This window comes from Frankia canadensis (assembly GCF_900197875.1).
Classification (GTDB): Bacteria; Actinomycetota; Actinomycetes; order Frankiales; family Frankiaceae; genus Frankia; species Frankia canadensis.
In genome coordinates, this window is the sequence record NZ_FZMO01000536.1 from 1 (window position 1) to 81206 (window position 81206).

Sequence of the window (81206 nt, forward strand, 5' to 3'; positions counted from 1 at the left end):
GCGCCCCGCTCACGCCCAGCCGAACGGCGCCACGCCCGCCCCGCCCTTCGGGGCCGCTCACGCCGGGCCGCACGGCACCTCGACGCCCGCGCTCCCCGGCGAACCACCCAGCTCGCCCTACAACCCCCTCGCCGCCTCGCCGCCCGCGGGGCCCGCGGCGAACGGCCGGCATCGCGCGGCCCCGGCCGGCAAGCCGATGCCGCCCACCCTCGTCACCGGGGGCGGACCTCGGCGGCACGGGGACCGGCGGCGATCACTGATCCTCGTCGGGGTGGCGGCGGTCGCCGTGCTGGCGGTGACGGTCGGCCTGCTCGTCGGCCTCGGTGTGCTGTCTGGCGGCGGGAAGGACGATCGACGCGCCGCCTACCCCGGCCCACCCGTCACCCTCACCGGGCTGGCGAACGCCGGCGCACTCGCCCTCGCGGCGGACGGCTCGCTCTACCTGACCGATCCGGGGACCGGGACCGGACAGGGTCAGGTCGTCCGGCTGACGGCCGACGGCCGCGCGGCCCGCATCGGCGGCAGCGGTCCGCGGCCGACTCCGACCGGCGACGTCCCGTCGCCGTCCCCGACCCCCGTGCTGGGCGACGGCGGCCAGCCGCTCGCGGCTGAGCTGCAGAAGCCGGCCGGGGTCGCCATCGGGCCGGACGGCGCGATCTACGTCGCCGAGACCGACGCGGGACGGGTCCGCCGGATCGGCCCCGACGGGATCATCACGACGGTGGCGGGCGCGGGCCCCCGTTCCTCCGACGGCTCCACCGCGGACAGCGGCGATGCCACCCGGGCCCACCTCGACGACCCGGTGGCCGTCGCCGTGGACGCGCACGGCGTCCTCTACATCGCCGAGGGGTATCGGATCCGGCGGGTCGAGGCGGGACAGATCAGCACGGTCGCCGGCCGGGCGAGCGAGTACGGCTCGGCCGGCGACGGCGGCCCGGCGGTCAACGCCACCCTGTACCGGCCCAGCGGCCTGCTGCCGGCGAAGGACGGCGGCCTGTACGTCGCCGACGAGGGCAACGACACCGTCCGCCGGATCGACCGCTCCGGACGCATCAGCCTGGTCGCGGGCACCCCTGGCACCTACGGCAGCCGCGGCGACGGCCGGGCGGCCGTCGACGCCCAGCTCGACGATCCACAGGGCCTGGCGCTCGACCCGGACGGCACGCTGTACATCGCCGACAGCGGCAACGACGTCGTCCGCCGGATCGACCGGAACGGCGTGATCACCACGGCGGCGGGGACGGGCTCGGGCTCCGGTTCCGACCGGGACGGCGCCCTCGCCACCCAGTCGGCGCTGAGCGAACCCGCGGGCGTGGTGCTCGACCCGTCGGGGGCGCTCTACATCGCCTGCGCCGGGGACGGCACCGTGCGCCGCGTCGGGACGGACGGGTTCCTGACGACCGTCCTGCGCCCGCCGCCCGGCTCCTGACGGCCAGGACGCCCGGCTGGAACCCGTACGGCGGGACCGGTCCTGGACCGTGCCGCCGACGCCAGGATTGGCATACCTTCGCCGGGGGATCCCGCGCCGCGCCCCGCGCCGGCGGCGGGTGGCGGACGGCTCGGTGGGAGGTCGTGTGCGCGGACCCGATCGGCGGTCGGTGCTGCGGGCCGCGGGCGCCGGCGGGCTGGCCCTGGCCGGACTGGGGCTCGGCGGCGAGACGCTGACCGGCTGTGACCACAAACCGCGCCCGGCGGCCGCGCCGACGAGCGCCTCCGGGCCGGACTGGGCGGCCCTCGACGCGCGGCTGACCGGCCCGCTGATCCGCCCTGGAGACCAGGACTACCCTGCGGCGAGCATGCTGTTCGACCCGGCCTTCGACACGATCCGGCCACAGGCCGTCGCCCGGGCCACCTCCGCCGCCGACGTCGCGGCCTGCGTCGACTTCGCCCGCCGGACGGGCCTGCCGCTGGCAGCCCGGGCCGGCGGCCACAGCTACGGCGGCTATTCGACGACGACCGGCCTCGTCGTCGACGTGACGTCGATGGCCACGATCACCCCGACGTCCGGCCAGCAGGCGCGGATCGGGGCGGGCGCGCTCCTCGTCGACGTCTACGACCAGCTCGCCCGGGCCGGGCGTGCGCTGCCCGGGGGGTCGTGCCCGACGGTGGGCATCGCCGGGCTCACTCTCGGCGGCGGCATCGGCGTGCTGGGCCGCCGCCACGGGCTGACCTGCGACCGGCTGGTCGCCGCCGACGTCGTCCTCGCCTCCGGTGAGATCGTGCACACCGACGCCGACCACGAGCCGGATCTGTTCTGGGCGCTGCGCGGCGCCGGCGGGGGCAACGTGGGCATCGTCACCTCGTTCACCTTCGCCACCCACCAGGCGACGCCGCTGGCGCTGTTCACCTACCACTGGCCGTGGTCGGCCGCCGCCGACGTGGTCGGCGCCTGGCAGCGATGGGTCGCCGGGCCCGGCGGGGCGGCGGACGCCACCTGGTCGACGTGCGTCGTCTCGTCCGCCCCCGCGAGCGGCGTCGGCGCGACGCCGGTGCTGCGGGTCAGCGGGGTGTTCTCGGGTGGCACCGACGACGCCGCGCTCGCCGGCCTGCGCGGGCAGCTCGCCGCCCTGGTGGACGCGTGCGGCCACCGGCCGTCCAGCACGTACCTCGTCACGCGGGACCATCTGGCGACGATGCTCATCGAGGCCGGCTGCGCGGGACGCGGCGTCAAGTCGTGCCACCTGACCGGCCGCTCGCCGGGGGGCACCGTCGCCCGGGTCGCGCAGCGGGCCGCCTCGGCGTTCCTGCTCTCGCCGATGCCCACCCGGGGGATCGAGGTCATGCTGGACGCGATCGAGCAGCGCCAGCGCACGGCCAGGGCCGGCTCCGGGGTGGTGATCCTGGACTCCTGGGGGGGCGCGATCAACCGCATCGCGCCGGGGGACACCGCGTTCGTGCACCGCGGGGCGATCGCCAGCGCGCAGTACGTCGCCGGCTACGCGGCGAGCGATCCGCCGGCGGTGAAGGAGGAGAACCGCCGCTGGCTGCGGTCCACCGTCGCGGCGACGGCTCCGTTCGTCTCGTCGACCGCCTACCAGAACTACATCGACCCGGAGCTCGCCGACTGGGAGGCGGCGTACTACGGAGCGAACCTGGACCGGCTGCGGCGGGTGAAGCGCGCCTACGACCCGGACAACCTCTTCCGCTTCGCCCAGAGCGTCGCCCCGGCCTGACGCGTCATCGCCGCGTGGCCGGCCTCGCCGGCCGGTGGGTATCCAACCCCGGGCCAGGAGTCGACGTCACCGGCCCGGGGTGGCTCGGTCCATTACACGCGGTCGATGGCCACCTCGCCCAGTGGCTAACCATGGTCAGCTTCCTGTCCATTCGCTGTCCCAGCATGGGTTTCGCCGTGTCCGTGGGCGTGTCCGCCGGGGTGTCGGGATGCCTCGCGCCGGCCGGCTCACCCGCCGCGGGTGGCCCTGCCGGACGCGGACGGCGCCGCGGCCCGCGTGCCGGCGGTTCACCTTGCAGCGGCTACTTAAGGTGAGTAAACAAATGCTGTCGGTGACACGCCGGCGTCGGTGTCCGTCCGGCCGTCCTGGCTGGCTTTGCTGTGAGGTCGTCCATGAAGAGTCTCATCTGGCCGTGGGGTATTGGGCTGTTCCTACTGTTCTACGTCGTGACGGCCCCGAGCAGCGCCGCGGACGTCATCCACAACACCGTGGGCGTCCTCGGCGGTGTGGCCAACGGTCTGTCGGACTTCGTGTCCCAGGCAACGGCCTGACCTCGGTTACCAAAAGTCACGCCCGCCGCCTGGCGTCACGGCAGCTTGTCGAGAGCCTTCGCCAGCGGGCGGGTCACCGCGACGATGCCCGTCCAATCCGAAATGTCCGACTCGACGACGCCCCACCGGGCGCCCTTCGCCGCGATCACCCGACCGTCACCGATGTACATCCCGACATGGCCCGGGGCGTCGGCGGTGCCGTCCGAGCCGGGTGTGAACAGCAGGTCGCCGGGCTGCGGATCGACGCCGGCGACCACCGGGCCGGCCGCGAGCTGGTCCGTGGTCACCCGCGGCAGCTCGATCCCGATGGTGCGGTAGGCGGCCTGGACCAGCGACGAGCAGTCCCAGGTGTCCGGCCCGACCGCACCCCACACGTACGGCTTGCCGACCTGCGACTGCACGAACGCGACCACGGGCGCGATCGTGCCGGTCGGGATCACCATCCCGGGGTCGAGCGAATCGCCGTACACCAGCGACTGCGCGAGGATCGTCCGGACGTAGTTGCGGGTCTCGGTGTAGGGCGGGATGCCGGCGAAGGCGAGCACGGCGCCGGCACCGGCGTTGTAGGCGGCGAGCATCTTCTCCTGCCCGTCCCCGGGCACGGAGGCCACCGACGCCGCCACCTCACAGTCGTAGCGCGCCGCGGCGGGGATGGCGTCCGCCGGGTTCCACACGTCCCCGCCCTGGCCGTGACCGGCCCAGGTGGCCGGCATGAACTGGGCGATGCCCATGGCCCCGACGGGGGAGCGCGCCTGCGGGTTGAACCCCGACTCCTGGTGTAGCTGGGCGGCCAGCAGCGCCGGTGTCACCTCCGCGCAGCCCGCGTCGTTCGCCGCGTCCGTGATCAGCTGCACGAACTCGGCGGGGATGCCCTCGGAGTTAGTGATCGACCTACTGCCCTGGCCGCGATGCACGAGGAACGGACCGGCGAGCGCGAGGATCAGCACCGAGACCATCATGATGATCCCGCCGATCATGACCGCGGAACCGGTGCCCAGCCAGACCAGCCATCCTGATCGTTTCCGCGGGAAGCCGCGCGCCACCTGTGCCTCACCGCCCCGGCGCGTCGCCGGCGACGCTGGCGAGGTCCGCGCCGGCGACCCGCCACGTTCCGTCGGTCTGGCGCAGCAACGTCAGCGCGGGGGTGGACACGGCGGTCACCGGCGGCTGGGTCCCGGTGACGGTCTCGCGACGGACATTGAGCTGGAGGACGACCCGGCCGGTGTCGGTCGTGTCGATGCCACCGACCGGCGTGACGGCGAGCACCGTCACCTGGGAACGGGTTCCGGCGGCACGCATGACCTCCCACGCCTGCCCGTCGGCACCGCCGGCCGAGCCGGACGCGCCGCCCGCGCCGAGGGTGGCGGCGAAGTCCTCGGTGAGGCAGTCCCTGGCCCGTTCGACGCCGGCGCCGGGGCCGGGGTCCCTCCGGGCGTCAAACGACTGCCAGCGGGTGAAGCAGTCGCTCGCGACCTGGGCCGGGTCCTTCCGGTCCACCTGGCTCGGCGCGGACGCCGCCGCGGTCGCCGTGGCCAGCGGGGGCCCTGGAGCCTGGCTCGCGCCCGGTGGTGGCCCGGTGGTGGCCGGGGCCGGTTGCGGCGCGGGAGTGTGCCCGATCGATCCGCAGGCCGTCAGCGTCACCAGCGCCACCAGCGTGGCGAGAACCCCCAGCAGGGCCGACGGCCGTGCCAGTAGCAGCGCCGGGCGGCGCCGGTGGGGGGAGGCGACCACCGGGTCGCGTCGAGTCGGAAACACCGCGGGCCGCCGTCGCTATCCCGCGCCGTGGACCCGCCTGGCGGCCCCTGCCGCCGAACCCGTGACGACCGCACCGCCGAGCCGGGTGGGCGTGGGCGTCCCGGGCATCCGCCTGGACGTCATTCGCGGCCGTCCAGCCAGTCCCGCACACGTCCGCGGCGGACCCGCCACTGGTGGCCGACCTTGCGGGCCGGGATCGCCCGTTCGGACAGGAGTTTGAGCACCGTGCTCTCGGACAGCCGCAACCAGGCGACCAGTTCCTCGACCGTGAGCACCTCGTCGTCGTCGGACGGCCGGGCCGCGGCGGTCGCCGGCGACGCGGGCCCGGCCACGGTGGGACCCGCGCCGCCGTTCACACCGCTCGTCGCGCCGGCCGCCTGGCCCGGTGGGGCGAACCCGGCCGGCCCGAGCACCGCGGGCCCGCCCACCGCGCCCACCGACCCCGAAACGGCCGGCCGGGCACCGGGCGGCGCCAGGTGCGGCGAGGCCAGCGGGGAGACCGGCGGCGTCGCGCCAGCCGGCACACCCGACGATGTGGTGGATGTCATATTCGATGATCTGGCCGCGCTGCCGCGCGGGCGGGCGGATCCGCTCCCGGACGCCGCACGCAGCGGGGCCGAACCGGCCGGCAGGGCACGACCCTGCGTGGATCCCTGTGGGCCCGCCGGGCGACCGGGGCGACCGGATGATCGGGGCGTCGCCATCGAGAAGCCGTCCTGCGCCACCGACGCTCCTTTCGTCTGCCGCACGATGCGCGCCGCTGATCCCGACTACCCCCCGCCGGCCCCGGCATGGTCACGCGTGGCCGATCACCCGCTCGTCGGGGTGATCCGGGCCGCGCCTCCAGGTCCGGTTCCGGAAGGTACACCGACCCACCTGTCCTGGATAGCCTCAAGCAGAGCTTGTCATACTCGAATGGCTCGTGTTACATCGATCCGACCGCAGCCGAAGGTAAGTAACAGTAAGTAACCTTAACTGGCACTAGCTAACCTGAGAGAGCCGGGAGGGCGACGGCGCGTGAGCGATGTGCCACAGGCACCGCACGATGAGGAAGGCGATGCGCGGCCTGTCTCCCTCATCGGGGCCCGCATCCCGACGGCGGCCTCCCGATCCCACCGGTCGCCCGAGCGGGAGGAGCAGTACGGGCTCGACGGTCCGTCGGGTCCCGAGGACGCCGAGTCACCTCCCTACGCTCGCTCCGGCCGGCGACGCCATCGGCGCCGCGGTGCGTCGGACACGCCCGCACCGCCCGACGAGGCGTGGCAGAGCGAGGCGTTCCTCCTTGATGATGCGACATCGGCGACCGAACCGGGTGCAGACCGTGCAAGCAGCGCGGAGGTCACGTCTGGGACAGGGGGTTCGCGCCGCTCTCAGGGGCCATCCGACCCGGGGAACCCCCGCGCCGGGGGCACGGACGCCGGCGATCGAACCCGCGGCGGCCGGTCCCGCCGCGCCGGCCGGCCGGCCGCGATCGCGCCGCGTACTCCGAGTGACGCGACCCGCCGCCCGACAGCGCCGGACGGCGACGCCCCGAGCACCTCACCGGCCACGCCGCCCGGACCCGCGTCCGTGGCTTCGCCGGGGCCTCCGGACGCCTCCGTACCTCCCGTCGCTCCCGGGACGCCGCGCAGCCGCCCGCCGCGCGCCTCCGCGCCGCGCCGCGGCACCGGTCCGAGCACCCCGGCCGGTCCTTCCGGTCCGGTCGCGGGTCCCCTGGAGTCCCCGGCGAGCGTCTCCGGGGCGGACGGCGTCCTCGCCGCCCGTGACCGCGGCACGCGCCCGGAGGATCCCCACGGTGCCCCAGCCTCGGCCGCCGAAGGCCCGGGCTCCTCCGCGGTTCTGGATGGCTCGCCGGATCCGGACGCCTCCGCGGGCCTGGACGCTCTGCCTGGCCTGAGCGCTTCCGCTGACCTGGACGCCCCCGCTGACCTGGACGCTTCCGCTGGCCTGGACGCTTCCGCCGCTCCGGGGGCCGTTCCCGCCCCAGGCGCCGTCACCGAGGCGTTGGCCGGCCCCGGCACGAGCAGCGGCGCCGACGCGATCGTCGTCGCCGATCCACTGGCCGCCACCGACCCGCTGGCGGATCCGCGCGGGCTACCGCCTACGGCGACCGACTCCCACGACATCGCCGACCGGATCACCGACTCCGAGTGGGCAGCGCATTCCGACCGGACCACGATCACCGACCCGATCGTCGTATCCGGGGTTGACGCCGCCGGACCGCTCACCGTGACCGAGCCGGTGGCCCCAGGCACCGCCTCCGAGCCGGACGGGCCCGCCAGGCCGGGTGTCGGTTCAGCCGCGCCGACGGCCGGCGGCGCGGTGACGTCGCTCCCGTCCACCGGATCCGTCGCGCTGTCCGGCCCGTTCGCCGGGGAGGCGCTGGCGACGGGAGTCGGCTCGCTACCGGCCATCGCGCCGCCGCCGGCGCCCGTGCGCCCCCCGTTGCCGGCGACGCCGCCTGACGAGCAGACCGCCCCGGCCGCGCCTCGGCCGCGCTCCACGCCCGTGCCGGCCACGCCAGCACCCGCCACGGCGCGACAGGAACACCCGGTCGACCGGCCCCGTCCGAGACATGGCGGGCATGGGCTCGAACCGTGGGAGGAGATCCCGCTCCGCCTGTCGGTGCGGGACCGGGCCCGTATCCCGCTGCCCGGCTCCTGGCGGATCGCCGTCACCTCGCTGTTCCCCTACTCGGGGACGACCACGCTCGCCGGCGTGATCGGCCTGACCCTCACGGGGATGCGGGCCCATCCGGTACTGGCCGTCGACCTGTGGCCCGGGGATCGTCCCGCGGTCGCGACCGCGCCGGCGCCACCGGCCACGCCCACGGACGAGGAGGAGCCCCGCGGCGACCCGCTGAGCAGCCGCGTCGGCTCGACCGGAACCACCACGGTGGAGGACGTCGTCCGGCATCACGGCGAGGACCGCTCGCCGGCGGAGCTGCGGCTGATGATCAGCGGCCAGCGGGCGGGGAGCGCCCGGGACCTCGACGTTCTGCCGCTGCGACGGGACGCGGGCCGGCTCGCCGCGGAGCCGTCGGCGGCGGGATCCACGCCGCCGGACACGGCAAAAACCCCGACCGTCTCCGTCGAGGAGCAGAGCGTCACCCCCGGCAATCTGCGGTCGGCGCTCGGCCTGCTCGCCCACTCCTATCCGCTCGTTCTCGTGGACGCGCCGGCAGAGGCGCCACTCACCGAAGGTGCGATCGAGGCGTCGGACCTTGTGGTTCTTGTCACCCTCGCTACCGCGGCAGACCTTGAGGCGACGCTGATGCGCCTGCGGGCCTTCCGCGAGGTGTCGGGTGGACGGCTCGCCGGTGCCGGCGCCCCACCGATCGTCGTCGCCATCGTCGCCCCACGTCGCGGCCGCCCCTCGCCCCGCACCCGTGCGGCGGCGGCGCGCCTCGACCGGCAGGTGGACGCGCTCGTCCGCATTCCCTACGACCCACGGCTGGACCCCAGCCGGCACACGCCGGTACGCATCCCCCGGCTACGCAGACGTACCAGGCGGGCATACCTGCGCCTCGCCGCGGCCACGATCGAGAACCTGTTCATCCTCGCGAAAGCCGAGGTCGAGACGGCTGCGGTCATCGGCCAGCAGCCGGCAGCATCGTCACGCTCCGCTGTCGCAGGTGTGACGACGGGCATCGGGGACGGCGCGACGGGCACCTCCACGGCCACTACCGCGGATCACAGAGCACCGGCCGGCGTATCATTCGGCGACCTACGGTCACCAACGGCACCCTCACGGATCGCCGGACCGGATCGTCCGGGCGGCCCCCGCCTGTGAGAAAGGAACCGCGATGATCCACGACGCCGCCTCCGCCAAGGCGACCGTCATGTTCCTTGCCGTCGAGGTGAAGCCGGACGACTCGAAAGCGCCCGGCATCAACGCTCTGAAAGACCTGGTCAACGGCCTGGCCGCCTACGCCGTGATCGCTGCCGTAGCCGCCGTGCTACTCGGTGGGATCGCCTGGGCGCTCGGTGAGCGGATGGGGCTCGAGCGGGCGTCGACGGTCGGAAAGAGCGGGGTCATCGCGGGCTTCGGCCTCGCATTCCTGGTCGGCGCCGCGGCCGCCTTCGTCAACTTCTTCCTCGCCACCGGCGCAACGGCCACCGCGCCGGCGCCCAACCCGAGCGGCCACCGCCCTCCAGCCGTCGAGCTCACCGTCGCCGTTGACCCTGGCGTGGTCCATGACCCGACGTCAACGCTCTTCTGACCGGTTCCCCGGGTACCCGCGGGCGGACATTGCGATGATGACCGTGCCGTCTTGTGAGGGGAGTGGGCGTTGCAGGGCCTGATGGACAACGTGGCCAGGCGCCTGATCATCATCATCGTGGCCACTGGAGCGGTAAGCGTGGTCACGGGCGTGATGATCGGTCGCTATGCCATCCCAGACAAGGGCGCAAGCCCCGACACCGCCTCCGTAGCCCCTGCGCCAACTTCCGAGGCCAAGCCCACTACAGCCACTCCTACTCTGATCCCGACTCCAGGCCCCACCTCCGCTCCATCCGAAGTCGTAGACGGCCAGAGCCAAGTGCCCGGACTTCCTATGCGTGTCAACGAGTTCAAGATTCCCGTTGGCTACCCTCACAACGAGCCTGGAGCAGTAAGCGCCTGCGCCAACTACGTTGCAGCATATAGCGACGCAAGTAATAGAGAGCCCGCCAGGATACGAGAAGTATTCAAGTCAATCACGACAGAGGACTCCGTTGCAGAACGCGTCAGCCAGCGCCTAGTCGAAGCAAATAACGGAACAGCTAAGAATTTCGGCGTATCTTCGGTGAATTCACCAAACTTCGTTCTCCAATATCGGGTTCTTGGTTATAAGGTAGTTGAAAGCAAGTCAGACGAGGCAAAAATTTACATCTGGCTTAACGCGAATGCGGGCGTGACTGATGGCACGCCCGAGACCAAGCCCAGGGACTTCTGGGGAACCGATCTCTGCACTGTTCAATGGCGCGGGTCGGATTGGAAGCTGTTCGATGCAAACGATGGCCCAGATGGCCCAGACCCGGCCGAGCAACGGTCCGAGGAGTTCCGCCGTTTTCTTCTGATCGGAGCGGGCGCATGACGACGGGAACCGCTGGCCAAGGCACCGTAATTCTCGCCTTCAACCCGAACCCCCTGAGCGCCATCAAGGGTGCGATTACGGGGAGTGTGGACGCCTACTTCAGTTCGATGGGGACGGCGTTCTGCGGGATGGCTGCGGACCTGTCCAGCTCGGTCTTCAGCTTCGCGCAGCAGAAGACCTCCATCGACCTGAACGCCGACTACGTCGTCGAGAACTACAACATCGCGTTCGGCATCGCTGTGCTGGTCGTGACCGGTCTCTTCCTGTGTGCCTGCATCATGGGCGCGGTTCGGGGTGATCCGCACATCTTCGTCCGGGCCGTCGCGTCGACCGGGACTGCGATCCTGGGGTCCTTCATCGCGTTGGCGCTGCTCCAGATGATCCTGACCGCCTCGGATGGCATCGCCGACGCGTTCGGCAACGGGAAGCCGCTGGGGGCCTCGCTGGTCGCGCAACTGCGCGCGCTCCCGGAACAGGGCAACTTCGCACTCGACCTCGTGCTGTCGCTCCTGGTGGCAATGTTCTCGTTCGCGCTCTTCGTCGTGCTCTACATCCGGAAGGTGGCCATCATCGTGATGGCCGTGTTCATCCCGCTCTACCTCGCCGGGCAGCCGACGATGTCCACGAGTGCCTGGATCAAGCGGGCAACCGAGATCCTCCTGGCGCTGATCTTCGCGAAGCCGGTCATCTATGCGATCTTCACACTCGGCGCCGGCATGGCGAGTGACTCCACCGGCTCCACGGTCGATCAGACACTGACCATCCTCAGTGGAACCGTGGTGATGATCGCGGCGGTGTTCGCGCCGTTTGTCCTCATGCATCTGATGGGATTCGCTGACGTCCATCTGATGCGCGCGGTCGGATCGGTGGGCCGACGCAGCGCTGCCTCGTTTGGTCAGGGTGCGGGCGCACTGCTCGGATCGACCTCGCGGGAGACCTTCCGGGGAATCGGCGCCCGGCTGCAGACCCGCAACCGTGGCATGCTCGGCGATTCCGGCGGCGCCATCGGCGTCGAGCCCGGCCTCGCCCGGCCGGCGGCGATCCGCACCGGACGGAGCATCGGCGCGCCCGTCGGCATGCCGTCTCGCCCGGGTGCCGCGACGGCGGCCGTGCGGGGACCGTCCACCGGACGGCCACGACCCGCCCGCGTCGGCGCCCCCGGAGGAGGGGGCACCTCGGGCGTCGCGGCGCGCCAGCCAGCCCGTTCGACCGCTCCGGCACGGGCCACCGTCGCGGTCGGCGCGGGCACCAGGTCCGCCGGCGGCACCCGTGTCGCCCCGGCTCGCACGGGTGGCGGCGCGGGAGGTGGCGCCGGCCGATCCGGGCAGGCCACCACAACCAGCGGTCGCCCGCCCGTCACACCCGCCGTGCGCCCGCCCCGGGTCGTCGCGCCCAAACCCCCGACCCGCACCGGCGGCAAGTAGCCGCCGGCCGGGCCGAAACGGAACACAGCCAGTCGATGAGCACAGCCGCGCGGCCCCAGCCACGCCGGACGGGTCGCCCGTTCTGCACCTGGCGGGGCCGCGCGCACAGACCAGCGGGGCGAGTGAGGTAGTCGATGGCCGCGGAACGCAGTTACCGGTTCGGACCGCTCGAACGCGGCGGCGTCATGCTCGGCATGCGCTGGCCGCAACTCGGCCTGATGATCGGCGTGATGCTCTGCGTGCTGGGCGCACTGCGGTCACCGTTGGTGATCGTCCCAATCTGGGTACTGCTCGCGGTGGCCCTGCTGTTCGTCGCCTTCGTCCGAGTGGAGGATCGTAACCTCGACCAGTGGGTGCCGATCATTTTCGGCTTCACGATGCAGAAGGTGACGGGCGAATCGGTGTTCCGTGGCGCGTTCTTCCGGCTTGGTGCCGGGGAGGACCAGCTCAGCCGCACGGTCCTTCCCGGGCCGCTGTCCTCTCTGGTGATGCTCTCCGTCCCGGTGGGGGGCAGCCGTTATGTGGCCGTGGTCAAGGACGCGAAGAAACAGACCTACACGGCCGTCCTGCAGGTGCGGGGAAGCCAGTTCGCGCTGCTCGAGTCCGGCGACCAGCAGGCCCGGGTCGACGCGTGGGGTGAGCTGCTCGCCGGTCTGACGTCGGGCGGCGGGCGGCTGTCGCGCATCCAGTGGCTCGAGCGCACCCTGCCCGACTCCGGCGACCAGCTGCAACGGCACTGGCGGGTCCGCGGCCACCACGACGACTCCTGGACAGCCAACGCCTACCAGCAGGTCATCGACGCGGCCGGGCCCGTCGCCCAGCGGCACGAGACCTACCTGTCGTTCCAGCTACGTACCAAGGACGCCCGCCGGGCGATCCAGCGCGCCGGCGGTGGCGATCAGGCCGCCTGCGCAGTCCTGCTCGGCGAGCTGCGCACGATGGAGGCGGCACTCGCCCGCGCGTCGATCAACACGGTCGGCTGGCTGCCGCCCCGCGCACTCGCGGCCGTCATCCGCACCACCTACGATCCGTACTCGATCGAGATGATCGACGCTCGGGGAGGCGCCAGCACCGACCTCGCCGGCGGTCTGAAGGGCCTCGCGTCCGGCATTGACCCGGCGATCGCCGGCCCGGTACGCACCGTGACCGCCTGGGATCACTACCGCACGGACTCCGGCTTCCACACCACGTACTGGATCAACGGCTGGCCGCGGGTGCCCTCCCCGGCCGCCTTCCTCGCACCCCTGCTGATGGAGACGACCTGCCGGCGGACCGTGTCGCTCGTCGTCGAGCCGCTGCCCGGGCGCAAGGCCGAGAAGGCCGTCAACCGCCGGCGGATGGCGCACCTCGGCGAGCAGCAGATGCGGGACAAGGTCGGCAAGGTCACAACGCAGCGCGATGTCGCCGAGGCCGACGAGGTCGAACGGCGCGAACAGGAACTCATCGCCGGCTTCGGCGCGTTCCGCTTTCACGGGTTCGTCACCGTCTCCGCGGACGACCTCGACGGCCTGGCCGACGCCTGCGGCGAGGCGGAGACGCTGGCCTCGCGCAGCCGGCTGGAGATGGTGCGCCTCGTCGGGGAACAGGACCAGGGCTTCAGCGTCGGGGCCCTTCCACTAGCGGTTGGGGTCGCATGAGCTCCGGACACACGGCCGACGGCACGCCCGGATACCGAACCGAGACGGCCTACGACGGCTCCGGCTACCCGGGCCCGGCCGCCCACGGCGCGGAGCGCAACGGCACGGACCACAGCGGCACCGGTCACAACGGGCTAAGCCGTAACGGCGTCAACCAGAGCGGTGCGGGGTTCGACGGTTCCGGGTACGACGGTTCCGGGTACGACGGCGCGGCCTACGAGAACACGGCCTACGAGAACGCGGCGTATGACGACGGCGACGGCTTCGACGATGGCTACGACGACGACGTCGACCCGCCGAGCTACGACGAGGCCGGCTACGACCCGGACGGTCCCCGGGCGGCGGCCTACGAGGCGGACTCGCATGACCCGGGACGCGACGCGGAAGGGTTCGTGGACCTCGGCGGCGGGCCGCGGCGCCGGCGTGGGGCGGCAGCCCCCATGCCCGATCCGTCGCCGCGCCGTGGCCGGCGGGTCGAGCGGACGGCCGCCAACTCGGAGAAGGCCGCGATGCGGCGCGCCCAGGCGGCGCTGCGCCGCGGGGCGCAGCCCCCGCGGGTCCTCGGCCCCTTCGCCGGACGGATCTTCCACAAGCTGCGGCTGCCCGCGCACATGGAGACGACAGCGCAGATCGCCGGCATCTACCCGTTCGTCGTCGACTCCGGCCTCGACGCGCCGGGCATGTACATCGGCCGGCACGTCTGGTCGGGCAACTCCTTCGACTTCGACGTCTTCGAGCTGTACCGCCAGCAGGTCATCGAGAACCCGAACTTCGCGGTCTTCGGCGCGGTCGGTTCCCGCAAGTCGGCGCTGCTCAAGACGCTGATCTCCCGGGGTGCGGCGTTCGGCTACCAGGCCGCCGTCCCCTGTGATCCGAAGGGCGAGTACACGCGGCTCGCGCGCCGGCTCGGCTGCGAGCCCACCTACATCGGGCCGGGCATGGCGACCAGGCTCAACCCGCTCGACGCGCCGCCGCGCCCCCGCGGCATCGCCGACGCGGACTGGGCCCGGGAGGTCAAGCGCGCCCGCTCGGCCCTGCTGTCCTCCCTGATCGAGACGGCGAAGGGGGTTCCGCTCACCCCCGCCGAGCACACCGCCGTGGACCTCGCCCTCGACGTCGTCACCCGGCAGATCACCGGCGCCTCCCCGGAGCGCTGGGCGACGCCGCTGCTTCCCCACGTGCTGGAGGCGATGACCGACCCCAGCGAGGAGGACTGCTCGAGCCTGCCGATGACCGCCACCGAGCTGCGCGACGCGTCCCGGGACGCGACCCTCACGCTGCGCCGGCTCACCCACGGCGCGCTCGGCGGCCTGTTCGACGGCCCGACGACGTCCCCGCTGGACTTCGACCGTCCCATCGCCGTGCTCAACCTGGAGCGGGTCCAGGGCAGCGACGAGATGATCGCGCTGATCATGACGTGCGCGCAGGCGTGGATGGAGGCGGCGCTGATGCGCCAGGACGGCGTGCAGCGCTACGTCGTCTACGACGAGTGCTGGCGGCTGATGCGCTTCGCGGGGCTGGTCCGCCGGCTGTCCGCGCAGCAGAAGCTCGCCCGCCAGTGGGGCTGCGCGAACGCGATCGTCGCCCACCGCATCTCCGACCTGCTCTCCGCCTCCCCCGACTCGGTGGAGATCGCCAAGGGTCTGCTCGCCGAGACGGCGATCCGCATCCTGTACAAGCAGGCGTCCGACCAGATCGCCGACACGCAGGAGGCGCTGGGGCTCACCGACGTCGCCGCCGACCTGCTGCCCCGCCTCGATCCCGGGTTCGCGCTGTGGCTGATCGGGTCGCGGGCGTTCTACGTCGAGCACGTCGTCGGCGATCTGGAGATCCCGGTGGTGCTCAACGGGTCGAAGATGCACGGCGAGGTCGACGACACCAACCTCACCCCGGACGACCTCGACCCGGCGGAGCTGGATCCGCCGGATCTCGGCCCCGGCGTGCCGCCGCCCGGCCTGCGGCTGGACGGCGGCGACCTCGACGACGAGCCGTTCGCCGGCGGGTACGGCTACCCGTCCGTCGAACCCAGCTCCACCGGCTGACGCGGCCGGTCCGACGCCGGCGGCCAGTTCAACCCGATCGGGTTCGGCCAGGTGAAGCCGCCGCCGAGGGCGACCCGCTCGGCCAGCCCGTACAGGATGGCGTACAGCTCGTCCCGTTCGTCGTGGGCGAGTTGACGGTAGGGGGCGGCGGCCAGCAGATCCGTGATGTTCTCGATCTCGGCGCGAACCTGCGCCCCGTGCGCCGTGAGGGTGCCGTCGGGCGTCAGCCAGCCGCGGGCGGCGAGGTCGGCGGCGGCCCCCGCCCACTCCTGCTCGCTCCACCCGCGGGACACCCGCAGCTGCTCGGCGGGGCTGCGTCCGGTCGCCGCGGAGAGGATCAGCGCCTCCACCGGGCCGACCTCGGACCGCACGAGGGCGGCGACATGCCCGTCGCCGCGGTGCTCCCGCAGCATCGTCAGTGCCTGCCACAGGGCCAGATGCGGCTCGCGGGGGATGGGCAGAGCGGCGTTCGCGGCGGCCAGTGGGCGGCCGGCGGTGACCGCGGCAGCGGCGACCCGGCCGGCGAGGTCGGCGGCGCGGCGCACCACAACGCCGGTCGCGTCCAGACCCCACAGTTCGCGCAGCACGGCGTCCACGGCCGCGAGCCTGGCGTCGAGCAGGCGCGCCGGTGAGGAGTAGCTCCACACGTCGGGCACCCAGCGGGCGATGCGCCGCGGGGCGAAAGAGTAGAAGGTCGAGGTGATCATCGCGGCGGACGCCGCGCCGAGCGGGGCGGCCCGCATTCCCACATAGCCCGCGCCGAAGCTGTAGCAGCCGGCCTCCGCCGCGAAGCGGCGCACCGCCGGGTGGAAGTAGAGAACCGCGTGGATCGGCTCTGCCACCTCCCAGACCCGGCGGGCATCGTTCGCGAAGGCCGCTCCGCGAGCACTCGCATCCAGCTGTCTACCGTCGCCCATGCAGATCCTCCCGACCGTGAGTCGGTTCCAGCCTCCCCCGGGCGAGGTCCGGTAGGCCAGGAAATGAGGACCTGATCGTCCGCCGAACGGGGGCCGCGTCCCGCCCGACGGTCCGTTGCCAGCAGGAACGCGCCGGAAACGCGATGGAAACGACCCTCGCCGACTTCCCACCCTGGTGCCGGGCGACCACCCCGACCCGGCATGCCCCGGTGTGGTCGGGCGTGTCGCGCCGCGTCCCGCCGGGCGGGCGGGGGCGTCGGGTCGGGCCCGGGCGCCCGGCGGCCGTGTCCCCTACCGCGCGGCCAGGGCCGGGATGGTCACCGCTGGTAGGTCACCCGCAGCACGGCCCGGGCGAGGGTGTGGAAAGCGAGGTTGAAGCCGACGACCGCCGGCGAGACCTCGTCGTTGATCTCAAGCTTGGGAACGTCCAGCGCGTGCACGACGAACACGTACCGGTGCACGACGTCGCCGGGCGGCGGCGCGGCGCCACCGTACTCCTTCGAGCCGTAGTCGTTGCGGACGTGGTAGGCGCCGGCGGGCAGGCCGGGGAACGCACCGCCGCCCGCGCCCGTCGGCAGCGCGGTGGCCGAAGCCGGCACATCGACGAGAACCCAGTGCCAGAAGCCGCTGCCCGTCGGCGCGTCCGGGTCGTAGCAGGTGACGGCGAAGCTTTCGGCCTGCTCCGGGTGGCCGGACCAGGCCAGCTGCGGGGAGGTGCCCGCGCCCCCCGCACTCGGATCGACGTGGGCGAGCGGCAGGGCGCTGCCGTCGGCCAGATCCGTGCTGGTGAGGCTGAACAGCGGGCGGACGGGCAGCACGTCCAACGGGTCGGGGGGAGTGCCGCGGTCGAGCAGGGACATCTGACATCCTTCCGTTACGCCATTCGATGACATTTCCGAGAGACGGATCCGTCACCTGCCGGCTCTACGCTTCACCGCGATGAAACCGCACTTCGGAAGCGAGGGCGAGAAACCGTCGTGAAACTTGTCACCGCGATCCTGCGGCCACACCGGGTCGATGACGTTCGCGCCGCCCTCGGCACCTTCGGTATCCATGGTATGACGATCAGCCAGGTCACCGGTTTCGGCACGGAGCTGTGGCGAACGGAGACGTACCGCGGACGGCGTTTCCACGACGAGTCCGTGAGCGCCGTACGGGTGGAGTGCGTGGTGCCCGATTCCGAGGTCGAGGACGTCCTGAGCGTGATTCGAAGCGCCGCCGCGTCGTCCGCGAGCGGTGCGGGGAAGATCTGGGTACTGCCGGTCGACGCGGTGGCGCGGGTGCGTACCGGGGAGCGCGGTCTGGACGCCCTTTGATCGCTCGGGGTGACATCCCCGACAGCCCCCCATCCGGGTGTGAATATAGTCACATGCCGACGATTAGGGCTCCTACCTGGCATTTCTATGTCATGCCCCTGGCTGGTGGGCGACACGGCCCTCGTTGACCCGATACGGTGACCACCAGGTCCCGGCGGGCGCCCGCCGACTCCCCCCGTATCGGTGCGGAGCTCGCCGGGACCGTTTGCCTGCGCGGCGCCTGTCGCGCGATCAGTCCCTGGCCGCCTGGCGGTGCTGACCGGCCGGGCGCTGCCCGGCGGGATAGCCTCCCGCCCCGCTCCGGCGCAGCTGCATCGTCGCCGCCGGATCGAAGTCCGCCTCGTCCGCCTCGCCGTGGGCCCTGGAGGTCGCGATCTGTCCGTCGCCGCCCGTCACCGCACTGCCGCCGGCGGTCCCGCCGCCGTTGCGCGCACCGCCCTGGCCGCCGGCCGCGGACCGGCGCCGCCGGCTGCGGAGGTACTCGACGAGGATCGGCAGCACCGACACGAGGACGACGAGGATGAGCATCGCCTCGATGTTCTTGTGAATGAAGTCGATCGACCCCAGGAAGTACCCGAGGAGGGTCACTCCGCAGCCCCAGAGCAGCCCGCCGACGATGTTGTAAAGAACGAACGTCCGGTAGTTCATCCGGCTCACTCCGGCGATGACCGGCGTGAAGGTCCGCACGATCGGAACGAACCGGGCGAGCACGATCGATCGCGGTCCGTTCTTCTCGAAGAAGGCATTCGCCTTCGTCACGTACTCCTGCCGGAACAGGCGTGAGTCGGGACGGTTGAACAGCGCCGGCCCCGCCTTGCGACCAATCATGTACCCGACCTGGTCGCCCGCGATCGCGGCCAACCCGATGAGGATCACGGCCACCGGCAGCGGCGTGGAGATCTCGTCCCGGGCGATCAGCATCCCCATGGTGAACAACAGCGAGTCACCAGGCAGGAAGAAGCCCACCAGCAGGCCGGACTCCGCGAACACGATCAGCAGGACGATGACCAGGCCGGCCTTGACCAGGCCGTCGGCGCTCAGGGCACTGGGTCCTAGAGCGAGTGTGCTCGACGCGAACGTGGTCACCATCGGGGCCTCCGCCGGTGTGAGGGCGACAGGGTCGGACACGCCAGGGAGACCGCCCTTGATCTCCGTGCCACCGCCCCGCACCCGCCTGGGGACACCGTAAGGGTATCGACTGCTCCGAGACCTTCGGCCGGCACCACCGGGCATCAGCCCCGGATCCACAGGCAGTCCGCAGTCGGTGTCCATCGCGAAGGCGCGGCAGAAGCCGCTGATCGGCGCGGCGGCCAGCCAGGGGCGCGGCCGTGCGCGCACTGCGATCCACCCGACCGCGCCGTAACGCGGTCGGCTCCAGCCGCGCAGCCGAATCCTCGCTAATCGGACACCGGATCGACAGGAGCGACAGGAGCGACACACCAGCGTCGAAGGCATACCGGGTGAACCATAGGCTTATTCGGTGCGTTTCCCCTGGATCGTTCCGGACGAGGATTCATCGGAATCCAACGGTTCGTACACACACTGGTTTGGCTCGCCCAGGTTCCGCTGGCGCACCGGGCGCCGGGCGCCGGGCGTGCTCCCGCTGCTGGTGGCGTTGCTCCCACTGGCGGCGTTGCTCCCGCTCACCGCCTGCGGACGCGGCGGCGGCGCCGCCCGGGAGATCCCCGGTCCGGACACCGCGGTGGGAGACCCGGCCCGCACGGCCCGCACGGGCCGCTCCGCCGCGGCCGGCGCACCTGGTGACCTGCTCACCCACAGCGTGATCGACGGTGCGCCGGCCGGGGTCCGGGCCTGGCGGATCACCTACCTGTCCCGGCCCGCCGGTCAGGCGACCGCCGCGGTCTCCGGCATCGTCCTCGCGCCCGATGCTCGGGTTCCGGTTCCCACTGGCGGCCGCAAGGTCGTGTCGTTCGCGCACGGCACCACGGGGATCGCGGACTCCTGCGCACCGTCGCGGGCCCGTCCGGTGCTCGGCCCCGCCCTCTGGACGATCCCCCTCGTCCAGGCCGGGTACGTCGTGGCGCTGACGGACTACGCCGGGCTGGGCACGCCGGGCGACCATGCCATCTACGTCGCCTCGCCGGAGGGCCGGGCCGTGCTCGACGCCGCCCGCGCGGCCCGGACCCTGCGTGCCACCGGAGCCGGGGACGAGGTCGTCGCCTGGGGTTATTCACAGGGTGGGCAGGCCGCGCTGGCCGCCGGGGCACAGGCGGCGGTCTACGCGCCGGACCTGCGGATCCGTGGGGTGGTCGCCACCGCCCCGCTCGCGGATCTGACCGCGTCCCTCGCCACGCTGCGGCGCAACCCCGACGGCGTCGGCTACCTGCTGCTGGCGACGGCCGGGCTGGCGGCGTCCGACCCGCGCATCGACCTCGATCGCTACCTGACGCCGACCGGCCGGCGGCTGCTGGGGATCGCCCGCACCCGCTGCGCCGCCGACCTGCTCGGGGCGAGCATCGGCACGTCGACCGGCACCGCGTTCACCGTGGACCCGCTGGCCCAGGCGCCGTTCGCGCCCGGCTTCGCCCGGCAGGAGGCGGAGGTGACGCGGTTCATGGCGCCGACGCTGCTCCTGCAGGGCGACCTCGACGCGGTGATCCGCCGGCCGGTCAGCGACGGGGTGGTGCGGCGCCTGTGCGGGCAGGGGACGCCGGTGGACTACCGACGGTATCCACTCGCCGACCATGGCTCGATCCTCGGCGCCTCCATGCCCGATCTGATGACGTGGGTCGCGCAGCGCTTCGCCCCCCGGCCACCGATGGTCACCGACATCTGCGCGCTCAGCACGGACGCCCGGAAGTAGCCCGTCCATTTCCACTCGCGCCCGTACGGTGCCCGCCCGGGTGTGGACAACGTCCTGCCTGGGTCATCACGCTGACCGCCCATGGCCCGTCTTCACCATCGGTGAACCCGCGCTCAGCCGTCATCGCCTGAGCGGCCTGTGGACGGCCGGACGGATGGCCCCGCGGGGGCACCGTGGCGACCCTGACCGGCCCCGCCGGCGGGCCCTGTGGACAGTGCTGGATCCGCCGGCGACGCCGGTCGAACGGGGCTCCGCCCTGGCCGATGACTCCGCGAGCCAGCACCATGCCCCGGCGGCTGTGGATAACCCCGCCGGGATGGATTCCAACAGGTCACAGCCTCGAGATGGGTGGGCCCCGGCCCGGCATGCGGCCTCGGCGGCGACAGCGGGGCGTGGGGCACCGTTCGGCACACTGCCCCGGGATGGTCAGGGTCGTGTCGGGTGTGCCCGGCCCGTCCTCGGGCATCGTGGGCACGGCGCACGGTCCGAACACCGAGCTGGCGATGCCCTGACGCCGGGGGCGGTGACCAGGCCCAGGCCCGGTCACCGTGGCGGCCGGGCACAGTGACCGTCAGCGGTTCCGGTGGCCGGCGGCAGGGCCGCCGGCCGCTCTCCCTGGGCACATCGACGACGGTGCCCCTCCAGCGGCCTGGGGACAACTCCACGTAGCCGCTTGGAAGGGCACAGGTGCCTTCGTCGGCGGATTCCTCTCGTGGGCACCGCTCGGCCTGCCCGCGGACAGCCGGACATCCGTGCCCATCCGCGGGCAGGCGACCCCGAACGGTGCCCACGATGACCACCACGGCCACCACGTTGCTCCTCCACGCGCACCTGTGGACAACCACGCTGCCCCCTCGAGGTGAGGGGTAGCTCGATGCACGGTGACCGCCCGCGCCTCGCGCTCCGCGATGGGTCGGATCGCGAGGCGATCAACAGGTGAACCGGCGAACCGCGGAAGGCGGCGCGGCTCACGCTGCCCCGATCGAAGGTCATCGACGAACCCGTTCACCATCGCCGCGGAGGAGACGCGTGGGCGGTGGCGGCGCGATGTCCACAGTCGGTTGGACGGCCCGCGCGCCGCACTGTGGACGACGGCCTGCCACCGCCGCGATCACCCTCCTGAGCTGGGATGATGCGCGACCCGCGGCTCACGGCGGAGCGGTCGGTCGGTGACCGTGGATGGTCATCGACTGCCCGGCCCGGTGCTCCTCCACAGCAGCCGTCCGCAGTCGGGCCAAGCCCTGGGGCACAGTCGCGATCCCGCGTCCCACGTGCCGTCCGGCGTGCGGCACGGTGCCTCTCCAGGGGCTGGGGACAGTCGATCGATCGGGGTGACCAGGGCCCCAGCGTGGTCATCGCGATCGGATCGCCGGTCGCGCGATTCGATGGCCGGCTGGGGACACACACCGAGAACCCCAGCGGGGCCACCGCGTGCGAATGACCCGCACCGCGGTTCGTCGACGTGGGCACCGTCCGCCTCGCCAGGTGGACGACCGGCCATCCATGCCCATCCACGGGCAGCGGATCGCGAACGATGCCCATGGTGACCGACCCGGTGCTCCTCCCCGCGCGCCTGTGGACAACCAACGCTGCCCTCCCTCGGCCATGGGTCACCAGATGCACGGTGACCACCAGCGTTCCGTGCGGCGCGGCGGTCAGTCCGAAGGGCGACCGTCAGGCGAACCGACCAGCGGAGTCGGCGGGGACGGGCGACGCTGCCCCAGCGACGGTCATCGGCGAAGCCGTTCACCATCACCGCGGACGAGGCGCGCGAGCCGCGGCTCCGCGATGTGCGCAGTCGGTCGGACGGCCCGCGCGCCGCGCTGTGGACAACCGCCTGACCGCAGCCACGATCATCCCCCTGAGCTGGGATGATGCCGGGCCCCGGACGCGCGTCCGACCAGCTGATCGGTGACCTTCGAGGGACATCGATGAACCCGCCCCGATGCTCATCCACAGTGGCCGTGAGGGCGGAGGTGTGCCGCGAGCCTCGACGAGGGGTTCGTCTGGGGGCGACGTGCGCCGAGGCCCCTCGATGGTCATCGCACGGTGGTCATCCACAGGGCATCGCCCTGTCCATCAGGCCCGCCGGTGGGCGGCGGTCACCGGCGGTCGGCCATCGCCTGGACGGTGCCCCTCACCGGCTACTCCGGTGTCGTCGGCGGATCCCACGGTGCCCACCTGGCCGGCGGACGGTGACCACTCGGCCGGCGGACGGTGACCATCGGTGGACAACCGTCGCAAGCGGTGGCGTTCGCGCTGGTCAGAGGCTGTGGACGGGCGCCGGCGGGTCAGCGGCCGGTCCGGGGGCGGGGCGCACGGCGGCCAGGCAGAAATCGACCAGGCGGAGGTGGTAGGCGCGGTTGTCGGAGGGTGCGCGGGCCCCGAACGCGTGCCGAGCCATCAGCGCGCCGAGGAAGGCGCTGCTCGCCAGGTCGGTGTCGAGGTCGGCGCGCGCCTCTCCCCGCAGCACCGCGTCATGGAACGCGTCCTCGATGGCGGCCGCGCACCGGTCGACCGACTCCCGCCGGAACGCGGCGTACAGGGTGGGGAAGCGGCGCAGTTCGGCCATGCACCGGGCGAGGACCGACATCCGCGGCTCGAGGAACACGGCGTCCACAAACGGCGCGAGGTGCAGCAGGTCGGAGCGCAGCCCCCCGGTGCGGGGCGGGACGAGCCCGGCGGCGAGCGTGCCGAGCGCGGTGAGGACGAGGTCGTCGCGGTCCGGCCAACGGGCGTAGATGCCGCGCTTGGCGACGCCGGCGCGCAGCGCCACCCGGTTCACGCTGAACCCGCCGACGCCGTGCTCGGCGAGTTCGTCCACAGCCGCGGCGATCACCCGGGTGTCGATCGTCGCGTCGCGGGGACGCCCCCGGCGCGGACGACCGGCCTGCTCCGCGCCCAGAGCCGCGTCCGGCCCCAGGTCAGGACCTGTACCCGGTCCCGCGCCCAGTCCCTGGCCCGGTCCTGCGTCCGAGCCCGTGCCCGGGCTCCCGGCCAGGGTCGTGTCCGGGCCGGTGGCCGCGCCCGGCTCCTCCTTCGCCATAGGCCCAGGCTAAGGCGCAACGGTGCCCCGGACGGCGAATATTTAGAACACCGATGTGGTTGCATAATTGGGGCCAGGCCCGACCGGGTGCTGGCGGCACGCGGTTCCCGCCATCCACAGAGGAGCGAGACATGACAACCACCATCTACTCGGCGACGTCCACAGCCTGGGGCGGCCGCGAGGGCCGGGTCGCGTCCAGCGACAACCGGGTGGACCTCGAGCTGTCCATCCCGAAGGGCCTCGGCGGCGACGACGGCCCCGGCACGAACCCCGAGCAGCTGTTCGCCACCGGCTACGCGGCGTGTTTCCACAGCGCGCTCAAGGCCGTCGCGCGGGGACGGAAGGTCGACGTCGGGGGTTCCGCCGTGTCAGTGACCGTGGCGCTCGTGCGCGACAGCGACACCGAGTCCCTCGACCTGGCTACCCGGATCGAGGCGCAGATCCCGGATGTGGCCCGGGACACCGCTCAGGAACTGCTCGACGCCGCCCACGCGCTGTGCCCGTACTCGCGCGCCACCCGCGGCAACATCGCCGCCGAGGTCGTCCTCGTCGACAACGACTGATCTCAGCCTGATCCCGACCGGGCCGCCGGCAACGATGCCATCGGCGGCCCGGTCGGGCGGCGCGGGCCGGCTGGTCACCGGTGACCGTGAAGCGAGCGGCATCCGGCCGACGTCGGGACCGGCCAGGTCACTGGCTGGCCGATTCCAGTGAAGATCCGAATGGAATGTCCTAATGTGCGAGATGGCGCCACCCTCGACGTCGAGGGACCAGAACATGGCCCGAGCGGACGGAGGGCGCACACTTGCGGATCGCGTTGTTGTCGTACCGGAGCCTGCCCACCTGTGGTGGCCAGGGGGTGTACGTCCGACATCTGTCCCGCGAACTGGTCGCCCTGGGCCATCACGTGCAGGTGCTCAGTGGGCCGCCGTACCCGGAGCTGGACGACGGCGTCGGACTCACCGAACTGCCCAGCCTCGATCTCTACCGCGAGCCCGACCCCTTCCGCTGGCCCGGCATGTCCGAACTGCGCTCGCTGCCCGACGCCGTCGAGGTCGCGATGATGCGCACCGGGCAGTTCTCCGAGCCGCTGTCGTTCAGCCTGCGGGCCTACCAGGCGCTGCGGCCGCGGGCGTCGGGCGGGCGCCCGCCGTTCGACATCGTCCATGACAACCAGGGCCTGGGCTATGGCCTGCTGGCGCTGCGGGCGGCGCTGCGGCCCTACCGCATCCCGGTGGTGAGCACCGTGCACCATCCGATCACCGTGGACCGCCGGCTGCACCTGGCCGCGGCGTCGTCGTTCACCGCCCGCCTCGGACTGCGCCGGTGGTACTCGTTCCTGCCCATGCAGGCCCGGGTCGCGCGCGGACTGGACGGCATCGTCATCCCGTCGGAGAGTTCGCGCCGCGAGATCATCACCGACATGGGCCTGCGCTCGGAACTCATGCACACGGTGCCCCTCGGTGTGGACGCGGACGTCTTCACCCCGGCGCCCGCGGGTCACCGGGCCGTGCCCGGCCGCATCGTCGTCGTGACCAGCGCGGATGTGCCGCTCAAGGGCCTCGGCGTGCTGCTGGAGGCGCTGGCCCGGCTGCGCGGCGAGCGGGCGGGCGCGCACCTGGTCTGCGTCGGGAAGGTCCGCGAGGGCGGCGAGGCGCAGCGCCGGGTCACCGAGCTGGGCCTGACCGACGCGGTCACGTTCCGCTCCGGCATCCCGGAACAGGAGCTGGTGGAGCTGCTGCGCTCGGCGGAGGTGGCGGTCGTGCCGTCGTTGTACGAGGGGTTCAGCCTGCCGGCGGTGGAGGAGCTCGCCTGCGGGCTGCCGTTGGTCGCGACGACCGCCGGCGCGCTGCCCGAGGTCGCCGGGGATGACGGCGAGGCCGCGGTGCTGGTCCCGCCGGGCGACGCGGCCGCGCTGGCTGACGCGATCGGCACGCTGTTCGACGACCCGGTGCGCCGGGCCCGGATGGGGGCCGCGGGTCGCCGCCGGGTGGAGGAGCGGTTCTCCTGGCGGTCGGCGAGCGCCGCGACCGCCGAGTGGTACGCCGGGCGCATCGCCGCCGTCGGCGGGACGCCGAGCACGCCCTACCCGGGTTCGGCCTGGTCGTGGACGACGCAGGTGCCGACGGTCTGGTCGGCGGAGCAGACGGCGGCCGTGGCCGGTTCGCCGGCGGCGGTGACCGGCTCGCCGACGCTGGCCGGCTGACCGCCGCGCCCCATGCTGACCGTCGACTTCGATCGTTTTCCCGTCCCCGCGGGCTGCCGGCTGCTCGACCTCGGCTGCGGCGCCGGCCGGCACGCCTTCGAGGCGTTCCGCCGCGGCGCCGACGTCGTCGCGCTGGACTACTCGCACGGGGAGGTCGCCGGCGTCAACGCGATGCTCGGCGCGATGGCCCTCGAGGGCGAGTCCCCGCCGACGGCGCGGGCCGGTGGGGTGCGCGGGGACGCGCTGGCCCTGCCGTTCGCGGACGGGACCTTCGACCGGGTCATCGCCGCGGAGATCCTCGAGCATCTGCCGGCCGACACGGCGGCGATGGCGGAGATCGCCCGGGTGGTGCGGCCCGGCGGCTGGGTGGCGGTCACCGTCCCCAACCGTTTCCCCGAGCAGGTGTGCTGGAGCCTGTCGACGGCCTACCACACGGTGGAGGGCGGCCACGTCCGCATCTACCGGCTGGCGGAGCTGCGCGAGCGACTGACGGCCGTCGGGCTGGAACCGGTCGGCACGCACTTCGCCCACGCGCTGCACGCGCCGTACTGGTGGCTGCGGTGTCTCGTCGGTGTCCATGACGACGACCACCCGGCGACGCGGCTTTACCACCGCCTACTGGTGTGGGACATGATGCGCGCACCCCGGGTGACCAGGACCGCGGAACGGATCCTCAACCCGGTCGTCGGCAAGAGCGTAGTGCTGTATCTGCGGAAACCGGAGGTCACGAGTGCGGTCGGTTGAGTCTGCTCTGGTGCTGACCCCCGAGGCGCTCACCGCGACCGCGACCGCGATCGCCGCCGTCCAGGAACCCGACGGTGCCATCCCCTGGTACGCGGGCGGCCACACCGACCCGTGGGACCACCTGGAATGCGCGATGGCGCTCGACCTCGGCGGTCTGCCCGGCGCCGCCGACGCCGCCTGGTCCTGGCTGCGCCGCAACCAGCGGCCGGACGGGTCGTGGGCGACGAGCTACGTCGGCGGCGCGGTCAAGGAGGACTTCGCCGACAGCAACCAGTGCGCCTACGTCGCGACCGCCGCCTGGCACCGCTGGCTGGCCACCGGCGACGAGGAGTTCGTCGCGGGGATCTGGCCGGTGGTGCGCCGCGCCCTCGACTTCGTCGTCGACATGCAGGCGCCGAGCGGCCAGATCTGGTGGGCGCGCTCGGCCGACGGTGCCGACTACCCGCTGGCGCTGCTCACCGGCTGCTCCAGCACCCTGCACAGCCTGCGCTGCGGGATGGCGCTGGCCTCCCTCGTCGACGAGGTGCCGCCGGCCTGGGAACGGGCGACCGGCGCGCTGCACCACGCCCTGGTCGCGCATCCCGAGCACTTCGCCGAGAAGGACCGCTGGTCCATGGACTGGTACTACCCGGTGATCGGCGGTGCGCTGCGCCGCGAGGCCGGCCGGGCGCGCCTCGCCGCCCGCTGGGACGAGTTCGTCGTAGACGGCCTCGGGATCCGCTGCGTGGCCGACGAGCCGTGGGTCACCGGCGCCGAGACCTGCGAGCTGGCGATCGCCCTGCACCTGGTCGGCGAGACGGCCGCCGCCGCGCGCCTCGTCGCCGACATGCAGCACCTGCGGCACGACGGCGGCGGCTACTGGACCGGCTGGCAGTTCGCGAACAGCACGTTCTGGCCGGTCGAGCAGTCGACGTGGACGGCGGCTGCGGTGATCCTCGCGGCCGACACGCTCGCCGGCGGGGTCACCGAACGGGTCTTCCGCGGCGACGACCTCCCGACCGGCCCGGAGTCCGTGCCGGCGTGCGCCTGCCGGTCAGTCGACGCGGCGTAGCACCCGCAGCGAGCCGGTCCGCGACTGCTCGCGGAAACCGTCGTCGAGAGCGCGCAGCAGAACGTGGTACGGCGCCTGGCCACCGTCGGCCGGGTCGGGGAACACGTCGTGGATGGCGAGCATCCCGCCGGGGACGACGTGCCGCGCCCACGCCTCGTAGTCGGCCTGGGCCTGCTCCTCGGTGTGCCCGCCGTCGAGGAACAGCATCGCCGCCGGGGTGGACCACCAGCCGCCGACCTGCTCCGAGCGCCCCACGACCACCGTCACGACGTCCTCGACCCGGGCCTCCTCCAGCGTGCGGCGCAGGAACGGCAGGGTGTCGAGCCGGCCGGTGCGCGGGTCGACCAGCGAGCGGTCGTGGTACTCCCAGCCCGGCTGGTTCTCCTCCGAGCCGCGGTGGTGGTCGACGGTGACCACCCGCGCACCCGCCGCGCGGGCAGCGGCGGCCAGGTAGAGGGTGGACTTGCCGCAGTAGGTGCCGACCTCGCAGATCAGCCCGCCGGCCGGCACGCCCGCGGCCGCCGCGTACAGCGCCGCACCCTCCTCGACGGGCATGAAGCCCGTCGCCGCCTCGGCCATCTCCCGCAACGCCGCGTCCACCGCCGACCCCACCTTTCCCCGCGATCCGCCATCCGCCGTCCGCCCCATCGGCCGACTGCCAGCCCGCCAGCCCGGAACCGGGCGACACCGAACCTAGCGGGCGCGCCCCCTCGCCGGCCGGCGAACCCGGTGGCTCGGATGGTGCGCGTGCCCGGCACGCGGGCCGACGTCAGCGGCCCAGGGTCTGGGCGACCTCGACGCGGCGGGCGAGCACCTCGTCGCGGCGCTCCTCCATCTCCTTGAGTGCCTTGCGCCGCCCCCGGCTGGACAGCCGGTCTATGTAGAGGCTGCCGCGCAGGTGGTCGGTCTCGTGCTGCAGGCAGCGGGCGAAGTGGCCGGTGCCCTCCAGGCGCAGCGGGGCACCGGTCTGGTCCTGGCCGTGGACGACGGCCCGTTCGAGCCGGGGGACCTCCATGTAGGCGCCTGGCACGGACAGGCAGCCCTCGTCCCCCTTGATCAGGCGGCGCTCGGCGGGGTCCGGCTCTTCGAGCACCGGGTTGGCGATGTGCCCCACGTGGCGCACGCCGTCGTCATCGGTGCAGTCGTAGACGAACAGCGCGGCGTCGACGTCGATCTGGTTCGCCGCCAGGCCCACCCCCTCGGCCACGTACATCGAGGTGAACATGTCGTCGATGAGTGAGGCGAGCTCCGGGGTGCCGAACTCGGTGACCGGGCGGCACGGGCGGTGCAGGATCTCCTCGCCCACTTCCGTGATGCGCCGCGCGCTGCCCCGCCCAACCTCCTCCGGAACGGCGGGGTAGCTGTCGACCGACGCTCCGAGCACCCGGACCCGCAGGTCACGCTGCTCGGTCGCCGCATCGGATCGTCCGGTACGCGAGGCCATGGCGAGCTACTCCTTCTCCGTCCAACGCCGGCGCGCGAACGCGCGAGGGCGACGCGACGCGGGCCCGCGTCGCGTGGTGCTACGAGCTTGGCAGACGGCGACCGCAGGCGGCGGCACGGATCGTCGCGCGTCGGGGCACGGTCGGGCCTGCCAGCGACCCAACCGCCACGATCGTCATGGATGGGCACCCCGAACCAGCCTCCCACCCTGTGGATAACTCCAGATCATGGTGACCGCCAACGACCGGCGCGGCCACCGGCACCACCGCCGGCGTGCCGGGTCAGCTGGCTCCACCACGCGGCGAACTCCTCCCGGGAGCGGCGCTGCCGATCCTCGCGGCAGGCCCGGCACTGGGTGTCCTCTGCCGGGCGCTGCCCACAGGTGACGCACTCCGGCCCGGGCGGGCCGCCGAGCTCCGCGTGCGCTTCCGCCACGGTCCGCCGGCAGTAGCACCCCTCGGATCCGAACGTACAGGTCACCCATAGTGATATTGACCCGGATCCGTGGTGATAGGACCACTCATGGTCGCACAGCGAACACGCACTCACGGCGTCATTCGAACACACGACCGTTCTCTGCGCATCGCCCGTCCGGGCCTCCCCGAGTTATCCACAGGCCCGTCACGGTGCCCATCCACCATCGGCGGCTGACCGCCGCGCGGTGTCGGTCTGGCCCTGACGACCGGGGCCGACCCATACCGGCTAGGCACGTACGACAAGCGCACGGAGCTGTGGCGCGCCGTCTTCGGTTTCGGGCTGCTGACATACAGCATCGAGCAGCGGTTGGTCGCAGTCACCGTGCTGCGGGTGACCTGGGTCGGTCAACCCTGATCACCCGCAGATCACGCTCACGGCGCCAGCCCAGGGCAAGGGCGGCCGACACTCAGCGGTGTCGTTGCTTGCGAGCCGGGCGGGCTGACGTCCGACCCGAAGCCGAAGATCTTCCCCGGCGCTCGGACGGCGGTCGGTCCCGAGCATCGGCAGCCGCGCCGCTGGGCCGGGCGATCGCCTGGTCCGGATGGTGCTCGCCGAGAACCCGCAGAACTTCCATCAGATAGAGGACGTCTGTGGCGACGAGATGACGCACCAGGTTCTGGGGACCGCCCGGCCAGTCGAGCGCCGCCTGGTCGAAGGCTGCGCAGACCAGCTCGACGCCGACGGGCTTCGGTGACCCGCTCTCCGAAGGTTCCCGCCGCGGGGCGTCCGCCGCCAGACCCTGGACAGCGTTCAGCTCGTCGGCGATGGCACGCATGCGCGCCTCGGCGAGGAGGGAGCTGAGGTGGTCACCGATGACGACCGCTCTCGCCGACAGCGGCGGGTCCGCGACGATCTGCCCACGCTGGCGCAGCACCGCCACGGTGTAGGCCCCGATAACCGGATGGTCGACGAACGTCGCCAGGGCCGTGAGCAGCGGGGCCTCATCCTGTGGATCCGACAGGGAGAGGAGAGCCGGCCCGGGCTCGGGCTGCACCGGGGCACCCGGCGCGGCCGCCTGCACGGCCCCGAGCAGGCCGAGGACTCCGTGATTGCTCCGGCCGGCGGAGGCGGCGAGGATCGCCTGCCAGGCATCGGCGCCACCGCCGTGGGCATTCACCCAGGCAAGCACGCCGGCCTCATGTGCGTGGGGCGGCCAGTGCTCCAGCCAGCCGACAACCGTGTCGGAGCCGACCACGGCCAGGTCCGCGGTGGTCGGCGCCTCACCTCCCGCCATCACCAGCGCGGTCCGCAGTAGGGCGACGCCCAACGGCGTGAGCGCGATGCGGTCATCCTCGCGTCGCATCACCCCAAGAGCGGCGCAACGGTCCACGAGCACCGCCTGAGTGCCAGCGACATCGAGAAGCTCGGCACGGTCCTCCTCCTCAAGGTTCGGTAGGCCGATCAGACGGGCCAGCTCCGCGTCGGACGGCAGCTGGTAGGCGAGGTTCCCCCGTGTCCCGTCAGCATCGGGCAACCGAAGCTGCGATCTCAGGACACCCGCGTCGGCGGACGGGCCGTCGGCGCTCATCGTGGCTGGTCCCTGGTTCGGCGGGTTCAGCGGCAACCTCCACGCGAGATGTTCGGCTGCCAGCCGGGCCAGGGAGTACGACACATGGATCTCCCCGACCATGCGGATCAGCAGAAAGGGCAGCTCGCGGACGAGCGTGGCGAGAAGCTCGCCCTTGCCGTCGTCCACGCTCGGTCGCTGTGCCGTCAATGTGGTCAGCCCGACGAGAACGCCACCCAGAGCGTCCAGTCCGAAGACGGCCAGGTCGTGCGGGTCACCGGAATTCCAGGTCACCAGCCCGTCGCCGGCGTGCAACTCCCCGCCAACCCGGCGCAGCAGGTCCGTGGCGAGCGCGATTTCATCCAGTTCCCGTCTCACCGGGCCAGCCAGTCCGAGGTCCGAAGCACCCGGCCACCGCCCGGCCGCGCCGTCCGCGTCCTTCGGCACACCTCCGCGATCATCGACCCAGACCGCCAGGTCCGCAGCCGCGGCCAGCAACGGGGACGCGCGCACCGCGGCCGCGAGCTCCTCGACCGGTGGTTCGTCCATGACAGGCAGCGGAGTGCAGACATCGTCGTCGATCAGTTCGACGAGCTCGTCGAGCAGCCTGTCAGCTCCCCGGTCACCGAGGCGCGGGGCGAGGTCACGGAACTCCATGCGCAACGCGCGGCTCAGCCCAGCGGCGGAACCGAGGTCCATCAGGACATCCATCCCCGCCTCGGCCGTATTGTCGATCAATTCGTGCCGCCAGGCGTCGTCATCGGCTGTCGCAGCCGTACTCGCGGACGCGGCGCCGCCGCCGTCGCGAAGCCGCTCGTAGCGCACCATCAGGTCGGCAAAGCCCTGGTGGTGACGAACGAGGAGGGTCTGGGTGGCGAGCTCGACATTCTCGGTCTGCCTCGTCATCACCGCGATGGATACCGCCATAGCGGCTCGACGATCAGCGAACGACCGCTTCCGGTACCCGGCAAGCCAGCCCCGCACCGCCGATGGGTCCGACGGATCCACCCCGTCGGCGCGCAGCAAGGCGCCGTAGAACCGAGGCCAGGTCGATCTCGCCGGCGCGGCCAGCGTCTGGTGGAACTCTGCCGACACCTCCGTGATGACCGACCGCAGCTTCTCCTGCCGTTTCGCGTTGAGCAACCCGTCGGCGCGGCGCCGGTCGACGAGGAGGGCGGCCACCCGCGGGTAGTCGGAGGCGTCCGCCTCTCCGCCCGCCGCGAGACCGGGCAGATCCGTACCGAAGATCTGGCGGACGAGGCCGGCGGTCGGCTCGGGCAACCCGCCGCGCACCTTCGCACCACGCCACGCGAACAACAGCAGCAGGAGGGTGGCCGCCCTGGCGGGTACCGGCTCGCCGCGATCCCGCGCCCACCGTAGAAAGGAATCGATTCGCAGCCCGAGGGTCAGATCAAGCTCACGCATGCCAACCAGGCTAGACACACAGCTCAGAGCCCCCGGAAACTGCCCGGTTCGGGCAGCAAGCGTCCAACCACAAGAACAAGCAGGTGCCCGAACCGCGAACCGCGAGCCCGAACCACGCACCGAGCCCCGGAGCCGTCCAAGGGGATACGGCGGCCACACCTCGGGGGGTTCGGGGGGTCGTCCCCCCGGCCAGCATCGCGGGCCTTCGGGAAGCTCCCCCAAGGGGAGCGAACAGAGGAATCCAACGCGCGTGGACCTAGGTGGACTTGAACCACCGGCCTCTTCCTTATCAGGGAAGCGCTCTAACCGACTGAGCTATAGGTCCGGGCAACGACTGCAACGATACAGGACGGGGGACGCCGCGTGGACGCCGGCCCCGCCCCGTTCGCGCTACTGATCGCTCAGGGTGAGCTCGATGCCCCCGATCATCTCGGCGCACAGGTTGTAGAGCAGGGCACCGAGGGTGGTCAGCGCGGTCATCAGGATGACGTTGATCGCGCCGATGAGCAGGCTGATCTCCATGGCCCGGCCGAAGGAGAGCCAGCCTCGGACGTCGCTGGCGCTGCTGTTGGTCAGGGTGTCCGCCGCCTTGCTGACGCTGTCGAAGACGCCGATCGAGTTCAGCACGAACCACAGGACGGCGACGGCGACGAGCAGGACGACGAAGACGCACAGGGAGAACGCGAAGCTCAGCCGGGTCACCGTGACCGGATTGATCTTGGATAGGCGCAGCTTGGCCCGCCGGCCGGCGGCGGGCGGGCGGCCGGAACCCGATCCGGAGCTTGCGCCCGAAGCGGCGCCAGGACCGGTGCCCGGGCGACCAGCTCCACGGGACGGGGACGGGCCGGCGGAGGGCCGGTCGGCCGCGAAGTCGTCGAGCTGGCCGGCGAGGGCGTCCGGGGAGGTGCCGGTCACCGGGTGGTGCGCGTCGGCCGTGGCGCTGCCCGCGGACGCCGACGCGGCGAGCGCTCGGTCATAGGCCGCCGTCGCGCTCGCCGCGGCGCGACTCGACGCGGGCGCTGCCGGCCGCACCGCGTCGGCGGCAGGCACCCGCTCCGGCGCGGCACGGTTGATGTCGGGCTTCGTGGTACGGCTCCTCGTCATGCTGGGCGGGCGGACCAGGGAGATCGTGTCGGTCTCCCGGGACCGTCCGCCCGGGGGCTCGGTGCGGGCGCTGGGCAGGCCGGTCGGCCGGCCGGTTCCGGACGATGCCGCGCCGGCGGGCGTCGCGGGCGAGGATACGGCGGCGGCGTTGAACGTGCGGGTAGCCGAGCCCGCGTCGCCGTCACGGGTACCGGATCCGCCGGCGCGAGCCGTGCCGGATGCGGACATCGGCGGCCCCGACGCGCGATCACGGTCCCGGCCGTCGCCACGGTCACGGTCCCGGCCGTCGCCACGGTCACGGTCACGGTCGTTCAGGCGGTCACGGTCGTTCCCGGCGGCCGTTCCCGCCCGCCCGGAGACGGCCGAGCGCCCGGCCGAGCCAGGTCGCTGTGGATCCGCGGACGTCAGCGTTGCTGTGGACAGCTTGGTGGTGGCGGAGGACTTCGCGGCTGTGGACGCCCCTGTGGAGAGCGAAGCCGCCGCGGACGAGGCTGTGGACGACCGGGATCCCGAACCGGTTGCGGACGGGGTGGCGTCCTGACGCCTGGACGAGCCGGAGGCCCCCGGCGCGCCCGAGCCCGAGCCCTCCCCGGCCGTGGCGGAGGCGGAGCGCGCGCCGGCGGTCGAACGTGAACTCCCGCCGCCCGCGGAACGCGAACCCTGCCGGGTGCCCTTGGCCGGTCCCGCGACGCCGGGTTCGGCCCGCTCGTCGCCGCCGTCCCCGGCAGAGCCCGCCGCCCGCTCGGGGCGCTGGAAGAACGGATGGTCGGCGGCCGACTCGGAGTGCCGCGAGCGGTCGCCGCCCGCCGCGCCGTCGGACGCCTTCCCGCCGCCGCCCGACCCGGCACCGGCAGCGGAGGCCGATGCCGAACCGGACACCGAGCCCGAACCGGATGCGGGGGCCGGGTCCGAACCGGGCTGCTCGTCGTCGCCGGGCGAGCCGAGGCCGCCGGCCGTGGGCATCAGCGCCGTCTCGTCACCGTCGTCCTCGTCCGGACCGCTGCCGGCGGCCGGGCCGGACGGCCGGGAAGAACGCTCACCGTCCCGCGTCGCCCCCGACCCGGCGACCGGGGAGGAGCCACGGTGGACCGCCGACCGAGTCGGCCGATCATCCTGACTGTCGCTCACGGACTACTCCCGGTTCGCTCCTGGGCGGCACACACGAGTCGCGCGCACACCAGTTACCCCCTCCACGGCACCGTCGCGTCAGCCGGCCGGCTGACGCGACGGTGAATCACCGCCGTCCGGCGCCGACCTCGACCGCCCGGAACTCAGCCGTCCTGGGCGCCGGCGTCATCGCGGGCGTCGGTGTCCTCCACATCAGCATTGCGCGCCACCCCGACCACCTGCACACCGGACTCCAGATCGATGAGCCGGACGCCCATCGTCTGCCGCTGGGCACGGCGGACATCCTTGGCGATGGTGCGCAGCACCCCGCCGTTGGAGGCGATCGCGTAGAGCTGGTCGTCCGGATCGACGACGAGCGCGCCGACGAGGCCACCGCGAGTCGAGACGATCTTAGCGGTCAGCACCCCCTTGCCGCCGCGGCCCTGCACCGGATACTCGGCCAGCGGCGTCCGCTTGGCGTATCCACCAGAGGTGGCGACGAGGAGGTCGGCGGTCGAGTCGGGGACGACCACGTCCATCGACAGCAGCTCGTCCTCGGCGTCGAAGCGCATGCCGATCACGCCGGAGGTGGCCCGTCCCATCGGCCGCAGCTGCTCGTCGTCGGCGTGGAAGCGGATCGACTGGGCGTTGCGGCTGACCAGCAGCAGGTCGTCGCCGGGGGCGACCAGACGGGCGGCGATGAGCTCGTCGTCGTCACGCAGGTTGATCGCGACGAGGCCGCCGGCCCGGTTGGAGTCGAAGTCGCGCAGCGAGGTCTTCTTGCACAGCCCGCGCTTGGTGGCGAGCACCAGGTACGGGGCGGCCTCGTAATCCTCGATCGCCATGACCTCGGCGATGCGCTCGTCCTGGCTGAAGGCGAGGATGTTCGCGACGTGCTGACCCTTGGCCGAGCGGGCCTGCTCGGGCAGCTCGTGCGCCTTCGCCCGGTAGACCCGGCCCTTGTTCGTGAAGAACAGCAGCCAGTGGTGGGTCGTGGTGACGAAGAAGTGCTCGACGATGTCGTCCTCGCGCAGGGCCGCGCCCTGCACGCCCTTGCCGCCGCGGCGCTGCGAGCGGTACAGGTCGGTCTTGGTGCGCTTGGCGTAGCCGCCGCGGGTGACGGTGACGACGACGTCCTCGCGGGCGATCAGGTCCTCGATGGACATGTCGCCCTCGAACGGCACCAGCCTGGTGCGCCGCTCGTCGCCGTACTTGTCGACGATCTCGGCGAGCTCCTCGCCGATGATCTCACGCTGGCGCCCGGGGGAGGCGAGGATCGCCTCGAGCTCGGCGATCCGGGCGCGCAGCTCCGCCGCTTCGTCGATGATCCGCTGGCGCTCCAGGGCGGCCAGGCGGCGCAGCTGCATGTCGAGGATGGCGGTGGCCTGGATCTCCGACAGCGTGAAGCGTTCCATCAGCTGGCCGCGGGCCGCTTCGGCGGACTCCGCGTTGCGGATGAGGTTGATGACCTCGTCCAGGTGGTCGAGCGCGATGAGCAGGCCGTCGAGGACGTGCAGCCGTTCGCGCGCCTTGCGCAGTTGGTAACGGGTGCGGCGGACGATCACGTCCACCTGGTGCTCGACGTAGTAACGGACCATCTGGTCCAGGCGCAGCGTGCGTGGCACCCCGTCGACGATCGCCAGCATGTTGACGCCGAAGGTGTCCTGCAGCTGGGTGTGCTTGTACAGGTTGTTCAGGACGACCTTGGCGACGGCGTCGCGCTTGAGGTCGATGACCAGGCGCTGGCCGATGCGGGCCGACGTCTCGTCGCGGACGTCGGCGATGCCTGTGACCTTGTTGTCACGGACCAGCTCCGCGATCTTCTCCGCGAGGTTGTCCGGGTTGACCTGGTAGGGCAGCTCGGTAACGACGAGCTGGGTACGACCCTTGTTCTCCTCGACGTTGACCACGGCGCGCATCCGGATGCTGCCTCGCCCGGTGCGATAGGCGTCCTCGATGCCGCCCCGACCGACGATCAGGCCGGACGTCGGGAAGTCCGGGCCCTTGATCCGGCCGATGAGCGCCTCGAGCAGCTCCTCGTCGGTCGCGTCGGGGTTGTCGAGCGCCCACTGCACGCCGGTGGCGACCTCGCGCAGGTTGTGCGGCGGGATGTTGGTCGCCATTCCGACCGCGATGCCGCCGGCGCCGTTGACCAGCAGGTTCGGGAACCGGCTGGGCAGGACGAGCGGCTCCTGCGAACGGCCGTCGTAGTTCGGCGCGAAGTCGACGGTCTCCTGGTCGATGTCGCGCAGCATCTCCATGGCCAGCGCCGCCATGCGGGCCTCGGTGTACCGCATGGCGGCGGGCGGGTCGTTGCCCGGCGAACCGAAGTTGCCGTTGCCGTCAACCAGCGGATAGCGCAGCGACCAGCTCTGGGCGAGCCGGACGAGCGTGTCGTAGATCGCCGAGTCGCCGTGGGGGTGGTAGTTACCCATGACGTCCCCGACCACGCGGGAGCACTTGAAGTACCCGCGGTCCGGGCGATAGCCGCCGTCGTACATGGCGTACAGGACCCGGCGGTGGACGGGCTTGAGCCCGTCCCGGACCTCCGGCAGCGCGCGGCCGACGATGACCGACATGGCGTAGTCGAGATAGGACCGCTGCATCTCGACTTCGATGCCGATGGGTTCGATGCGGTCGCCGGGGGGAGGCGGTAGGACGTCGACCACGGGGTCCTTCCAGGGCAGAGGGATTCAGTTGGTCAGGGGGACCCGGCGCTCGCCCCGCGAGCGCACGGGCCCAGGACACGCGGAGCTGTCCGGGACGCCTAGATGTCCAGGAAACGCACGTCCTTGGCGTTGCGTTGGATGAAGCTGCGACGCGCGTCGACGTCCTCGCCCATGAGCACGGAGAACAGCTCGTCGGCGACGGCGGCGTCGTCGAGGGTGACCTGGAGCAGGATGCGCCGGTCCGGGTCCATGGTGGTGTCCCACAGCTCGGTGGCGTTCATCTCGCCGAGACCCTTGAACCGCTGGATGGCGTCCTTGGGCAGCTTGCGCCCGGACTCCACACCCTGCTGGACCAGGCCGTCGCGCTCCCGGTCGGAGTAGGCGTACTCCCAGTCCTCCCGCCCCCATTTGATCTTGTAGAGCGGCGGCTGGGCCAGGAAGACGTGGCCGGCCTCGACGAGCGGACGCATGAACCGGAACAGCAGGGTCAGCAGCAGGGTGCGGATGTGCTGACCGTCGACGTCGGCGTCCGCCATCAGAACGATCTTGTGATAGCGGAGCTTGGTGATGTCGAAGTCGTCGTGGATGCCGGTGCCCAGCGCCTGAATCAGGGCCTGGACCTCGGTGTTCTTCAGGACCCGGTCGATGCGGGCCTTCTCGACGTTGAGGATCTTCCCGCGCAGCGGCAGGATCGCCTGGAACTTCGAGTCCCGGCCGCCCTTCGCCGAGCCGCCCGCCGAGTCACCCTCGACGATGTACAGCTCGCAGCGCTCCGGGTCGGTGTACTGGCAGTCGGCGAGCTTGCCGGGCAGGCCGGTGCCGCCGAGCAGACCCTTGCGCCGGGTCAGGTCCCGCGCCTGGCGGGCGGCGATGCGGGCACGCTGGGCGTCGAGCGCCTTGCTGACGATGGCCCGCGCCTCGGTCCGGTTCACCTCGAACCAGTCCTTGAGCGCCGAGTAGCACATCTCCTGGACGAACTTCTTGGCCTCGGTGTTGCCGAGCTTCGTCTTCGTCTGGCCCTCGAACTGGGGCTGGGCGAGCTTCACCGAGATGATCGCCGTCAGGCCCTCGCGGATGTCGTCGCCGGAGAGCCGCTCATCGCCGCCGCGGGCGCCCGCCTTGACCGGCTTGAGCAGGTTCTGGTCCTTGGCGTAGGCGTTGACGGCGCTGGTCAGCGCGGCGCGGAAGCCCTCCTCGTGGGTCCCGCCCTCATGCGTGTTGATCGTGTTCGCGAAGGTGTAGACCGACTCGGAGTAGCCGCCGTTCCACTGCATCGCGAGCTCGGCCTCGAGGCCCACGCCCTTCGACTCCAGCGAGATCACGCTTCGGTGGATGGCGTCCTTGGTGGCGTTGAGGTGAGCGACGAAGTCGACGAGACCGTTGGCGTACTTGTAGGTGACCTCGACCCGCTCCTCGCCGCGCTCGTCGATCAGCGTGATCGACAGGTCCTTGTTGAGGAAGGCCATCTCCTGCAGGCGCCGGGAGAGGGTCTCGTACTTGTACTCGGTGGTCTCGAAGATCTCCGGATCCGCCCAGAACGTGATCGACGTGCCGCTCTTCTTCGACGCACCGGTCTTGACCAGCGGCGCCGCCGGCCGGCTGGCCACATATGGCTGGAACCAGACGTGGCCGCCCTGCTGGACCTCCACATCGAGCTTCGTCGACAGCGCGTTCACGACGCTGACGCCGACGCCGTGCAGACCGCCCGAGACCGCGTAGGACTCGCCGTCGAACTTGCCACCGGCGTGCAGCGTGGTCAGCACCAGCTCGATGGTGGGGATCTTCTTGACCGGGTGCATGCCCACGGGGATGCCACGGCCGTTGTCGACCACCCGGACACCGCCATCGGCCAGCAGGGTCACGACGATCGTGTCGCAGTAGCCGGCGAGCGCCTCGTCGACCGCGTTGTCCACCACCTCGTAGACGAGATGATGGAGCCCGCGCTCCCCGGTGGAACCGATGTACATGCCCGGACGCTTGCGGACCGCGTCAAGACCTTCAAGAACCTTGATCGAACTTGCGTCGTAGGCCACGCGGCGGGTCCCCTCGTTCTGGGCGGAAGTATCCACCAGTCTACCCGGCAGCCCGCTATAGCGGACGCAGGGTGACCCCTGACGTCTGCGCAGGGCGCCGAGCGGAGGGATGGTGAACTCCCCTACCCGGCCGACAGGTCCAGGGGCCTGGCGCGCCTCCACGACCCGCTGGGCGCGGCCACCCAGCACAGATGATCAGCCGTAGGTGTCCCGGGGGCCGCGGCCGCTGGTGCGGATCGGGCCATGCCGCCAGGACGGCGCCGTCGGGCCGCGCACGGTGATCCGCCGGACCGCCTGCGGGCCGAGTTCCCGCGACAGGATGCCGAGAATCTGCCGGGACAGCATCCGCAGCTGGGTCGCCCACGCCGTCGACTCGGCGACGAGTTCCAGGTGTCCGTCCACCAGCGACACGGGCGTGCAGTGCTCGGCGATGTCCGGGCCGACGATGACGTCCCACCGGGAGATCACGCCCGCGTCGGCCGCCTGCTCCTGCCAGCCGCGGGCGGCGAGCAGCCGGGTGATCGCCGGGCCGAAGGCGACCGGATCCCGCCATTCCCGGCCCGGGCTCGCGATGCCCGGCAGCCGCCGCCGGCGGGGAGGCTGATCCTCGTCGCCCGCCCACGACCGCCGCCGACCGACGCCGCCGGTGCCGGTGCCGCCGAACGGACGGCCGGGGCCGCCTGCGTCCCCGGCGCCGCCCTGCGAGCCCGCGCGGCCGTCACCCGCGGAACCATCGCCTGAGCCGGGCGCACCGTCGACGCCGCGTCCGGGGCGACCCGCCTCATCGTCACCGCTGCTGGCGACGCCGGCGGCGGAACCACCACGGGAACCGCCGGCGGAGCCGCGTCCGAACCCGCCGCGGACCGCGCCACCGGGACGCCGGCCGCGCGCGCGTTCCCGCGAGTCGCGCTTCGCCTGAGCGAGGATCTCCCGGGCCAGGTCGCCGCCCCGTCCAGGGGACGCCGGTGCCGGCGTGGCGGCCGCGGCCTCGCGCCCAGCTGTGCTCCCAGCGGGGGGCGGGTCACGTGGTTCCAGCGGCGGACCAGGTGGTTCAGCCGGCACGGCGGACCTCCGAATCGGCGACATGGAAGCGGGTACCGGCGAGCTCCGCCGGCACGTCCGACTCGACGGCGGCCGTCACCAGCACCTGCTCGGCGGGGGCGACGAGCTCGGCCAGGCGGGCACGGCGCCGCGTGTCCAGCTCGGCGAAGACGTCGTCGAGCAGCAGGACCGGCTCCCGGTCGTCGGCACGCAGCAGGTCGAACGAGGCGAGCCGGAGGGCGAGGGCCAGCGACCAGGACTCGCCGTGGCTCGCGTATCCGCGGGCCGGGCGGGCGGCGATCGACAGCAGCAGATCGTCCCGATGCGGGCCGACGAGGGTCATCCCACGCTCGATCTCCCGCGCTCGGGCGGCCGCGAGCGCGGCGTGGATCGCCTCGGCCAGAGCCGTCCGGTCGGGCACCGCCGCGGCGGGCAGGTCCGGCCCGGCGCCGCCCTCGGGGAGCGGGACGCTGGACCGGTACTCGAGCGCCACCGGCGAGGACGCCCCGGCCACCGCCGTGTAGGCGTCGGCCACCGCGGGGCGCAACGCCTCGACGAGGGCGAGCCGGGCCGCGAGCAGCTCGGCGCCGTGGGTGGCCAGGTAGCCGTCCCAGACCTCGAGCGTGCGCAGATCGCCCCGGCCGCCGGCGCGCCGCGCCGCCCCGGCGGTGCGCAGCAGCGTCGAGCGCTGACGGACCACCCGGTCGTAGTCGGCGAGTACCGCCGCCATCCGCGGGGCACGGGCGACGAGCAGATCGTCGAGGAACTGCCGCCGCCCGGCGGGGTCTCCCTTGACCAGCGCGAGGTCCTCCGGGGCGAACAGGACGACGCACAGCAGGCCGAGCACGTCCCGCGTGCGGGAGACGGGGGCGCGGTTCAGCCGGGCCCGGTTCGCCCGCCCCGGCACGATCTCCAGCTCGACCAGCGCCGCCCGGTCCCCGCGGACGATCCGGGCGCGCACGATCGCCTGTTCGGCACCGTCGCGGACCAGTGGCGCGTCGCCGGCGACGCGGTGGCTGGCCAGTGTCGCGACGTAGCCGATCGCCTCGATCAGGTTCGTCTTGCCCTGACCGTTGCCGCCGATGAAGGTGACCGCCCCGGGACCGAGCGTGAGGTCGAGGGCCGGGTAGGAGCGGAAGTCGACGAGGGACAGATGCGTGAGATGCACGTCACCCGTTGAGGCGGATCGGCATGAGCAGGTAGCGGTAGTCGGGCAGCTCGCCGTCCTCGTCCGCGGCCTTGCCGGTGAGGATCGCTGGCTTGTTCGCCGCCACGGTCGGGTCGTCGGCGCTGGCGAAGCCGATCCGCACGACGTCGGACTCCAGTGCGCCCAGCGCGTCCAGCAGGTAGGACGGGTTGAACGCGACCGCGAGCTCCGGCCCGTCGTAGGTCAGTGGGAGGGTCTCGGTCGCCTGGGCCTCGCCACCCGTGCCGGCTTCCAGGACGAGGTGGTCGGGCGAGAACAACAGCTGCACCGGCGCCGTCTTCGCCGCGACCAGCGCGACCCGGCGTACCGCCTCCTGCAGCGGGGCGATCTCCAGCTGGGCGATCAGCGGCGAGCTGTCCGGCAGCAGTTTGCGGTAGGGCGGGAACTGGCCCTCGAGCAGCCGGGTGGTCGTCTGCCGGGTGGAGCCGGCGAAGCCGGCGAGGGTCTCACCGGAGGGGCCCGTACCCAGCGCGATGGACACCTCGACCCCGGCGCCGGACAGCGACTTCGCCGTGTCCAGCAGCGTGCGGGCCGGCACGAGCGCGACCGTGACGGGGGCGCCCGCGGCGTCGTCCTCGCCAGTGCTCTCCTCGGTCGGTCGCCACTTCAGCGTGCGGACCGCCAGCCGGTAGCGGTCGGTGGCGGCGAGGGTGAGCGTGTCGCCCTCGATCTCGATGCGGACGCCGGTGAGGACCGGCAGCGTGTCGTCCCGGCCGGCGGCGATCGCGACCTGGGCGACGGCGGCGGCGAAGGCCGATCCCTCGATGTGCCCGGTGACGGGCGGCATGCCCGGCAGCCCGGGGTAGTCGTCCACCGGCAGCATCGGCAGCGCGAAGCGGGCGTTCCCACAGGTGATGACGAGCCTGGTGCCGTCGATCGCAAGGTCGACCGGAGCCGCGGGCAGCGCGCGGGTGATCTCCGCGAGCAGCTTGCCGTTGACGAGGGCGCGTCCCTCCTCCGACACGGTCGCGTGCACCGTGCTCTGGGCGGCCACCTCGTAGTCGTAGGCGGCGACCTTGAGCATGGGGCCGGTGGCGTCGAGCAGGAGTCCCGACAGCACCTGCAACTGGGTGGTCGGCCGGCTCGGCAGCGTGCGGGCGGTCCAGGCGACCGCCTCGGTGAATTCGTCCCGTTCCACCCGGAACTTCATGGTTAGCCCCTCCTGTCGTTCCCTCCGGTGTTCGGAGTCAGTCCGTCGGGAACACCGATCAGCATCCCAGAGTGCCAGGAGGCATCGGCGAGCGGCCGACGCCGTTGCGGACGCTTACTCGGAGCCCACGAAGTGGCACAGAAGGCGGCGATTCGCGATCTTGAAAAGTTGTCCACACCCCCTAGTACTTTCAGTTTTTGATCTTTCTAGGAGAGATCTCTTTTAGTGGTGGTAGTAGGGCCTGTGGATGCTGGGGATAACTCACGTTTTCGCAGGTCAGAGGCCCATCGGACCGGTGCAAATCCTGTGGGTGGCGCTGTGGGTTCGCGCAGTGGATATCCACACTCCAAGGCGCTGTCCCCAGGGACCACGTTGTCCCTCCACAGGCGATCCCCCGGTTGTCCACAGGCTGTCCACGCCTTCTTCCACCGGCTGCGCCAGACGCTGTCCACAAGGTTTTCCACAAGCTGTGGGCGGAACCACCCAGTGGGCTCGAGGCATCCACACGCTCCATCCGGTGGACGCGTCGCCGCATCCCGAACGCCGCCCTCCGCGACCCACGACCCGCGCCCACGACCCGCGCCCGCCAGGCGCGATCGGTCAGCCTCCACCGCCCCGCACGCTCCCGGGCGCAGCCGTGCGCGCCCAGCCCGGGAGCGGCGAGACAGTCAGGGAGTCGGAGCCCATGATCCCGCTGCCGCTGCCAGAAGGACGAGTAAGGGGCGGCCTTCCCGTAGGCGGGAAGTGCCTGCGACTGACAGCGGCACCGTGTCGCGAACACCGCCTGCCGTGTCCGGTTTGCCCCCGAATTCGCGACACGGACCGCCGCGAAGTGGCCATCACGCTGCCATGACCCGCCGCCCGGCGGTGACCATGAAGATCACTGACGGTCGCGGCGCAGCACGCTCGGACGCCAAGCGGACGTGGTGGCCAGGCAGGCCTGGGACCCCAGGAAGTTCCCCAGGTGTGGATATCGGTGGTGGACAAAACGACCGCCAGACGGCGCGCCCGGTGTGTGCGCCGGGCGCGGACGGGACGTGCCGAGCGCGCGCCGTACGGCAGGCGCGCAGGGATGCCGCACGAGGCGTGATGCGCAGGCCGCAACGGCGCGAAGGTCGTCGTCGCGCGGTCTCCTGGTCGCGCGGTCCTGGATGCCGCCCGGGTGGTGTGGAGGCGCGTGCGGGTGCCGCCCGCGTAGCGGGACCGTCAGGCCCGGCGGGCCTGGACGCGGATGCGGTTGGTCAGCTCGGTTACCTGGTTGTAGATGGCGCGCCGCTCGGCCATCAGGCCGCGGATCTTGCGGTCGGCATGCATGACGGTCGTGTGGTCACGGTTGCCGAAGTGCTGGCCGATCTTCGGCAGGGACAGGTCCGTCAGCTCCCGGCAGAGGTACATCGCGATCTGGCGGGCCGTCACCAGCACGCGGCTGCGGGAGGTGCCGCACAGGTCGTCCATGGAGACGCCGAAGTACGCGGCGGTCGCGTTCATGATCTCGATGGCGGTGATGTCGGGGTTGCCGGCATCGGGGATGAGGTCCCGCAGGACGATCTCGGCGAGGGTGCGGTCGACGTGCGACTTGTTCAGGCTCGCGAACGCGGCGACCCGGATGAGGGCACCCTCGAGCTCGCGGATGTTGCGCTCGATGTGGGTGGCGATGTACTCGAGCACGTCCGGCGGCACCGGCAGGCGCTCGGTCGCGGCCTTCTTGGAGAGGATCGCGATGCGGGTCTCCAGGTCGGGCGGGGTGATGTCGGTCATCAGGCCCCACTCGAACCGGCTGCGCAGCCGGTCCTCGAGGGCGGACAGCTGCTTGGGCGAGCGGTCCGAGCTGATGACGATCTGCTTCTCGCCGTCGTGCAGGACGTTGAAGGTGTGGAAGAACTCCTCCTGCGTCCGCTCCTTGTTCTCCAGGAACTGGATGTCGTCGACGAGCAGGACGTCGATGTCCCGATAGCGGCGCTGGAAGGCCTGCTGGCGGTCGTCCCGGATCGAGTTGATGAAGTCGTTGGTGAACTCCTCGGAGCTCACGTACTTCACCCGGGTGTTCGGGTACAGCTTCAGGGTGTAGTGCCCGATGGCGTGCAGCAGGTGCGTCTTGCCGAGTCCCGAGTCGCCGTAGATGAACAGCGGGTTGTAGGCCTTCGCCGGCGCCTCCGCGACGGCCACCGCGGCCGCGTGCGGGAAGCGGTTGCTGTCCCCGATGACGAACGTCTCGAAGATGTAGCGGGGGTTCAGCCTTGCCTGGGTGGGTTCGGTCTCGACCGGCGCGGGCTCGCGGCCGAGGCCCGCGCCCACCCGCATCGCAGGCGCGCCCTCGCCGGACTCGGGGAAGGGCAGCTCGCCGTTGACCGGTGCCGCGCCCCGGCGGCCCGCCTTCGCGGCGGCCGGGGCATCGTCCGATCCGCGCTCGCGGCCCGCATCACCGGGCTGGCCCCCGTCACCCGAAGGGGTGTCCTCCCGCGAACGGTCACCCTCGTCCGGGCGGACGATGCGGATCGGCCCGCTCATCGGTTCCGGGTCGGGCAGGTGCTCGACGGTGACCGCCACCCGGATCTCGCGTCCATAGGCTGTGGACAAAGCTGTGGACAAGAAGGGGCGCAGGCGCGAGTCGAGTAGCTCCTTGGTGAACTCGTTCGGCGCGGCCAGCAGCGCCGTGTCCTGGACCAGGCCGAGCGGGCGGGTCAGCCGCAGCCATGCGCGCTGCTGCGCGGACAGCGCACCGTCGGCGACCCCGGAGACGGCCTGGCGCCAGACCGCGGCCAGGTCCGGGTCACCCGCGGGCTCGTCTCCGAACGGTAGACCGGCGACGGAGTCGGCGCGGAGGTTGGACACGGGGGCTCCTCGGGCAGTTCGGTACGGTTTGCGGGTGCTGCGGTCCCACGTGTGGGGAATCAGGTCGCGGATGCTGTTGTGGTCCTGGTCAGGTAGCGACCGGGATACCTCGTCCCGATGGTTCTCCACATCGTCGTCCACAGCCTGTGTATGGACGCGGCAGGGCCTCCGGCGTGGCGCACCGGCTCACCGCCCGGGACCGTCCCCTGCCTGACGACGTCGCCCGGATCCGTCGCGGCCCCACGCCGAACGCCCTCTCCACAGGCGTTTTCCACAGGTCGGGGTGCACCGAGCCGACGGTTCGCACCGCGCGCGGGCCGGGCTGGCATCGTCCGGCACCCGCGTGCGGGTGATGTCGCACCCAGGATCGTAAGACGCGGCCCACGGCGCCGTGCCGGGGATGCCGCCACGCGAACCGAGCGCGCCCGAGTGTGCACACGACGGGTCACCATGAAGACCTGACACCGGATTGTGTGGCATTTGCTTACCAGCAGTCATCGCGGTGGGTCTGGTGCGGTGCCCCGGCCGGCCGGGGGTACGCGGCGCGCGGCCGCCGCGCCGGGGCGAGCGCGCGGACCGGTGCGCCGACCGGCGCGAGCCCGGGCGGATGACGGTGGACCTCCGCGGCCAGGCCCTGGTCACGAGCCCGGCTCGGTGGCCCGCGGGCCCGGGCGCGGGGACGGCGGACGGTGGGGACCGTCCGCGGGCGTTGGCATGTGTACGCTAGGTCGAACCGCGGTGTTAGACCGCTTCGTTTGTCGTGGGATGTGCTCATGCGGGCCGTGTGGTGTGGCTCACGCGGGCTGCCCACCTGGCTCCGGAGCGCACCGCCCGCGTCCATCCTGCAGACGGAGTACCCACGTGAGTAAGCGCACCTTCCAGCCGAACAACCGCCGGCGGGCCCGCACGCACGGGTTCCGGCTGCGTATGCGCACCCGCGCCGGCCGTGCGATCATCTCCGCCCGTCGACGCAAGGGCCGCAGCGAACTCTCCGCCTGACGGCGGGTTCCTGCTGTACCCGGCTGAGATGCTTCCCGAGGGGTCCCGCGTCCGGACGAGGGACGATCATGCTCGTGTGGGCACCGCGGGACGGCGGACTCGCTCTGGTCCACTGGTTGTCCACAGCCTGTGGACAACCAGTGGAGATCCGCCGCGCGCGGGTTTCGTCGTGGGGCGCCGTGTCGGCAAGGCCGTGGTGCGCAACCGCGTGCGGCGTCGGCTGCGCGAGCAGGTGCGCCAGCGGCTCGACCGTCTCCCAGCTGGGACGATGGTGGTCGTCCGCGCCCTGCCGGACGCGGCCACGGCCAGCTCGGATCGTCTCGGCCATGCGCTGGACGAGGCGTTCGAGCGGGCGGGGCGCATTCCACTTCCACCGGGCCGCGGTGGCCATGGTGGCCGCAGCGCCGGGCCGGCAGTCGGGAGCCCACGATGAGCGTCTGGTCGGTCCTGCTGCCGGTGCTCGCCGGCGCCGCCGCGATAGATCTCGCGCTGGCGTCCCGGCTGGCCCGCCGGTACCTGCCCGCCGTGGCCCGTACCCCGGCCGGCTCTGTGCGCGGCCCCCTGGCCTGGGCGCTCGCCGGACTCGTGCGGCTGTATCGGGCCGCGTGGTCGGGCCGCAACGCCGGCATGTGCCGGTTCGAGCCGTCCTGCAGCGCCTATGCGCTGACCGCGGTGCGGCGGCACGGCGGGGTGCGGGGCGGCGCGCTGGCGCTCGTCCGGCTCCTGCGCTGTCAGCCGCTGTCCGCCGGGGGCTACGACCCGGTGCCGGGAACTGGCCATGACCCCGTGCCGGGAGAGCCGCCGTCGGTTGTGAACGGTGGTCAGCCGGGCGGACGCCCGGACGTCGCGGCGACGGCGCCTGGCGTGGGTTCGGGAACCCGCGCGGGGTCCGGAGTCGTTCGCGACCAGAGGGGGGTGACGGCCGGACCCGCGCGCAGCCGCGGGACGGACGTGCCCGCACACACCGGTGCCGCCGCGTCGGCCCACAGACGTGGCTTCTCGTCTCCGGCCACGGGGACGCGTGCCGAGATCGTCGGTCCCGGTCGCGGACCGTGGGCGTGAGGAGTCAGAACGTTGTTGGATCCCCTTTACCACCTTGCCGCGAACGCGATTGTCTTCTTCCATAAGGGATTCGCGCCGATCTTCGGCGACAACAGCTTCTTCGCCTGGGCGTTCTCGGTCGTCCTGCTCGTCGTCTGCGTGCGCGTGCTGATCTTCCCGCTGTTCGTCAAGCAGGTGAAGTCGCAGCGGACAATGCAGATGATGCAGCCCCGGATCAAGGAGATCCGGGAGAAGTACGGCCACGACAAGCCCCGCATGCAGCAGGAGATCATGGCCCTGCAGCGGGAGCACGGCAACCCGCTGCTCGGCTGTCTGCCGATCGTGCTGCAGATCCCGCTGTTCATCTCGCTGTTCCACGTCTTCACCCACCTGGCGCCGATGGCCGAGGGGCCGAACGGGAGCCTGGTCTGGCGGCCACGGGTGGGCCTGTCCGCCGACGAGGTGCAGCAGATCGCCTCGGCGAAGGTGTTCGGCATCTCGCTGGCGAGCTCCTTCCAGTCCAGCGACAAGCTGGTGAACTTCCTCGGCGTCAACGGCACGCACGTCAAGATCCTCGCGATCGTCCTGATCGTGCTGATGGGTCTCACGACCTTCCTGACCCAGCGGCAGATCATGGCCCGGACCGGGCCGGTCGATCCGCAGCAGGCGATCGTGCAGAAGGTCCTGCTCTACGGTTCGCCGCTGATGCTCGCGATCTTCGGTTTCCGCTTCCCGATCGCGGTGCTGCTCTACTGGCTGACGACCAACCTGTGGAGCATGGGGCAGCAGTTCTTCGTCATCAAGAGGATGCCGCCGGTGACGCCGTTGCCCGCGAACGGCCGGCTGCCCGGTGCCCGCACATCGTCCGACGGCGCGCCGGCGCCCGCCCGTCCCGCGCCCGGCGTCCGGGCCGGCGCGAAGTCGAAGAACCGCCCTCGCCCGGCGCCGGCGAACGCGCCGAGCCTGACCAAGTCGACCGGCGCGGCGGCCGGCGGCACCGCGAAGGGAAGCGCCAAGGCCCCGTCGACGGCACCGCCGGGAACCCGTTCCCGCAGCGGGAACGCCGCCGCCCGGGCGGGGAAGGGCACGGCCACCGCGGTCGCCGGCACGGCCGCGGACGATGCCGGCAGCGCGGCGCCCGCGGCCTCCGACGCCACGGCGCCGACGGCGACCTCGGACGGCTCCGGCACCGGCCGGAAGAAGAACGCCCCTGGCAAGCCCGTCACACGAGCCGCGGACAACGGCGCGGAGACCCCCTCCGACGGCACCAGGACCGGCGGTGACGGCGCGCCTCGCCCCACCCCCGTGCCCGCTGGCGCCCGTCGTCAGGTCGGCGGTTCCCGACCGGCCAAACGTCGCGGCAAGGGCAAACGACCCGGCGGGCGGCGTTGACCTGGCCGGTGAGCCCGGACCGGCACCCGGGCTCGCCGGCGACCCCGATTTCGTCACCGTGCGGGGGCATCCCGTAATGTCGGCACCGCCGCCCCCTGTTCCCCTGGAGAAGCGCTGATGACCGGTTCGGCACCTGACCTGGCTGTGGATGGAGCCGGAGTCACCGACGAGCAGACCTCGACCGAGGGCGGGCCCAGCCCGCAGGAGCGGCGGATCGCCGACCTCGAGCAGGAGGGCGAGATCGCCGCCGACTACATCGAGGGCCTGCTCGACATCATCGACATGGATGGTGACCTCGACCTCGACGTGGAGAGCGGCCGGGCCGTCGTCGCCGTGGTGGGTGACGGGCTGGACAAGCTGATCGGGACCGGTGGCGAGACCCTCGAGGCGCTGCAGGAGCTGACCAGGCTCGCCGTCCTGCAGCGGACCGGCGCGCGCAGCCGGCTCATGCTCGACGTCGGCGGCCACCGGGCGCGCCGCCGCATCGAGCTGCGCACCACGGCGACCACCGCGGCGACGAAGGCGCTGGAGCAGGGCGCGCCGGTGCGGCTCACCCCGATGACGCCGTTCGAGCGCAAGGTCGTGCACGACGTCATCGCCGAGATCGACGGCGTCCACAGCGAGTCGGAGGGCGAGGAGCCCAGCCGGCGGGTCGTCATCCTGCTCGGCTGACGCCGCCGCCACGGCTGTCCGGGCCGCGGGTGATCGGGGGAACTGCGATGTCGCCTGCGGATGCCCGCCGGCGGGGGCGTGTCACGGTGCTGGCCGCGGTCACCGCCGCGGCGGTGCTGACCGGGGTGCTCGTCGCCCTGCGCGCCTACCTGGGGCGGCCCTTCTGGTATGACGAGATCTGGCGTGCCCACTTCGTCAGCGAGCCATTGCGGTCGTCATGGTCCGAACTGACCGTCGCCAACACGCCGTCCGCGTTTGGCTGGCTGGCGCTCACCCGGGTGAGCGGCGAGGTGTTCGGCTGGCACAGCTGGTCGCTGCGGCTACCCGGGTTCGTCGCGGTGCCCCTGCTCGGCGCCGCGATCGTGGTGCTCGCCCGCCGGTTCACCGGCCTGGTCGCGGCGGGGTTCGCGGCCTGCTGGCTGTGCCTGAACTCGACGTTCCTCGACCTCGCGACGCAGCTCAAGCCGTACGCGATGGAGACCGCGGCGACCGTCGCCATCGTGCTGCTGTGGCTCCCGGGCCGGTCGGGCGTGCTCCCGGGCCGCTCGGACGAGCTGTCGGGTTCAGCGGAGGGGAAGCCGGGCCCGGCGTGCGGGCGGCGGCTCGAGCGCGGCCGCCTGCTGCGGCGGACGGCTGCCGGCGTGCTGGGGCTGCTCGCTGTCCCCGGCGTCTTCGTGATTGTCCCGTTGGCGGTGGTGGACGTCTGGCGCGGACCGGCGCGGCGGTGGCGGTTCGTCGAGGGGCTGCCGGCGCTGGTCCTCGCCGCGGCGCACACGGTCGTCTTCGTCGCCCACCAGTCCAGCCAGCGCCACGGGGACTACTGGGACCGGCAGTTCCTCGCGGGCCGCGGTCCGCTGGACGCGGTGCGCTTCGTCGCTGACCAGGTTCGGCAGATCGTCACCGGCTCGCCGCCCGGCATCGATCGGTTCGACCCGAGCCTGCTCCACGGCACCGTCGTCGCCGGTCCGTTCGGCGCTCTGCCCGCCGTGCTGGCCGCGGTGATGGTCGTCGCGGCGGGGTTGGTGGGAACGGTGACGCTGGCGCGTCACCCGGACGGCCGGACGCTGCTCGCCGTGCTCGGCGGCGCCGAGCTGATGATGCTCACGGCGAGCGCCGCACGGTACTGGCCCTTCGGCCCGACCCGAACCAACCTCTTCGTGGTACCGATGATGGTCGTTGTGGTCGTGGTGGGTGCGGAGAGGGTCATTCGATGGCTGGTCGCCATGGCCGGTGGACGCTGGGCCGTCGCCGGGGCTGAGGTGGCCGCTGACGGCCCGAGGGCGGCTCCCCCTACCCTCGCCCCTCCGGGCATCGTGTCCGCAACGTCACTGTCGGCGCCGGTTTCGCTGGATGTTGCCGATGGTGATCGGTCAGACACCCAGGGAACGGGCGGCTCGCCGGCTTCGGCGCCCGCGGCGGGAGCGCTCGCGGGCGGGACGCGGGTGGGCGCGGCCACCAGGATGACGCGTGGGCGGGCCGGCGCCTCCACCGCGATGGCGGTTGTGGTGATCCTTGCGCTCTCCGGAAGCGCCGGCCTGCTTCTGGCCGCCACCACCTCCGGCAGCGGTTCGCTCTGGGACCACCGGGAACGCCTGCGCGGGCTTGACCTCCTGGTCGACGCGACGGTCGCCGCCCGGCAGGCGGCCCGTCCCGGGGACGTCGTCGCCGTCGGCGGGCGCCTGGCCCGTCCTGGCTGGCTGTACGCGATGGAGGCCAGCGACGACGGGCCGCGCGACCCGGCCGACCTCCGGCCGGTCGACGTCCCCGTCACCGCTGTGCCCCGTCTGCCCGCCGCCGGGGCCGCGTCCACGCACCGCGGCGATCATGGCGGTCCGCGGAACACGGCGGTCGTCCCACAGCGGCCGGCTGGCCGGATCGGCGCGGTGGTCGATCTGCCGGCTCATCCCGCCGTCCAGGCGCGGTCCGCGGCCGATCCGCGGTCCGCCGCCAGATCGCAGGCTGTCGTCGGACATCGGGTGGCACGGGCGGACACGGTCTTCTTCGGCGGAGCCGAGCCGCCGCTGCTGCGTCAGCTCGCGGCCCGATCGACGGCGCCGGGTGGGCTGCTCGTCTTCGTCTTCGACATCGAACGCTCCGGTCTGACCGGTCAGCTCGACGCGCTGCGCCGCGCCGGCTGGTGCCCCACCCGCACCTGGACGTTCCGGCTCACCGGCACGCTCAGCCAGTACGACCGCTGTGGCGCGGTCTCCCCGCCTCGCCGCGCCCTGCGCGCCGAGAGCTGACTCGTCCCGGCGGGAGACCGACAGGGCAGGTGGCGTGAACTTGCCCCGATGTACCGGGGATGCTGGTCGGGTGCATGGTTCCTCGCCTCCGTCGCCGTCCCCAACGCCCCCTCAGGTAGCCGGGCTCCCCGCCGCCGCCCGCGTGGCCGTCCCCGCCGCGTCGCCGGTCGCGGTCCGGATCCCACCGCGACCGCCAGCCACGCCATCGCCATCGCTGGCGCCTTCGCCTTCGGTATCGCCGCCGCCGCGGGTCGCGGGCCGGGCCTTCCCGGCACTGGCGGGCGATCCCGGACGATCACCGTGGACCCGGATGATCGGTGCTGGGGGAGCGGCGGCGGGACCACAGGAGGTGGCCGGCCCGGGCGGGCCGACCCGGGCAGGTGTGCGATGAGCGACGCCGAACCGACCGAGGCCTCGATCCCGGAGTTGCCCGTGCCACCGGTGGCGGCGGAGCTGTTCGGGTCGCGACTTCCCGCCGCGGAGACCTACACGAGGCTGCTCGCCACCGTCGGCGTCGAACGGGGGCTGATCGGCCCGCGGGAGACCGGGCGGCTCTGGGAACGTCACGTGCTCAACTGCGCGGTGCTGGCCGAGGCGGTGCCGGACGGCGCGGACGTCGTCGACGTGGGCAGCGGCGCCGGCCTGCCGGGAATCCCGCTCGCTCTCGCCCGCCCGGACGTGCGGGTCGTGCTGGTTGAACCGATGGAGCGACGCTGCCGGTTTCTCCAGGAGGTCGTGGTCGCCCTGGGACTGGAGGACCAGGTTTCCGTTCAGCGCGGCCGCGCGCCGGATGCCGGAATAGGCCCGGACGGTCGTAGATTCGGGGTGGCCGTCGCACGCGCGGTCGCCCCGCTGGAGCGGCTGGGCGCAATCCTCCTTCCGATGCTGCAACCGGGTGGTGTCATGCTGGCGATGCGCGGTTCGCGGATCCTGGAGGAGTTGCAGGACGCGCGCGGCAGTCTCGGGACCCAGGGATGGCATCCGGTGGACGTCGTGGAGTGCGGAGAGGGCAGGGTGGACGAACCCACCCGGGTGCTCCGCGCCGTGCGCGCCACCGGGCTCACCCGGGCCGAGAGCAGGAAAGGGCGCGGCGACGGTGAGCGGCACGATGGCAGACAGGTCAGACGAACGGCGCGGGAATCACGGCGATCACGGGAGGTCGGTCGTGACCAGCCGACACGTGGGCAGTCTCGTTCCACGTGAAACAGCGTTGGCGGGCCGGGACGGATCCGCCGGCGGGGGCTATCGGGGCTACGAGTCCGGCATTCCCCCGCTGGATCCACTCGACCGGTCGACCCCGATCGGAGCGGCGGCGGCAGCAGCAGTGGAAGCCCTGGCGGCAGAACGACGACAACCATTCCCCCGGCCCACCCGGCGACGCATCATCTCCGTCGCCAACCAGAAGGGCGGCGTGGGCAAGACGACGACCACGGTCAACCTGGCCGCGGCCCTGGCCTCGAACGGCGTCCGGGTTCTCGTGATCGACCTCGACCCGCAGGGAAACGCCTCGACAGCGCTCGGGATCGACCACCATTCCGGCGTCCCGTCGATCTACGATGTGCTCCTCGGTAACCGGCCGCTCGACGAGGTCGTCGTCGCCTCGGGCGAGGCGCCGGCGCTGTACTGCGCACCCGCGACGATCGACCTCGCCGGCGCGGAGATCGAGCTGGTGTCGCTCGTCGCCCGGGAGAACCGGCTGCGCCGGGCGATCGCGAGCATGCAGCGGGAGGTCGACTACGTCTTCATCGACTGTCCCCCGTCGCTCGGGCTGCTGACCGTCAACGCCCTCGTCGCCGCCCGGGAGCTGCTCATCCCGATCCAGTGCGAGTACTACGCGCTGGAGGGGGTGGGGATGTTGCTGCGCAATGTGGAGCTCGTCCAGGCGCATCTGAACCAGGAGCTGCGCCTGTCGACGATCCTGCTCACCATGTACGACTCGCGCACGAGGCTTGCCGATCAGGTGGTTCAGGAGGTCAAGGAGCACTTCGGCGAGCGGGTACTCGGGACGACGATCCCCCGCAACGTCCGCCTGGCCGAGGCGCCGAGCTACGGGCAGTCCGCGCTCACCTACGACCCGACCTCGCGTGGGTCGCTGTCCTATCTGGCCGCCGCGCGGGAGCTTGCCGAGCGTGGTTGGGAGCCGAACGGGGCGGCGCGGTGAGCGCCCGCCGCAGCGGGCTGGGGCGCGGCCTCGGCGCGCTGATCCCGGTCGCTCCGCCTCCCCCGGACGAGCGGGACGGACCGGGCTCCAGCGCGGGCGACTTCGCCGACTACGGCGACTACGCGGACCACGGCAGTGGTCGCCGCACCCGTCCGGCCGTGGTCGATGACGGGCCGCTTCCGGTTCACGGCGCGACCTTCCGGGAGATCCCCGTCGACGCGATCGTCCCCAACGCACGCCAGCCGCGGACGAACTTCGACGAGGACGCGCTGGAGGAACTCGCCGCGAGTCTGCGGGAGGTCGGCCTGCTGCAGCCGATCGTGGTCCGATCGCTGGGGACCGACCGGTACGAGCTGGTGATGGGCGAGCGTCGCTGGCGGGCCTGCCAGCTCGCCGAGCTGGACCGCGTTCCCGCGATCGTCCGGGAGACCGCCGACGAGGCGATGCTGCGCGACGCCCTGCTGGAGAACCTGCACCGCCAACAGCTCAACCCGCTGGAGGAGGCGGCCGCCTACGAGCAGCTCCTGCGGGACTTCGGGGCGACCCACGAGGAACTCGCCGGGCGCCTCGGCCGGTCCCGCTCGCACGTCACCAACACCATCCGCCTACTCGGACTGTCGCCCGCCGTGCAGCGCCGGGTGGCTGCCGGGGTGCTCTCGGCCGGGCATGCCCGGGCGCTGCTCTCCCTGCGCGATCCGCAGGCGCAGGATCGCCTGGCGACCCGCATCGTGGCCGAGGGGCTGTCCGTGCGGGCGGTCGAGGAGATCGTCGCGCTGGACGAGGAGGTGCCGCGCACCCGGGCGCCGCGCGGGCCGCGGGCCGCCTCGCCGGTCCTGGCCCGCTTCGCGGACCAGCTCTCGGACCAGTTCGAGACGCGGGTGAAGGTGGACATGGGTCGCAACAAGGGCCGGATCACCGTCGAGTTCGCCTCGATCGAGGACCTCGAACGGATCGTCGCGGTGATGTCCCCCGCGACGGCGCACGGCGGCGCGGGAGCGGTCGACGGCCTCGGTGTCGTCGCCGCGGGCAGCGACGAGGTGGCGTAGACCCGGCGGCAGATCGGTTGGCTTCGTCCCGCTGGCAGCAACGCCGGCGGGGCGGAAGTTCGAGGAACAGCCGCTTCGCCGGGGCCCCGCACCTGCGGCGAGCCGAGTCCTCCGCGTGACTGTCGCGGAGGCCGGCGGATCTACGCGGGGTTGCCGGCCTGTCCGACCTTGCGCAGGACGCCCTCCGGGGTCATCGAACCGAGCAGGCGCTCGATCGCGACCTCGACGTCCTCCCGCCAGCTGACCGCGTTCTTCACCTCCAGCCGCAGCCGGGGCCAGCGGTGGTGCGGCCGCACGGTCTTGAAGCCGACGGCGAGCAGGTAGTCGGCGGGCACCACGCAGCGGGCGTCCGAGTCCTGGTTGTCGCCGAAGGCCTCCACCGCCCGGAAGCCCCGCCGCAGGATCTCCTTGGTGACGGCCTGGGTGAGGATTCTTCCCAGGCCCTGACCGCGGAAGTCCTCCACGATCATCGCGGTCATCAGCAGGACCGCGTCCGGCGACACCGGGCTGGTGGGGAAGGCGATCGAGCGGGGGACGTAGGCCGGGGGCGCGAACATGACGAATCCGGCCGGCACGTCGTCGACGTAGGCGATCTTGCCGCAGCTGCCCCACTCGAGCAGTGCCGTGGAGACCCAGGACTCCTTCTCGAGGTCGGTGGCACCGGCCTCCTCCGCCCTGCTGCGCGCGACCGGATCGAGCTCCCAGAACACGCATCGGCGGCATGGCAGCGGCAGGTCGTCGATGTTGTCCAGGGTGATGTTCGCGATGCTACGGCTCATCGAGCGGGCACTCCCGTGGTCGGCCTTCCGGCCGCCACCCAACGTGGTCAGTGGGACGTCGGCCTTGTGGATTCAGCCTAGGCCGACCCGCCCGCATCCACGCCCGACCCACCGGACCCGTTTCACGTGAAACCTCTCTCCTCCCTCCATCGGCTGACGGATCGAGAGCTGGGGTGGCCGAGGCGAGAGACGGGCGAGACCGGGGCGGGAGACGGGTGAAACCGGGGCGAGGGACGGGCGAAACCGGGGCGGGAGGCGGCCGGGACGGCGTGGATCAGATCAGGTGCGGCCGGCGACGCGCGGGACGTGCAGCTGGCCGGTGGGCGCGTCCATCTCCGGGGGGAGGAACAGGCGCTGGGTCGCGGCGAGGACCGCCTCGGCGACCGCGGCGCGGAACTCCGTCGAGCCCAGCGCCCGGGCGTCATGGTGGTTGGTCAGGTAGCCGAGGTCCAGGCGCACCGCAGGCATCCTGGTGCGGCGCAGCAGATCCCAGACCTTCGGGTGCGTGCGACAGTCCTGCATGTCGGTGCGTGAGACGATCTCGCGCTGGACGAGCTGCGCGAAGCGCTCACCCATGGCCGACGAGCCGCGCGCGTTGCCGTAGTAGTACGCCGACACTCCCTGGGCATGCTGCGACGAGCTGCCGTCCGCGTGCAGGGAGATCAGAATGTCCGCTTCCATCGCGTTCGCCCGGGCGGCGCGTTCCGCCTCGGTGGGCGACTCCTCCGGGCCGTGGATGAGCTGGGACTCCAGGCCCGAGTCGATCAGTCGGTCGGACAGCCGGGCGGCGAGGTCGGCCATCAGGTCCCGCTCGCACAGGCCGTTGCTCACGATTCCGGGGTCGTCGCCGCCGTGTCCCGGGTCGAGCGCCACGACGACGCCGAGCAGCGACGTGCCGCGGGCGAGGATCCGGACGGACTCGCGCAGCACATCTGGTCGTCCACCGGTCACCGTGCGGCGCAGCCGCTTGAGCTCGCGCAGCGTCCGCGGGCCGCAGCGGCCGTCGGGTTCCAGGCCCCGGTTGCGCTGGAAATCGCGGACCGCGCTCTCGGTGCGGGGGCCGAAGATGCCGTCCGTCCGGCCGACGTCGAAGCCCATGTTGAACAGGCGCTCCTGCAGCGCGGCCACGTCGTCGCCGACGAAGGGATGCGTGGCGCTGAGGTACAGCAGCCGATCCCCGAGGTTGTGCCGGGCCTCCTCCAGCGCCCGCGCCGTGTCGGGGCCGAGTATCCCGTCGACGGACAGCCCCCGGCTCTGCTGGAAGGCACGCAGCGCGAGGTCGAGGTCGCGGTCGAAGCGATCCGGCGTCTGCTCCTCGGCGCTCGGGCCGGCGGGGGAATCGCCCGGCTCCCCGCCCTGGCGGGGCGTGGCGGGCAGGAAACCGAGATACGTCAGGGTCGCCCGAACCTCGGCGACGGCGGAACCCTGGTCTCCCAGCCGCAGCAGCTTCACGAAGACGAACCTCTCAGCCTGGCCACCCTTGTGCGTCCCCGGCGGTGGCCGGGGAGCCGGGGCTGCCGCATCGACGAACTCACTCCCGACTGACGATTGCTGGATCTCAAGCCTAGGGCATGCCCTTGTGGCCCCGACCGGCCCCGAACGGGAACCTCCGGCATTGACCGTTCGGCGGCCGCCTGCCCGTCCCGCGGCGATACGCGGGACCGTGGTGCGCCAACGCCGACGGCCCGCCGGCGTGATGCGCGGCGGGCCGTCGGTGGATCCGTGGAGTGACCTCGGCACGAGGCGCCTGGGCCAGGTCCGGGTGTGGGTCAGATGTACTCGGAGAGGTCACGCAGCAGGGCGGCCTTCGGCTTCGCGCCGACGATGCTCTTGTCGACCTCACCCTTGACGAAGACCGCCATGGTCGGGATCGACATGATCTGGTAGTTGCGCGCCGTCTGCGGGTTCTCGTCGATGTTCAGCTTGACGATCCGCAGCTTGTCGCCGTGCTCCTTGGCGATCTCCTCGAGGACCGGGCCGACCATCTTGCACGGCCCGCACCACTCGGCCCAGAAGTCCACCAGTACCGGGCCCTCGCTCTTGAGGACCTCGGCGTCGAAGGTGCTGTCGGTGACGGAGGTGGTACTGGCTGCCATTGTTGATCTCCCTGTTGGAGGTGGTGGTGGATGGTCGTCTGGTCGGGTGGAGCCGGTGCGGTCCGCCGCCCGGTCAGACCGGCTGGGACTCAGGCCGGCGGACTCAGGCCGGCTGGGACTGCGGCTGCGGGGCGCGCGGGGCCTCGGTGACCACGCTCGCGTCGGTGGGCGTCTGCGCGGCGGCGATGTACCGCTCCGCGTCGAGGGCGGCGGAACATCCGGTGCCGGCCGCCGTGATCGCCTGCCGGTAGGTGTGGTCGACCACGTCACCGCAGGCGAACACGCCGTCCAGGTTCGTCCGCGTGGTGGGGTGGTCGACCCGGACGTAGCCGGCATCGTCCAGGTCGAGCTGGTCGCGGACCAGTTCCGTGCGTGGAAGGTGACCGATGGCGACGAACAGGCCGGTGACCGGGAGGTCCTCCGTCTCGCCGGTGACCGTGTCCCGCAGCCGGGCACCCTCGAGCTTGTCGGTGCCGAGCAGCTCCGCGACCTCGGCGTTCCACCGGAAGCGGATCTTGTCGTTGGAGAACGCCCGCTCCTGCATGATGGCGCTCGCCCGCAGCGTGTCCCGCCGGTGGATCAGCGTCACGGACCGGGCGAAGCGGGTCAGGAAGGTCGCCTCCTCCATCGCCGAGTCCCCGCCGCCGACGACGGCGATGTCCTGGTCGCGGAAGAAGAAACCATCACAGGTCGCACACGCGGACACGCCGCGCCCGAGCAGCCGGTCCTCGTTCGCCACGCCGAGCTTGCGGTACGCGGAGCCGGTGGCGACGATGACGGTGCGCGCCAGATACGTCTGGTCCTCGACCTTGATGACCTTCGGGTTCGCGGCCAGGTCGAGCTCGGTGACGTCCTCGGGTACCAGCTCGGCGCCGAAGCGCTCCGCCTGCTTGCGCAGGCTCTCCATCAGCTCGGGGCCCTGGATGCCCTCGGGGAAGCCGGGGAAGTTCTCCACCTCGGTGGTGTTCATCAGCGCGCCACCGGCCGTCACGGCGCCCTCGAAGACAAGCGGACGCAGGTTGGCCCGGGCCGTGTAGATCGCGGCCGTGTACCCTGCCGGCCCTGACCCGACGATGACGACGTCGCGAACGTCGCCCTCCGGCGACTGGCCGCCGTGGCCGCTGGTGTCCTGGACCTGCTGCTGGGCTGTCACACCCGCTCCTCTCCCTGCGCGATCCCCGTCAGCCGGGGTTGGGTGTCCCGCCGTGGCCGATTTGGCCGTGGTCGCTCCCGCGAGATCCCGTGCTGGCTCTGTCGGCGAAGACCGTGTCTGGGAGCGACAACGGACTACGGTGCCGTCTGATTCCATCCTGTGCGCTCAGGTGCCACGCAACCGCGGGCAGCCGTGACCGTCGCCACGCTATCCGCGCAGAGCGCTCACGCTGTAGATCGGCGCCGCGTACGCGCTGGTCATCCCACACTGCGGATCGACGACGAGCAGCCTGGCGGTGGACGGCTGCATCGGAATGGACAGCACGATCAGGAGGGCCGGCCGCCCGTCGTAGCGGACCCGGTCGATGGCGAGGATCGCACCGCCCGTCTGGGCCAGCAGGCTCTGGTAGCAGGTGCGCAGCTCCGGGGTGTCGAGCAGCATGCGCAGCCGTATCGCGACGGCCGCCAGGGCCGCGGAGCGAAGCGAGGCCGCGCTCGCCACGGCCGCCCCGGGCGCCTGCGCGGACCCGCCCGGCGCTGCGCCGGTGCCGGCCTGTCCGGCGGCCGCCGAGGGAGCAGCGGGGTCGGCGGAGGAACGCGGCACCGTGGCCGCCACGGCCGACGCGTAGGACAGCTCCAGCGGCAGCGCCAGGGAGCCCGCGATCCCACCGGTCAGTAGCCGGCGGCTGTGCGGGATGAGGTCGGGGGCGGCGATGCTGTCGCGGGAGTCCGCCAGCATCGTCGTCTCCTCGGGGGAGACCGGCTCGGCCGCGGCGGCGACCGCCGCGTCGACGGGAACGTGGCCCGGGACCGCGTTCGACGCCGTGGCCGCGCCGCCGCCCCGCATGCTGTAGAAGGTGAGCACGGCCGCGCCGAAGGTGACGAAGGCGATGCACACCGCCGCGATCGACACCCAGTCCGCTCGGGACGCCGTCTGTTGGGGTCCGCCGGGACGCCTGGTCCGCCTCGGACCGCCCGGTCGTGCCGGTACTCGCCCGGAGCCCGGCCGCGAGGAGCACTGCGCGTGGCGGCGCCCGGCGCCCGGCCTGAATGGTCTCTCTTCGCTGGGGAAAGGGCCGTTCCCGGCACCTGGCGTGCCGTCTGGGCCGCCCTCGATGCCGCAGCGGGTGCCGTCGTCGTCCCCCTCTTCCGCCGGCGCGGCGTGGCCGCCAGCCCATGGCGAGGTGGACGCGGACCGCGACGTAGGCGCCGGCAGCCGCGCCGAGGTGGCGTCCGGAGAAAGGGACGCCTGCCGCCGGGCACCGTCCTGTGCCGCGATGCCGTCCTGTGTCTCCGCATCCCCATCCGGCGAGGAGGCGCCCCCGCCCTTGCAGGCTGCGGGATGCGAGGGCATCCGGGTGGCGAGCGCCGCCTGGATCCGCTCGGCGACGTCGCCGGGCATCGTCATGGCCGCCAGCCGGGACAGGTCGGCGCGGACGCGGCGCAACGCGGCGACCGAGTCGCGGCAGGCCGGGCAGCCCTCGATGTGCTCGCGGGTCGACCGGGTGACCTGCTCGCCACCGGCGACGGCATCGAGCAGCTCCACGGTGGGATGCCGGTCGTGACCGCGGCCGCGTCGCCCGAGCGACGGCCCGGAACGTGGACCGGTCGGCCCGGTGGCCTCACCCCTGCCCTTCGGCTCGGTTACCACAGCTGATCACCTCCTCCGGCAGCCGAGAACGCCTCTGCGGTCATCCACAGGGTGCCCGCGATCGACGGGTGGGCGCGGGCGCCGGTCGGGCGCCGCGTGAGAGCCCTCCGCGTCGTGGTGTCCCTCTTCTGAGACGGTGGGCGGGCCGCAGTGGTTCCCGTGCCAACGTCGGGACCGTCGTCCGGGCGCCCGGGACTGGCCCTTCGATCAGCCGACGGAATCATGACGAACAGCGCCAAAGGGATACCTGGCCGCTCCCGCGCCGACGTCGGGCGGCGGACGGTCACGAGGCGAGGGCCTGTCCGTCAGGACTTGAAGGTGATCTCCGCGACGGTTCCGCGGAACGACCCGCCGTCCTGCGGCAGCGAGGTCAGCCACAGCACCCAGTACTGGGCAGGGGCCAGGTCGGAGGGCATGGCTACGGGCACTGGCCCGTTCACGCCGCTCTTCTGCACCACGATCCGGTAGCCGTCGATCGTGTCAGAGCGGGTGGTGGAGCCGCGCAGCTCAAAGGACGTCTTGCCGCTGCCAGGCAGCTGGACGGTCACCGAGGAGGGACTGATCGGGTGCCCGAAGTCGAGCAGTAGGCCGACGCCTGGCTTGAGCCGGCCCAGATCCGCCGACGCGTATGTCTGGGTCTTCCAGACCGTGGACGGCTTGCCGTCGGTGGCGTTCGCGGCCTCATCGTCGTTCTCCGAGCCATCGCCGCCGGTCGCCGGGGGATCGAAGGCGGTGACGGACGCCGGCGTCAGCGTCGCACCCATGCTGTTCACCTGATTGGTGGCCGACGAGCTGGGAGAGGCACCGCCGCCATTCTTCTTGCCGTCACCCTTCAGCGTGATGAGCGCGACCACGGCGACCACGACGACGACCACGACGAGGGCGATCCAGGGCAGCATCCGGCTGAGCGACGGGCCCGACGAGGCATGACCACGGCCAGGACCGGACGGGCGGCGGTCCGCCGGCGGGTAGCTGCCGCGGCCGTCGTCGTAGCTGCCGCGGGTGTCGTAGCCGCCGCGTCCGTAGCCGGGTCCGCCGCCGCGCGGGCCGCTCGACCGGTCGACCCGGGTGTCGTCGTAGCGGGAGTCGGGGCCCGGGTAGCCGGCGGTGTCCGCGTAGCGGCCCTGCTGCGGGTAGTCCGGGGCGCCGAGGTAGTCGGCGGAGTCGAAGCCGTCGACGGACGTCTCCTCGGCGCCGGCGGAGCTGTCGCCGAGGCTCATCAGGCCGGTGTCGAGCACGGCGTCGACCGGGCTGATCGACTCCAGCTCCTCGACGAGCTCCGCCGCCGTGGTGATGGGCGCGCCGGCGCGGTCATCGCCGAGAGCCGCCATGGTGATCGCGTCGAGGTCGCGGGGGACGCTGGAGCTGACCTGGCGCGGGGTGCGCAGACGGCCGCCCGAGCGCGGGGCTGTGGGCAGGCCGCGGTCCCCGCCGAGCGGCCAGTGGCCGGTGAGCCCCGCGTACAACAGCCCGCCGAGGGCCCGCAGATCAGCCGCGGCCTCGTCGCCCGCACCGCCCGCCGCGCCGGTGACCCGGGTGGCCTCGGGGTCGCCGCCCGCGCCGCCATCGAACTCGTGCGCGGCGGAGCCCGCGCGCTCGAGCTCGGCGAGCACGCCGCCGATCTCCAGGTCGATGACCTTGACCGTGCCGTGGCTGGAGACGATCACGTCGCCGGGGTTGAGGTCGCCGTGGTGGATGCCGCGCTCGTGGGCGGCGGCGATGACCCGGGCGGCGGCGAGCACCACGGCGCCGGCCTGCTCCGGGCGCAGCGCGCCCTGCGCGGTGAGCTGGCGCAGGGTCTTGCCGTCGACCCACTCGGAGACGACGTAGGAGATCCGGCGGGAGCCGGTGGTCGTCGTCGTGGCGTCGTAGGTGGACGCGGCGCCGGGATGCACCAGGCGGCCCGAGTTGATGGCGGCGGCGAGCAGCCGACGGGCGGCCTGCTCATGATCCGAACCGGCGCCGTCGGGCTCCGGGCCGCCCGCGGCGAGCTGGTCGTGCTCGACGATGCGGACCGCGACCGGCCGGGCGAGCACGTTGTCGTCGCCGCGCCACAGCGTCACCGGGCCACGAGCGGTGAGCGTGGACAGCAGCCGGTAGCGGCGGTCGAGCACGGTTTCGGCGAGCACCGCGGTGCCGGCTGGCGTGGCGGAGCCCCGGGCGCCGGGAACGTCAAGCGTCACACCATTATCGACGTCCTCGGCCTGCGGTCGGTTGCTTCCGTCGACCACAGCGCCTCCGTCGTCCACGGGCCCGACGTGGAGGATCCGGCGTCGGGCTTTCCCACCTCACCCGGGCAGGGTTCCGCCCAGCGTGCCGCTGCCGTGGGCGGATACCCCGCATTCCGTCGCCGCCCGAAACCGGCCGCGACGGTGAACGACGCCGACCAGCGGGAACGCTGCGCCTGGTTCACCGGCGACGTTGGGCGGGGCCCGCGCACAGCGTGTCCAGTGTACGAGCAGCGCCGGAGGATCTCGCGAATGTCTTGGGACAACCCGCCTTTGTGTACCGGCTGTGACCATCTTCGTGAGTTCGTGCCGGGCGGGCTCGGCATGGTGGTGCGGGCGTGGTGGTGCGGGCGCTGCGCCACGGGCGTGCTGAGCTCAGGTCCACGGTGAGGTCCTCGCGCCAGCCGGAACGAGCCTGGCGACCACCGGCTGTGGATCATCAGATGCTGATCATCGGCGTCGGCCGTCGCGTCCGGTGCCGTCGTCGGGCCTCGGCCGGCGTGGCTGGTCGGGCCGCGGGCGTGGCCGCGCCTGGGGGGAACCGTCGCCGCGCTCGGGGCGCTCGCCGCGACGGGGACGTTCGACCCGTTCGGTCCCGGTCCCCCGCTCGCCCTGCCGTGGGCGCGCACGCCCGCCGCCGCGGCCTGCCTGGCGCGCGCCGGTCGCACGATCCGCGCGGCCCCGGACCGCGGGGCGCTCACCCGTCGGACGCGCACCCGCGCCGGCGCCGCCGCGCGCGCCGGCGCCGGCCGGGCGGGGCGATCCCGCCTTGTTCCCGCGGCCGCGTCCCCGGCCGAACCGGCTGCTGACGGCCGTCAGCAGGGCACTGACCTCGTGGATGTTCATCCGAACGGCCACCGTGAGGAACAGCGCGCCGCCCAGCGCGGAGGCGAGGACGACCGCGATCCCCGATGTGAACCAGCCGGTGCCGGCCACCGCACGGATTCCGCGGGCGGTCAGGGAGGCCACCACGGCGCCGAATCCGGCGGCGATCGCGACCTGGGTGATGACCCGGGCCGTGCGGTTGCCGTCGACGCCGCCGAGCCGGCGGCGCAGCAGGATCGTCGCGGTCACGAAGCCGATCAGGTACGCGGCGGCGAAGGCCAGCGCGAGGGCGGGCGCCCGGTGCTTCTCGGGCACCAGCGCCGTCAGCACCAGCGCACCGAGCACGTTCACCGCGACGACACCCATGTTCACCAACGCCGGCGTGCGGCTGTCCTGGTAGGCGTAGAACGCCCGCAGCTGCACCTGGAACAGGGAGAACGGCACCAGGGCGAGCGCGAAGGCGCTGAGTGTGTCGCCGATGTCGAGCGCGTCGTGATAGTTGACCGCGCCGTGGTGGAACACCGCTACCGCGATCGGCCGGCCCAGCGCGAGGATGAACAGCGCCGCCGGGACGATCGCCGTGACGGCCACCCGGGTCGCCGTGGAGATGTCCGCCCGCACCAGGTCCGCGCGCCCCTGGGCGGCATGTCCGCTCATCCGCGGCAGCAGGGCCGTGATCACCGAAACGCCGATGATCGCGTAGGGGAGCTGGAAGATCTGGTAGCCGTAGGTGTAGATCGTGTAGGCGGTGGACGCCGTCGACAGGTTGACGATCACCAGGTAGCCGGCCTGGCTGACGATCACGAACAGCAGCGTCCAGCCGGCCAGCCGGGCCGCCGAGCGCAGCTCTGGATGACGCAGGTCGAGGCGCGGCCGATAGCGGAACCCGACCCGGCGCAGGGCGGGCAGCAGCGCCACCGTCATCGCGACCACGCCCAGTGTCGTCCCGCCCGCGAGCACCGTGATCTGGGTGTCGGTGATCGACTTCTGGCCCTCCACGCCGGGTGGACGGGGGCCGGACACGACGTAGATGAAGGCGACGCAGGTCGCGATGACCAGCAGGTTGTTCAGGATCGGCGCGAACATCGGGGCGGCGAACGACTGTCTGACGTTGAGGATCGCGCCGACCGTCGCGCCCACCCCGTAGAAGACGATCTGCGGCAGGAACCAGCGCAGCATGTCGGTCGCCAGCCGCTGCTCGGCGGGCCCGGCGTCCAGGTAGGCGTTGGTGATCCACGGCGCCGCCACCATGCCGATCGCCGTCGCCACCCCGAGCCCGAGGATCATCAGGGTGAGCAGGGACGAGGCGAACCTGTCACCGCCGTCCGGGTCCTCCTTCGCCGCGCGCACCATCACCGGCACGACGACGCTGGTCAGGATTCCGCCGAGCAGCAGGTCGTAGAGGATGTTCGGAGTGGTGTTGGCGACGTTGTAGGCGTCACCGACGGCGCCGGTGCCGATCGCGGCGGCGATGGCGACCGTGCGCAGGAAGCCGGACGCGCGGGAGGCGATCGTGCCGATCGCCATGATGCCGCTGGCCTGGCCGAGACTCGGGCCGGCCTTCCCCTTCGCCTTCCCGCGCTGGGTGGTCGCGGCCGTCGGCGGCGCGGCGGTGGGCTTGCCGATCGCCGTGGTCGCGGGTGCGTCAACGGGCCGCGCTGCCCCGCGCCGCGGGTCGCGGTCGCGCCGGCCAGGGCTCTCCTGGCGGCGGGGACTCGGGGTGCGCGCCCGCTCGCCGCGCCCCTGCCTGGCCTCGCGCCGCTGCCGTGCCCCGTAGCCCTCCCGGTCCTCCCCGTCGCTCCGGCTGGCGCCGCCGTCTCGGACGCCGCGGCCCTCCCGGGCGTCCGGGACGTCGCGGACGTACGGGTCGAGTGGATCGACCGGGTCGACGGCCGGAGGATCGGGCCAGCCGGTGGACTGCGCGGCGCGTGGGGCGACGGCGTCATCCTCCCGTCGGCGCGGATCGTCGTGCGGGGGAGCGTCCTGGGCGATGTCCGCCGGGATGCGCCGGACGTTGCTGCGGGGCAGCGCGACCGTCGGCCGGGACTCGCCGAGCGACGGCCGGCGCCGGTCGGCGGGCAGGCGGCGAGTCTGGTCGCCCCGCTCCGTGCGCGCCCGCCGCTCCTCGCGGTAGCCGTGATCCGGACCATCGGCGCCGGCGCCGGCGCCGTCGGCGGGGGTAGGCGGTGGTGCGGGATCCCGCAGCCAGCTCGGGCCGGTCTGCGAGCCCATCGCACGCGGCGGCTCGGGCGGCGTGGGTAGCCGGGTGGTGCGTCCGTCGGAGGCGGGCGCCGCGGGTGCCCCGCCGTGGCTGGCGAAGCCGCCCTCGCGCTCGGACGGCGGCGGGACGCTGGGTGGAGGCGGCGGGGTACGCGGAGCGGCCGGCAGCTTCTGTGTCGCCCCGGCGGCGTCGCTGTGCGGCGGCGGGGGATACGACAGGTCGCTCCGCGCCCCCGGTGGGGGATATTGCGAGTCGCTGTGCGGGCTGGGCCACGGCTCGCCGCCGGTCGGGGGTGATGCGTAGGGGTCGGGTCGGCCCCGCCCGGACAGGCGCGCGGCCGGGTAGGCGGGGAGCCGGACACCCTCCGGTGACGCGGCGTCCGGCGATCGGTGCCGTGAGTGTCGCCCGCCCGGCTCCGAGTGACCGTCGTCAGGCTGGCGGCCGCCCGGATACCGGTCGTCGGCGAGCCTGTCCGGCTGATATCGGTCCCCCGGATACCGATCGTCCGGATACCGGCCGTCCCGCAGGTGGTCGTCGTATCCCGGGTGAAGGCGTTCGGCGGGGTGCTGACCGTCGGGGTACCAGTCGGCGGTGCCGTGGGGCTCGCCGCCGCCCGGGCCGGACCACTCCTGGTCCGGATACGCCCGGCCGGCATCCGGCCAGCTTCCGTCGGCGGGGGCGTCGCGGTGGGTGGGTGGGTGGTCGGGCTGCGCCGGCCAGCGTGCCGCGCGCCGGTCGTCGACGTCCCGCTCGCCGGCGGCGTACTCCCAGGACTCGGCGGGCGGGTCCGCCTGGCGGGGACCGCGGGGATCGGCGCCGTAGCCGCCCCGCGGGCCGGTGGCGCGATGGCGGGAGCGGCCGGATCCCGCGCGACGGTCGCCGCCGTCGCCGGGGGTCACGGACCGCTCCGCCGGCGGCGGGTCAACGGTCCGGCCGGATCGTCGCGGCCTGCCGGGCCGGGACCGTCAGGCTCGGGGCCGTCTTCCGCGTGCGCCGAGCGGCCGCCGCGGAAGGTCGGGCTGCCATGCTCCTGCTCCCACCCGCCGACCGGCTCCCGACCGGCGGCTGGCGCGGCCCGCCGACCGGACTGACCCCAGGAACCCGGGTTGGCGAGCGGATCCGGGCCGACGGGCGAGTCCGGGCCGACTCGGCGACCGGCGCCACTCTGGTGGATCGGGTCCGCGTCGCCGGGGGATCCGGACCGCTGGCCGGCGCCGCCGGACCAGCGGGCGCTGGCGGACGGGCCGAGCCCGACGCCGGCGGGCGCCGGGGAGCGCCAGCGCGACGGCGACTCCGCGCCGGTGTGGTCCGCGCCGGTGTGGACCACACCGTCGGGGGCCGGCATCGCCTCGGCGCCGGACCCGCCCGGCTGGGCCGCGTCCGCCGCTGCGTCGTCCTCGGGGCCCATGCCGGTGGCGGCGTCCGGCCCGGCGGTGGAGCCGTTGTCCGGCTGGCGCCGCGTGCCCGCCCGTAGGCGCCGGGCGAGGCGCAGCACGACGGCCAGCCCCAGCAGGCTGACCGCGACGATGGTGATGCCCGTGGCAATGGCGCCGTAGACCGTGGAGCGGACGAGGACGAGTTTCGGCGGATCGGTGGACAGGGGCTGGCCATCGAGGTTCAGCCGGCGGATCTCCAGCGGGAATGTGCCCGGCTTCTCGGCATCCACCTCGATCTCTATCTGCGCCTTCTGTCCGGGCTGGAGCATGCGGGTCTCCCGGGCCGCGGACCTCAGCCGCGAGCGGTTGGTCGAGGAGAAGTCGAGCACGACCGTCACCGTGTACTGGGTGTCGTTCTCGAGGGTGATCGGCACCCGCCCGTGTCGGCTGGTCAGCTTGACGCTGCGGGACGCGACGACCCGGATGCCGTTGCGGATCCCGGACACGTCTCCGTCCACCTGATGGCTGAGTGACACACCATCGACCATGCGGTCTCCCCGCCACCAGACGGACGTCGCTGTGACGAGGGCGTTGGTCATCGGCTTGACCTTCTGCTGCCGGCAGTCGTCGTTGGAGGGCCCCGGCGGGCAGAGCACGGGCCCGAGTGCCTGGGCCTCCTCCTGGACGTTCGCTACCGCGTCGAGGTAGGAGGCGGGCAGCTCGCGGGCGCGCGCGTCGGCCGGGTAGACGAGGCCGCCGCGCGGCGCGCTGGCCTGGCCGGCGGCGGTGAGGTCGGCGAGCGGGACCGACACCGAGTAGTCGCTGTCGACCGCGGCCAGGACCCGCTGCGCCCAGTCGCCCGACGGTGCCCAGTTCCGCGGCAGTGCGAGGACCTGCGGGCGTGCCTGGCCCCGCTCCGCGGTGATCATGCCGAGCTCCGCCTGGAAGCGGGCCAGCAGCGCGCCGGCGCCCGGGCTGCCCGCGCCGCTGGTGGGGGCTGTCGCCAGGTCGGCGAGGCGGTGGTCGGTGGCGAGGGCGCGGATCGGGCCGGCGGACGTCGCGAGGTCCACGGCGGCCGACGGTGTGTAGGGGATGCCGTTGGACGCGGGGAGCAGGCGGTCGTCGAGCAGCACGGTCCCGACCTTCAGTTGGCGCAGCACGTCCACGGTGGTGGTGTCGGCCAGTCCGTCGGCGGGATAGGAGACGGTGCCTGACAGCCTGGGGGCGCGGTTCAGCAGCTCGGCCAGCACGACCTCGCCAGTGTTGACGGCGTACTTCACCGTGTCCAGTTTCTGCGCGTGGACGAGCGCGGTCACGTCCGCGTCACCGTACGGCAGTGGGATGATCGTGCCGCCCGCGCCGGCGAAGTCCACCAGACCGGACAGGAAGGCGACCGCGTTCGGGTCCGCGGGTGCCGGCACCTTCCCACCGGGGCTCGCGTACTCGTAGGGCTTCCTCATCACCCAGAGCGCCTGCACCAGCGTCGGATCGACGGCGAGGGTGAGGGTGGTCGACGACGGCCTGGCGGCGGCGAGCAGCAGGCCGAGGCGGCCGTCCGGCTTCACCTCGTCGGCCAGCGTGTTGTCGGTGAGAAGGCCGTCCGAGCGCAGGCGGGGCTGGTCGGCGAGCGGCAGCACGACGGCCACCGGGGTGCGCCGGGCCTGACCGGAGGAGCGCACGACGAAGGTGTAGGCCGCGCCGATCGGCGCGGCGGCGCGGCCCGCCACGGAACCGCTGACCCGGACCCGCAGCGGGTACACGCCGACACCCGCGGCGGCAGGGCCGCCGAGATCACCGGTGAGCTCGAAGGGGAGCGGCGCGGCGCCGAAGCTGGGCGCGGTGGTCAGCGGCTGGGCGCGCACGCCGCCGGTGAGCGAGAGTGGGCGGTAGGTCAGCGCCCGCGCGGCGGCCGTGTTGGTCGCGAAGGTCGCGAGCCGTTCGCGAGAGGTGATGGGAGCGTCGCCGACCTCCAGGCTGAGCTGCAGACCGGTCAACGGCCCGGCCACCGTGGCGGACAGCGTCCCCCGCACCGAGATGGTGGACGAGCCGGCGGTCGGCGGGTTCACCTCGGCGAGCGTGACCGTGACGGGGTTGCCGGAACCGGTGGATGAACCAGCCGTTCCGGTCGAAGTAGATGGTGAATTGCCCGATTCGCCTGTGGATGAACTTGTGGATGACCGTGGTGATCCTGTGGATGAATCGTGCCGCGCCACCGGCTCTACGACCCGTCCGACGGGCGCCGCGGTGGCCGCCGGACCGCCGGCCACCGTCGCCATCAGCCCGACCAGCATGGTCAGGGCGATCACGGCGCGCCGGCCCGCCCGCGCCGCGCGCGGGGGCCGCGGGGCCGCCGTCATGCGGTCGCGGCCAGCACGATCGGCACCTCGTCGAGCAACCGCCGCTCGTCGACATAGGCGAGGCGGTCCGCAACCTCCGCCAGCGGCACCCAGGCCACGGCGTCCACCTCGATGTCGTCGTCCGAAAGGGTGCCGGCGCGACGCAGGAGCAGGAAATGGTGCACCGTCTTGTGGATGCGTGCCCCCCCGGCGACGAACCAGAAGTCGATGGTGCCCAGCCGGCCGAGTATCCGCCCGGTCAGCCCGGTCTCCTCCGTGACCTCGCGCACGGCGGCCTGCGCCGCGGTCTCCCCCTCCTCGACGTGGCCCTTCGGCAGCGACCACAGCAGCCGGCCGTGCCGGTCCCGGCGGCCGATCAGCGCGGCCGAGGCGTCCGCGGAGCGATGGTCGAGGATGAGGCCGCCCGCCGACGTCTCCTCGACCCTGCGCAGCCGCGCGCGGCCGCTGGGAGGGGTCGGCGAAGGCATGGGTTGATCGTACGAGCACGGCGCCCGCGGCCCGGGCCGAGTGCCCGGAACCTCCCGGTTGCGGTGCTTCCGGCGGTGGATAACCGGGCTGCCGGAGAGCACATGCCCTGCCTGTCCACAGGAGGTGTTCGTGGCCCGGATCACCGCGCCGAACCCCGTAACCTGAAGGTGTGTCAGTGATCAGTCTGGACAACCCGCGCGACTCGGCCGAACGGGTGGTGAGTGAACTGCTCAGGGTGCCGCCGGCCGCCGACGATCTCGGCCGTGTCTTCGCCGAGCACGGCCATCGGCTGCACCTCGTCGGGGGCTCGGTGCGCGACTCCCTGCTCGGCCGGGCCGCGCCCGGTCCCGCCGCGGACCTCGACTTCGCCACGGATGCCCGGCCCGAGCGCGTCCTGGAGATCACCAGGGGATGGGCGGAGGCCACCTGGGAGGCCGGCATCGCGTTCGGCACCGTGGGGCTCGCACGCCGCGGCCTGCGGTTCGAGATCACCACCTACCGCAGCGAGGCGTATGACCGGCGTTCCCGCAACCCTGCGGTCACCTACGGCGAGAGTCTCGAGGCGGACCTGTCCCGCCGCGACTTCACCGTGAACGCGATGGCGGTGTCGGTCCCCGGCCACGACTTCGTCGACCTGTTCGGCGGCATGGCCGACCTCGCGCGGGGCGTGCTGCGCACGCCGGCCTCCCCCGAGGCGTCCTTCGACGACGATCCGCTGCGGATCCTGCGTGCCGCCCGGTTCGAGGCGACCCTCGGCCTGGTCCCGGTGCCGGAGCTGGTCGCGGCGATGCGTTCGCGCGCCGACCGGCTCGCCATCGTCTCCCCCGAGCGCGTCCGGGACGAGCTGCGCAAACTCATGCTCGCGCCCGAGCCGGCGGCCGGCCTGGAGCGGCTCGTCGAGATCGGTGTCGCCGAGATCGTCCTGCCCGAGGTGGCGGCGATGCGGATGGAGATCGACGAGCACCACCAGCACAAGGACGTGTACGCGCACACGATGACCGTGCTGCGCCAGGCGATCGCGCTCGAGGAGCCGGGCGCGCCGGACGAGGTGCTGCGCTGGGCCGCGCTGCTACACGACATCGGCAAGCCGCGCACCCGCCGGCACATCCCCGGCGGCCGGGTGTCCTTCCACCACCACGAGGTCGTCGGCCGGGACATGACGCGGCGCCGGCTGGCCGCGCTGCACTTCCCCAAGGACGTCACCGACGCCATCTGCCAGCTGGTCTTCCTGCACCTGCGCTTCCACGGCTACGGCAGCGGCGAGTGGACCGACGCCGCCGTGCGCCGCTACGTGCACGACGCCGGTCCGCAGCTGTCCCGGCTGCACAAGCTTGTCCGCTCCGACTGCACGACCCGCAACAAGCGCAAGGCCGCCATGCTGGCCCGGACCTACGACTCGCTTGAGGAACGGATCGCCGACCTCGCCGCCAGCGAGGAGATCGCGTCGATCCGGCCGGAGCTGTCCGGGGACGACATCATGGCGCTGCTCGGCCTGAGCCCGTCCCGACTGGTGGGTCAGGCCCGCGCGCACATGCTCGAGTTCCGGTTCGAGTGCGGGCTCGTCGGGCGCGAGGCCGCCGAGGCGGAGCTGATGCGCTGGGCCCGGGAACACGAGGTGCCGATTCCGGGCGAGTGAGACGCGGCCGGCGGCCGGGCCCGCTCAGATCCGGGCCGGCTCAGGCCAGCGGGCCCGGCCGTCCGGTCGGGCCTGCCGGGATGGCGGGCCCGACCGGACCGGCTGCCGGCCCGATGGGCGCGGGCGCCGGCCCGGCGGGGTCAGCCGGAGTGGGACTCGCACCGACGCCAGCCGGGTCGTTGACGCGGCCGGGGCCGTCGGTGGTGGGTCGGATCGCCGGGGCCATCCGGTCCTCGGGATGGCGCCGCGCGGCACGGTAGTAGAGGAGCCCCGCGAGCGCGTAGCCCGCGCCGGCGACCACGACCACCGTGGCCGAGCGGCCGTCGTCCGGCAGGATCACCGCGGCGACCGCGGCGGCGGCCACGAAGGCGACGTTGAACAGCAGGTCGTAGAGCGAGAAGGCGCGGCCGCGGTAGGCGTCGTCGGTCTGCTCCTGGACGATCGTGTCCACGCAGATCTTGCTGGCCTGGGCGGAGAACCCGATCAGTGCCCCGGCGACGACCAGCAGGATGGCGGAGAACGGCAGCCCGAACACGACCTCGACGACGCCGCCGAAGACCAGCACCAGCGCCAGCCAGGTCGGCTTCGACATCCGCCGCGTGGCCCGCGGGGTCACCACCGCGGCGCTGATGGTGCCGATGCCGCTGGCCGCCACCACCGCCGCGAGACCCGACAGACCGCCGGTGCGTCCGGTGAAGTGGTTGCGGTACAGCAGCACGGTCATCACGAGGACCAGCCCGTAGGCGGCGCGCGAGGTCGTCAGCGCGGTGAGGGCGCGCCGCGCCGGCCCATGGCCGGCGAGGTAGCGGGCGCCGTCCACCATGTCCGCGACGACCTGCGAGGTCTGCTGCCAGACACCCTGCCAGGGCACCGTGACGAGCGGGCCGAAGTCCGCCCGGCCCGAACGGGCGGCGGTCGCGGCCGCGAGCCCGTAGGCGAGGGCGGCCAGGCCCGCGACCAGCGCGACCGCCGAGTCGTCGCCGCCGGCGAGGCCCCGCACTCCGCTGCCGAGACCGGCGCCGAGCAGCGTCGCGACCGTGCCGGAGGTCACCGACAGCGCGTTCGCGGACACCAGCCGATCGACGTCCACGACCATCGGCAGCCCGGCGGACAGCGCCGACAGGACGAAGCGGTTCACGCTCACGGAGGCGAGGGACACCGCGTAGAAGTCGACGCCGGTCCGGCCGGCGGCGATGAGCACGACGAGGATCGCCATCAGCGCCATCCGAACCAGTGAGCAGATCATCAGGATGCGTTGGCGGGACGCCCGGTCGAGCACGATGCCGGCGAACGGGCCGATCACGCTGAAGGGCAGCACGACGACGGCGAGGGAGGCGGCCAACGCCCCCGCGGACGTGGCGCGTTCCGGGGAGAACAGCACGTAGCTGACCAGGCTCGCCTGGAAGACGCCGTCGGCGGCCTGGGAGGTGAGCCGCGCCGCGTACAGCCGCCGGAACCCGCGGCCGCCCAGCAGCTCACGGAGGTTCGCCGAGCCTGGATTCGCCGACCGTGCCACGCCTGTCAGCCTAGGGCTCGACGATCGGATCCCGGGCACCGGCCGGATGAACGTCACGGGGAAGAACACGCCGATGCCCGCCGGGTTCGACCGCCCCCTCCAGATGGCCGAACCCGGCGGGCATCGTCCCCGCCACCGTCGTCCCCGCGTGGAGGCGAGAGACGACGGTGGCAGGCGCGATCAGGATCCCGCCGCGGGCGCGCAGGCGCCCGGACGCGGTCGGTCAGGCCTTCCCGCGATGCGGGTCGGCCTCGCCGCGGAGGTGCTCAGGCCTCGCCGCGGATGAAGGCCTCGACCTTGTCGCTGGCCTCGTTGTCGCGGTACTGCTCCGGCGGCGACTTCATGAAGTAGGACGACGCGGACAGGATCGGCCCGCCGACGCCCCGGTCGAGGGCGATCTTGGCGCAGCGCACCGCGTCGATGACGACGCCGGCGCTGTTCGGGGAGTCCCAGACCTCGAGCTTGTACTCCAGGTTCAGCGGCACGTCGCCGAACGCGCGACCCTCGAGCCGCACGTAGGCCCACTTGCGGTCGTCGAGCCAGGCGACGTAGTCGGACGGCCCGATGTGCACGTTGTCCTTGCCGAGGTCGTGGGAGACCTGCGAGGTCACGGCCTGCGTCTTGGAGATCTTCTTGGACTCCAGGCGCTCGCGCTCGAGCATGTTCTTGAAGTCCATGTTGCCGCCGACGTTGAGCTGCATCGTGCGGTCGAGGATCACGCCGCGGTCCTCGAACAGCTTCGCCAGCACGCGGTGGGTGATGGTGGCGCCGACCTGCGACTTGATGTCGTCGCCGACGATCGGCACGCCCGCGGCGCGGAACTTCTCCGCCCACTCGGGAACCCCGGCGATGAACACCGGCAGGCAGTTGATGAACGCGACGCCGGCGTCGATGGCGCACTGCGCGTAGAACTTGGCGGCGTCCTCGGAACCCACCGGCAGGTAGCAGACCAGCACGTCGGCGCCCGACTCGCGCAGCGTGGCGACCACGTCGACCGGCGCCTCGTCGGACTCCTCGATGGTCTCCCGGTAGTACCGGCCGAGGCCGTCGAGGGTGTGACCGCGGGAGACGGTGACGCCGAGCGGCGGGACGTCAGCGATCTTGATGGTGTTGTTCTCGCTGGCGACGATGGCCTCGGACAGGTCGCGGCCGACCTTCTTGGCGTCCACGTCGAAGGCGGCGACGAAGGTCAGGTCGGACACGTGGTAGTCGCCGAGCTGCACGTGCATCAGGCCGGGGACCTGCGCCGACGGGTCGGCGTCGCGGTAGTACTCGACCCCCTGGACCAGCGAGGTGGCGCAGTTACCCACGCCCACGATGGCGACACGTACCGAACCCATGACGGTCTGCTCCTTAGGTGCGAGTGTTCTATGGAAGTGGGAAATATCTGGGCATACAGCTGTGGGCATGCCGCTCCGGCGCGGTGCCGCCAGGCCGGTCGGTCGACCGGGTACAGGCGACCCGCTACGGAGTGGTGTTCACCCGTCGGCCGGGATCTCGCCGTCGAGATCCGGGCCCGTCTGGGCCGATGAACGTCCGTTCCGGTCCCGCGCGCCGCCGTCATCGCCGTCGTGCGTGCCGTCTGGGGAACGCGTGGTACGGCGGGACGAGGACGCGCGCGCGTCGCGACGCCCCGCTCGGCCCGGGCGCCCCCCGGCCGCGGTGCCGCCGCCGGGGGGCGCGGACGCGGTGACGGACAGACCCGGCTCCGTTCCAACAGCCGCGTCAGATCCGGTGGATGGATCCGATCCTGTGGACGAAGCTGTGGACAACCCTGTGGATGCTGTGGACAACTGTGGGCTCGGCACGGACGCGGGGACGGCGGCGCGTTCGGTCTCGATCAGCTCGTTGAGCCACCGGACCTCGCGCTCCACCGACTCCAGGCCATGACGTTGCAGCTCAAGGGTGTAGGTGTCGAACCGTTCGACGGTCCGGGTCAGAGCCGACCGGACCTTCTCCCGGCGCTCCTCGAGCCGGACCCGGCGCCCCTCGAGAATGCGCAGGCGCACAGCGGCGTCCGTCTTCGCGAAGAAGGCGAACCGCACGCCGAACATCTCGTCCTCCCAGGAGGACGGACCACCCTCGCCCAGCAGCTCGGCGAGCTTCTCCTTGCCCTCGCCGGTGAGGGTGTAGACCACCCTGCTGCGCCCGCCGAGCCGGGTCGCGGAACCCGCGTCGCCCGCGGTCACGTACCCGGCCTCCGCGAGCCGGCGCAGGCAGGGGTAGAGCGACCCATAGCTGAACCGGTGGAACGCGCCGAGCACCGCGGCAAGCCGTTTGCGCAGCTCGTAGCCGTGCATCGGGCTCTCGGAGAGCAGAGCCAGGACCGCCAGCTCGAGCATGACCCACCCTCCTCCGCTGACCGACCGTGCCCGGACGCGGGCCGGCATGACCCGCGGTCGACGCGCCCGCGCCGCGCCGCCTGGCCCGCCTCGGCCTCGTCGTCGAGGTCGTCGAGCCCGCGGACGCGCTGCCTGCACGCCGTCGCCTCCACCTGTCGTTGCCGAGTGCCGACTCACCCGGACCGGGAGGTCCCGACGGGAGTGTCGGTCGATACTGGCGCCGCGACATATCGAAGCGATACATCGAGGATAGACGTCCTGGGACGAGCGCCGCAACCAGAAATGACCAACCGGCGACCGGAAGATGACGTAGGGACGCGTAGCGCGGCCGTTCGGGTGCGTTCGGGCAGCGCGTCGGGCGATCGGTTCGGACCGGGCCGGGCGGAGCCGGGGGCTGGCCGCCTGATCGCCGCGCCGGCGGGAACCCTCTGCTCACCGGCCTGATCGGCGCCCGGCGCGGGGCGTGTCCTCGCCCTGCGGGCGTGGCCGAATGTGGGCCGCGCCCAGGCCGCCGGGGCCGCGGGCGGAGCACATCGCGCTGTCGCCCACCTCACAGGGCGGCGTGGGTCAGGAGCTCGGCCAGGTCGCGGATGGTGAGGTCGACGCCGAAGCCTCACCGGGGCGGCGCGGCGGGGCCAGGAGCCGGGCGTGGCTGGCCCTCCTCGCCGGATCTGCCGTGGATGGTCCCTGTGGATGGGCATCTGTCCTGAGATCCTGCCCGGGCCACGCCCGCGGCGTACCGTTGAGACATGCGTTCGCGGTCGGTCATCGACTACGCGCTTGCCCGCCGGGCGACGCTCGCGGACCTCTTCGCGGGGCGGGTGTCGTCGCTCGACGTGTGCGATGCGCATCCCTACCTGCTGCGCGCCGCGAAGTACCACGGCGAGCCGACGACGAAGCGCTGCCCGGTCTGCCGCGGCGACGCTCCCCTGATCCACGTCACCTACACCTACGGCGACGAGCTGGGCGAAAGCTCGGGCCGGGTGCGGGCGACGCGGGAACTGCCGGCACTCGCGGCCAGGTACAGCGAGTTGCGGGTCTACGTGGTGGAGGTGTGCCGCCCCTGTGGGTGGAACCACCTCATCTCCTCCTACGTGATCGGCACCGGCGAGCCGAGGGTGAAGCAGTCCCGGCGCCGGGCCGCCGACACCTGATCCGGCCCGCCCAGTGCGCCGGGCGCCGGGTCGCCACGCCCGGCCGTTCCCCGCGACACAGTGGTCGGGGGCGCCCTGCGTGAGCGGGCGGAATCTGGCGTGAGATCCTGGTCTGCCATGTGGGTTTCACGGCGTGTCCAGGCGTGGCACGAGCCGCGTGTGGTCCGATGCCGTGGCCTCGTCAGCGGCGGCCAGACGGGCGGGCGTGGCCTGGTCGACCGGCCGGGCCGCGGTCCGGGCGGGCCGTCGCCGGCGTTCCACGCGCCCGGGTCCCGACGGAACCCGGGCAGTGGGGATCGGACCTTCGGTTGCGGTTGGGGGTGCCGGCCCGTCCCCTGTGGCGGATCGGTGACCGGGGAGTCCCACAGCGACGGATGGAGCGGTTGGTGAGCTCTCCCTACGACCAGAGCGCCTACCGGGGCGGTTCGGACCGAGGACGGCCCGAGCCCGGTCGTCCCGGTGGCGCGACCTCCGAGCGCGCCGGGAGTGACTCGGCCGACCAGGCGGTTCCCGCGGCGCGGGAGCACGCGTCCGGTTCCGGCCGGCCCGTCCCCGCCGGCGGCGCCGCGTCGCCGCGGGCGGCCCAGCCGCGCGGTGAGCGCACGGCGCTCGTGCCACCGGCTGCTCGGGCCGTTCCCGCCGGTGGGACGCGGGGGGCGCTGGTGCCGCCCGCCTCGGGCCCGGCAGCGGCCGCCACCCGGTCCGCGGCCCCTGGCACCGGGGTGGGCGCGCGGGAGCAGAGCGTGCCTCGGCTCGCCGCCGGTGAGCAGGCCGCGCCCGTGGCGACCACCGGCTGGGTACCGGACCGCGGCTCGCTCGACAGCGCCGCCGCGAGTGGCCGCAGCGGTTCCGGCGCCGCCGCGGTGCCAGACCGTGGCAGGACCGTGTCCCGCGGCGCACAGCGTGCGGAGCCGGTCGGTGGGGCCGGGGTGCCCTCCGCGTCGAACGGTGTGTCGGACCGTGGGGCGGGGCGTTCGGCGACGTTCGCCGGGAGCGGCGCTGATCCCGGCGCCACCCGGGCCGTGGCCGGCACGGCCCAGGCGGTGCCCGTCGCCGCGCGCGGCGCGAGCCGGCCCGCAGTCTCCCCGTCGGCATTCCCGGCACGGGACGATCCCGCCGCCACCCGGGTTGGTTCCGGCACGGGCCGGCGGCCCGAGGGCGCTGACCGTCCGGGAGTCGCTGACCGTCCTGGAGTTGCTGACCGTCCTGGGGTCACCGGCCGGCCCGGAACCGCCGATCACCCACCGGCCGCTGCCGGTCGTCCCGGCGGTGCCGACCGCTCGGGCACCGCAGAGCGACCGGCGCGTGGTGCACGCGAGTTCGTCGATGACGGCGGTCCCGGCACCGAGATCATCCCGCGGACAGGGCCTCGCCGCGGCCGGACCGGACCGCGTCGAGGGATCTCCGATCGCGGCGCGACGGGAGCGGCGCGGACCGCCGGCGGCCAGAGCCGGCTGGACAAGCCGTCCCGCCCGGGCGGGACGAACGGGAGCGGTGGCCGCGCCGGCACGGCGGCTGGGGTGAACACCCTCTACGACACGGTCGACCAGGCAGCGCTGCGCCGGGTCGACATCAGCGAGCGCACCGCCGACTCGACCGTCTACCGGAAGGTGAGCCCCGGGGACGACGCGAACGGCGTGGACGCGGCGGGCGCCGCCGGGATGACGACCGTCACCCCCACGCGCCGTGTCGCGGGCCGCCGCCGCGACCGGCCGACCCAGGCCACCGAGCGGATGGCGTTGCGGGTCGGCGAGCGGGAGGCCGCCGACGGGTACCCGGGCACCGGGGGGCGGGCCGCCTCGCGGCAGCCGGCTCCCGGCCGAAGCGGTCCGGGCCGGAGCGGTCCGGGCCGGAACGCGCCGTCGCGCACGTCGCGGGCGGCGGTGGGCGGCCTCGGCGATCCGGACGACCCGGCTGGTCCGCGGCGACGCGGTGGCGGCGGTGGTCGGGCCGCGCGGCCTGGCCAGGGCACCCGTGGGCCCATGTGGTGGCGCCGCCGGCCGCGGTGGCTGCGCCGCCTGGTGCTGGCCGGCGTGTTCTCGTCGATCCTGCTGTTCGTCGCCGGCATCGCCGTGATCTACGCGGCGACCCGGGTGCCGCTGCCGGGCCAGGTCAGGACCGACCAGACGTCGATCATCTTCTACGGCCCGCCGTCCGGCGGGAACCAGGACACCGGCGACGAGCTCGCCCGCATCGGCACGGTGAACCGCACCGACGTGCCCCTGGCGCAGGTGTCCAAGGAGATGCAGCACGCGGCGCTCGCGGCCGAGGACAAGAACTTCTACCACGAGCCCGGCATCTCACCGAAGGGCATCGCGCGGGCCCTCTACGTCAACCTCACCGGCGGTGATCTGCAGGGTGGTTCGACGATCACCCAGCAGTACGCGAAGAACGCCTACCTGACCCAGGAGCGGACGTTCACCCGCAAGATGCGGGAGATCGTGCTCGCGGTGAAGCTGGACCGGAAGTACTCCAAGGACCAGATCCTGGAGTACTACCTGAACACCATCTACTTCGGCCGCGGCGCCTACGGCATCGAGGCGGCGGCCAAGACGTACTTCAACACGACCGCGGCGAAGCTCACAGCCCAGCAGGGCGCGGTGATCGCCGGCCTGATCCGATCACCCAACTATCTCGACCCGGCGAAGAATCCGAAGCCGGCGGCCAACCGCTGGCACGAGGTGGTCGCCACGATGGCCGAGGAGGGCTGGGCGCCGGCGTCCATCACCAGCGAGCAGCCGCCGCCCGTGGTCGCCAAGGTGGACGATCCCACCACCTCCTCCGCCCAGGTCGCCTACATCCGCGACGAGGTGAAACGCGAACTGATCGCGGACGGGATCACCGAGGACCAGATCAACCGTGGTGGTCTGCGCATCGTCACGACGATCGACAAGGGCCGGCAGATGGCCGCCTACGAGGCGGTGACGAACGTGCTGAGCACCGCCTACGCCGCGGTGCCCGCGCTGCGGACCGGCCTGTCGGCGGTCGAACCCGGGACCGGGCGAATACTCGCCTGGTACGGCGGGACGTCCTACGGCAAGGACGCGCAGGGCCACGAGCAGTATCTGGACAGCGTCGCGCAGGCGCAGGTGCAGTCGGCGTCCACCTTCAAGACGATCACGCTGGTCGCCGCGCTCGAGAAGAACATCAACCTGAAATCGACCTTCGCGGCCCCTGAGAAGATCACCCTGCCGGGCAACTACGTGGTGGGTAACGACGAGGGCGACGTGGGCGACCTCGGCTACATGAACCTGATCAAGGCCACCGCGGGCTCGATCAACACCGTGTACGTTCCGCTCGGCCAGAACATCGGCGTCCAGAACGTCATCGACATGGCGCACAAACTCGGGATCCGCGACAAGCCGGCCATTCCGGTCGAGGCCGGGGTGACGCTGGGCAAGGACCCGGTCCGGGCCATCGACATGACGGCGGTGTACGCGACGCTGGCGGGCAACGGCGTGCGGGCCAAGCCGCACATGGTCGACAAGGTCATCGACGGCACCGGGCAGGTCATCTACTCCGGTCAGGCGGACGCCAAGCAGGTCATCCCCACGACGGTGGCCCGCGACGCGACGTACGCCCTGCAGAGCGTGATCACCGATCCGTCCGGGACCGGCACGAAGGCGGCGCTCGCCGGCGGCCGCGTGGCGGCGGGCAAGACAGGCACATCCACCTCCTTCCGCTCCGCCTGGTTCTGCGGGTACACCAAGGAACTGTCCTCCTGCGTGAACATGTACATGGGCAACGGAGGCCGCGACGAACTGCTCACCGGAATTCCGGGCGCGGAACGTGGCGTCTACGGCGGTACCTATCCGGCCAGGATCTGGAAGGCCTTCATGGACGCCGCGTTGCAGGGCGTGCCGAAGTCCACGTTCGACCCGCCGGCCTTCGGTGGCCTCGTCCAGGACAACGAACCGGCGCCGGCGCCGACCGACTCGATGACACCGAGCCCGGGACCGAGTACAGGCACCGACCTACTGGGTGACCTGTTCAACAACGGCGGCACGAACGGCGGCGGCCAGGCCCCGCAGCAGCAGACGCAACCGGGGCAGGGCCGACAGAACCGGCCGGCCAGGCCAGGTGGTGGCGGTGG

At 72.8% G+C, this 81206-nt stretch carries 56 protein-coding genes and 1 tRNA gene; 27 read left to right on the forward strand and 30 right to left on the reverse strand.

Features of this window, described 5'->3' with window-relative positions:
- The 3 genes from C1A33_RS29425 to C1A33_RS35430 form a co-directional block, all read left to right on the forward strand.
- Nucleotides 1-1429, forward strand: a 1429-nt coding sequence (locus tag C1A33_RS29425; protein ID WP_207770564.1) for an NHL domain-containing protein, incomplete at its 5' end; no start/stop codon positions are given.
- Nucleotides 1430-1574: 145 nt separating this feature from the next.
- On the forward strand, nt 1575-3173 hold the full coding sequence (locus tag C1A33_RS29430) for an FAD-binding oxidoreductase (protein WP_101835270.1): 1599 nt from the start codon (nt 1575-1577) through the stop codon (nt 3171-3173).
- Between the two features lie 392 nt (nt 3174-3565).
- Nucleotides 3566-3724, forward strand: coding sequence for a hypothetical protein (locus C1A33_RS35430; protein WP_165818644.1), 159 nt, complete (start codon nt 3566-3568; stop codon nt 3722-3724).
- Between the two features lie 35 nt (nt 3725-3759).
- On the opposite strand, the gene C1A33_RS29435 is transcribed toward C1A33_RS35430, so the two are convergent.
- The 3 genes from C1A33_RS29435 to C1A33_RS37145 all read right to left on the reverse strand — a co-directional run bounded on the left by C1A33_RS29435 (nt 3760) and on the right by C1A33_RS37145 (nt 6027).
- Nucleotides 3760-4767 carry an NlpC/P60 family protein gene (locus tag C1A33_RS29435; RefSeq protein WP_101835271.1) on the reverse strand — a complete coding sequence of 336 codons (1008 nt, stop codon included), beginning with the start codon at nt 4765-4767 and terminating at the stop codon, nt 3760-3762.
- A gap of 7 nt (nt 4768-4774) precedes the next feature.
- A complete protein-coding gene (locus C1A33_RS29440; protein WP_243408058.1) occupies nt 4775-5455 on the reverse strand; it encodes a hypothetical protein in 681 nt (226 codons plus the stop codon).
- Between the two features lie 143 nt (nt 5456-5598).
- Complete coding sequence (locus C1A33_RS37145) at nt 5599-6027, reverse strand: helix-turn-helix domain-containing protein (RefSeq protein WP_243408059.1); 429 nt, start codon at nt 6025-6027, stop codon at nt 5599-5601.
- Between the two features lie 1021 nt (nt 6028-7048).
- On the opposite strand from C1A33_RS37145, the gene C1A33_RS29455 reads away from it, so the two are divergent.
- From C1A33_RS29455 to C1A33_RS29480, 6 genes are all read left to right on the forward strand, one after another.
- Nucleotides 7049-9271, forward strand: a complete 2223-nt coding sequence (locus tag C1A33_RS29455; protein ID WP_133150877.1) for a MinD/ParA family ATP-binding protein — start codon at nt 7049-7051, stop codon at nt 9269-9271.
- A 13-nt stretch (nt 9272-9284) separates the two neighbouring features.
- Nucleotides 9285-9701, forward strand: coding sequence for a DUF6112 family protein (locus C1A33_RS29460; protein WP_101835277.1), 417 nt, complete (start codon nt 9285-9287; stop codon nt 9699-9701).
- 69 nt (nt 9702-9770) lie between these two features.
- Nucleotides 9771-10556 (forward strand): hypothetical protein, encoded by a 786-nt coding sequence (locus C1A33_RS29465; protein ID WP_101835279.1) that lies wholly within the window; start codon nt 9771-9773, stop codon nt 10554-10556.
- On the forward strand, nt 10553-11980 hold the full coding sequence (locus tag C1A33_RS29470; RefSeq protein ID WP_101835281.1) for a hypothetical protein: 1428 nt from the start codon (nt 10553-10555) through the stop codon (nt 11978-11980). The genes C1A33_RS29465 and C1A33_RS29470 overlap by 4 nt, the downstream gene beginning before the upstream one ends.
- Nucleotides 11981-12114: 134 nt before the next feature.
- A complete protein-coding gene (locus C1A33_RS29475; protein WP_101835283.1) occupies nt 12115-13617 on the forward strand; it encodes an SCO6880 family protein in 1503 nt (500 codons plus the stop codon).
- A complete protein-coding gene (locus tag C1A33_RS29480; protein WP_243408060.1) occupies nt 13614-15659 on the forward strand; it encodes a conjugal transfer protein TraC in 2046 nt (681 codons plus the stop codon). The genes C1A33_RS29475 and C1A33_RS29480 overlap by 4 nt, the downstream gene beginning before the upstream one ends.
- Here C1A33_RS29480 and C1A33_RS29485 read toward each other — a convergent pair.
- Nucleotides 15626-16576 (reverse strand): SCO6745 family protein, encoded by a 951-nt coding sequence (locus C1A33_RS29485; RefSeq protein ID WP_101835285.1) that lies wholly within the window; start codon nt 16574-16576, stop codon nt 15626-15628. The genes C1A33_RS29480 and C1A33_RS29485 overlap by 34 nt on opposite strands.
- 317 nt (nt 16577-16893) lie before the next feature.
- On the reverse strand, nt 16894-17436 hold the full coding sequence (locus tag C1A33_RS29490) for a YbhB/YbcL family Raf kinase inhibitor-like protein (RefSeq protein WP_101835287.1): 543 nt from the start codon (nt 17434-17436) through the stop codon (nt 16894-16896).
- Between the two features lie 117 nt (nt 17437-17553).
- Between C1A33_RS29490 and C1A33_RS29495 the strand changes: the two genes are divergently transcribed.
- Nucleotides 17554-17892, forward strand: coding sequence for a P-II family nitrogen regulator (locus C1A33_RS29495; RefSeq protein ID WP_101835289.1), 339 nt, complete (start codon nt 17554-17556; stop codon nt 17890-17892).
- A 231-nt stretch (nt 17893-18123) separates the two neighbouring features.
- Here C1A33_RS29495 and C1A33_RS29500 read toward each other — a convergent pair whose 3' ends face one another.
- A complete protein-coding gene (locus C1A33_RS29500) occupies nt 18124-18981 on the reverse strand; it encodes a DedA family protein (protein ID WP_101835373.1) in 858 nt (285 codons plus the stop codon).
- Nucleotides 18982-19372: 391 nt separating this feature from the next.
- On the opposite strand from C1A33_RS29500, the gene C1A33_RS29505 reads away from it, so the two are divergent.
- Nucleotides 19373-20716 carry a lipase family protein gene (locus C1A33_RS29505; protein ID WP_243408061.1) on the forward strand — a complete coding sequence of 448 codons (1344 nt, stop codon included), beginning with the start codon at nt 19373-19375 and terminating at the stop codon, nt 20714-20716.
- A 2263-nt stretch (nt 20717-22979) separates the two neighbouring features.
- On the opposite strand, the gene C1A33_RS29510 is transcribed toward C1A33_RS29505, so the two are convergent.
- Nucleotides 22980-23762: a TetR/AcrR family transcriptional regulator gene (locus C1A33_RS29510; protein WP_101835291.1), complete on the reverse strand. Its 783-nt coding sequence runs from the start codon at nt 23760-23762 to the stop codon at nt 22980-22982.
- Between the two features lie 131 nt (nt 23763-23893).
- Here C1A33_RS29510 and C1A33_RS29515 point away from each other — a divergent pair, with 131 nt between their 5' ends.
- The 4 genes from C1A33_RS29515 (at nt 23894) to C1A33_RS29530 (ending at nt 27763) form a co-directional block, all read left to right on the forward strand.
- Nucleotides 23894-24325 carry an organic hydroperoxide resistance protein gene (locus C1A33_RS29515; RefSeq protein WP_101835293.1) on the forward strand — a complete coding sequence of 144 codons (432 nt, stop codon included), beginning with the start codon at nt 23894-23896 and terminating at the stop codon, nt 24323-24325.
- 242 nt (nt 24326-24567) lie between these two features.
- On the forward strand, nt 24568-25968 hold the full coding sequence (locus C1A33_RS29520; protein WP_101835295.1) for a glycosyltransferase family 4 protein: 1401 nt from the start codon (nt 24568-24570) through the stop codon (nt 25966-25968).
- A gap of 12 nt (nt 25969-25980) precedes the next feature.
- A complete protein-coding gene (locus C1A33_RS29525) occupies nt 25981-26712 on the forward strand; it encodes a class I SAM-dependent methyltransferase (protein WP_101835297.1) in 732 nt (243 codons plus the stop codon).
- On the forward strand, nt 26699-27763 hold the full coding sequence (locus C1A33_RS29530; protein ID WP_101835299.1) for a prenyltransferase/squalene oxidase repeat-containing protein: 1065 nt from the start codon (nt 26699-26701) through the stop codon (nt 27761-27763). Before C1A33_RS29525 ends, C1A33_RS29530 begins: the two co-directional genes overlap by 14 nt.
- Here the strand turns inward: C1A33_RS29530 and C1A33_RS29535 are convergent.
- The 11 genes from C1A33_RS29535 to dnaA all read right to left on the reverse strand — a co-directional run bounded on the left by C1A33_RS29535 (nt 27746) and on the right by dnaA (nt 45758).
- Nucleotides 27746-28363 (reverse strand): class I SAM-dependent methyltransferase, encoded by a 618-nt coding sequence (locus tag C1A33_RS29535; protein WP_101835377.1) that lies wholly within the window; start codon nt 28361-28363, stop codon nt 27746-27748. The two genes, C1A33_RS29530 and C1A33_RS29535, sit on opposite strands and share 18 nt — an antisense overlap.
- 169 nt (nt 28364-28532) lie before the next feature.
- Complete coding sequence (gene def, locus C1A33_RS29540; protein ID WP_101835301.1) at nt 28533-29207, reverse strand: peptide deformylase; 675 nt, start codon at nt 29205-29207, stop codon at nt 28533-28535.
- Nucleotides 29208-30089: 882 nt separating this feature from the next.
- The gene (locus C1A33_RS29545) at nt 30090-32615 is read right to left on the reverse strand and encodes a hypothetical protein (protein WP_101835303.1); all 2526 of its coding nucleotides are present in this window, start codon (nt 32613-32615) and stop codon (nt 30090-30092) included.
- A gap of 251 nt (nt 32616-32866) precedes the next feature.
- Nucleotides 32867-32940, reverse strand: a tRNA-Ile gene (locus tag C1A33_RS29550).
- Nucleotides 32941-33005: 65 nt separating this feature from the next.
- Nucleotides 33006-34847 carry a DUF3566 domain-containing protein gene (locus tag C1A33_RS37150; protein WP_243408062.1) on the reverse strand — a complete coding sequence of 614 codons (1842 nt, stop codon included), beginning with the start codon at nt 34845-34847 and terminating at the stop codon, nt 33006-33008.
- A 143-nt stretch (nt 34848-34990) separates the two neighbouring features.
- Nucleotides 34991-37495 carry a DNA gyrase subunit A gene (gyrA, locus tag C1A33_RS29560; protein ID WP_101835305.1) on the reverse strand — a complete coding sequence of 835 codons (2505 nt, stop codon included), beginning with the start codon at nt 37493-37495 and terminating at the stop codon, nt 34991-34993.
- A gap of 98 nt (nt 37496-37593) precedes the next feature.
- Entirely contained in the window at nt 37594-39528 is a 1935-nt protein-coding gene (gyrB, locus tag C1A33_RS29565) for a DNA topoisomerase (ATP-hydrolyzing) subunit B (RefSeq protein WP_101835307.1), read from the reverse strand.
- A 195-nt stretch (nt 39529-39723) separates the two neighbouring features.
- Nucleotides 39724-40590 (reverse strand): DciA family protein, encoded by an 867-nt coding sequence (locus tag C1A33_RS37155; RefSeq protein WP_243408063.1) that lies wholly within the window; start codon nt 40588-40590, stop codon nt 39724-39726.
- The gene (recF, locus tag C1A33_RS29575; protein ID WP_101835309.1) at nt 40580-41737 is read right to left on the reverse strand and encodes a DNA replication/repair protein RecF; all 1158 of its coding nucleotides are present in this window, start codon (nt 41735-41737) and stop codon (nt 40580-40582) included. The genes C1A33_RS37155 and recF overlap by 11 nt, the downstream gene beginning before the upstream one ends.
- Nucleotide 41738: 1 nt before the next feature.
- A complete protein-coding gene (gene dnaN / locus C1A33_RS29580; RefSeq protein WP_101835311.1) occupies nt 41739-42926 on the reverse strand; it encodes a DNA polymerase III subunit beta in 1188 nt (395 codons plus the stop codon).
- Between the two features lie 1206 nt (nt 42927-44132).
- Nucleotides 44133-45758 (reverse strand): chromosomal replication initiator protein DnaA, encoded by a 1626-nt coding sequence (dnaA, locus tag C1A33_RS29585; protein ID WP_101835313.1) that lies wholly within the window; start codon nt 45756-45758, stop codon nt 44133-44135.
- 861 nt (nt 45759-46619) lie between these two features.
- On the opposite strand from dnaA, the gene rpmH reads away from it, so the two are divergent.
- The 9 genes from rpmH (at nt 46620) to C1A33_RS29630 (ending at nt 55312) form a co-directional block, all read left to right on the forward strand.
- Nucleotides 46620-46757, forward strand: a complete 138-nt coding sequence (gene rpmH, locus C1A33_RS29590) for a 50S ribosomal protein L34 (RefSeq protein ID WP_101835314.1) — start codon at nt 46620-46622, stop codon at nt 46755-46757.
- A 28-nt stretch (nt 46758-46785) separates the two neighbouring features.
- Nucleotides 46786-47190: a ribonuclease P protein component gene (rnpA, locus tag C1A33_RS29595; RefSeq protein WP_101835316.1), complete on the forward strand. Its 405-nt coding sequence runs from the start codon at nt 46786-46788 to the stop codon at nt 47188-47190.
- Nucleotides 47187-47819, forward strand: a complete 633-nt coding sequence (gene yidD, locus C1A33_RS29600) for a membrane protein insertion efficiency factor YidD (RefSeq protein WP_101835318.1) — start codon at nt 47187-47189, stop codon at nt 47817-47819. The genes rnpA and yidD overlap by 4 nt, the downstream gene beginning before the upstream one ends.
- Before the next feature lie 12 nt (nt 47820-47831).
- Nucleotides 47832-49190, forward strand: coding sequence for a membrane protein insertase YidC (gene yidC, locus C1A33_RS29605; protein WP_101835320.1), 1359 nt, complete (start codon nt 47832-47834; stop codon nt 49188-49190).
- Between the two features lie 117 nt (nt 49191-49307).
- Entirely contained in the window at nt 49308-49862 is a 555-nt protein-coding gene (locus C1A33_RS29610) for a Jag family protein (RefSeq protein ID WP_101835323.1), read from the forward strand.
- A 47-nt stretch (nt 49863-49909) separates the two neighbouring features.
- Nucleotides 49910-52105: a hypothetical protein gene (locus tag C1A33_RS29615; protein ID WP_101835325.1), complete on the forward strand. Its 2196-nt coding sequence runs from the start codon at nt 49910-49912 to the stop codon at nt 52103-52105.
- A 387-nt stretch (nt 52106-52492) separates the two neighbouring features.
- Nucleotides 52493-53308 carry a 16S rRNA (guanine(527)-N(7))-methyltransferase RsmG gene (rsmG, locus tag C1A33_RS29620; protein WP_101835327.1) on the forward strand — a complete coding sequence of 272 codons (816 nt, stop codon included), beginning with the start codon at nt 52493-52495 and terminating at the stop codon, nt 53306-53308.
- A 208-nt stretch (nt 53309-53516) separates the two neighbouring features.
- The gene (locus C1A33_RS29625; protein ID WP_480014852.1) at nt 53517-54266 is read left to right on the forward strand and encodes a ParA family protein; all 750 of its coding nucleotides are present in this window, start codon (nt 53517-53519) and stop codon (nt 54264-54266) included.
- Nucleotides 54263-55312: a ParB/RepB/Spo0J family partition protein gene (locus tag C1A33_RS29630; protein WP_101835382.1), complete on the forward strand. Its 1050-nt coding sequence runs from the start codon at nt 54263-54265 to the stop codon at nt 55310-55312. The genes C1A33_RS29625 and C1A33_RS29630 overlap by 4 nt, the downstream gene beginning before the upstream one ends.
- A gap of 140 nt (nt 55313-55452) precedes the next feature.
- Here the strand turns inward: C1A33_RS29630 and C1A33_RS29635 are convergent, their stop codons facing one another.
- The 9 genes from C1A33_RS29635 to C1A33_RS29675 form a co-directional block, all read right to left on the reverse strand.
- Nucleotides 55453-56091 (reverse strand): GNAT family N-acetyltransferase, encoded by a 639-nt coding sequence (locus tag C1A33_RS29635; RefSeq protein WP_101835331.1) that lies wholly within the window; start codon nt 56089-56091, stop codon nt 55453-55455.
- A gap of 279 nt (nt 56092-56370) precedes the next feature.
- Nucleotides 56371-57543, reverse strand: coding sequence for an N-acetylmuramoyl-L-alanine amidase (locus C1A33_RS29640; RefSeq protein WP_101835333.1), 1173 nt, complete (start codon nt 57541-57543; stop codon nt 56371-56373).
- A 317-nt stretch (nt 57544-57860) separates the two neighbouring features.
- Nucleotides 57861-58187 carry a thioredoxin gene (gene trxA / locus C1A33_RS29645; protein ID WP_101835346.1) on the reverse strand — a complete coding sequence of 109 codons (327 nt, stop codon included), beginning with the start codon at nt 58185-58187 and terminating at the stop codon, nt 57861-57863.
- A 103-nt stretch (nt 58188-58290) separates the two neighbouring features.
- On the reverse strand, nt 58291-59340 hold the full coding sequence (trxB, locus tag C1A33_RS29650) for a thioredoxin-disulfide reductase (RefSeq protein WP_101835348.1): 1050 nt from the start codon (nt 59338-59340) through the stop codon (nt 58291-58293).
- Nucleotides 59341-59547: 207 nt separating this feature from the next.
- Entirely contained in the window at nt 59548-60990 is a 1443-nt protein-coding gene (locus tag C1A33_RS29655) for an anti-sigma factor family protein (protein ID WP_243408064.1), read from the reverse strand.
- Nucleotides 60991-61295: 305 nt separating this feature from the next.
- Nucleotides 61296-63221 (reverse strand): protein kinase family protein, encoded by a 1926-nt coding sequence (locus C1A33_RS29660; protein ID WP_101835350.1) that lies wholly within the window; start codon nt 63219-63221, stop codon nt 61296-61298.
- A 447-nt stretch (nt 63222-63668) separates the two neighbouring features.
- Entirely contained in the window at nt 63669-67163 is a 3495-nt protein-coding gene (murJ, locus tag C1A33_RS29665; protein WP_243408065.1) for a murein biosynthesis integral membrane protein MurJ, read from the reverse strand.
- Nucleotides 67160-69997 carry a DUF6049 family protein gene (locus C1A33_RS29670; protein WP_243408066.1) on the reverse strand — a complete coding sequence of 946 codons (2838 nt, stop codon included), beginning with the start codon at nt 69995-69997 and terminating at the stop codon, nt 67160-67162. The genes murJ and C1A33_RS29670 overlap by 4 nt, the downstream gene beginning before the upstream one ends.
- Nucleotides 69994-70464, reverse strand: a complete 471-nt coding sequence (locus C1A33_RS29675) for an NUDIX hydrolase (RefSeq protein WP_101835354.1) — start codon at nt 70462-70464, stop codon at nt 69994-69996. Before C1A33_RS29675 ends, C1A33_RS29670 begins: the two co-directional genes overlap by 4 nt.
- Nucleotides 70465-70640: 176 nt before the next feature.
- Here C1A33_RS29675 and C1A33_RS29680 point away from each other — a divergent pair, with 176 nt between their 5' ends.
- Entirely contained in the window at nt 70641-72101 is a 1461-nt protein-coding gene (locus C1A33_RS29680) for a CCA tRNA nucleotidyltransferase (protein ID WP_101835356.1), read from the forward strand.
- Nucleotides 72102-72141: 40 nt separating this feature from the next.
- Here C1A33_RS29680 and C1A33_RS29685 read toward each other — a convergent pair whose 3' ends face one another.
- From C1A33_RS29685 to C1A33_RS29700, 3 genes are all read right to left on the reverse strand, one after another.
- On the reverse strand, nt 72142-73617 hold the full coding sequence (locus tag C1A33_RS29685; protein WP_101835358.1) for an MFS transporter: 1476 nt from the start codon (nt 73615-73617) through the stop codon (nt 72142-72144).
- A gap of 266 nt (nt 73618-73883) precedes the next feature.
- Nucleotides 73884-74957, reverse strand: a complete 1074-nt coding sequence (locus C1A33_RS29695) for an inositol-3-phosphate synthase (RefSeq protein WP_101835362.1) — start codon at nt 74955-74957, stop codon at nt 73884-73886.
- A gap of 138 nt (nt 74958-75095) precedes the next feature.
- Entirely contained in the window at nt 75096-75959 is an 864-nt protein-coding gene (locus C1A33_RS29700) for a PadR family transcriptional regulator (protein ID WP_101835364.1), read from the reverse strand.
- A gap of 749 nt (nt 75960-76708) precedes the next feature.
- Here C1A33_RS29700 and C1A33_RS29705 point away from each other — a divergent pair.
- Both C1A33_RS29705 and C1A33_RS29710 read left to right on the forward strand, forming a co-directional pair.
- Complete coding sequence (locus C1A33_RS29705; RefSeq protein WP_101835366.1) at nt 76709-77113, forward strand: DUF5318 family protein; 405 nt, start codon at nt 76709-76711, stop codon at nt 77111-77113.
- Nucleotides 77114-77499: 386 nt separating this feature from the next.
- On the forward strand, nt 77500-81206 hold a 3707-nt coding region (locus C1A33_RS29710), incomplete at its 3' end, for a transglycosylase domain-containing protein (RefSeq protein WP_341477277.1).

What these genes read in the sequence shown, in the direction of transcription:
- def (WP_101835301.1), bottom strand. Translation starts at nt 29,207, where the DNA reads ATGGCCTCGCGTACCGGACGATCCGATGCGGCGACCGAGCAGCGTGAC.
- C1A33_RS29675 (WP_101835354.1), bottom strand. Translation starts at nt 70,464, where the DNA reads ATGCCTTCGCCGACCCCTCCCAGCGGCCGCGCGCGGCTGCGCAGGGTC.
- C1A33_RS29475 (WP_101835283.1), top strand. Translation starts at nt 12,115, where the DNA reads ATGGCCGCGGAACGCAGTTACCGGTTCGGACCGCTCGAACGCGGCGGC.
- C1A33_RS29515 (WP_101835293.1), top strand. Translation starts at nt 23,894, where the DNA reads ATGACAACCACCATCTACTCGGCGACGTCCACAGCCTGGGGCGGCCGC.
- C1A33_RS29510 (WP_101835291.1), bottom strand. Translation starts at nt 23,762, where the DNA reads ATGGCGAAGGAGGAGCCGGGCGCGGCCACCGGCCCGGACACGACCCTG.
- C1A33_RS29700 (WP_101835364.1), bottom strand. Translation starts at nt 75,959, where the DNA reads ATGCTCGAGCTGGCGGTCCTGGCTCTGCTCTCCGAGAGCCCGATGCAC.
- C1A33_RS29490 (WP_101835287.1), bottom strand. Translation starts at nt 17,436, where the DNA reads ATGTCCCTGCTCGACCGCGGCACTCCCCCCGACCCGTTGGACGTGCTG.
- C1A33_RS29635 (WP_101835331.1), bottom strand. Translation starts at nt 56,091, where the DNA reads ATGAGCCGTAGCATCGCGAACATCACCCTGGACAACATCGACGACCTG.
- C1A33_RS29615 (WP_101835325.1), top strand. Translation starts at nt 49,910, where the DNA reads ATGTCGCCTGCGGATGCCCGCCGGCGGGGGCGTGTCACGGTGCTGGCC.
- yidD (WP_101835318.1), top strand. Translation starts at nt 47,187, where the DNA reads ATGAGCGTCTGGTCGGTCCTGCTGCCGGTGCTCGCCGGCGCCGCCGCG.
- C1A33_RS29460 (WP_101835277.1), top strand. Translation starts at nt 9,285, where the DNA reads ATGATCCACGACGCCGCCTCCGCCAAGGCGACCGTCATGTTCCTTGCC.
- C1A33_RS29485 (WP_101835285.1), bottom strand. Translation starts at nt 16,576, where the DNA reads ATGGGCGACGGTAGACAGCTGGATGCGAGTGCTCGCGGAGCGGCCTTC.
- C1A33_RS29500 (WP_101835373.1), bottom strand. Translation starts at nt 18,981, where the DNA reads ATGGTGACCACGTTCGCGTCGAGCACACTCGCTCTAGGACCCAGTGCC.
- C1A33_RS29545 (WP_101835303.1), bottom strand. Translation starts at nt 32,615, where the DNA reads ATGCGTGAGCTTGATCTGACCCTCGGGCTGCGAATCGATTCCTTTCTA.
- C1A33_RS29670 (WP_243408066.1), bottom strand. Translation starts at nt 69,997, where the DNA reads ATGACGGCGGCCCCGCGGCCCCCGCGCGCGGCGCGGGCGGGCCGGCGC.
- rsmG (WP_101835327.1), top strand. Translation starts at nt 52,493, where the DNA reads ATGAGCGACGCCGAACCGACCGAGGCCTCGATCCCGGAGTTGCCCGTG.
- C1A33_RS29480 (WP_243408060.1), top strand. Translation starts at nt 13,614, where the DNA reads ATGAGCTCCGGACACACGGCCGACGGCACGCCCGGATACCGAACCGAG.
- dnaN (WP_101835311.1), bottom strand. Translation starts at nt 42,926, where the DNA reads ATGAAGTTCCGGGTGGAACGGGACGAATTCACCGAGGCGGTCGCCTGG.
- C1A33_RS29705 (WP_101835366.1), top strand. Translation starts at nt 76,709, where the DNA reads ATGCGTTCGCGGTCGGTCATCGACTACGCGCTTGCCCGCCGGGCGACG.
- trxA (WP_101835346.1), bottom strand. Translation starts at nt 58,187, where the DNA reads ATGGCAGCCAGTACCACCTCCGTCACCGACAGCACCTTCGACGCCGAG.
- C1A33_RS29695 (WP_101835362.1), bottom strand. Translation starts at nt 74,957, where the DNA reads ATGGGTTCGGTACGTGTCGCCATCGTGGGCGTGGGTAACTGCGCCACC.
- C1A33_RS29610 (WP_101835323.1), top strand. Translation starts at nt 49,308, where the DNA reads ATGACCGGTTCGGCACCTGACCTGGCTGTGGATGGAGCCGGAGTCACC.
- C1A33_RS35430 (WP_165818644.1), top strand. Translation starts at nt 3,566, where the DNA reads ATGAAGAGTCTCATCTGGCCGTGGGGTATTGGGCTGTTCCTACTGTTC.
- C1A33_RS29470 (WP_101835281.1), top strand. Translation starts at nt 10,553, where the DNA reads ATGACGACGGGAACCGCTGGCCAAGGCACCGTAATTCTCGCCTTCAAC.
- rnpA (WP_101835316.1), top strand. Translation starts at nt 46,786, where the DNA reads ATGCTTCCCGAGGGGTCCCGCGTCCGGACGAGGGACGATCATGCTCGT.
- C1A33_RS37145 (WP_243408059.1), bottom strand. Translation starts at nt 6,027, where the DNA reads ATGACATCCACCACATCGTCGGGTGTGCCGGCTGGCGCGACGCCGCCG.
- C1A33_RS29525 (WP_101835297.1), top strand. Translation starts at nt 25,981, where the DNA reads ATGCTGACCGTCGACTTCGATCGTTTTCCCGTCCCCGCGGGCTGCCGG.